Annotated in this window: 98 protein-coding genes and 4 pseudogenes (2 of these 102 cut by a window edge); 32 read left to right on the forward strand and 70 right to left on the reverse strand. The window is 71.8% G+C overall.

Annotation, left to right across the window (positions count from 1 at the left end; translation table 11 throughout):
- Positions 1-7, reverse strand: the beginning of a protein-coding gene (locus tag ACQB60_RS18025) for an SGNH/GDSL hydrolase family protein (protein WP_496926996.1). The gene continues 815 nt to the left of window position 1, outside the view; the window shows 7 of its 822 coding nt (coding positions 1-7); its start codon is at positions 5-7; the stop codon falls past the left edge of the window.
- A 281-nt stretch (positions 8-288) separates the two neighbouring features.
- Here ACQB60_RS18025 and ACQB60_RS18030 point away from each other — a divergent pair, with 281 nt between their 5' ends.
- The 6 genes from ACQB60_RS18030 to ACQB60_RS18055 all read left to right on the forward strand — a co-directional run bounded on the left by ACQB60_RS18030 (position 289) and on the right by ACQB60_RS18055 (position 8,936).
- On the forward strand, positions 289-702 hold the full coding sequence (locus ACQB60_RS18030) for a hypothetical protein (protein ID WP_496926997.1): 414 nt from the start codon (positions 289-291) through the stop codon (positions 700-702).
- 1 nt (position 703) lies between these two features.
- Positions 704-1,804, forward strand: a complete 1,101-nt coding sequence (locus ACQB60_RS18035; protein ID WP_496926998.1) for a GNAT family N-acetyltransferase — start codon at positions 704-706, stop codon at positions 1,802-1,804.
- Between the two features lie 422 nt (positions 1,805-2,226).
- Positions 2,227-3,084, forward strand: a complete 858-nt coding sequence (locus ACQB60_RS18040; protein WP_496926999.1) for a glycosyltransferase family 2 protein — start codon at positions 2,227-2,229, stop codon at positions 3,082-3,084.
- Complete coding sequence (locus tag ACQB60_RS18045) at positions 3,081-4,139, forward strand: glycosyltransferase family 2 protein (RefSeq protein ID WP_496927000.1); 1,059 nt, start codon at positions 3,081-3,083, stop codon at positions 4,137-4,139. The genes ACQB60_RS18040 and ACQB60_RS18045 overlap by 4 nt, the downstream gene beginning before the upstream one ends.
- Positions 4,136-4,933 carry a polysaccharide deacetylase family protein gene (locus ACQB60_RS18050; protein ID WP_496927001.1) on the forward strand — a complete coding sequence of 266 codons (798 nt, stop codon included), beginning with the start codon at positions 4,136-4,138 and terminating at the stop codon, positions 4,931-4,933. Before ACQB60_RS18045 ends, ACQB60_RS18050 begins: the two co-directional genes overlap by 4 nt.
- Complete coding sequence (locus ACQB60_RS18055; RefSeq protein ID WP_496927002.1) at positions 4,926-8,936, forward strand: lipopolysaccharide biosynthesis protein; 4,011 nt, start codon at positions 4,926-4,928, stop codon at positions 8,934-8,936. Before ACQB60_RS18050 ends, ACQB60_RS18055 begins: the two co-directional genes overlap by 8 nt.
- 33 nt (positions 8,937-8,969) lie before the next feature.
- On the opposite strand, the gene ACQB60_RS18060 is transcribed toward ACQB60_RS18055, so the two are convergent.
- Positions 8,970-10,391, reverse strand: a complete 1,422-nt coding sequence (locus tag ACQB60_RS18060) for a xylan 1,4-beta-xylosidase (RefSeq protein WP_496927003.1) — start codon at positions 10,389-10,391, stop codon at positions 8,970-8,972.
- 171 nt (positions 10,392-10,562) lie between these two features.
- Here ACQB60_RS18060 and ACQB60_RS18065 point away from each other — a divergent pair, with 171 nt between their 5' ends.
- Complete coding sequence (locus ACQB60_RS18065) at positions 10,563-11,657, forward strand: DUF5925 domain-containing protein (protein WP_496927004.1); 1,095 nt, start codon at positions 10,563-10,565, stop codon at positions 11,655-11,657.
- Between the two features lie 43 nt (positions 11,658-11,700).
- Here the strand turns inward: ACQB60_RS18065 and ACQB60_RS18070 are convergent, their stop codons facing one another.
- Positions 11,701-12,084, reverse strand: a complete 384-nt coding sequence (locus ACQB60_RS18070) for a GntR family transcriptional regulator (RefSeq protein ID WP_496927005.1) — start codon at positions 12,082-12,084, stop codon at positions 11,701-11,703.
- A gap of 151 nt (positions 12,085-12,235) precedes the next feature.
- Here ACQB60_RS18070 and ACQB60_RS18075 point away from each other — a divergent pair, with 151 nt between their 5' ends.
- Together ACQB60_RS18075 and ACQB60_RS18080 are read left to right on the forward strand one after the other, a co-directional pair.
- On the forward strand, positions 12,236-13,165 hold the full coding sequence (locus ACQB60_RS18075) for a GNAT family N-acetyltransferase (protein WP_496927006.1): 930 nt from the start codon (positions 12,236-12,238) through the stop codon (positions 13,163-13,165).
- Positions 13,146-13,649 carry a ribonuclease FAU-1 family protein gene (locus tag ACQB60_RS18080; protein WP_496927007.1) on the forward strand — a complete coding sequence of 168 codons (504 nt, stop codon included), beginning with the start codon at positions 13,146-13,148 and terminating at the stop codon, positions 13,647-13,649. The genes ACQB60_RS18075 and ACQB60_RS18080 overlap by 20 nt, the downstream gene beginning before the upstream one ends.
- On the opposite strand, the gene ACQB60_RS18085 is transcribed toward ACQB60_RS18080, so the two are convergent.
- Positions 13,635-14,264, reverse strand: a complete 630-nt coding sequence (locus ACQB60_RS18085; protein ID WP_496927008.1) for a class I SAM-dependent methyltransferase — start codon at positions 14,262-14,264, stop codon at positions 13,635-13,637. The two genes, ACQB60_RS18080 and ACQB60_RS18085, sit on opposite strands and share 15 nt — an antisense overlap.
- Before the next feature lie 109 nt (positions 14,265-14,373).
- Here ACQB60_RS18085 and ACQB60_RS18090 point away from each other — a divergent pair, with 109 nt between their 5' ends.
- Positions 14,374-14,526: a hypothetical protein gene (locus ACQB60_RS18090; protein ID WP_496927009.1), complete on the forward strand. Its 153-nt coding sequence runs from the start codon at positions 14,374-14,376 to the stop codon at positions 14,524-14,526.
- Between the two features lie 33 nt (positions 14,527-14,559).
- Here ACQB60_RS18090 and ACQB60_RS18095 read toward each other — a convergent pair whose 3' ends face one another.
- From ACQB60_RS18095 to ACQB60_RS18110, 4 genes are read right to left on the reverse strand one after another with little or no spacing between them, the layout of a single operon-like run.
- Positions 14,560-15,057: a GNAT family N-acetyltransferase gene (locus ACQB60_RS18095; RefSeq protein ID WP_496927010.1), complete on the reverse strand. Its 498-nt coding sequence runs from the start codon at positions 15,055-15,057 to the stop codon at positions 14,560-14,562.
- Positions 15,054-16,562 carry a tripartite tricarboxylate transporter permease gene (locus ACQB60_RS18100; RefSeq protein ID WP_496927011.1) on the reverse strand — a complete coding sequence of 503 codons (1,509 nt, stop codon included), beginning with the start codon at positions 16,560-16,562 and terminating at the stop codon, positions 15,054-15,056. Before ACQB60_RS18100 ends, ACQB60_RS18095 begins: the two co-directional genes overlap by 4 nt.
- Positions 16,563-16,566: 4 nt before the next feature.
- Complete coding sequence (locus tag ACQB60_RS18105) at positions 16,567-17,106, reverse strand: tripartite tricarboxylate transporter TctB family protein (RefSeq protein WP_496927012.1); 540 nt, start codon at positions 17,104-17,106, stop codon at positions 16,567-16,569.
- The gene (locus ACQB60_RS18110; RefSeq protein ID WP_496927013.1) at positions 17,103-18,086 is read right to left on the reverse strand and encodes a Bug family tripartite tricarboxylate transporter substrate binding protein; all 984 of its coding nucleotides are present in this window, start codon (positions 18,084-18,086) and stop codon (positions 17,103-17,105) included. Before ACQB60_RS18110 ends, ACQB60_RS18105 begins: the two co-directional genes overlap by 4 nt.
- Positions 18,087-18,222: 136 nt before the next feature.
- Here ACQB60_RS18110 and ACQB60_RS18115 point away from each other — a divergent pair, with 136 nt between their 5' ends.
- On the forward strand, positions 18,223-18,909 hold the full coding sequence (locus ACQB60_RS18115; protein WP_496927014.1) for a response regulator: 687 nt from the start codon (positions 18,223-18,225) through the stop codon (positions 18,907-18,909).
- A gap of 192 nt (positions 18,910-19,101) precedes the next feature.
- Here the strand turns inward: ACQB60_RS18115 and ACQB60_RS18120 are convergent, their stop codons facing one another.
- The 14 genes from ACQB60_RS18120 to ACQB60_RS18185 all read right to left on the reverse strand — a co-directional run bounded on the left by ACQB60_RS18120 (position 19,102) and on the right by ACQB60_RS18185 (position 31,354).
- Positions 19,102-20,310 carry a site-specific integrase gene (locus ACQB60_RS18120; protein WP_496927015.1) on the reverse strand — a complete coding sequence of 403 codons (1,209 nt, stop codon included), beginning with the start codon at positions 20,308-20,310 and terminating at the stop codon, positions 19,102-19,104.
- Between the two features lie 75 nt (positions 20,311-20,385).
- A complete protein-coding gene (locus tag ACQB60_RS18125) occupies positions 20,386-20,604 on the reverse strand; it encodes a helix-turn-helix domain-containing protein (protein WP_496927016.1) in 219 nt (72 codons plus the stop codon).
- A 172-nt stretch (positions 20,605-20,776) separates the two neighbouring features.
- Positions 20,777-22,042 carry a DUF3631 domain-containing protein gene (locus tag ACQB60_RS18130; RefSeq protein WP_496927017.1) on the reverse strand — a complete coding sequence of 422 codons (1,266 nt, stop codon included), beginning with the start codon at positions 22,040-22,042 and terminating at the stop codon, positions 20,777-20,779.
- A 358-nt stretch (positions 22,043-22,400) separates the two neighbouring features.
- Entirely contained in the window at positions 22,401-23,309 is a 909-nt protein-coding gene (locus tag ACQB60_RS18135; RefSeq protein WP_496927018.1) for a bifunctional DNA primase/polymerase, read from the reverse strand.
- Positions 23,310-23,397: 88 nt separating this feature from the next.
- Entirely contained in the window at positions 23,398-23,841 is a 444-nt protein-coding gene (gene ssb / locus ACQB60_RS18140; protein ID WP_496927019.1) for a single-stranded DNA-binding protein, read from the reverse strand.
- Positions 23,842-24,152: 311 nt separating this feature from the next.
- Positions 24,153-24,461 (reverse strand): hypothetical protein, encoded by a 309-nt coding sequence (locus ACQB60_RS18145; RefSeq protein WP_496927020.1) that lies wholly within the window; start codon positions 24,459-24,461, stop codon positions 24,153-24,155.
- 235 nt (positions 24,462-24,696) lie between these two features.
- Positions 24,697-26,865: a hypothetical protein gene (locus ACQB60_RS18150; protein WP_496927021.1), complete on the reverse strand. Its 2,169-nt coding sequence runs from the start codon at positions 26,863-26,865 to the stop codon at positions 24,697-24,699.
- Positions 26,865-28,547 (reverse strand): hypothetical protein, encoded by a 1,683-nt coding sequence (locus ACQB60_RS18155; protein WP_496927022.1) that lies wholly within the window; start codon positions 28,545-28,547, stop codon positions 26,865-26,867. Before ACQB60_RS18155 ends, ACQB60_RS18150 begins: the two co-directional genes overlap by 1 nt.
- A gap of 85 nt (positions 28,548-28,632) precedes the next feature.
- Positions 28,633-28,866 carry a hypothetical protein gene (locus ACQB60_RS18160; RefSeq protein ID WP_496927023.1) on the reverse strand — a complete coding sequence of 78 codons (234 nt, stop codon included), beginning with the start codon at positions 28,864-28,866 and terminating at the stop codon, positions 28,633-28,635.
- Positions 28,867-28,893: 27 nt separating this feature from the next.
- Positions 28,894-29,208 (reverse strand): hypothetical protein, encoded by a 315-nt coding sequence (locus ACQB60_RS18165; protein WP_496927024.1) that lies wholly within the window; start codon positions 29,206-29,208, stop codon positions 28,894-28,896.
- A gap of 26 nt (positions 29,209-29,234) precedes the next feature.
- Positions 29,235-29,621 (reverse strand): RRQRL motif-containing zinc-binding protein, encoded by a 387-nt coding sequence (locus tag ACQB60_RS18170; protein ID WP_496927025.1) that lies wholly within the window; start codon positions 29,619-29,621, stop codon positions 29,235-29,237.
- A complete protein-coding gene (locus ACQB60_RS18175; RefSeq protein WP_496927108.1) occupies positions 29,621-30,622 on the reverse strand; it encodes a DUF2637 domain-containing protein in 1,002 nt (333 codons plus the stop codon). The genes ACQB60_RS18170 and ACQB60_RS18175 overlap by 1 nt, the downstream gene beginning before the upstream one ends.
- A complete protein-coding gene (locus ACQB60_RS18180) occupies positions 30,615-31,064 on the reverse strand; it encodes a hypothetical protein (protein WP_496927026.1) in 450 nt (149 codons plus the stop codon). Before ACQB60_RS18180 ends, ACQB60_RS18175 begins: the two co-directional genes overlap by 8 nt.
- Positions 31,061-31,354, reverse strand: coding sequence for a hypothetical protein (locus ACQB60_RS18185; protein ID WP_496927027.1), 294 nt, complete (start codon positions 31,352-31,354; stop codon positions 31,061-31,063). Before ACQB60_RS18185 ends, ACQB60_RS18180 begins: the two co-directional genes overlap by 4 nt.
- A gap of 594 nt (positions 31,355-31,948) precedes the next feature.
- Between ACQB60_RS18185 and ACQB60_RS18190 the strand changes: the two genes are divergently transcribed.
- Complete coding sequence (locus tag ACQB60_RS18190) at positions 31,949-33,079, forward strand: helix-turn-helix domain-containing protein (RefSeq protein ID WP_496927028.1); 1,131 nt, start codon at positions 31,949-31,951, stop codon at positions 33,077-33,079.
- Here ACQB60_RS18190 and ACQB60_RS18195 read toward each other — a convergent pair.
- The gene (locus tag ACQB60_RS18195) at positions 33,063-33,851 is read right to left on the reverse strand and encodes an NUDIX domain-containing protein (RefSeq protein ID WP_496927029.1); all 789 of its coding nucleotides are present in this window, start codon (positions 33,849-33,851) and stop codon (positions 33,063-33,065) included. The genes ACQB60_RS18190 and ACQB60_RS18195 overlap by 17 nt on opposite strands.
- A gap of 376 nt (positions 33,852-34,227) precedes the next feature.
- Between ACQB60_RS18195 and ACQB60_RS18200 the strand changes: the two genes are divergently transcribed.
- Positions 34,228-35,244 (forward strand): lytic polysaccharide monooxygenase auxiliary activity family 9 protein, encoded by a 1,017-nt coding sequence (locus tag ACQB60_RS18200; RefSeq protein ID WP_496927030.1) that lies wholly within the window; start codon positions 34,228-34,230, stop codon positions 35,242-35,244.
- 50 nt (positions 35,245-35,294) lie between these two features.
- On the opposite strand, the gene ACQB60_RS18205 is transcribed toward ACQB60_RS18200, so the two are convergent.
- From ACQB60_RS18205 to ACQB60_RS18215, 3 genes are all read right to left on the reverse strand, one after another.
- Positions 35,295-36,158: an esterase/lipase family protein gene (locus ACQB60_RS18205; protein WP_496927031.1), complete on the reverse strand. Its 864-nt coding sequence runs from the start codon at positions 36,156-36,158 to the stop codon at positions 35,295-35,297.
- A gap of 178 nt (positions 36,159-36,336) precedes the next feature.
- A complete protein-coding gene (locus ACQB60_RS18210) occupies positions 36,337-37,311 on the reverse strand; it encodes a DNA polymerase Y family protein (protein ID WP_496927032.1) in 975 nt (324 codons plus the stop codon).
- The gene (locus tag ACQB60_RS18215; RefSeq protein ID WP_496927033.1) at positions 37,308-40,808 is read right to left on the reverse strand and encodes a DNA polymerase III subunit alpha; all 3,501 of its coding nucleotides are present in this window, start codon (positions 40,806-40,808) and stop codon (positions 37,308-37,310) included. The genes ACQB60_RS18210 and ACQB60_RS18215 overlap by 4 nt, the downstream gene beginning before the upstream one ends.
- Before the next feature lie 154 nt (positions 40,809-40,962).
- On the opposite strand from ACQB60_RS18215, the gene ACQB60_RS18220 reads away from it, so the two are divergent.
- Both ACQB60_RS18220 and ACQB60_RS18225 read left to right on the forward strand, forming a co-directional pair.
- Positions 40,963-41,625: an acetate uptake transporter gene (locus ACQB60_RS18220; protein WP_496927034.1), complete on the forward strand. Its 663-nt coding sequence runs from the start codon at positions 40,963-40,965 to the stop codon at positions 41,623-41,625.
- Positions 41,626-41,691: 66 nt separating this feature from the next.
- Complete coding sequence (locus ACQB60_RS18225) at positions 41,692-42,840, forward strand: AAA family ATPase (RefSeq protein WP_496927035.1); 1,149 nt, start codon at positions 41,692-41,694, stop codon at positions 42,838-42,840.
- 61 nt (positions 42,841-42,901) lie between these two features.
- On the opposite strand, the gene adhE is transcribed toward ACQB60_RS18225, so the two are convergent.
- The 12 genes from adhE to ACQB60_RS18285 form a co-directional block, all read right to left on the reverse strand.
- Entirely contained in the window at positions 42,902-45,559 is a 2,658-nt protein-coding gene (gene adhE, locus ACQB60_RS18230; RefSeq protein WP_496927036.1) for a bifunctional acetaldehyde-CoA/alcohol dehydrogenase, read from the reverse strand.
- A gap of 239 nt (positions 45,560-45,798) precedes the next feature.
- Positions 45,799-46,881, reverse strand: coding sequence for a S1 family peptidase (locus tag ACQB60_RS18235; protein ID WP_496927037.1), 1,083 nt, complete (start codon positions 46,879-46,881; stop codon positions 45,799-45,801).
- A gap of 278 nt (positions 46,882-47,159) precedes the next feature.
- Entirely contained in the window at positions 47,160-48,101 is a 942-nt protein-coding gene (locus ACQB60_RS18240) for a slipin family protein (protein ID WP_496927038.1), read from the reverse strand.
- 173 nt (positions 48,102-48,274) lie between these two features.
- On the reverse strand, positions 48,275-49,180 hold the full coding sequence (locus tag ACQB60_RS18245) for a S1 family peptidase (protein WP_496927039.1): 906 nt from the start codon (positions 49,178-49,180) through the stop codon (positions 48,275-48,277).
- Between the two features lie 252 nt (positions 49,181-49,432).
- Complete coding sequence (locus ACQB60_RS18250) at positions 49,433-50,221, reverse strand: DUF1684 domain-containing protein (RefSeq protein WP_496927040.1); 789 nt, start codon at positions 50,219-50,221, stop codon at positions 49,433-49,435.
- Positions 50,218-51,591 carry an NtaA/DmoA family FMN-dependent monooxygenase gene (locus ACQB60_RS18255; protein WP_496927041.1) on the reverse strand — a complete coding sequence of 458 codons (1,374 nt, stop codon included), beginning with the start codon at positions 51,589-51,591 and terminating at the stop codon, positions 50,218-50,220. The genes ACQB60_RS18250 and ACQB60_RS18255 overlap by 4 nt, the downstream gene beginning before the upstream one ends.
- The gene (locus tag ACQB60_RS18260; RefSeq protein ID WP_496927042.1) at positions 51,588-52,667 is read right to left on the reverse strand and encodes an LLM class flavin-dependent oxidoreductase; all 1,080 of its coding nucleotides are present in this window, start codon (positions 52,665-52,667) and stop codon (positions 51,588-51,590) included. The genes ACQB60_RS18255 and ACQB60_RS18260 overlap by 4 nt, the downstream gene beginning before the upstream one ends.
- 37 nt (positions 52,668-52,704) lie before the next feature.
- A complete protein-coding gene (locus ACQB60_RS18265; RefSeq protein WP_496927043.1) occupies positions 52,705-53,676 on the reverse strand; it encodes an ABC transporter substrate-binding protein in 972 nt (323 codons plus the stop codon).
- Between the two features lie 25 nt (positions 53,677-53,701).
- Positions 53,702-54,463 carry an amino acid ABC transporter ATP-binding protein gene (locus ACQB60_RS18270; RefSeq protein ID WP_496927044.1) on the reverse strand — a complete coding sequence of 254 codons (762 nt, stop codon included), beginning with the start codon at positions 54,461-54,463 and terminating at the stop codon, positions 53,702-53,704.
- On the reverse strand, positions 54,460-55,371 hold the full coding sequence (locus ACQB60_RS18275) for an amino acid ABC transporter permease (RefSeq protein ID WP_496927045.1): 912 nt from the start codon (positions 55,369-55,371) through the stop codon (positions 54,460-54,462). Before ACQB60_RS18275 ends, ACQB60_RS18270 begins: the two co-directional genes overlap by 4 nt.
- A gap of 59 nt (positions 55,372-55,430) precedes the next feature.
- Positions 55,431-57,215: an FAD/NAD(P)-binding protein gene (locus ACQB60_RS18280; protein WP_496927046.1), complete on the reverse strand. Its 1,785-nt coding sequence runs from the start codon at positions 57,213-57,215 to the stop codon at positions 55,431-55,433.
- A complete protein-coding gene (locus ACQB60_RS18285) occupies positions 57,212-58,096 on the reverse strand; it encodes an amino acid ABC transporter permease (RefSeq protein ID WP_496927047.1) in 885 nt (294 codons plus the stop codon). The genes ACQB60_RS18280 and ACQB60_RS18285 overlap by 4 nt, the downstream gene beginning before the upstream one ends.
- A gap of 530 nt (positions 58,097-58,626) precedes the next feature.
- Between ACQB60_RS18285 and ACQB60_RS18290 the strand changes: the two genes are divergently transcribed.
- Positions 58,627-59,604 carry an ABC transporter substrate-binding protein gene (locus tag ACQB60_RS18290; RefSeq protein ID WP_496927048.1) on the forward strand — a complete coding sequence of 326 codons (978 nt, stop codon included), beginning with the start codon at positions 58,627-58,629 and terminating at the stop codon, positions 59,602-59,604.
- 32 nt (positions 59,605-59,636) lie between these two features.
- On the opposite strand, the gene ACQB60_RS18295 is transcribed toward ACQB60_RS18290, so the two are convergent.
- Positions 59,637-60,965 carry a DUF5685 family protein gene (locus ACQB60_RS18295; RefSeq protein ID WP_496927049.1) on the reverse strand — a complete coding sequence of 443 codons (1,329 nt, stop codon included), beginning with the start codon at positions 60,963-60,965 and terminating at the stop codon, positions 59,637-59,639.
- Positions 60,966-61,277: 312 nt separating this feature from the next.
- Here ACQB60_RS18295 and ACQB60_RS18300 point away from each other — a divergent pair, with 312 nt between their 5' ends.
- Entirely contained in the window at positions 61,278-61,724 is a 447-nt protein-coding gene (locus tag ACQB60_RS18300; protein WP_496927050.1) for a cell division protein SepF, read from the forward strand.
- A gap of 50 nt (positions 61,725-61,774) precedes the next feature.
- Here ACQB60_RS18300 and ACQB60_RS18305 read toward each other — a convergent pair whose 3' ends face one another.
- On the reverse strand, positions 61,775-63,400 hold the full coding sequence (locus tag ACQB60_RS18305; protein WP_496927051.1) for an MFS transporter: 1,626 nt from the start codon (positions 63,398-63,400) through the stop codon (positions 61,775-61,777).
- A 249-nt stretch (positions 63,401-63,649) separates the two neighbouring features.
- On the opposite strand from ACQB60_RS18305, the gene ACQB60_RS18310 reads away from it, so the two are divergent.
- The gene (locus ACQB60_RS18310) at positions 63,650-64,810 is read left to right on the forward strand and encodes a putative hexosyltransferase (protein ID WP_496927052.1); all 1,161 of its coding nucleotides are present in this window, start codon (positions 63,650-63,652) and stop codon (positions 64,808-64,810) included.
- A gap of 248 nt (positions 64,811-65,058) precedes the next feature.
- Positions 65,059-66,078 carry a phosphatase PAP2 family protein gene (locus tag ACQB60_RS18315; protein WP_384846226.1) on the forward strand — a complete coding sequence of 340 codons (1,020 nt, stop codon included), beginning with the start codon at positions 65,059-65,061 and terminating at the stop codon, positions 66,076-66,078.
- 182 nt (positions 66,079-66,260) lie between these two features.
- On the opposite strand, the gene ACQB60_RS18320 is transcribed toward ACQB60_RS18315, so the two are convergent.
- Entirely contained in the window at positions 66,261-66,476 is a 216-nt protein-coding gene (locus tag ACQB60_RS18320; protein WP_496927053.1) for an I78 family peptidase inhibitor, read from the reverse strand.
- A 442-nt stretch (positions 66,477-66,918) separates the two neighbouring features.
- Between ACQB60_RS18320 and ctaD the strand changes: the two are divergent.
- Positions 66,919-68,490: pseudogene (gene ctaD, locus ACQB60_RS18325) on the forward strand (aa3-type cytochrome oxidase subunit I); the annotation flags it as partial.
- A gap of 1 nt (position 68,491) precedes the next feature.
- On the opposite strand, the gene ACQB60_RS18330 reads toward ctaD, so the two are convergent.
- From ACQB60_RS18330 to ACQB60_RS18355, 6 genes are all read right to left on the reverse strand, one after another.
- The gene (locus tag ACQB60_RS18330; protein ID WP_496927054.1) at positions 68,492-69,544 is read right to left on the reverse strand and encodes a helix-turn-helix transcriptional regulator; all 1,053 of its coding nucleotides are present in this window, start codon (positions 69,542-69,544) and stop codon (positions 68,492-68,494) included.
- 124 nt (positions 69,545-69,668) lie between these two features.
- Positions 69,669-70,574 carry a hypothetical protein gene (locus ACQB60_RS18335; protein ID WP_496927055.1) on the reverse strand — a complete coding sequence of 302 codons (906 nt, stop codon included), beginning with the start codon at positions 70,572-70,574 and terminating at the stop codon, positions 69,669-69,671.
- Positions 70,571-71,836: a glycosyltransferase family 4 protein gene (locus tag ACQB60_RS18340; protein ID WP_496927056.1), complete on the reverse strand. Its 1,266-nt coding sequence runs from the start codon at positions 71,834-71,836 to the stop codon at positions 70,571-70,573. Before ACQB60_RS18340 ends, ACQB60_RS18335 begins: the two co-directional genes overlap by 4 nt.
- 173 nt (positions 71,837-72,009) lie before the next feature.
- The gene (locus ACQB60_RS18345) at positions 72,010-73,323 is read right to left on the reverse strand and encodes an ABC transporter substrate-binding protein (RefSeq protein WP_496927057.1); all 1,314 of its coding nucleotides are present in this window, start codon (positions 73,321-73,323) and stop codon (positions 72,010-72,012) included.
- Positions 73,298-73,876: an MTB12 C-terminal domain-containing protein gene (locus ACQB60_RS18350; RefSeq protein WP_496927058.1), complete on the reverse strand. Its 579-nt coding sequence runs from the start codon at positions 73,874-73,876 to the stop codon at positions 73,298-73,300. Before ACQB60_RS18350 ends, ACQB60_RS18345 begins: the two co-directional genes overlap by 26 nt.
- A 122-nt stretch (positions 73,877-73,998) precedes the next feature.
- On the reverse strand, positions 73,999-74,256 hold the full coding sequence (locus ACQB60_RS18355) for a hypothetical protein (RefSeq protein WP_496927115.1): 258 nt from the start codon (positions 74,254-74,256) through the stop codon (positions 73,999-74,001).
- Positions 74,257-74,334: 78 nt separating this feature from the next.
- Here ACQB60_RS18355 and ACQB60_RS18360 point away from each other — a divergent pair.
- The 3 genes and pseudogenes from ACQB60_RS18360 to ACQB60_RS18370 form a co-directional block, all read left to right on the forward strand.
- Positions 74,335-74,784: pseudogene (locus ACQB60_RS18360) on the forward strand (hypothetical protein); the annotation flags it as partial.
- A 184-nt stretch (positions 74,785-74,968) separates the two neighbouring features.
- Complete coding sequence (locus tag ACQB60_RS18365) at positions 74,969-77,902, forward strand: ABC transporter permease subunit (protein ID WP_496927059.1); 2,934 nt, start codon at positions 74,969-74,971, stop codon at positions 77,900-77,902.
- Positions 77,899-78,552: pseudogene (locus ACQB60_RS18370) on the forward strand (ABC transporter ATP-binding protein); the annotation flags it as partial. The gene ACQB60_RS18365 and the pseudogene ACQB60_RS18370, both read left to right, overlap by 4 nt.
- A 103-nt stretch (positions 78,553-78,655) precedes the next feature.
- Here the strand turns inward: ACQB60_RS18370 and ACQB60_RS18375 are convergent.
- Both ACQB60_RS18375 and ACQB60_RS18380 read right to left on the reverse strand, forming a co-directional pair.
- Positions 78,656-79,294 carry a transglycosylase family protein gene (locus ACQB60_RS18375; protein ID WP_496927060.1) on the reverse strand — a complete coding sequence of 213 codons (639 nt, stop codon included), beginning with the start codon at positions 79,292-79,294 and terminating at the stop codon, positions 78,656-78,658.
- 218 nt (positions 79,295-79,512) lie between these two features.
- The gene (locus ACQB60_RS18380; RefSeq protein ID WP_496927061.1) at positions 79,513-80,151 is read right to left on the reverse strand and encodes a LysM peptidoglycan-binding domain-containing protein; all 639 of its coding nucleotides are present in this window, start codon (positions 80,149-80,151) and stop codon (positions 79,513-79,515) included.
- Between the two features lie 531 nt (positions 80,152-80,682).
- Between ACQB60_RS18380 and ACQB60_RS18385 the strand changes: the two genes are divergently transcribed.
- Both ACQB60_RS18385 and ACQB60_RS18390 read left to right on the forward strand, forming a co-directional pair.
- The gene (locus ACQB60_RS18385; protein WP_496927062.1) at positions 80,683-81,465 is read left to right on the forward strand and encodes a DUF8842 C-terminal domain-containing protein; all 783 of its coding nucleotides are present in this window, start codon (positions 80,683-80,685) and stop codon (positions 81,463-81,465) included.
- Between the two features lie 725 nt (positions 81,466-82,190).
- Positions 82,191-82,559, forward strand: a complete 369-nt coding sequence (locus ACQB60_RS18390; protein WP_496927063.1) for a hypothetical protein — start codon at positions 82,191-82,193, stop codon at positions 82,557-82,559.
- Positions 82,560-82,725: 166 nt separating this feature from the next.
- On the opposite strand, the gene der is transcribed toward ACQB60_RS18390, so the two are convergent.
- The 6 genes from der to ACQB60_RS18420 form a co-directional block, all read right to left on the reverse strand.
- On the reverse strand, positions 82,726-84,231 hold the full coding sequence (gene der, locus ACQB60_RS18395; RefSeq protein ID WP_496927064.1) for a ribosome biogenesis GTPase Der: 1,506 nt from the start codon (positions 84,229-84,231) through the stop codon (positions 82,726-82,728).
- 88 nt (positions 84,232-84,319) lie between these two features.
- Entirely contained in the window at positions 84,320-85,018 is a 699-nt protein-coding gene (locus ACQB60_RS18400) for a lysophospholipid acyltransferase family protein (protein ID WP_496927065.1), read from the reverse strand.
- Positions 84,976-85,671 (reverse strand): (d)CMP kinase, encoded by a 696-nt coding sequence (gene cmk, locus ACQB60_RS18405; RefSeq protein WP_496927066.1) that lies wholly within the window; start codon positions 85,669-85,671, stop codon positions 84,976-84,978. Before cmk ends, ACQB60_RS18400 begins: the two co-directional genes overlap by 43 nt.
- A 258-nt stretch (positions 85,672-85,929) precedes the next feature.
- Positions 85,930-87,018, reverse strand: coding sequence for a prephenate dehydrogenase (locus ACQB60_RS18410; protein WP_496927067.1), 1,089 nt, complete (start codon positions 87,016-87,018; stop codon positions 85,930-85,932).
- Entirely contained in the window at positions 87,015-87,377 is a 363-nt protein-coding gene (aroH, locus tag ACQB60_RS18415; protein ID WP_496927068.1) for a chorismate mutase, read from the reverse strand. Before aroH ends, ACQB60_RS18410 begins: the two co-directional genes overlap by 4 nt.
- Positions 87,378-87,604: 227 nt before the next feature.
- Complete coding sequence (locus ACQB60_RS18420; protein WP_496927069.1) at positions 87,605-88,054, reverse strand: YidB family protein; 450 nt, start codon at positions 88,052-88,054, stop codon at positions 87,605-87,607.
- 246 nt (positions 88,055-88,300) lie between these two features.
- Between ACQB60_RS18420 and ACQB60_RS18425 the strand changes: the two genes are divergently transcribed.
- From ACQB60_RS18425 to ACQB60_RS18440, 4 genes are read left to right on the forward strand one after another with little or no spacing between them, the layout of a single operon-like run.
- Complete coding sequence (locus ACQB60_RS18425) at positions 88,301-88,996, forward strand: hypothetical protein (protein ID WP_496927070.1); 696 nt, start codon at positions 88,301-88,303, stop codon at positions 88,994-88,996.
- 19 nt (positions 88,997-89,015) lie between these two features.
- The gene (locus ACQB60_RS18430) at positions 89,016-89,606 is read left to right on the forward strand and encodes a DUF6529 family protein (RefSeq protein WP_496927071.1); all 591 of its coding nucleotides are present in this window, start codon (positions 89,016-89,018) and stop codon (positions 89,604-89,606) included.
- On the forward strand, positions 89,603-90,061 hold the full coding sequence (locus tag ACQB60_RS18435) for a Rieske (2Fe-2S) protein (protein ID WP_496927072.1): 459 nt from the start codon (positions 89,603-89,605) through the stop codon (positions 90,059-90,061). Before ACQB60_RS18430 ends, ACQB60_RS18435 begins: the two co-directional genes overlap by 4 nt.
- A gap of 22 nt (positions 90,062-90,083) precedes the next feature.
- On the forward strand, positions 90,084-90,797 hold the full coding sequence (locus ACQB60_RS18440) for a nucleotidyltransferase domain-containing protein (protein ID WP_496927073.1): 714 nt from the start codon (positions 90,084-90,086) through the stop codon (positions 90,795-90,797).
- On the opposite strand, the gene ACQB60_RS18445 is transcribed toward ACQB60_RS18440, so the two are convergent.
- From ACQB60_RS18445 to pyrG, 11 genes are all read right to left on the reverse strand, one after another.
- A complete protein-coding gene (locus tag ACQB60_RS18445) occupies positions 90,794-91,816 on the reverse strand; it encodes an ADP-ribosylglycohydrolase family protein (RefSeq protein WP_496927074.1) in 1,023 nt (340 codons plus the stop codon). The genes ACQB60_RS18440 and ACQB60_RS18445 overlap by 4 nt on opposite strands.
- Positions 91,813-92,559 carry an NUDIX hydrolase gene (locus ACQB60_RS18450; protein ID WP_496927109.1) on the reverse strand — a complete coding sequence of 249 codons (747 nt, stop codon included), beginning with the start codon at positions 92,557-92,559 and terminating at the stop codon, positions 91,813-91,815. Before ACQB60_RS18450 ends, ACQB60_RS18445 begins: the two co-directional genes overlap by 4 nt.
- Positions 92,560-92,651: 92 nt before the next feature.
- Positions 92,652-93,800 (reverse strand): pseudouridine synthase, encoded by a 1,149-nt coding sequence (locus tag ACQB60_RS18455; protein ID WP_384846177.1) that lies wholly within the window; start codon positions 93,798-93,800, stop codon positions 92,652-92,654.
- On the reverse strand, positions 93,800-94,480 hold the full coding sequence (scpB, locus tag ACQB60_RS18460) for an SMC-Scp complex subunit ScpB (RefSeq protein WP_496927110.1): 681 nt from the start codon (positions 94,478-94,480) through the stop codon (positions 93,800-93,802). The genes ACQB60_RS18455 and scpB overlap by 1 nt, the downstream gene beginning before the upstream one ends.
- Before the next feature lie 29 nt (positions 94,481-94,509).
- Positions 94,510-95,496 (reverse strand): segregation and condensation protein A, encoded by a 987-nt coding sequence (locus tag ACQB60_RS18465; protein WP_496927075.1) that lies wholly within the window; start codon positions 95,494-95,496, stop codon positions 94,510-94,512.
- A gap of 18 nt (positions 95,497-95,514) precedes the next feature.
- Complete coding sequence (locus ACQB60_RS18470) at positions 95,515-96,093, reverse strand: hypothetical protein (protein WP_496927076.1); 579 nt, start codon at positions 96,091-96,093, stop codon at positions 95,515-95,517.
- On the reverse strand, positions 96,078-97,262 hold the full coding sequence (locus tag ACQB60_RS18475; protein WP_384846171.1) for a ParA family protein: 1,185 nt from the start codon (positions 97,260-97,262) through the stop codon (positions 96,078-96,080). Before ACQB60_RS18475 ends, ACQB60_RS18470 begins: the two co-directional genes overlap by 16 nt.
- Before the next feature lie 346 nt (positions 97,263-97,608).
- Positions 97,609-98,724, reverse strand: a complete 1,116-nt coding sequence (ald, locus tag ACQB60_RS18480) for an alanine dehydrogenase (protein ID WP_496927111.1) — start codon at positions 98,722-98,724, stop codon at positions 97,609-97,611.
- Between the two features lie 141 nt (positions 98,725-98,865).
- Positions 98,866-100,998: a tetratricopeptide repeat protein gene (locus tag ACQB60_RS18485; protein ID WP_496927077.1), complete on the reverse strand. Its 2,133-nt coding sequence runs from the start codon at positions 100,996-100,998 to the stop codon at positions 98,866-98,868.
- 167 nt (positions 100,999-101,165) lie between these two features.
- Positions 101,166-101,792, reverse strand: a complete 627-nt coding sequence (locus ACQB60_RS18490) for an NUDIX domain-containing protein (protein WP_496927078.1) — start codon at positions 101,790-101,792, stop codon at positions 101,166-101,168.
- Between the two features lie 109 nt (positions 101,793-101,901).
- The gene (pyrG, locus tag ACQB60_RS18495; RefSeq protein WP_496927079.1) at positions 101,902-103,563 is read right to left on the reverse strand and encodes a CTP synthase; all 1,662 of its coding nucleotides are present in this window, start codon (positions 103,561-103,563) and stop codon (positions 101,902-101,904) included.
- Positions 103,564-104,078: 515 nt separating this feature from the next.
- Between pyrG and ACQB60_RS18500 the strand changes: the two genes are divergently transcribed.
- Positions 104,079-105,890: a glycoside hydrolase family 15 protein gene (locus tag ACQB60_RS18500; RefSeq protein WP_496927112.1), complete on the forward strand. Its 1,812-nt coding sequence runs from the start codon at positions 104,079-104,081 to the stop codon at positions 105,888-105,890.
- 6 nt (positions 105,891-105,896) lie between these two features.
- Here ACQB60_RS18500 and ACQB60_RS18505 read toward each other — a convergent pair.
- Positions 105,897-107,398: pseudogene (locus ACQB60_RS18505) on the reverse strand (APC family permease).
- A gap of 172 nt (positions 107,399-107,570) precedes the next feature.
- On the opposite strand from ACQB60_RS18505, the gene ACQB60_RS18510 reads away from it, so the two are divergent.
- Positions 107,571-109,223, forward strand: a complete 1,653-nt coding sequence (locus tag ACQB60_RS18510; RefSeq protein ID WP_496927080.1) for a PucR family transcriptional regulator — start codon at positions 107,571-107,573, stop codon at positions 109,221-109,223.
- A 72-nt stretch (positions 109,224-109,295) separates the two neighbouring features.
- Here the strand turns inward: ACQB60_RS18510 and ACQB60_RS18515 are convergent, their stop codons facing one another.
- Both ACQB60_RS18515 and recN read right to left on the reverse strand, forming a co-directional pair.
- Positions 109,296-110,435 (reverse strand): glycosyltransferase family 4 protein, encoded by a 1,140-nt coding sequence (locus tag ACQB60_RS18515; protein ID WP_496927113.1) that lies wholly within the window; start codon positions 110,433-110,435, stop codon positions 109,296-109,298.
- 463 nt (positions 110,436-110,898) lie between these two features.
- Positions 110,899-112,626: a DNA repair protein RecN gene (recN, locus tag ACQB60_RS18520; RefSeq protein WP_496927081.1), complete on the reverse strand. Its 1,728-nt coding sequence runs from the start codon at positions 112,624-112,626 to the stop codon at positions 110,899-110,901.
- Between the two features lie 222 nt (positions 112,627-112,848).
- Between recN and ACQB60_RS18525 the strand changes: the two genes are divergently transcribed.
- Positions 112,849-114,201 carry an ABC transporter permease gene (locus ACQB60_RS18525; RefSeq protein WP_496927082.1) on the forward strand — a complete coding sequence of 451 codons (1,353 nt, stop codon included), beginning with the start codon at positions 112,849-112,851 and terminating at the stop codon, positions 114,199-114,201.
- A 27-nt stretch (positions 114,202-114,228) separates the two neighbouring features.
- Here the strand turns inward: ACQB60_RS18525 and ACQB60_RS18530 are convergent, their stop codons facing one another.
- On the reverse strand, positions 114,229-114,326 hold the end of the coding sequence (locus ACQB60_RS18530) for an NAD kinase (protein WP_384846155.1). Its footprint extends 808 nt past the window's final position; only the last 98 of its 906 coding nucleotides appear in the window; its start codon lies off the right edge, out of view; it ends in the stop codon at positions 114,229-114,231.

Raw genomic sequence — 114,326 nt, forward strand, 5'->3', positions numbered from 1 at the left:
ATCTCATGGAACCTCCCTTAGCAGGATTTCTGCCTCGACTGTGGTAGCACGCCCCTTACGTCGCCGGTAGTGTCCATGCCAACAATTTCGGGTGACAACTGCCGGGCGGCAGCGGCGGGTTGAGGAACGTCCCGTCATAACTCTTCCCCGTCCGAGGCACCTCGGCCGCGGTCGCAGGCGGCCGACTTCCCCGTCTTGACGGGTCCCCGGGGACTGCGCGACATTGAAGCCCGGCATCCGGCGCTTCAGGGGGCAAAGTCGCCAATGCAGACGTTAGGGATCAAGTCGTTGTCATCAGACACCGGGGAGAGCGGCAGACAGGGCCGCGGCCAGGGCCGTCACACAGATGTGCTGCCGCTGCTCGCGGGTGCGGCCGTCGCCGTCGGCGCGGTCGGCGCGATGCTCGCGCTCACGGACATCACCTCGCCCCTGCGCGCCCCCTTCGTGCTCTTCTTCCTGCTCGCCGCTCCCGGTGCCGCGATCGGCGCCTGTCTGGAGGGACTTGACCCCTGGGGCCGTGCCGTGGCCGCCGTGTCCGGCGCCGTCGCGGTCAATCTGCTGACCGCGCAGACACTGCTCGCGCTGCACACGTGGTCGGTGCGCGGCGGCGTCGTCATCGTCGGCCTGCTCTCCGCGCTCATCCACCTGCTGACACTCATGCGGCGGCTGCGTCGCCGTACGGCGAGAAGGCGGACATCCTGACGTGGACATCACCGTGCACCGCCCCGGCGAACTCACCGAAGCCGACCGTCTCTCCTGGACGGCGCTCCAGTCGAAGGCCCATCTGAACGGCCTTCCGGAGCTGGCGAATCCGTTCCTCTCCCCCGAGTTCACGCTCGCGATGGGGCAGGTGCGGCGGGGTGTGCGGATCGCGGTGCTGCGCGAGGACGGTGAGCCCGCGGCGTTCTTCCCGTTCCAGAGATCCACCACCGGCGTCGGCCGGGCCATCGGCCTGGGCGTGTCCGACTGCCAGGGCCTGGTGCACCGGCCCGGCTTCACCTGGGACGCCCGGGAGCTGCTGCGGGCCTGCGGGCTCGCGGTGTGGGAGTTCGACCACCTCACGGAGGGCCAGGCCCCGTTCGCGGCCGGCGCCTCCGGCAGCTATCCGTCCCCCGTCATGGACCTCGACCAGGGGTACGAGGCGTATCTGGCCCAACTGCGCGAGCAGTCACCGAAGTTCACCCGTACGACGCTCGCCAAGCAGCGCAAGCTCGGCCGCGACCACGGCGAGGTGCGCTACGTGCACGACGAGCGGAACCCGGAGCGGCTGCGCACGCTGATGGCGTGGAAGTCCGCGCAGTACCGGCGCACCGGCCGCAGCGACCGCTTCGCGCACGAGTGGATCACCCGCCTCGTGCAGCGGCTCTTCCACACCAGGACCGCCCCGTTCGCGGGCGTCCTCTCCGTCCTCTACGCCGGTGACGTGCCGGTCGCCGCGCACTTCGGACTCCGCTCCGAGCGGATCCTCGCGTGCTGGTTCCCGGCGTACGACCCGGCGTTCTCGAAGTACTCCCCCGGTCTGATCCTGCATCTGCGCATGGCCGAGGCGGCCGCCGCCGACGGCATCGCCTACCTGGACCTCGGCCGGGGCGTGAAGGAATACAAGGACTCCCTCAAGACACGCGAACTCACCGTGTCCGAGGGGTGGGTGGCGCTGCGTCACCCGGTGGCGATCGGGCACAGGGCGCGGCGCGCCCCGGTCCGGGCGCTGCGCAACACCGTGCTGGCGCGGCCGGAATTCTTTGATCCGGCCGACCGGCTGCTCAAACGGCTGGGAAAGATCCGTTCAAGAAACCAGGAATAGCGCGGTCCGTATACAACGGTAAAGAATGGCCAAATCAACAAAAAAGCGGGACCATGTTCCAGGTCTTGCCATACGGGCTCAATCATCAATACCGTCGTACATCCACCCGCATCGGTCCATCGGCAACGGTCTAGGGGGAGGGCTCAAGACCACGAGGGATCCGGGGCGGGGCGCGGTAGGGGGGTGCCGTGCCCGGTGATGCGCCTATGCCGGGTCGCGTGCCGCGGTCGGCGGGGTCCGCTTCCAGGGGCTCACGCCAGCCAAGCCAGCTCAATTGGCCTGCTCGGAACTCCCATTCGGAGATCAATTCCGTCGTGGAGATCAATTTCGTGATGGCTGAGTGAGAACCCCCTCTTTCGAACCGGACAGACATCCGGACCGCCCGGGGGCGGGCGGTCCACCGGACGAGAGGGACAGACTCAATGACTTCTTTCGTGCGCCCGGTCGAGCCGGGGCAGGATTCCTTGATCGAGCCGTCAGCGCTCGAGCCGTCAGCAGGCACCGCGAGCACGAGGAAGTACCGGCCGGTCTCCTCGCACCTCGCGATAGCACCGCCGGTGAGCGTCGTGATTCCGGCCATGAACGAGGCGGAGAACCTTCCGTACGTCTTCAAGACGCTGCCCGAGTGGATCCATGAAGTCGTCCTGGTGGACGGCAATTCGACCGATGACACGGTGGCGGTCGCGCGCGAGCTGTGGCCGGACGTGAAGGTCGTGCGCCAGCTCGGCAAGGGCAAGGGGGACGCCCTGATCACGGGCTTCAACGCCTGCACGGGCGACATCATCGTGATGGTCGACGCGGACGGCTCGGCCGACGGCCACGAGATCGTCAGCTATGTCTCCGCCCTGGTCTCGGGCGCCGACTTCGCCAAGGGCTCCCGCTTCGCCAACGGCGGCGGCACGGACGACATGACGCCGGTCCGCAAGCTCGGCAACTGGGCGCTGTGCACGGTGGTCAACGCCAAGTTCGGCGCCCGCTACACCGACCTGTGCTACGGCTACAACGCCTTCTGGCGGCAGTGCCTCGACAAGATCGACCTGGACTGCACGGGCTTCGAGGTCGAGACGCTGATGAACATCCGCGTCGTCAAGGCCGGGCTGCGGGTCCAGGAGATTCCGAGCCACGAGTACCTGCGCATCCACGGCGTGAGCAATCTGCGGGCCGTGCGCGACGGCATCCGCGTCCTCAGAGTGATCCTCAGCGAGCGCTCGGGCCGTCGCGAGCGGCGCAGGCTCGCCCGTGCCGTGGCGGTGTCCGCGGGCCAGGGAGAGGCGTCTTGACCGGAAGCTGCCGGATCTCGGTGATCATCTGCGTGTACACCGAGGAGCGCTGGGAGGACATCCTCGCGGCGGTCTCCTCGGTGCGCGCCCAGTCCCTCGCGGCCCTGGAGACGCTCCTCGTGGTGGATCACAACGCCTCGCTCCTGGACCGCCTCACCCGGGAGTACAAGGAGACGGACGGGGTGCGGGTGCTCGCCAACGCGGGCCCCCGCGGCCTGTCCTCGGGCCGCAACACCGGCATCACGGCCGCCGCGGGCGAGATCCTCGCGTTCCTCGACGACGACGCCGTCGCCGAGCGGGACTGGCTGCGCCACTTCGCCGCCGGGTACGCCGACCCCCGGGTCATGGCGGTCGGCGGGCGCACCATGCCGGTGTGGGAGTCGCGGCGCCGCCCTGACTGGTTCCCGGAGGAGTTCGACTGGGTGGTGGGCTGCACGTACAAGGGCCTGCCCGAGGGCAGGGTGCGGGTCCGCAACGTCCTGGGCGGCAACGCCTCGTTCCGCCGCACCGCCTTCGACGCGGCGGGCGGCTTCGCCACGGGCATCGGGCGCGACGGCGACAAGCGCCCGCTCGGCTGCGAGGAGACCGAGCTGTGCATCCGCCTCACCCGCGCCAGACCGGACGCGATCCTGCTCATCGACGACAGCGCCGTGATCCACCACCGGGTCCCGGCCGCCCGCGAGCGCTTCCGCTACTTCCGCACCCGGGCCTACGCGGAGGGCCTCTCCAAGGCACTGGTGGCCCGAAGTGTCGGCACCGACAAGGGACTTGAGTCGGAGCGCCGGTACGCCACGCGCGTGCTGCCCGCCGGGGTGGCGCGCGGACTGCGGGACGCGCTGCTCGGCCGCAGGGGCGGCGCGGGGCGCGCGGGCGCGATCGTGACGGGAGTGGTGACGGCGGCCGGGGGGTACGTAGTCGGGAGCGTCCGCGCGCGCGGGTCCGGAGCCGCCTTCCGGATACCGCCGAGCGTGGAGGCGGGCAGGGCCGCGGGCTCGGCGGAGCAGGCGGGGCCCACGCCCGGGACGACGGCTCTGGGGGGAGGCGAGGCGGCATGAGCGGGCCCGTGCCCATCCTCATGTACCACTCGGTGTCCCGGCGCCCGACGCCGTCGACGGAGACCCTCTCGGTGTCCCCGGAGGCGTTCACCGAGCAGATGGAGACGCTGTGCGAGCGCGGTTTCACGCCGCTGTCCACCGCCCGGCTGGGCGCCGCCTGGCGCTCGGGCGGGCCGCTGCCGGTCCGGCCCGTCCTGATCACCTTCGACGACGGCTACGAGGGAGTGCACCGGCACGCCCTGCCGGTGCTCGCCAAGTACGGCTTCACGGCGACCCTGTTCGTCTCCACGGGCTGGCTGCGCGGCGCGTACGACACCGGCGGCGGCCTCGATCTGATGCTGGACTGGGACCAGGTGCGCGAACTGGCCGCGCAGGGCGTGGAGATCGGCGGCCACAGCCACACCCACCCCGAGCTCGACCAGCTGCCGCGGGACGACCTCTGGTTCGAGCTGCTGCGCTGCCGGGAGATCGTCGCCGCCGAACTCGGCACCGCGCCACGGTCGTTCGCCTACCCCTACGGCTACTCCAGCCGCCGGGTGCGCGACGCCGTGCGGGCGGCGGGCTTCGCGCAGTCGCTCGCCGTCGGCAACGACCTGGCGCGGCGCGACCAGGGCCCGTACGCGCTGCGCCGGGTGACGGTCCGCCGCACCACCGGGGCCGCGGAGTTCGCGCACCTGATCGAGGGGCACGCGATCGCCCGCACCTTCGCCAGGGACCGTGCCCTCACCAAGGGGTACGCCGTGGTCCGCAGAGCCCGACAGCTCCGCCGAAAGGCCGACAGCTCCCGTGTCTGACACGACCACCGCCCAGGAGTCCGCGACCACCGCGACCGGGCCCGCGACCCCGGCCGGCCGCAGGCTGCGGCTGCCCGGCCTCGGGCGCGGGCCGCGGGGCGGCAGGAACAGCAAGGACGGCAAGAAGCGCATGAGTCCGGGCGGCGCCGACGGCGGCAACCAGCTCTTCCGCAACGCCTACGCGCTCATGCTCAACACCGGCATCTCCGGTGTGCTCGGCGTCGGCTTCTGGCTGGCCGCCGCCCGCTACTACTCGGACTCGGCGGTCGGCCAGGGCTCGGCGGCGATCGCGGCGATGAAGTTCCTCGCGGGACTCACCGCCGTGACCCTGACGGGCGCCCTGGCCCGCTTCATCCCGGTCGCCGGACGGTACACGGGTCGGCTCATCTTCCGTACGTACGCGGGGAGTTCGGCCGCCGTCGCGTTCGCCGCGCTCGTCTTCCTGCTCACGCTCGACTGGTGGGGGCCCTCGTACCGCTTCCTGCACGGGCCGGTGCACGGGATCGGCTTCATCGCGGCCGTCGTCGCCTGGTCGCTGCTGACCCTCCAGGACGGCGTCCTGACGGGGCTGCGCAGCGCGCTGTGGGTGCCGGTCGGCAACACGGTGTTCTCCACGGTGAAGCTGGGGCTCCTGATCGCGATCGCGGCGGCGATCCCGACGGCCGGGGTCTTCGTGTCGTGGGTGGCCGCGATCGCGGTGTCCGTGGTGCCGCTCGGCTGGCTGGTGTTCCGGCGTCTGGTGCCCCGGCACGTCCGGCTCACGGACGGCAGGGCACAGCCGCCGTCGCTGCGCGAGATGGGCCGCTTCCTCGCGGGCGACTACACCGGCTCGCTGTTCTCGCTGGCCGTCGTCTACCTCGTCCCGGTGATCATCGCCTCGCAGGTCAGCTCGCAGGACAACGCGTACTTCTACGTCACCACCACCATCGGCGGCACCGTCAACCTGCTCGCCATCAACATGGGCGCCTCGCTGACCGTCGAGGGCTCCCACGACCCGGCGACGCTCGCCGCCAACACCCGGGCGGCGCTCGGCCGGATGGCGCGGATCATGCTGCCGGTGTGCGGCCTGCTCTTCCTCGGGGCGCCGTACGTCCTGCGCGTCTTCGGCGAGGCGTACGCGGACGCGGCGACGCCGCTGCTGCGCTGGTTCGCGGTGGGAGCGCTCCTGAGAGTCGTCATGGAGACGTACTTCGCGGTCCTGCGCGCACAGAGCCGTACCTCCGGACTCGCCTGGCTGCAGGGCCTGTTGTGTGTCCTGGTCCTCTCCCTCACCCTGGCCCTGCTGCCCTCGATGGGGCTCACCGGCGCCGGGGTCGCGGAGATCTCCAGCCTCACGGTGATCGTCGCGATCGCCGCCCCGAAGCTGCTGCGTGTCCTGCGCACGGCCGCACCCGCCGAGCCGGTGCCCGCGGGCACGGCCCCGGACGGCGACCTCGCCGACCTGGGCACGCCGGACGTCCCGGCGCCGGAGGTACGGGCGAAGGCACCCGGGCAGGGCCCCGCACCGAGCACGGACACGACGAATACCGCGAAGGCCGCGAAGACGGCGAAGGGCGAGCGCCACGGCCCCGCGTGGGCGCTGCGCGAGACCCTGGACTCCGACACCCTGCACCTCGCCGTGCAGCTCGACGTCGACCACCAGGAGCGCCGCCCGGACGTACGCCCCTGGCCCGGGACGCCGAGCGGCGGCACGCGCGTCGGGAACCTCGGCGAGCAGGACCACCACCACGACCACCGGCCGACGTGGGCCCTGCGGACACCGTTCACCCCGTCCAGGGGCACACCGACCACGCCGGCCACGCCGGCCACAGAGTCGCCACCGACCCCTCGTACGTATACGGACGCAAGCCCGCGTACGACGGCCAGCACGGCCTCAAGTCCCGCCTCGGGCACGGCGTCCGTGGCCGTACCACCGCAGGCACCCGAGCGGCCGGAGCCCCCCGCGGACGCCTTCGGCCCCCTGGACCTCGGCCCCGAGGACGCCGGGAGGCGCGGGCACCACCGCCTCCTCGCCCTCGGCCTGCTCCTCGTCGCGGCGCTGGCCCTCTACTGGCTGCCCGCGCTCGGCATCGGGGAGTCGGGGCTCGACGACATGGGCGGGCTCGGCCTGATCTCCGTCCTGCCGAAGGCCACGCTGCTCGGGGCCGCGCTGCTCGTCGTGGTGTTCGGGGCGCTGCTGTGGGCGGAGCAGCAGCACAAGAAGCTGCTCCTGGTGACACTGCTGGCCACGGTGGTGTCGCTGCACGCGCTGCCCGCCGTCCTGGAGGCCGAGCCCCGGTTCGCGACGGCGTACCAGCACCTCGGCTTCCTGGAGTACATCGACAGGACCGGTTCCGCGGTGCCGGACCTGGACGCGCGCTGGAGCTGGCCCGGGTTCTTCGCGGCGGCCGCGTTCGTCGCGAAGGCATGCGGCGTCGGCGACTTGACGGAGGTCATCCGCTGGTGGCCCCTGACCATGCAACTCCTCTACCTGGCGCCGATGTTCCTGCTCCTGCGCTCACTGCGGGCGAGCTGGCGCGCCAAGTGGACCGGGCTGTGGATCTTCGTCCTGAGCGGCTGGGTGGGCCAGGACTACTTCTCGCCGCAGGGCTTCACCTACCTCCTCTACCTGAGCTTCGTGGCGGTGCTGCTCGTCTGGTTCCGGGCCCCGCGCATGCTCTGGGGCCGGCGCCGGCCCGGCGAGGCGGAGGTCGAGCCGACGGACCGCCGCCAGCGCGCGGTGCTGCTCCTCGTCCTGGTCGCCCTGTTCGCGGCGACGGTCCCGGCCCACCAGCTGACCCCGTTCGTGATGCTGGGCGTCCTGGCCGTCCTCGTCATCGTGGGCCGCTGCGAACTGCGCGGCCTGCCCATGCTGTTCGCGGTCCTCGTCGCCGTCTGGGTGGGCTTCTTCGCGGAGCCGTACTGGTCCGGGCACTTCGACGAGCTGTTCGGCGGGGTGGGCGGCGTCGGCGGCAACGTCTCGTCCTCCGTCTCCGGCCGCATGGAGGGCGGCAGTTCGAGCCACAAGCTGGTGCTGTACGTGCGCGTGCTGCTGGCGGGCGGGGTGATGGCGTTCGCCTGCTGGGGGTGGTGGCGCAGGCGCGACCACAAGTACAGCGAACGCTCGCTGCTCGTCCTCGCGTTCATCCCGTTCCTGGGCTTCGGCATGCAGTCGTACGGCGGCGAAATGGCCCTGCGCGTCTTCATGTTCGCGCTCCCGGGCGCGGCGCTGCTCGCCGGTCTGGCCCTCTTCCCGCGCACGGGCATCACCCCCGAGGAGCGGGACAAGGACCGCGTGAGCCTCGCACCGCTGGCCGCGCTCATGGCGGGCCTGCTCCTGATGGGCGGCTTCCTGGTGGCGCGCTGGGGCAACGAGCCCTTCGAGCGCGTCAGACCGGGCGAAGTGGCCGCGATGAACTACATCTACGACCACGACTCCCCGACGGTACGGCTGCTCTGGATGACCAACGACACGATCAACGACGTGACACCGGCGATGCCGTGGGGCACCCGCGACATGGAGAAGGTCCAGTACGTCCCGACGCTGGCCCCCGCCGACCCGGTCCTCGTCTCCAGCCTGGTCAAGGCCCTCAAGGACGCGGGCCCGCAGTCGTACCTGATGGTCAACCGCAGCCAGTCGGTCTACCTCCAGCTGGACGTGGGCTATTCACGGTCGTGGGAGTCCCGGCTGCTGAGCAACCTCGACCACCGGGCGGAGCTGAAGAAGGTCTTCTCCCACAAGGACGCGAGCATCTACGCGCTGCGGAACCAGCCGGACGGCAAGGTCCAGAAGGCGGATCCGGGCCCGATCGGCCCGCAGGTGACGTGGACGCCGTGGTCGGTGGTGGGGGCGCTGGCGGCGATCGCGCTGGTGCTGTTGCTGACGGCGCGGGAGGTGGTTCGGGTCGCGGCGGCGCCGAGCGTGCGCAAGGTCCGCTGGCTCCAGAGCAGCTTCTGGTTCTCGCTGCCTCTGCTGTCGGTGCTGTTCGCTTCGCTGATCCAACGGTTCCTGACGATGAAGTAGCTGATGAAGCAGCTGTGGAGGCCGGGCGGCGCCCTACCTCCGCAGCCACTTCACCTCATACCCCGCCATGTCGAACCGCTTCCCGTCCACCTTCGCGCTGATGGTCCGATCAAGCGTGTTCACCACCAGAAGATCCTCCGCGTCAGCGAGGACCTTCACATTGGGCCGGTCATCCGCCGCGACAGCCACCCGCTGAAACTTCGTCCCGGGCGGAAACGCGTCCCCGAACCGCTCCACAAGACCGAGCATGGGCAACTCCCGCCCTCCGTCACCCAGTTGCGTGGAGCTCCACAGACACCCCGCACACGCCCGCCCCCTGTTCTGCGGATTCCAGTAGAACCCGCTGCTCACCCCGCCCTTGGCCATCGCGATCATCCCCGACGCCTGCACGGCGACCCGGTGCCGCTCGGCCCACCCGTCCCGGTCGTCGTTGCTGTCACCGGGCTCCACGTAGTACTCGGCCCACCACAACGGCAGCCCGCCCGTCTGCTTCCGCACCCACCGGCTCACGGCCGTGAACTTGTCCGTGGCCCCGAACTCGTCCGGGATCATGTCGTCGTCACGGGTGTAGCTGGAGCCGTCCACGACCACGAAGTCGGCGCCCGCCTTGTTCTTGTTCCAGTAGTCGAAGGCGTCGATGATCCGCTGGTCGACGCGTCCCCAGGGGCCCTTGAGGGTGTCCGAGGACTCCTCGGTGTCGCGCGGGTCGACGCTGTCCATCACCAGGTAGGGCCCGCCCACCATGATGTCCTTGTCGACCTTCTTGAGCTCCTTGTAGACGAGGTTGTAGAGCTCCGTGTACCCCTCGTAGTCCCAGCGCCCCTTCTCGTTGCTCCAGAAGCCCTTGAACTCGTTCCACACGATGAAGTGCTTGACGTCCGGGTAGCGTCGCGCGATCGTCCCGGCGAGCCGGGCGAAGTCCTTGTAGTGCTCGGGTTCGGGGGCCGTCTCCAGGGCGGGCTGACTCCAGTCCGTGTTGTCGGCGCCGGGCTTGCCGCCCTTCATCCAGTCCGGAGAGCAGCACAGGGTGATGACGGGCGTGCCGTCGGTCCTGCGGATGAAGTCGATGCGGCTGTCCAGCTCGGAGAAGTCGTAACGCCCCTTCACCGGCTCGGGGTTGCCCGCACCCCAGCCCATGATGTGCTGGTTCTGCGGGAGGGGCCGCTTCTTGTCGGAGAGCAGCGACTCGACCTTCTTGGTGGCGCCGTCCTCGCCCTGGTCGGCGCTGTACCGGGTGTGCGTGAAGCCCCAGCCCACGTCGGGGCCGGTCTTTCCGGGGACCTCGGGGGTGCCGTGCACCTTGTCGCCGTCACGCGTGGTTCCGGTGGTGTCCCCCTTGCCCTCGGGCAGTGTGGTGATGACGGTGAGGATCAGGGCCAGTGCGGCCACACCAACGCCGAGCAGAGCGGTGAGGCGCCACCGACCCGCTCCCGATTTCCACCCATGACGTCCCATCAGGGGCAAGCGTATCGGCGCGAGTTGGCGGTAGCACAGGTTCCGCGCGACAGCTCGGTAACGACGCACGGACCCAGCGTGAGGTGCCCCCAAGCCGGGGCAGATCCCACGATCCGGGACGCACTGCAGAATGTGGATGCACGAGACGCATGGGTGCCGGATCATGGCGGCATGTCTGCGAACCCTCAGGACGCCCTGCCGATCCGGCTCAACGTCGACGACAGCGACTCGCCCTCGGACGTCGTGGACGCGCTGTTCCTCGGCCGCTTCGCCTCCGGGGAGCAGCCGTTCTCGCACAGCGTCAACATCGACCGGGTCAAGTCCGGCTCCACCCTGCTCCCCAAGAACGCGCGGGTGCTGCGCGCCGCCCGCGACGACGACCGCAGCGCCACGCTCGCCGAGGGCGACGGCTGGACGCTGCTCGTCTCCCGCTGGAACAGGGGCGCGGACGTGACGGCCACGGCGACCACGGCGGAGCTCGCCGAGTCGGTCGTCGCGCAGGCGACGGACGGCGCGCAGGACGAGCCCGAACCCCAGCCGGAGAACGTGACGATGGGGTTCTGGTACGTGTCGCCGCGCCGCGGCCCGCACCGCACCACCCGGCAGATCTCGGCGGGCACGTGGGAGGAGGTGCGGGAGAACTACACGGCGCCGGTGGCCGACGCGATGGACAAGCTGATGAAGACGGCGCCCGAGGACATCTCGGGCCGCCTGCTCCTCCTGCACGGCCCGCCCGGCACGGGCAAGACGTCGGCGCTGCGCACGCTCGCCCGCTCCTGGCGCGACTGGTGCCAGGTCGACTGCGTCCTGGACCCGGAGCGCCTCTTCTCGGACGTCGGCTATCTGATGGACATCGCGATCGGCGAGGACGACGGCTCGGCGAAGGGCCGCTGGCGGCTGCTGCTCCTGGAGGACTGCGACGAGCTGATCCGCGGCGAGGCCAAGCACACGGCGGGCCAGGCCCTCTCCCGCCTCCTCAACCTGACGGACGGGCTGCTCGGCCAGGGCCGCAACGTCCTGGTCGGGGTCACGACGAACGAGGACCTGGAGCGCCTCCACCCCGCCGTGGTCCGCCCCGGCCGCTGCCTGGCCCGCATCGAGGTGGGCCCGCTCACGCGCACGGAGTCGGTGAACTGGCTGGGCCGCGAGGAGGGCGTGGGCCGCGAGGGCTCCACCCTGGCGGAGCTGTTCGCGCTGCGCAGGGGCTCGGGCCCGACGTCGGTCCCGGACCCGCGGGAGGGCGCGGACGCGGGGCTGTACCTGTAGGCGGCCCCGCCGGGGGCTGTACCTGTAGGCAGCCCCGCCGCGTTCAGCCGGAGTCCCCGTAGGCGGCACGCAGCGCGTCCCGTACGGCGGCCAGGGCGTCCTCCTCGGACAGCCCGAGCCGCCGGACCCGCTCGGCATACGCCTGCGCCTCGTCGGCCGCGCCCTTCGCCGCCGCGTCCCCCGCGGCGGCGACGAAGGTCCCGTTGCGCCCGCGCGTCTCGATCACGCCGTCCGCCTCCAGGGCCCGGTACGCCTTGGCCACGGTGTTCGCGGCAAGCCCCAGCGACTCGGCGAAGCCGCGCACGGTGGGCAGCTTGTACCCGACGGGCAGCACGCCGGAGCGGGCCTGCTCGGCGATCTGGGCCCGGATCTGCTCATAGGGCGCGGCGCCCCCGCCCCGGCCATCAATATCGATCTTCAAGGTCACGGGCAGAGTCTCCCACCTGAAGCCACCGGCCGACCCCCCTTCCCCCAGCCCGTCCGGGGCCTTTCAGCTCATGGATGCAGCCGGGAAGGGGCGGGATCGGGGAAGAAAAACAAGAGGCGCCCACCCCCACGCCCCCGTACCGTGCCACCACATGACAGTGATCGTCCGCGACCTGGACCCCGAGAACCAGGTGGACGCCGAGGCATTCGCCCACGTCCGCCGAGCCGCCGTCCCCGCGATGCTCTCGACCGCCGCCTCCGTGGCGTTCGACGCGGCCCACGCGCACCCCGACGCCCGCTACCGCCTCCTGGTGGCCGAGCACGAGGGCCGGGTCATCGGCACGGCCCAGGTGGGCCTCGCCCACGACAGCCCCGAGCCGGGCCTCGGCTTCGCCAATGTCTACGTCCACCCGGACCACCGCGGCCTGGGCGCGGGCTCGCTGACCCTCCGTACGGCGGAGGAGCACTTGGCGCGAGAGGGCGCGACGTCCGTCTACTCCTGGGTCCTGGAGACCCCGCAGAACCTGGCCTTCGCCGCGGCCCGCGGCTACGAGGCCCGCCGCCCCGCCCACTTCCTCCGCCTCGACCTGGCTACGGGCACGCTCCCTCCCCTGGCCCCGCCGCCCCCCGGAGTGGAACTGCGCACGGCGGCGGACTACGCGGACGACCCGCGCCCCCTGTTCGACCTGGACGCGGAGGCCGTCGAGGACGAACCCGGCGACATCCCCACGGAGTTCACGGACTACGAGCAGTGGCTGGCCGAGACCTGGCACCACCCGCTCCAGAACCACGAACTCACCACGGTGGCCGTGGCGGACGGCCGCCCCGTCGCGTTCAGCGCGGCCCGCACGGACGACGGCACGCGCTACTCGACGGGCATGACGGCCACCGCCCGCGCCTACCGGGGCCGCGGCCTGGCGAAGCTCGCCAAGAACGACTCGCTGCACCGCGCCCGCGCGGCCGGCTGCACGGAGGCGTTCACGGGCAACGACGCGGGCAACGAGCCGATGCTGGCGATCAACAACTGGTTCGGCTACGAGATCTGCGCGACGGAGGTACGCCATGTCCACCAGCTCCCTTGAGGCGACGGCCATGACGACGATCCAGGTCACCCTCCTCAAGTCGGGCCGCAAGAAGGTGAGTTACCCGGCGAGCCTCCTCCAGGACGACGGCACCCGCATCACGGTCCGGGCGCCATGGGCGTACGAGGACAAGGTCCGCGACTTCGGCTTCGTACGCTTCGAGCCGGGCGACGTCTTCACCGAGCACTACTGGCGCGACCGCTGGTACTCGGTGAAGGAGGTCCACGCGGCCGACGGCACCCTGAAGGGCTGGTACTGCGACATCACCCGCCCCGCGACCCTGCACGGCACCCACCTCTCGGTGGAAGACCTGGACCTGGACCTGTGGTGCTCGGCGGACCGCACCGAGGTGATCCGTCTGGACGAGGACGAGTTCGAGGAAAGCGCCCTGCGCACGACGGACCCCGCGGCGGCGACAGCGGCCCTCCAGGCCCTGGACACCCTGGAACACCTGGCCAGGACGACGGGCCTACCCGTCCGTTGACGCCCGCACCCCGAGCACCGCGTACCGCTCGTCCTCGACCTCTCTCCCCCACAGCGCCGGGTCGTCCGAGAGGCGCTCGACCCTGAGCTCCGCGGTCAGCGGTGCCAGGGCCGCCGTCACGCGGCGGGCCTCGATGCCCGCCGGGCTCAGCGTGCCCCAGACGCCCTCGATGAGGATCAGGCGACCGCCGGGGCGGAGCAGGGTGGACCAGTGGCGGATCGTCGCCTCCGGGTCAGGGAGCATCCACAGGACGTGACGGGCGAGGACGACGTCGAAGGTGCGGTCCGCCACGGGAGGCAGGGCCGCGTCGCCCACCAGGAGCTCCGCCTCCTGGCCCGCCGCCGCGAACTTCTCGCGGGCCCGGGCCACCATCTTGGGCGCCAGGTCGACCGCCGTGACGCGGTGGCCGCGCTCGGCGGCGAGGAGCGCGAGGCTGCCCGTGCCGCACCCCAGGTCCAGGAGCGTGGAGGGGGCGGGCGGGAGCCAGCTCGTGAGGCGGGCGGCCCAGGCCGCGCGGATGTCCGGGGCGCGCAGGCCGTGGTCCGGCTCGTCGTCGAAGGTTTCGGCCTCGTCGTCCCAGTTCACCGCGGTGATCGCGGTCATATCGATTGCCATGCCCCGATGGTGACACCCGCCACTGACAACGGGCCTGCGATGAGAAAGCATCCCCGCACAGGTCTACAGCCTTGCCACCAGGGAAACCCGTAGGTACAAGGAGGCAGCCATGCGCCGTGTGACCATGCAGAAGCCGGTGGTGAAGTCCGAGACCCGCAGCCGCCGGGTGCGGGACGAGCGGGAGCGGGACACCGAGGAGCGGGCCAGACCGCGCCCGGAAGTGCGCCGCGACGTCCAGCGGACCTGGTGGCCCGACGGGTGAGACGGCCTCGCGGGAGCTCCGGACGGGGAACCCTCAGAAACCTCGACTGAGCGGTCCTGGCAGCCTCTTGCGGTAGTGCAGGCGGTCGTAGGGTCCTGTCACCCTGCGCTCCACCAGCTCGTAGCCGTACCGGGGATAGATCTTCTGGTTCTCCCACATCAGCGCGTTGGTGAGCAGCCGCACCTCCGGCAGGCCGAGCCCGCGCGCGTGGCGGTCGACGAAGTGCAGCAGCGCGCGGCCCACCCCGCGCCCGTGGGCGTCGGGGTGGACCGCGATGGTGTCCAGGTAGAGGTGGTCCTCGTGCGGGAGCAGGACCAGGACGCCGATGACCGGGTCGCCGGTCACGTACACCCGGCCCGCCGCCACGTCCGCCGCGTGGTCCCGCTCCATCGGGGCGGGGACGAGCCCGATGCGGGCGATGTAGGGGCGGAACGCGGCGTCGATCAGGGCCGACACCGCGGGCACGTCGGCCGGGGTCGCGGGGCGGACGGCCGCGGGCGCGGTCACGCTCTGGGGGTTCTCGCCAGTCATGCCTCTACGTCTACGTCACGCCGCCTCCTGCGCACCACCAGCTTTCGCACCAGCGGCCACGCCACGATGAGCGCGATCACCGCGTAGACCGTCACGGAGAACGGGGTGTCCACGAGTCCGCTGACGCTGCCGTCGCTGATCTGCAGGGCGCGGCGCAGCTGCTGTTCCGCGCCCGGGCCGAGGATCACGCCGATCACGGCGGGCAGCACCGGGAGTCCGTAGCGCCGCATGCCGAAGCCGATCAGGCCGATGATCAGGAGGATCACCAGGTCCAGGGCCTCGCCGCCCACCGCGTAGGCGCCGACCGCCGCGAAGAAGAGGATGCCCGCGTAGAGGTAGGGCCTGGGGATGCGCAGGAGCTTCGCCCAGACCGGGGCCAGGGGGAGGTTCAGGGCCAGGAGCAGGATCATGCCGACGAAGAGGGACGCGATCAGGCCCCAGACCAGGTCGGGTTCGCGCTCGAACAGGAGCGGGCCCGGCTGGATGCCGTACTGCTGGAAGGCGGCCAGCATCACGGCCGCCACGGCGGTGGTCGGAAGGCCGAGTGTCAGCATCGACACGAGAGTTCCGGCCGCGGACGCCGAGGACGCCGACTCCGGTCCCGCCACGCCCTCGATCGCGCCCTTGCCCCACTCCTCCTTGTGCTTCGAGAGCCGCTTCTCGGTGACGTACGACAAGAAGGTGGGGATCTCCGCGCCGCCCGCCGGGATCGCCCCGAACGGGAAGCCGATCAGCGGGCCGCGCAGCCAGGACTTCCAGGTGCGCCTCACGTCCTGCTTGCCGAGCCAGGGGCGGCCCACGGGAATGGCCTCGCCGCCGGTGCGCCGCAGGTGTGCGGCGACCCACAGGGCCTCGCCGATCGCGAAGAGCCCGACCGCGACGATGACGACGTCGATGCCGTCGGCGAGCTGCAACGAGCCGAAGGTGAGCCGCTGTTGGCCGGTCATCTGGTCGAGGCCCACCAGGCCGATGGTCAGCCCGATCAGGAGCGACGCGAGGCCCCGTATGCGGGACGAACCGAGCACCGACGTCACCGCGATGAACGCGAGCACCATGATGGCGAAGTAGTCCGGCGCCCCGATGTCGACGGCGAGCGAGGCGACCTTGGGCGCGAGTGCCACCAGGAGCACCGTGCCGATCATGCCGCCCGCGAAGTGGCCGATGGCGGCGGCCGCCAACGCCTGTGCGCCGCGGCCCGACTTGGCCATCGGGTTGCCCTCCATGGCGGCGACCACGGCGGCGGACTCGCCCGGGGTGTTGAGCAGGATGGAGGTCGTGGAGCCGCCGAACATCGCCCCGTAGTAGATGCCCGCGAACATGATGAACGCGCCGGTGGGTTCGAGCCCGTAGGTCACCGGCAGGAGCAGCGCGACGGCCATGGCGGGGCCGATGCCGGGCAGCACGCCGATGGCGGTGCCGAGGAGCACACCGATCGCGGCCCACAGCAGATTGACGGGCGTGAGGGCCGTACCGAAGCCGTCCATCAGGGAGTTGAAGGAGTTCATGGCGTCACAGCACTCCCATCAGGGGCCCGCCCGGCAGCGGCACCCCGAGCAGGTTGTCGAAGACGAAGAAGGTGACCACGGAGAGCCCGGCCGCGATCAGCGGGTCCCGGTCGAGGTGCCGGCTGCCGAGGGCGTAGGCGGCGCCCCAGAAGAGCAGCGCGCCCGCGACGGGGAAGCCGAGCGGCTCGATGAGGACTGCGGTGGCGAGGAACACCCCGGCGAGCAGCAGCACGGTGCGCCAGTCGGTGGGCTCGGACAGGTCGATGTCCTCGCCTCCTTCGGCCTCTCCGTGCCCTCCTCTGAGCACATCGACGGCAAGGAGGACCGCGACGACAAGGAGACCGATGCCGACGACCACGGGCACGGTCTTCGGCCCGACGGGCCCGCGCTGGGTGATCTCGACGTCCATGGTGAGGGCGTCGGTGAGGACGAGGGCGCCGAGCGCCGACAGCAGCACGCAGACGCCGAGTTCGGAGTGCTCGCGCAGCCAGTGGCGCCGCCCCCGCCGTTCCTCCTCGGCAGAGGTTTCCGTGGTCGCGCTCACAGGCCCAGCTCCTTCAGTACGGACACCACGCGCCGGTCCTGGGCGTCGAGGAAGTCGCCGAACTCCGCGCCGCTCAGGTACGCGTCCTGCCAGCCGTTCTTCTTCAGGGAGGCGCGCCACTCCTTGGAGGCGTGCAGCTTCCTGACGAGCCCGGCGAGCTTGGTGCGCTGGGTGTCGGAGAGGCCGGGCGGGGCGACGATGCCGCGCCAGTTGGTGAAGTCCACGTCGTAGCCGGACTCCTTGAGGGTCGGCCCGTCGAGCCCCTTGACCCGCTTCGGCCCGGTGACGGCGAGCAGCCGCAGCTCACCCGCCTTGATCTGATCGAGGTACTCGCCGACTCCCGACACCCCGAAGGCGACCTTGTTCCCGAGGATGGAGGCGAGCAGCTCCCCGCCCCCGTCGAAGGGCACGTAGTTGACCTTCTTCGGCTCGATCCCGGCGGCGCGCGCCATCAGCATGGGCGCGAGGTGGTCGGGCCCGCCCGGCGAGGAGCCGCCGCCCACCGGCAGCTTCCCTGGCCGCTCCTTCCAGGCGTCGACGAGCTGCCGGATGTTCTTGTACGGGGAGTCCTTGGCGACCACGACGACGTCCGGCTCCTCGGTGAGCCGGGCGATGGGCGTGGTGTCGGCGAGGGTCTTGGGCGCGTGGTTGGAGCGCGCGGCGCCCACCACTCCAAGGCCCATGGACATGGCGAGCTTGCCGTTGCCGTGCTCGCCGACGAGCCGGGTGAGGCCGACGGTGCCGCCGGCGCCGGGGAGGTTGAACACCTCGATGTTGTGGGTGAGTCCGGCGTCCTCGGCGTTCTTGGCCGCGGTGCGGGCGGTGATGTCGTAACCGCCGCCGGGGGTGTTGGGGACCATGAGGCGCAGGCCCGGGATCTGGGTGCCGGTGTCGGCGCCGCTGCCCGTGGTGAGCAGCGGCGGCGCCACGAGCACGAGGAGCGCGGCCCCGAGCAGGGCGAGGAGGGTGCGCGGTCGCACGTGTGCCACCACCTGTTTCTCGGCTTCTGTGAGGTGGCCCACATGTTGCCCACGCGTTAACGGGCTGTCTCCCTTCCGCGCTTAAGGAACGTTGTGGCCGTTGTGGTCACGGGGACCGCGCACCTACGCTGCGCCCGTGACGAAGGTGCTGGTCGTGGACGACGACTTCATGGTCGCCAAGCTGCACAGCCGGTACGTGTCCGCGATGGACGGATTCGTGGTGGCGGGCGTGGCGCACAGCGGCGCCCAGGCCCTGCGTGCGGCGGAGGCGGTACGCCCCGACCTGGTGCTGCTCGACGTGTATCTGCCCGACATGGACGGCATCGGCGTCCTGCGGGAACTGCGCGCCGCGGAGGAGCGCGATCCGTCCCGTACGCGGGTGGACGCGTTGTTCATCACGGCGGCCCGGGACGCGGAGATCATCCGCGCGGCGCTGCGGGCGGGCGCCCTGCACTACCTCATGAAGCCCTTCAACCAGGCGTCCCTACAGGGGCAGTTGAGACATGTGGCGACCCTGCGCGCCCGCCTCGACAACCTCGACGAGGCCCGCCAGGAGGACGTCGACCAGATCTTCGGCGCCCGCCCACCGGGTTCGCGGGAGCTCCCCAAGGGCCTCGCTCCCCCCACGGCGGACCTGGTGGAACGCACCCTGCGCGCCCACCCCGACGGCCTCTCCGCCACGGAGTGCGCCTCGGCGGGCACCCTCTCCCGCGTCAGCGCCCGCCGCTATCTGGAGTTCTTCGCGGACACGGGCCGGGCGGAGGTCACGCTCCGGTACGGGGGCACGGGGCGCCCGGAGCGCCGCTACCGCTGGGTGGGCTGACCCCCTGGGCCGGCTCCGGAATCGGGCATCCCGCGGGCTTCGGAATCGGGCATCCCGGACGCGACCTGAGCGCAGTCTGAGGGCTCCCTTAAACGGACCGTAGAAATCAGATTTGGCTCCCTCGCTGGTCAGGGCACGAATGAACGGCCGCATTCGGAGCGAGGGAGCCAAACAGGGAGCCAAAGCCGGAAGTTACGTCGGTTCGGACCCCGACTCAGCCGGACTTGTCCCGCCCCTGCGGAAGATCTCGTCCATGGCTTCTGCGCCCTCCGTGATCACGGGGCGGAGCTGCTTCCGGTACACCCGCTCAGTGGTACCGCTGCCACTGTGTCCGACCAGTCGCGCGATGGACTCAATGGGCATGCCGTGGTCAGAGAGCAATGATACGAAGGTGGTTCGCAGTTCTCGCGAGGTCCACTCGTACGGCTTCTTGAACCCCGCCTCCGTGAGCAGAAGCCGGAGGTTCCGCCGGACATCAAGCGCGGTTCGCAGCGTTCCCGAAGCTGTCGGAAACACCAGTCCGTCCGGGTCCCACTCCGCTCCGGCAGCCTTGCAGTCGAGCTTCTGCCTGGCCCGGTGCGCTTCGAGTACCGCCGCAGCCTGTCGCGGCATGGCCAGTGAGCGACGACTCTTGCGCGTCTTGGTCTCCCCTCCTCGACGCACCGACCTCCACACGTCCACGTAAGGCTTCTGGTCGCCCGCAGACTCGATGTGCACGTGCGTCCAGCGAAGGGGACGGGCTTCCTCGGTACGAACGCCGACCAAGAGCGACAAGACCACGTAGACGTGAATCCAGGTGCCCTGCATGGCGTTGAGCACGGCTTCGCCCTGCTCCAGGCTCAGCGACTTGCTCGGGCGCCCCGGCTGACCGTCGGGAACATCCACCCACTCCGCCACGTTGCGGACCGCCTTACCTCTGCGCTGTGCGTGGCTGATCGAGCGACGGAGGACTGAATGCAGCATCCTGAGAGACTGCGTGGCCAGTTCGTCCGCCTTCACCTCAAGCCATTCGTCCAGGTCATCCGCCTCAAGCTCTCGCAACTTGGCGTGCCCGAGGTCTGGTTCAATGTGCGTTTTCGCGAGGCTCCGATAGGTGTCGATGCTGGTGTTCTCACGCCCCTTGAGCCCCTGGCTCAGCCAGTCGTTTACCGCCTGGGTCACGGTGTACTTGGCCAGGGTCTTGCGCCCGTCCGCAGCCGCAAGCTCCTTCTTGAGCTCCCGCAGCTTGCGGCGCACTTCGGTCTTGGTCTTGCCGGACACCTTTGGGCGATTGCGCTTGCCTGCCGGGGTGTACCCAAGGGAGATCGCCCCGATGTAGCGCCCCTTGGACTTGTCCCAGTAGATCGAGTCCTCCCCATGGCCAGCTCGGCGAGGGCCTTGGGGCTCTTCGACGTCGGTCATGTTCCGTCTTCACCTCTCAGCATGAAGGCCGCCCCACCAGGGGCGGCCTTCGATGAACTTGATGACTCAGACTCGCTAGGCGGCCGACTCGGCTTCTCGCTTGAGCAGCTCGACGTACTCGTCGATGTACTCGGTCGGGATCAGCCGACGACGCCCCTCCTGCACGGAGCGGAGGCGTCCAAGTCGCACCAGTTCCCACGCTGTTGAGCGCTTCAGGCTGAGGATTTCGGCAGCAGCCTCCACACGGTGGAGACGCTGCGCTGTTGCGCCCGTGCCCGCGACGGCGTCACTCACGAACCGTTCCTCCTCTGTTCTGTTGTGTTCGCGTCTTGGCCCTGGGGAATCCGCAACATCCGCCACGCCGCAACATTGCTGGTCAGCGGGCCTAAATCTGTGGCGGATGTGTTGCTGTTGCGGATAGGCGCCGCCTGGCGTGGGCCTGGCGGCATCTGTGGCATGGGCGGTTTCAGCCGACGCTGCGGAGGGTGCGTGTGTCGGTTTCCGCGGACATGTGGCGGCTCTCGGAAGGGGTATCCGCCACAGATTCACCCTCGTTGACCTGCGATGTTGCGGATGTTTCGGCTGTTGCGGACTTTCCAGGGAGAGGGGGGCAGTAGCGGGCCCACGCGTCCCTGAGGTCATCCGCGTAGTAGCCCTTGGGGGTCGTGCTGCCGACCCGGATCCCCTTGGGCTTGATCGGGGTGTCGTCGGGGCGCACGTACTGGCTCAGGAGCTTGGACAGCCGTCGGGCGGTGAGCGGTTTGATGGCCTGTCCGTCCTCGCTCATGTCGGCCCAGGGGGAGTCATCCAGGGAGAGGAGGACTTCGAGGATGGCTGCGGTCGGCATCCGGTCGACGCCGCAGAACACGCGGTCGCGCAGATCGGTCAACAGCCGTACCCCGAGGGAGGCTTCGTCGCCCGCGCTGGCGGCCTTGATGAGCGCGAGGCATGCAGCACGTCCCCGCTCCGGCCACTGGCCGCCGGCCGCATCCGCGACCGCGAGCAGTGGCTCCCAGACGTCGGCGGGCCGGTCGACGACGCCCTCGGGCATCTCCGGCCACGCCTCGGCGACTTGGTCGTGCAGGGTGGCTGTCCATTCCGCGAGCCTGTCTCGCAGGACGTTGCCCTGCCTCTCGTGGACGCGGCGCCGGTAGGGCTCGCACGTCTCGTTGGGGGCCTTCTTGCGCATCCGGATGATGACGGAGCGGGTCAGGATCGTGTCCGGCAGAGAGCCGAGTCCGGCCATGGCGACGGCGCAGAACGAGGGCAGGAACGCTGCCTTCTGGTCGGATCCGTCCCCGATGCAGCGCAGGGACTTGGCGCCGCGCCGGTAGCCGGAGTTGAGGAACCCGCGGACCTCTTCGTTCCCGCCCGCTTTGGGGCCGAAGACGGTGTCGATCTCGTCGAAGAGGAGGGTGGGGGTGCCTTCGTCGGCGGAGACGAGTCGGAACAGGGCGTTGGCGGAGGCGTTGACGGTGGTCGCCGCGCGCGGGGTGAGTGTTTCGATGATCTCCAGGGCGCGGGACTTGCCCGAGCCCGGTTCGGGGCTGAGGAAGGCGATGCGGGCGGTGCCGTCGAGCGCGTCCATGAGGTGGGCGTGCGCGTCCCACAACGTGACGGCGACGTAGGCGTGTTCGGTGGGGAAGACGTTGAAGCGGCGGTGGAACGCTTCGACCTCGTCGAGCAGCGCAGCGCCGTCGATGGGCGTCGTGGTCTCGGGGGTGCTGGTCATGCGGCGTTCCTCCCTTCTGGTGCGGTGGTGCGGAGCGGGCACAGGACGCGGTGGGCTTCGTGGTCGTCGATGAGAGCGAGGACCTTGCGCTGTCCCACGGCGCTGCGGTCGCGTCCGCACAGACAGGTGGAAGTGGCGGTCGGGGTGGCGCCTCGGGGCGCGGTAATGCGCAGCCAGGCCACCGGGAAGCGCCCATCACCCGCAGCCGGGGAGGCGGGCTGAGATCGGGCGGGAAGGACTGAAAGGACGCCTTCGGCGTCGTCCTTCGGCCGCACAGTGGACGTCGTGCCTTGCGGCCAGGGGGCGCAGTGAGCTCCGGGCGGGGTGGGCTGGGGGCTCTTAGGAGGAGGCAGGCTGGTCATGAGGCCGTCCGGTGCTGCGGGTTGTGGGCAATCGACCAGTCCAGCCCCCGGGCGATGACGTCGTCGTAGTAGCGCTGCGGCTGTGTGGCGTTGCCCGCCACCGCCCTACTAAGAGCCTCCTCAACCTCGGTGCGGGTGAGGTCGCCGGATGCCACCAGTCGCCCCAGGGCTCGCGCGGCCCGCAGCAGGACGGCGTTGCGCCGCCCGTCCGGCGCGGTGGCCACGTTGTGCACCTCGCCGCGCAGCGCGGCGGCGGCGTACCCATCACGCACTCCACGGAGTGGAGGAAGAGCATGCGGCTGGGGCTTTGGCTTGGCGGTGAGCGCGTCGCACAGCCACTGCGGAAGTGCGACAGGGGGCCGGTCGTCGGTGACGGTGTAGGCGCCCTGCGCGGTGGTGCTGCCGGGGGCGACGACATAGCCACCCCAACCGCGGGTGTCGATGCGGTGGCCCAAACGGCCGGCACTGGAGTGCAGCCGCACCCCCTCGGGCTGCGTGAAGTACAGGTGCTGGCCACCGCTGGGGGTCCGCACCTGGTAGGTAGCCGGAAGGGGCTCTCCGGCGCGCTCGCAGAGCGCCTGCAACGAAGTGGCGCCGTCAGGCGCTCCTTCCTGCTCTTCGCCCTTGAGTACGTCCAAGTCGACGACCAGGAGTCCGGAAGGGCCGGTCGCGATGCCGATGTTGTAGGGCCACGTCGACCACGCCGCGGTGACCAAGTCCGGGTTGGTGGTAGCGCGTTGCTCGGGCTTGCGGTGCCCGGCCGCGCACCGGCCGGTGCCGTAGCAGAACCGCTCGGCGTGCCCGGCGGGCCGCTTGTCATCAGGCCGGAGCGGGAACACATGCCAGCCGCGGGCTGCCGTATCCAGGGCTGCGCGCAGCAGCGCGGGCAGGGGGGTTTGGGGCATGCTGGTAGTTCTCCTGTTCTGTCGCAAGGGCAGGGAGGACCGGGGCGGCCGCGATTCTTTGGCGAGAGGGCGGCCGCCCCGGGCGTATCTAGAACGGGACTTCAGAGCCGGAGTCCGCGGCCGCCGCGTCGGTGTTCCACGGGTTGTCGGACGCGGCGGGGGCGGGGTGCTTGGCGTTGATGGTGGCGGTGGTGAAGCGCAGGCTGGCGCCGATGTCGTCGATCTCCACGGCGAGCAGGGAGCGGTTGTCGCCCTCGGGGGTCTGCCAGTTGTGCTGGCGGATCCGGCCGAAGGCCACCACGCGCGAGCCCCGGGTGAGGGATTCGGCGACGTGCTCGGCGAGTTGGCGCCATGCGGTGCAGCGGAAGAACGTCGCGGTGCCGTCCTGCCACTGGTTGGTGGTCTTGTCGTAGGTGCGCGGGGTGCAGGCGACGGTGAACGTCGCCCGCGCCGCACCGGAGGCGGTGAACTTCACCTCGGGGTCGGCGGTGAGGTTGCCAATGACGGTAAGCGGGGTCTCTCCGAAGGACACAGGGATCTCCTAGCCAAGTGATGGGGTGGGAAGGTGCGGCATGTGCGGCACGATCTGTTGCGCCTAGCTGTTGCACCCACGTGTTGCACGACCTGTTGCACGTCGCGTTTCGGCCGGGCGGAGTTGGTGCAGGTCACCACGCCCATGAAGGTGTGGTCGGGGCTCCGACAACCCCTCTGCAGCCGCTCTCCCCCACCAGGCCCAGGAAAAAGATGGAAGGGGCCGGGTGTGGTCGGCGCGGCCGCCTCGGGGATTTGGGCGGTATGCGGTGGTTGCGCGCCGGGCAGGGGCCCGCGCGCCGCGGCTCGCGCTCAGCGCTTGGAGCCGAAGAGCTTCAGCGAGATGCCGCCGACGCTGATGGGTCCGGCGGCGCCGCTGATGGCGACGGCGGTGTGCACGGCGAAGTCGAGCAGGGACAGCAGCGCGGCGACGGTCGCGAAGATGCCGAGGGCTCCGGCCGTGCCGATGGCGATGGGGAAGAGGTAGGCGGACAGGGGGCGCCCTTCGTGGTCGTTGCTCTGGACGACGATGACGACGGGCTGCCCGCTGGCCTCGGCACGGCGGTAGGCGTCGGCGGGGATGTGCGGGGCGATGATTCCGGGCGGTGCGCGGTGGGGCATGTGGTGCTCCCTTCCGGCAGTCCAAGGACACCGCCAGGCGCCCGCACGAAGGAGTCGTGCGGGCGCCTGGCGGTGACGGTGTGTGGTTGTAGTGGGGTGTGGCTACTGGGTAGTGGGTAGTGGGGTCCCCAGTAGAAAGGGCCCTGTTGGAATGCTGTGGGCCGCTACTGGGGTGTTCTAGTGGGTAGTGGGGTGTCCCCCACTACCCACTAACCAGTAGCTGTGTGTGATGAGTTCAGGTGTGGTCGGGGTGGACGTAGACGGAGTGCGGGCCGTTGTCGCGGTAGACCAGCTGCCCTCGCTCCACTGCTGCCTTGAGGGCGTCGCGGACGGTCTTGCGGTCCTTGCCGACCAGGTCCGCGACGGCGGAGGGCTTCATGCCCGTAGAGCCCGCGGACTTGATCGCGTCGATCGCTTCGATCAGCCACTCCGGGCCCTGCTCTTGCGGCTCGCGTGCCGGGGGCGCGGTGTTGTCCTTGCGGAAGGCGGACAGGTTCAGCCCCGGCCGCTCCGGCCGCTCGGGGTGGTCCTCGCGCGGCTGGCGGGTGGGGCGGGGTTCCTCGGTGGTGCCGAACTGCTCGTCGATCTGTTCCAGGAACCGCGCGGCGAGTTCGTCCTCCGCGCTCCGTCCGCCCTCGTCGGGCTCAGGGTCGCGCAGGGCGGTCAGGTTCAGCCCGCGCCGCGCCTCCTGCTCGCCGTCTGCCGTACTGACCGGTCCGAGAGCGGCGGGGGCGGCGCCGTCGCGCATCCACGCGATGCGGTCCGCGTCCCAGCGCTGTGCGTATGCCTCCCCGGCCGCCTTGGCGGAGACGGCATCCAGGCGGGGATGCCGCTCGCTGGTGGCGGCGACGATCTCGCGGATCTGGTGGGGCAGGATCCGCCACGCCTTGAACAGACCGACCGCCGACTCCGGGGTGCCCATGAACCCCGCCCCCTTGTACGGGGCCTGCTCCGGGCGCAGCCCCCGCGAGCCGGGGAACATCTTGGACAGGTCCATGCCCTCGGTCTCGCCGCCGGTCAGGGCGACGCGGACCTTGGCCTCACGCCGGATCATCAGGTTCCCGAGCACGGACCCGGTGGCGCCGAGGGCGGTGAGGACGGTGCGCACCCCCATTGCGCGGGCGATCCGGATGACTTCGAGGATCTTCTCTCCGAGCTTGCGCACAGCCCGGTCGTTGCTGGTGAGGATCTCCGCGCCCTCGTCGATGACCAGCTCGATCTGCGGAATGGACGGGCTGATGGGGAGCAGGTCGGTGTTCTCGCGGGCGAGGAGGTCTTGGTAGGCGACCTTGCGGTAGCGGGCCACCGCGAGCGCGGTATCCAGCATGAGGAGGGCCTCCTCGTGGGTGGAGGCGAGCCAGTCGATGCCCGGCCGCATCGGCCTCCCCGCGCCGGTGGAGTCGAGCGCGGGCAGCACCCAGGGCAGGCCCGCACTACCGGCGTTGAGGTCGATGACCCAGGTGAGCACGTCGGTGGCGCGGGCGAACCCGGCCAGGATGACGTGCACCATGTTCGTCTTCCCCGACCCGGTCGGCCCGACCACCAGGGCGCACTGTTCGCGCAGGTAGGTCAGGATCTCGTCGGCGTTGGACCGGTAGCCCCAGGGGATACCGGTCAGCACCGAGAGCGGCCCGTAGCCGGTGGGGTAGGCCGTCGCCGTCTCCAGCACATTGGCGGTGCCCACGTCGATGATGCAGCGGCCCTGGTGCACGCCGGGCCCGGCGGTGACGGTGCAGCCGTGCGGCAGCCGGGCATCGGCCGACAGCGCCGCCGACTTCTTGGCGATGGCGTCGTAGATGGCACCGCCGGGCAGCTCGGCATCGAGGCTGAACCCGGTCCCGGCCGCCCACTTCTCGACAGCCAGGACGCGTACCCGGATGCCACAGATCCGCTCGATGCGCTCCGCCCACTCCTCGGCGACCGCCCGCCGCTCGGCGGACAACTCGGCTGTGACCTGCCGCTGTTCGGCCGCGATGGCCTCCTCCTCACGAGCCTCCTCATACAGGTTCGTGGAGCGGGTGACGGTGCCCATGCCCACCCCGATGGCGGCCAGCGAGCCGAGGGCCTGCCAGGTGAGCGGGCCGTGGGTCATGGCCCAGGTGGTCCAGCCGCCCCCGACGAGCCAGGAGGCGGCGCGGGCGGCAATGGTGCGCCCGGCGTTACGCAGCCGCAGTCCGGCCGCCGCGTGGCCGAGGGCTCCGGCGCCTCCCACCGCGAGTGCCCAGCCGGGCGGCATGCCGGTAGCGGCGCCGCAGGTGGCCACGGCGAAGGCGCCGGTGGTGGCGGACAGGGCGCCGGTCACGGGTCCGTGACCGGCCGCCCAGTCCCACACCGGGCCCGTGCCGAGCTCCACCGCGGAAGGCTCCTGTTTGCTGGTCTTCTTGGCCTCGGTGTGTGTCGACATCAGGTGACGTTCCAGCCCTTCTCGGCCTCGGTGCCGTTGCGGGGGTCTTCGTGGCGGGCGATGTCGTGCTCGTGGATCTCACGGAAGCGCGGGCCGAGATCCACGGCGGCGTCCACGGCGTTCAGGAGGGTCTTGTAGATGTCGTCGAAGCCGTCGGCCACCTCCTTCTCGAAGGCGAACTCCTGGTCCGAGCGCTCGGCCAGGATCAGGAAGGTCTTGGCGACGCACTCCAGCGCGGCGGGAAGGTTGTCGATCATGTCGACGACCTCCATGTTTCCGTCCGGGCTATAGCTGGCCGCGGCGTTCTGCATCTCGGATGCGGCCTCTTCGAACTTGAAACCAGACACGTTCACGACCTCCGAAACAGTCGGGTAGCTGTGCGGAACCAGATGGGCGGGACGCTCAACGCGGTCCCCGATCTCGCTCTGACCGGCGGCGTCCGCATCGGCCTGCGCCTCCTCGGCGGCGCGGGTGGCGCGGATCTGCCAGTCCCGCTCAGCCCGCTTGGCGTGGGCCTTGGCCATCAACCGCCGATACAAGCGACGGCCAGGGTGGATGAGCCATGGGATGTTGAGCTTGCGGCCGAGGGGGCTGGTCAGGCAGCCCACCAGCCCCAACGCACCCGCGAGGGCCCCGGCGAGCAGCCGCTTGCCGAACAAGCGGACTGCCGACCACCGCAGCGCCCACCGGGCCTTCCGGCGGGCCGGGGCCTTGCGCACCGCATCCCGCTTGGCGGCCAGTGCGGCGTCGGTCTTGCGGTCCTGGCGGGCGCGGGCCTTGTCCAGCAGCGCACGGGCCCCCGAGGCGGCCTTGCGCCCACCCCACGCCGCGGCCCGCTGCAGCGGGCCGCGGCCGCCGTGGGCGTCGCGTTTGGCCTGCTTGGCAGCGGCCTTCGCGTCCCGCCGGGCATCGGCGACCGCGCGGCGGTCGTCCTTGGCCTGCTGGCGGGCGGCCGAACGGGTCGGCGTCTGCTGCTTGTTAGCCGCCCGCAGCGCGCGGGCCTGCGCCAGCTTCCCCGCCCCCGCACGACCAGCACCAGAACGCCCCCCGGCCTTGTGAGCGCCGCCCGGACCGGAACGCCCGCCCAGCGACTTGGGGGAGCCGCCCCGGCCGGACGGGCCCCTGTGCTGACCGGTACCGCGGCCGCCACCCGACGTGCGGGAGGTGGCGCCTCGGCCCGGAGCCGTGGGCCGTGTACGGGGGCTGGTCGTGCGGCTTGCCCCGGCCGTGTTCCTGCCGGCGGTTGTGCCCGTGGCTGCTCGCGTGCCGCGTCCTTGGTTCGGCAGGGTGCGGCCGGTCTGTCGGGTGTCGGGGCGGGTGGGCTTCCTGGCGTCGGGTTTGGTGGTGTCGCGGCCGGTGGTGGTGCGCGGGTCGGCTTCACGGTTCTCGGCGGCCAGGCGGCGGGCGCGGACCACGGCGGCGACCGTACCGAACACCGCCAGGCCCCCGGCAGCAGCGGCGGCGCCCAGTGGACCGCCGACCAGACCGCCCGCCCCCACCAGTCCGGCGGTCGTGTTCGCGCCGGACAGGGCCAGCGGCATCACCGGGTAGCCACCCGGCGCATGCGCCAACTCCCCACTCGGCTCGGGCTCGGGGGCGGAACTGCTGGTGGGCGGTGGGTCGGGGGGCGGGTCCGGTGTGGCCGTGGGGGCCACTACCGGTTCGGTGCTGAGGTCGGTCATGCTGAGCACACTCCTTTGGGAGAAAAGGGCCCGGCCGGATCTGTGGAGGAGAGGGCCGGGCCCGACTTGTGCCGAACAGGGCAGGTCACAGCTGCTGACGTTCGAGGGCGAAGAACACGACGGTGAACCCGCCGTAGCCGAACTCGCGGGCCGCGTACGCCCGGATCTCGTTGTAGAGCCGGGAGCGGGTCGTCCGGCTGGGGTCCACGTGGACGACGTCGGAGATCGTTGCCTGGCCCGCATCGCCCAGTTGGGCGGTGAGGATGTAGTGGAAGCTGACCAGCTCAGAGGCCGTATCAGCTTCGGAGGCAGTGGTCACTGCGTGCTCCTTGCGGAGGTCGTCTGGTCAGACGGTGGGGTGGTTGGGGTGCGCGGCGGCGATCTCCTGCCAGCGGCGGCTCTCTGCGGCGTCCGCGTTCTGCACGCGGACCTCGAAGGTGCAGCCCTTGACCGTGCAGCGGTGCACGGTGCTGGCCAGCGCCTTGCTCACGTCCATCAGGAGCCACAGGGCGGAGGAGAGGACCGCGAGGACGCACGGGGTGATCAGGCCGATCGGCACGCCGTAGGAGCGGAGGCGCATGCCGATGGAGACGGCCACCGCACCCGCAGTGGCGATGATGAGCAGTCCGGCGACACGGCGCCGGATCGGATTCTGTGCCATGGAACACTCCAGGTCAGAAGGGGAGTTCAGGCAGCGCGCTGTTCCTCGGCGTGGGCGCACAGCACGCACATGCCGAGCGAGGTCGGCAGGCAGTAGCTGTAGGTGAGACCGCAGACGTGGCAGGTGCGGCGGGCGAGCATCGCCAGCGCGAGCGCACCCCACTTGCGCGACGTCATCGGCCGCACCGGCAGCGCACGGTCGACGCGGTAGAGGAAGGCCACGGCCGCACCGGACTTACGGCGCCGCGTACGGCGCATGAGCTGCGCCGCTATCGGCTGACCACCCGGCCGCAGCCCCCGCTCACGCAGCTGGCGGCGGGTACACAGCCCCTCCGGGGCGAACCGCCACGGGTAGGTGGGGAGGCCGTAGCGGGCCCCGGTGGGGTCGAAGCACTCGGCGTACGCGGTGAGCATCAGCCCTCACCGCCCACCGCCGTGAGCTGGGGCTGGGGGCGCAGTTCGTGGTAGCGGGCGGTGACCCAGCCCACCGACCAGCCGCACAGCTCGGCCGCCGCGCGCACCGTCAGATCCGCCTCGAAGGCGGCCCGTACGGTCTCGCGCGCCACCTCCTCCGGCTGCCGTTCCAGCGCAGGCCCGGCCTGTAGCAGTTGGGCACGGCGCTGTTCGGCCTCCTCCCGGCGACGCCGCTCGGCCGCCTCCTGCCGAGCCCGCCGTTCGGCCGCCTCACGCCGCTGGCGCTGCTCGGCCTCGGCCCGCTCCCGCTCGGCCTGTTCACGGGCCAGGCGCTCACGTTCACGCTCCCGCTCGGCCTGTTCACGCTCACGCTGCTGATGTTCACGCTCGCGCTCGGCTTGTTCACGGGCGAGTTGGGCGATGTGCTCGCGCTCCTCGCGGGCCATCTGCGCCTCGTGCTCGCGCTGCTCGCGCAGCCGCTGCTGCTCGGCCTCGCGGATGGCCTCCCGCTCCTGCCGCTCGGCCTGCTCACGCTCCCTCACGGCCCGTTCACGGGCTTCCTGACGGGCCGCAGCGTCGGTCTCCTGGCGGGCCAGTGCAGTCGAGAGGGCGCGGCGGTAGGCGAGTCCGGCCTCAGCCGTGACGATCAACAGCAGCGGCGCGACGCAGTGGATAGCCACGCCGGTGCCATCGCCCTTGAGGGCGGAGTCAGCGATGTTGAGGCTGAGGGTCATTAGACCGGTCATCCACCGCAACACCACAGGCCAGCGGCCCCCATGGGCTTCCAGACGGGCCAACACGGAGTCGAGACGCACCACGATGACCACCGCGGTGTCCACCACCAGCGGCAGCAGAGGAGCCGTCCAGCGCCACCGTTCCGGGGTGTGCGCGGCGACCAGCGGCGTGACCGTGAGCACGGAGTAGACCACCGCCCCGCACACGATCATCCACGTGCCCGCGCTCAGGGTGCGCTCGATCGACTTCAGGGTGCGGCTATCCATCCGCGCCACCGCCCGCACGTCCCGTGCCGTGAACGCCATGAACACGGCGAGGGCGGTCGTGAACATCGGCAGTGCCGTCGTGAACATCCGGCTGCGGCGCCTCGTCGCCCCCGCTCTGTTCGCTGCGGTGGGGGTAGGTGTGCAGGGCCGCGCCGATGGCCACCAACTCCACTTCGGCGCCCGCGAAGTCGCCGTGCCCTTCCAGCGTCCACAGCTCTCCGTCGCGCAACTCGGTGAAGTCGACGTCTTCGGGGTCGATGCCCAGCGCGGCGCGCCATGGCTCGAAGGCGCCCAAGTCGTTGTGGAGGAAGAGCCGTACGCGCTTGGGCCGCAGCGCTGAGACCTGTACGTCGGGGGCGGGCAGCCCGGGGAACTCCGGAGCCAGCCACCGCGCGGCCCGCAGGGCCGTGGTCAGGTCATCGATCATCAGATTCGTACTCATGCCGCGACCCCCGCCCGCAGGCTGCGGCGCTGCGGCAGGCCCGGAAGGGGCTGCGGCACCAGCCGCAGCAGGCCCGCCTCATTCAGCGCCCGCGCGGCCACCTGCACCGCACGATCCGGCAGGTCCGGGTAGTCGGCGAGGATGTCGCGCGCCGCATCCAGCCGCGCCGCCCGCTCCTGCGCCGACTCCCCCTCCACCGGGCCAAGCCAGAGCTCTAACGGTGTGCCCAGGGCGAGTTCCACGAAGTCCTCGGCGCTCTCGGCACGATGGCCGTTCACATAGGCATGCATGTCTGCTCCTGAAATCGAAGGAAGAGAGGGAGGACCGGGGCGACCGCGATCCTTTGGCGAGAGGGCGGCCAGGCCCCGGGCGCGACCACGCCGCGAAGCGGCGGGCCACAGCGCCCCGGCCAGGAGTCGAACCCGGCCTACGACCATCAGGGCTGTGGTGTTGGGACGGGCAGCTTGCGTTGTGAGGGCTGCCCCTTGAGCTGATCAAGGTCGTGCGTAGGTCTCCTTCCGAGAGCGCGCTCTCGGTTGCAGGCATATGGAGACGTGGCCTTTCGGCCTTCAAGCCATCCGGTTGACCAGGGATCCGGTTCCCTCAGCCCGCTCTGTCCCGGGCTCCTTTGCGCACCGTGAATCGGAGGCGACCTCCATATCTGGTGCGCACCAGTAGAGTGCAACTGGTGCGCACCAGAGTCAAGAGGCTTCGCCGATTCGAGCGGAAGTTGCCGCCCTGGTGCATCTCTAGAAGACCCGTCCGAGCCGGGGCACCGGTAGCCAACAGGACTTAACTTCCGTCCTGTTAACCCCTGTTGACCTGCGGCGACGTAGTGCATGCTGAGGAGGTCAGCGAGTGGACCGATCACCAGGCGGTGGCCTGTGAGCACAGGACTTCGAAGCGCGCGAACCTCGCGAGGCTGGTCTCAGGAGCGGCTGATTCGCGAGATTGAGCAGTACGCCCGACAGCACGTCACCGACGTGGCCTCAACGGCGAGTTTGCGGGTGTACGTGTCCGAGTGGGAGAACGGGAAGCGCACCATCTCCGACCGGTACGCGGTGATCCTTCGACAGCTTCTGGGAGTCACAGACACGGAGTTGCGGGACTCCACGCCCACAGTTTCGGCGCCAACAGCAGACGGATACGACGACCTGCTGAACCGAATCGATTCGGCGAGCAGCGTCAGTCTGGACATGGTGAAAGCCTTCAATGACCAGACAGAGTTGCTTCGAACCATGGACCGGCAGATGGGGGCAGCCCGGCTCGTGGATCAGATGACCGGCCACCTCACCGCCCTGGAAGACGCACTGAACTTCGCGGTCCTGCCGGGCACGCGCAAGCCCGTCGCGCTGGCACTCGCAGGAGCGTCCACCCTCGCCGCATGGCAGGCAATCGACTCAGGAGCGGTGGAACGAGCCTGGCGACACTACGAATTGGCGAAGCGGGCTGCACACGACGCCGAAGCACCGATGTACCTCGCCCACGCGATGGCAGAGCAGGCGTACGTACTTTGTGAGGCTGGCCGACCGGCTCTCGGCCTCGACCTAGTCCGCAACGCGCAACGCACGCTTGGGCAGGCTGGATCGCCGCGCCTTCAGGCTTGGCTGCACTCCGCAGAAGCGGAGTTGTGCGCCCACGTCGGCCTGCCGGACGACTGCCGGCGCGCTCTGGATGCAGCCCAGTCGAGCATCCCGCCGGGGCCGGAGGATCGTGACCCAGACATGCTGAGCATCTTCCTCAACGACGCCCATCTTGGCAGGTGGCGCGGCAACGTCCTCGCGCTACTCGGCGACGATGACGCGGTGACGAGTCTGTACGGTGCCCTGAAGGTGGCGGACCCGTCCTTTGTCCGGGCGCAGGCTGGACTCCATGCCGACCTCGTACAGGCCCACCTCGCACGAGCCGAGTATGACGACGCGAACACCCACCTGAGGCAGGCGCGGCTGTTGGCGAGCCGCACCGGATCGGTGCGGCAACGGCGGCGGGTCGACCTGCTCAGTGCGCGGCTGTGAGCCCCTGCCTGCCACGGTTCGCCAAGATGTGAAGCAGGGCCACGAGAGTGCCGGAGCCCATCAGCTCCCCGCGTGCCATCAGGCCGGGGATGTCCGCTAGAGGCACCCACTCAATGTGCCCTGCCTCTTCCAAGTCTGTTGGTGAACCGACCTGTTCAGCCCCGTGCCCCACGAAGATCTCGTGCGGCGAGTCGACCATACCGACCATGGGCTGATACGTAACGACGTGCTCCACCGACTTCGGTCGCCAACCGGTCTCTTCCACGACTTCGCGCAGGGCTGTGTCCGCGGGCTCCTCCTCTTCGTCCACGATGCCGCCCGGGAGCTCCCAACCCCACTGCTGCGGCACGAAGCGGTAGCGCCACATCATCAGTACGCGGTCCTGATCATCCAGAACCGCGGTGACGGCGACGTGGTGGAGCTTCACTACGTGATGTTCGAAGCGCTCCACCCCAGGCGGTTCCACGTCCCAGAGCTGAAGCTTGACCCAAGGGCTGTCATAGAGATCCCGCTCTCCGTGGATGCGCCACGGCTCCACCCCCTCAGGCGTCCCGACACTCACCCCGCCAGGCACCCGGTAGGAGCTCCGACCGTGGACCTCCAAGGCTCCCTCACTCACGAGCCGGGCAAGCACCTGACGCAGAGCTGTCCGGCCGATGTCGAGTTCCTTGATGAGCGTGCGCTCTGAAGGGAACTTGGCGCCTGGACGGTACTTTCCTGATGCGAGCCAAACTCGAATCGTGTCGTAGGCCCTGGTCGTCTTGGGTCCCATCCGCGGCGCACTCTCCGTTCTTAGGTGGTGCGTACCAGCGTAGCGGGCAATGGTCACACTGCCTCCGGCCATATCTCGGGCAAAACGGAGAGCCCCATCTGTACTTTCGGTCATCGCGCGCTCACCTCTCGGGAGCCAAACCGGGAGCCAAAGCCAGCAACATCACTTGGACTCACTTGGACGACCGTGGACGGTCCGCCCCTTTCCCGGAGCTCAAAACGGACGCCGGGGAGCCCGTTCCTGAGCCCCCGATTAGCCCTCCCTTAAACGGACCATAAGGATCTCCATCACGGGCTCCCAGCAGGCGATTTCGCGTTTTCGAGGGGCTAGCTTTCTCGTCGCCCCCAACGTTGAACCGCTGATCGGAGAACCACCCATGGCCTCTCGCCGCAAGGTCGCCGCGATCGCCGCCACCGGCATCGCCCCGCTCGCCCTCACCGCCCTGGCCGCCTCCCCGGCCGCCGCGCACGGTTCGATGACGGACCCGGTGAGCCGCGTCTCCGCCTGCTACGCGGAGGGCCCTGACTCCCCGAAGTCGGCCGCCTGCAAGGCGGCCGTCGCGGCCAGCGGTGCCCAGGCGTTCTACGACTGGAACGCGGTGAACATCGCCAACGCCGCGGGCAAGTCGAAGGAGATCATCCCCGACGGCAAGCTGTGCAGCGCGGGCAACGACAAGTACAAGGGCCTTGACCTGCCGCGCGCCGACTGGCCGTCCACCGCGCTGAAGTCGGGCAACCACACCTTCCGCTACAAGGGCACCGCCCCGCACAAGGGCTCCTTCGAGCTGTTCATCACGAAGGACGGCTACGACCCGTCGAAGCCGCTGAAGTGGTCGGACCTGGAGTCGAAGCCGTTCGTCAAGGTCAACGACCCGAAGATGGAGAACGGCGACTACGTCTTCGACGGCAAGATCCCCTCGCGCTCCGGCCGCCACCTGATCTACTCGATCTGGCAGCGCTCGGACTCCCCCGAGGCGTTCTACACCTGCTCCGACGTGACGTTCGGCAAGGACAGCGGCGGCTCGGCGGGCGCCCCGGCCCCGGCCGCCTCCGCCCCCTCCGAGAAGGAGATCGCGGACGGCGCCGACAAGTCCACCGTCGAGCACCACGGCCACGGCGACGCCAACGCCCACACGGGCTCCGAGGCCACCGAGGCCGCCCCGGCCCCCGCCGGTGACGACGCCGCCTCGGGCGACAACCAGCCGGAGGTCAACGGCGGCGCCGACAAGCCCGTCAAGGCCGCGGGCGAGGGCGCGAACGAGAACCTCGCGGAGACCGGCGGCGACAGCAACACCCCGTACATCGCGATCGGCGGTGCCGCCGCTCTCGCGCTCGGCGCCGCGGCGATGTTCGGCTCGGTCCGCCGCCGCGCGGCCGGCCGTCACGGCCGCTGAGTCCGGGCCGCCGGGCCCGCTCAGGCACTGACGCCCACGACGCCCACCACCTACGACGCGCAGGTGGTGGGCGTCGCGTGCGCGGGATCAAGTGCGTTGGCCACCTCGTGGTACGCGACCCGGTCCCCGAGCCCGATGGCCACGTGCTCGGAGAGGTCGGCCGGGCACAGGTCCTGCACCAGCACGTTCCGCACGTCGGGCCCGTCCAGGAACTGGCTCCGGTACGGGGTGACGACCTCGTCGTACTTCGTGGCGATGACCGTGTACCGCACCCCGGGCACGGTGTCCCCGCCGGCGTTGAGCTTCGTCAGGAACGCGGACCCGGCGACCTGGTCGGCGAGTCCCGGGGTGGCGAGCGTCAACAGGTCCTCGGCGCCCGGGAAGTAGGGCAGCAGGTTGGCGAGCCCGTTGAGCGTCGTCCCGTGGTTGTCGGGCGCGATCCCGACGAGGGCGTTCACCTTCGCGGCGCCCCCGAGGAACTTCAGGTAGTACCGGGGCATCATGCCGCCCTGCGAGTGCCCGACGAGGTCGGCCTCCGCGGCGCCGGTCGCACCGAGCACCTTGTCGACGAAGGCGTCGAGCTGTCCGGCCGACTTGTCGATGGGGCCGAGCCCGTTGAAGAGCGGGACGCCGGGCAGCTGCCCGTAGTCGAGGGAGAAGACGCAGTACCCGCGCTTCACCAGATAGGGCGCGAGGGCGAGCCAGTTGTCGACGGAGTTCCCGAAGGTCCCGTGCACCAGGACGACGGGCCGGGGGTGTGCGGCGGACGGCTTGCAGCGGTAGTCGTTCCACCCGCTCGACGAGGCGGCCGCGTTCGCACTGTCGGCGTGCGCGGCGGCCGGGGCGAGGGTGGCGGCGCCGGTGACGAGGAGGGCGGCAGCGAGCGCACGGAGCGCGCGTCTCCAGGGCAGCATCGTGATCTCCTTGCGGCTCAAGGGAGTTGAGCTGGGCCCGCCCTGTGTACGCGCGAGTAGTAGAGAAGTGAAGAGAAGCTTCAAAGCCCGTCCGGCGTGTGAGGACGAGGCCGTTCAGGCCGATACGGGGGTCCCGGGGCAGCGCCCCCGGGAGGGCGCCCCACCCGCCACGGTGGGCCTAGGCCGCAAGGGTGCCCCGGACAACCGCCCCCGCCCCGAACCGCTCCCGCGCCCGATCGGCCACCGCCTCAAGCGCCCGGGCCCGCTCGTCCACGGGGTCCAACGAGAGCTGCCGGGCGGCACGTTCGACAGGAAGGAGCCCCTCCGCCCGGAGGGCAAGAGCCCGTACCCGCGCCCGCTGCAGCCCCAGCCCCTCATACATCCGGTACGCCGCCTCCACCAGCGCCACCGACGCCCCGCTCGGCTCGGCGAGCACCCGCGTCCGCGTGGTGGTGGACCGGTCCGCGTACCGCACCGTCAGGGTCAGCGAGCGGCACGCCTGCCCCCCGCCCCGCAGCCGGATGCCCAGCTCCTCCGCGCCGGAGAGCAGCGCGCGACGGTGCCGGAAGGGGTCCAACTCGTCGCGCGGGAAGGGCCGTTCGACGGCGAGGGAGCGTGCGGCGGCGTTCGGCACCACCCGCCCCCGGTCGACCCCGCGCGCCCGCTCGTGCAGCTCGCGCCCGAGCTTCGCGGTGGTGAGCCGCTGCAGCGTGGACAGCGGGGCGGCGGCCACCTTGCCGAGGGAGTCGAGCCCGTACGCGCACAGCGTGCGGGCGGTCGCCCGGCCCACCCCGGGCAGCTCGGCGACCGGCACCCGGTCGAGGAACTCCCGTACGGCGTCCGGCTCTTCGCCCACCACCCGGGTCACGCCGGGCACGGCGCCCCGTGCCGCCATCCGCGCCAGCATCGGCCCAGGACCGCACCCGATCGCGCACTCCACCCCGTACAGGGCGAGCGCCCGCACCCGGACCAGCGCGGCGAGCTGCACGGCGTCCCGGCCGAAGTACCGTGCGGCCCCGCCCAGGTCCGCGAGGGCCGCATCGGGCGGCAGGGCCTCCACGACGGGCGTGAACTCACCGAGCAGACCGAGGAGTTGGGGGAACGCGTCCGCCCCGTCCGGCAGCCCCGAGAACCGCACACACAGCACACTCATCCCGCGCTCCCCGGACTCTGATGCCACAACTTCCGTCCCCCTGGGGCCCCGTCACCGGCCGGCCGCAGATCCGCCCACGGGTGCATCTCGTACCCCGTCCCCATCCGAATGCGCCGCCCCTCCCCCACGGAGGCACCTTCCCCCTCGGCAGCGCCTTCCCCCTCGGAGGCACTCTTCTCCTTCCCCCGCCCGGGCTCGGGCTCGGGCTCCGCCAGCCGCCCCGCGACCGCGTCGAGCCCGCCCTGCGCCCGCAGCTCCACCAGTTCCGCCAGGTTCCACGCCGCCGCGCCCACCACGCTGAGGCTGCGCGGGCCGCGGCGCTGCACCACCCCGCGGACGAGCAGCAGCCAGGAGTGGAAGACGGTGTGCGCGCAGCGTTCGTGCGCGTCGTCGAAGAAGGCCAGGTCGACCAGCCCGGTGCCGTCGTCGAGGGTCGTGAAGATGACCCGCTTCCCGGAGCGGATGGGCGGCGTCTGCGTGGCCGCCTTGGCGCCCGCGACCAGGACGGTCGCCCCGTGTTCGGCCTCCCGCAGGCGCCGCGCCGTCAGCACGCCCAACTCCTGCAGGAACTCCCGGTGGTCGTCCATCAGGTTGCGGGAGGCGTCCATGGACAGGACGCCCAGCTCGGCGCTGAGCCGTTCCGCGTCGTCGAGGTCGGGCAGCCCGGCGGAGGCGGTCCGCCGCCCGCCGGACAGCGGCAGCTGCGCACCGTGCGCGGCCCGGGAGCCGCGCTGCAGCTCCGTCAAGTGCAGTTGCAGATCACGGCGGTTGGCGCCGAACGCGTCGAGCGCGCCGACCTGGGCGAGCCGCTGCGCGAGCGGCCTCCCGGGCCGCGCCCGCTCCCAGAAGTCGAGCAGCGAGGAGTACGGCCGCCCGGCCGCGATCCGCGCCGCCTCGGCCGCGCTGATGCCGTGCACGTCACTGAGCGCGAGCCGTACGCCCCATATGCCCCGACCCTCTTGCCCTCTATCAGACACCAGTTCGATCTGATGAGCGACCGCGGACCGGTTCACGTCCAGCGGCAGCACCGGCACCCCCCGGCGCCGCGCGTCCGCGAGCAGCAGCCGCTTCGGGTACATCCCGGGGTCGTGGGTGAGCAGCCCCGCGTAGAAGGCCGCCGGGTGGTGCGCCTTCAGCCAGGCCGACTGGTACGTCGGCACGGCGAAGGCCACGGCGTGCGCCTTGCAGAAGCCGTACGAGCCGAAGGCTTCGATGATCTCCCACGTCCGCCGGATCGTCTCGGAGTCGTAGCCGCGCGCGGCCGCGTGCTGCGCGAACCAGAAGCGGATCCGCCCCTGGGACTCGGGGTCAGACAGGCCCCTGCGCACCCGGTCCGCCTCGCCGCGCCCGCAGCCGGTCATGATGTCCACCATCTCGATGATCTGCTCGTGGAAGACCACGACCCCGTAGGTCTCCGCCAGCGGGCCCGCCAGGTCCGGGTGCGGATGACGCACCGGCGCACGCCCGTGCCGCGCCTCGATGAACGGCCGCACCATGTCGGCCGCGACCGGGCCGGGCCGGAACAGGGAGATGTCCACCACCAGGTCGCCGAAGGTCTCCGGCTGGAGCCGTCCGACCAGGTCCCGCTGGCCCGGCGACTCGATCTGGAAGCAGCCCAGCGTCTCGGTGGACCTGATGAGCCGGTACGTCGCCGGGTCGCCCTCGGGCACGGCGTCCAGGTCGATCCGCTCCCCCGTGGCCCGCTCGGTCTCCGCCACCGCGTGCGCCATCGCCGACTGCATCCGCACCCCGAGGACGTCGAGCTTGAGCAGGCCGAGGTCCTCCACGTCCTCCTTGTCGAACTGGGACATGGGCAAGCCCTCTCCGCTGGTCGGCACGACCGGCGTACGGGCGAGGAGCGAGGCGTCCGAGAGCAGCACCCCGCACGGGTGCATGGCGACCCCGCGCGGCAGCGCGTCCAGCGCCTCGACGAGCTCCCACAGCTTCCCGTACCGGTCCATCTCCCCTGCCAGGGACCGGAGTTCGGGCAGCTCCGCCAGCGCCGCGCGGGCGTCGCAGGCCCGGATGTGCGGGAAGGACTTGGCGATCCGGTCGATGTCGGCCGGGTCCATGGAGAGGGCCGCGCCCACGTCCCGTACCGCATGGCGGACCCGGTAGGTCTCGGGCATCGCGACCGTGGCCACCCGCTGGGTGCCGAACCGGCGGATGATCGCGCGGTAGACCTCCAGGCGGCGGGCCGACTCCACGTCGATGTCGATGTCCGGCAGGACCAGGCGGCGGGTGGACAGGAAGCGCTCCATCAGCAGCCCGTGCGCGACGGGGTCGGCGTGCGCGATGCCGATGAGGTGGTTGACGAGGGAGCCCGCGCCCGAGCCGCGCGCGGCGACCCGGATGCCCAGCTCCCGTACGTCGTCGACGACTTGGGACACGGTCAGGAAGTAGGAGGCGAAGCCGTGGTGGTCGATGACGGCCAGCTCGTCGTGCATCCGCTCCCAGTAGGCGCGGGCGTCGGTGCGCCGGTCGTAGCCGCGCAGCACCATGCCCGCCGCGGCCCGCGAGGCGAGGACGCGCTGCGCGGTGCGGCGCCCGGCGCCGACGAGGTGCGGCTCGGGGAAGCGCACCGAGCCGATGCCGAGGTCGTCCTCGGGGTCGACCAGGCACTCGGCGGCGGCCGCCTGGGTCTGCTCGACGAGGCGGTACGCGGTGTCACGCCGGTAGCCCGCGGCCTCCACGATCCGCTCGGCGTCCCGCAGCATGGCACCGGGGTCCTTCAACCACCGCTCCCCGCTGTCGAGTTGGCCGGACGGGTCGATGGGAACCAGGCGGCGCGCGGCGTCCAGGACGTCGGCGACGGGGCCCTGGCCCCGGTCGGCGTAGCGGACGGCGTTGCTCAGGACGGGCCGTACGCCCTGTTCGGCGGCGAAGCCGACGGTGCGCGCGGCGAGCCGGAGCGAGCCGGGCCCGGTGCCGCCCCGGCCGTGGTGCACGGCCTCCAGGCGCAGCGCGTCGCCGTAGCTCTCGCGCCAGGGGCGCAGCAGGCGGGCGGCCTTGTCGGGGCGGCCCGCGGCCAGGGCGCGGCCCACGTCGGAGTCGGGGCCGAGCAGCACGGTCAGACCGTCCCCGTAGTGGTCGGACCAGGACAGCCGGGGCCGGTCCTCGCCGCTCTCGTGGGCGGTGCTGACCAGGCGGCACAGGGAGGCCCAGCCGCGGGCGCCGTCGCGGGCGAGGAAGGTGGCGCGCGGGGTCGACTCGTCGATGAAGGCGCCGCCGCGCACGGGGGCCCGCCGCCGCCCGGTCCCGGGGTCCTTCTCCGGGACCGGCTCCGTCACCGCGAGCTCCACCCCGAACAGCGGCCGCACCCCGGCCTTCGCGCAGGCTTTGGCGAACCGGACCGCTCCGGCGAGGGTGTCCCGGTCGGTGAGGGCGAGGGCGTCCATGCCGCGCTCCCCGGCGCGCTCGGCGAGCCGCTCGGGGTGGGAGGCGCCGTACCGCAGGGAGTAGCCGGACGCCGTGTGCAGATGCGTGAACCCGGGCACACGCACCTCCTGAAACCTGTCCTTTTTCCTGCTCCCCTCTCCACCATAGACCAACTTTCGAACATGCGTACGATCCGTGCGAACGGCCACTCGTTCGGCCCTCACCGCGCTCCCCCCGACTGCGTTCCGGGGCCCGGGACCGGAGCGTGGGGGCATGAACCTCCTCCACCGCACCGGGCCCGCGGCACAGGCCGTCTCCGTGAAGCGCATGGAGCCCACCGCCCAGGCCCAGCTGGGCCCGCTCGGGCTCACCGGCTTCATCGTCGTCACGATGATCGCCACCGGCATCGACGCCGGGGTCTTCCCCGAGAAGCTGCTCGACTCGGTGGTGCCGATGGTCGGCTTCTTCATCGGCGGCCTGGCCCAGCTGCTCGCCGGGCTCTTCCAGGCACAGCGCGGTGACACCTGGCACGCCACGGTCTTCGGCGGCTTCGGGCTCTTCTGGATGGCGAAGGCGCTGATGCTCCAGTGGGTCCTGCCGGGCCTCGACCCCGCGCTGCGCGGCGACACGATGGCCCTGTTCACGCTGCCCTGGGTCTTCGTGGTCTTCGTCCTGTGGCTGGCGAGCTTCCGCATCCACCTGGCCCTGCTGCTCACCTTCACCTGCGTCCTGGTGGTCTTCGTGGCGATGACCTGCAACGGCTTCACCGGGGCCGTGGGCTGGAACCGGATCGCGGGCTGGTTCGGGCTCGGCGCGACGGCCGGGGCGCTGTATCTGCTCGCGGGCCAGGTGATGGCGAGCACCTGGGGCCGCCCGGTGCTGCCGATGGGCCGCTTCCTGGCGCCGGACACGCCGGACGTCAAGCCGGAGGACTGACCGGGGCCCGCCCCGGCCGACGGCACTCCGGGGCCGTTGTCAGACCCGGATGTGAGGCTTGACCGCATGATCCGCACACTTGCCGTCGAGAACTACCGCTCCCTGCGCAAACTGACCGTCCCCCTGGACCGGCTGAACGTGGTCACGGGGGCGAACGGGACGGGGAAGTCCAGTCTGTACCGCTCACTGCGGCTGCTCGCGGACTCCGCGGGGGGCGGCGCGGTCGCCGCACTCGCGCGGGAGGGCGGCCTGCCGTCCGCGCTGTGGGCGGGCGAGAGGAAGGCGGAACCGGCGAGCCTGCGCCTGGGCTTCGCGGGCGACGAGTTCGGGTACGCGGTCGACTTCGGCATCCCCCAGTCCAGCGGCTCCCAGCCGGGCGGCGCCCCCTCCATGTTCCAGCTCGACCCGGAGATCAAGCGGGAGTCGACGTGGGCGGGCCCGGTGCTGCGGCCCGCCGCGCTGCTCTGCGACCGCGCGGGCCCCGCCGTGCGCACCCGGACGGCCGACGGCGGCTGGCACCGCACCCAGGGCATCCGGCCGTACGACAGCATGCTCAGCGAGTTCGCCGACCCGCAGCTAGCCCCCGACCTGCTCCGGCTGCGCGAGCTGATCCGCTCCTGGCGGTTCTACGACCACGTGCGCACCGACGCCGGCGCCCCCGCGCGCGCCGCCCGCATCGGCACCCGCACCCCGGTCCTCGGCCACGACGGCGCCGACCTGGCCGCGGCCCTCCAGACGATCCGCGAGACCGGCGACGACGAGGCGCTGGACGCGGCCGTCGACGACGCCTTCCCGGGCAGCCAGGTGCGGATCGCGGACAACGGCGGGCGGTTCGAGGTCCAGCTCCGCCAGCGCGGCCTGCTGCGCCCGCTCGGACCGGCCGAGCTGTCCGACGGGACGCTGCGCTACCTCCTGTGGACCGCCGCGCTGCTCACGCCCCGGCCCCCTTCGCTCCTCGTCCTGAACGAGCCGGAGACCAGCCTGCACCCCGACCTCCTGCGCCCCCTCGCCGACCTGATCCTCACCGCGACGAAGGACACCCAGGTCGTCCTGGTGACGCACGCCCAGGAGCTGGCGGACGCGGTCGCGAAGGGAGCGGCCCGCCACCGCGTCGACGTCAACTCCATAGAGCTGGTCAAGGAGTCGGGCCGGACGGAGGTGGCGGGCCGGGAGAGCATGCTGGACGAACCCCTCTGGTACTGGCCCAAGCGGTAGGACCGACGCCGAGTGGCCGCCCCGTCGTGCGACGGGGCGGCCACTCACGGGGCTGTCGGGGTCACGCGGCGGGCGTGCCCTCCTGGTTCCCGTAGTACGCCTGCTTCATCAGCTGCTTCATGTCGTCGATCATCGGCATCCGCGGGTTGGCGGGCGCGCACTGGTCGGCGTAGGCGTTCATGGCCTGCTGCGGCAGGGCCTCCATGAAGGCGGCCTCGTCGACGCCCTCGGCCTGGAAGGAGGCCGGGATGCCGCAGCGGTCGCGCAGCTCCTCGACGGCGCGGGCGTAGGACTCGACGGCCTGCTCGGGGGTCTCGGCGTTCAGGCCCAGCATGCGGGCGATCTCCTGGAAGCGCTCCGGGGCCCGGTAGACCTCGGCCTTCGGCCACGGGGTGGCCTTGTGCGAGACGGTGCCGTTGTGCCGGATCACGTGCGGCAGGAGCAGCGCGTTGGTGCGGCCGTGGGCGACGTGGAAGGTGTTGCCCAGGGTGTGCGCCATGGCGTGCACCAGGCCGAGGAAGGCGTTGGCGAAGGCCATGCCCGCGATGGTCGAGGCGTTGTGCATCTTCTCGCGGGCCTCGGGCGCCTTGCCGCCCTGCGTCACGCAGGTCTCCAGGTTCTCGAAGATCAGCTTGATGGCCTGGAGGCACTGGCCGTCGGTGAAGTCGTTCGAGTAGGCCGAGACGTACGCCTCCGTGGCGTGGGTCAGGGCGTCGAAGCCGGAGTCGGCGGTGACGGTGGCCGGGAGGTTGAGCGGCAGCACCGGGTCGACGATGGCGACGGACGGGGTCAGCGCGTAGTCGGCGAGGGGGTACTTCTGGGCGGCGGCCGGGTCGGAGATGACCGCGAACGGGGTGACCTCGGAGCCGGTGCCCGACGTGGTCGGGATGGCGACCAGCTTGGCCTTCTCGCCGAGCGAGGGGAACTTGTAGGCGCGCTTGCGGATGTCGAAGAACTTCTCCTTCGTGTCCCCGAACGCGATCTCCGGGTGCTCGTACATCAGCCACATGATCTTGGCCGCGTCCATCGGGGAGCCGCCGCCGAGGGCGACGATGGTGTCGGGCTCGAAGTCCCGCATCCGGGCGGCGCCCTCCTCGACGGTGGCGAGCTCCGGGTTGGGCTCGACGGTGTCGATGACCTGAATGGTGACCGGCTCCTGGCGGGAGTTGAGGATGTCGGTGACCTTCTGCACGAAGCCGATCTGGCCCATGGTCTTGTCGGTGACGACCGTGACGCGGTGCACGTCGGCCATCTCACCGAGGTAGCGGATGGAGTTCTTCTCGAAGTAGATCTTCGACGGAACCTTGTACCACTGCATGTTGTTGTTGCGCCGCCCGATTCGCTTGACGTTGATGAGGTTGACCGCGGAGACGTTGTTCGAGACGGAGTTGTGGCCGTAGGAGCCGCAGCCCAGGGTCAGGGAGGGCAGGAAGGCGTTGTAGACGTCGCCGATGCCGCCGAAGGTGGAGGGCGAGTTGACAATGACGCGGATCGCCTTGACGCGCTTGCCGAACCGCTCGGCGAGCTCCTCGTCCTCGGTGTGGATGGCGGCGGAGTGGCCGAGGCCGTGGAACTCCACCATCTGCGCGGCCAGTTCGATGCCGCCCTCGGTCGTCTCGGCCTTCAGGGCGGCCAGGATCGGGGAGAGCTTCTCGCGGGTGAGCGGCTCGCCCTCGCCGACCTCGGCGCACTCGGCGAGCAGGATCGAGGTGCCCTCGGGGACCTCGAAGCCGGCCTGCTCGGCGATCCACTGCGGGGACTTGCCGACGACGGAGGCGTTCAGCTTGGCGCCGGAGCAGTTGTTGGCGAACGCGGTGGTGCCGAAGACGAACTCCTCCAGCTTGGTCTTCTCGGCCGCGCTGAGCACGTGGGCGCCGAGCCGCTGGAACTCGGCGAGCCCCTCCTCGTACACCTCCTGGTCGAGGATGACGGCCTGCTCGGAGGCGCAGATCATGCCGTTGTCGAACGCCTTGGAGAGCACGATGTCGTGGATGGCGCGCTGCAGCTTGGCGTCCTTCGCGACGTAGGCGGGGACGTTGCCCGCGCCGACGCCGAGGGCCGGCTTGCCGCAGGAGTAGGCGGCCCTGACCATCGCGTTGCCGCCGGTCGCGAGGATCGTGGAGACGCCCTCGTGGTTCATGAGCAGCCCGGTCGCCTCCATCGAGGGCTCCTCGACCCACTGCACGCAGTTCGCGGGGGCACCGGCCGCGACGGCCGCGTCCCGCACGATGCGGGCGGCCTGCGCCGAGCACTTCTGGGCGCTCGGGTGGAAGGCGAAGATGATGGGGTTGCGGGTCTTCAGGGCGATGAGCGCCTTGAAGATGGTGGTCGAGGTCGGATTGGTGACCGGGGTCATCGCGCAGACGACGCCCACCGGTTCCGCAATCTCGGTGATGCCGTTGAGTTCGTCGCGGGCGATGACGCCGGCCGTCTTCAGGCCGCGCATCGAGTTGACGACGTGCTCACAGGCGAAGAGGTTCTTGACGGCCTTGTCCTCGAAGAGGCCGCGGCCGGTCTCCTCGACCGCCTGCTGCGCCAGCTCGCCGTGCTGGCTCAGGGCCGCGAGGGAAGCCTTCTTGACGATGTGGTCGACCTGCTCCTGGTCGTACGACTCGAACTGCCCGAGCGCGGTCAGCGCCCCCTCGACGAGCCCGTCCACCATCTCGTTGGCCTGCATGGCAGGAACTCCTTCATTGAGACCTTTTCTCCGATGTCTCAATTCGACACCTAATCGCTGCGACGAAGGCGCCGAAAAGGGCCTCACCCTGGGGGCAATAGGTCCCTTCAAGATCAAGAATGCCCTCAATGAACCCACTCTGACCTGCACTGACTCACAAGGCCCAAAGTCCCTTGCGAGCTTGTGAAAACTTTCACAAGAATTTCGAAAAAGCCCCGCCCCTGCACGCGCAGGGGCGGGGAATAAAGCAGCCGAAGCCTTCCGGCTCCGTTTCGTCCGGGTCAGCCGATCTCGGCTCCGTACGCGCTCAGCGCCTCCGGCACCGGCTGGAAGAAGGTCTCCCCGCCGCCGGAGCAGTCACCGCTGCCGCCCGAGGTCAGGCCGAGCGCCTTCTCGCCGTCGAAGAGGGCGCCGCCGCTGTCGCCGGGCTCGGCGCAGACGTCGGTCTGGATCAGGCCGTCGACCTGGCCCTCCTGGTAGTTCACGGTGGCGTTCAGCGCCTTGACCGTGCCGTCGTGGACCTGCGTGGTGGAGCCGCTGCGCTGCACCTTCTCGCCCACCGTGGCCTCCGCGGCCCCGGTGATCTTCTGGTTGCCGCCGCCGTAGAGGTTGACCTCGCTCGGGTGCGCCGTGTCGCCCGTGTACTTCACGAGGGCGTAGTCGTCACCCGGGAACTTGGAGTCCTCCGTGGTCGCGATCTCCGAGCCGCCCTGCGAGTCCGACCAGCTCTTCACCGCGTTGCCGCAGTGGCCCGCCGTCAGGAAGTAGGGCTGGCCGTCCTTGACGACGTTGAAGCCGAGCGAGCAGCGCGAGCCGCTCCCCCAGATCGCGTCGCCGCCCGCGATGAAGGGTTTGAACTCGCCCTTGCTGCGCTTCAGTTCGACCTTGCCGCCCAGGGTCTTCATGACCGTGTTCAGCTTGTCGAGCCCGGCGCCCTTGACAGTGCGGTCGGCCGTGACGACCACCTTGTTGGTCGCCGGGTCCATCGCCCACATCGTGCCGGGCACGGCCGCCTTCCGGTCGAGGGTGGAGCGCGCGCTCTTCAGCTCGGCCAGCGAGTTCTGGACGAGTCTCGCCTTGGCGCCCGCCCCCTCGACGGTCTTCGCCGCGTCCTTGCTGAGCACGTTCACGACGAGGTGCTTGGCCTGGGCGTCGTAGTACGTTCCCGCGGCGTCCGCGCCGAGGTCCTTGCCCAGGGTCGAGGCGAGGTTTCCGGCCTTGGCCGCCGAGAGGATGTCGGGGGTGGGGGTGGGGGCGTCCTCGCTCGCGTTCGCAGTCTGGAAGGTGATTCCCGCGGCGACCAGCGCGGCGATGCCCGCGCCTGCCACGGCGGCACGCCGCTTGGGTATGCGTCGGTGCTTCAACTCACGTCCTCCTGTGGGGGGATTCAGACCCTTCGGCGTGGGGGCCTCGGGGCCTGAAGGCGTACGGGCACGGAGTCGGCGCGCGGTAAGTAACCGCGTCCATGCCAAAAGGGCGCGGCCCACTATTCCGAGGCCCTCCGGTAGCACACAAGGTCTACTTCAGGACGCGCACACGACAACGCGCGTGCGCCCCCGGCGCGTTGCCGCACCCGGGTCGCACCACGTCGGTTCCCGCTGCAAACACCGCGAGCGAGGGGGTGGTCAGCAACGGGTGAGGACTAGTCCTGTCCGGTTCTCGACGCTCTCCGGCCCTCCGCGCCACCCGGATCCGAATCATTCATTCCGGATTCCAGCCGTGCGGTGGGGTCGGTGAGCTCCTCGGGGTCCCTCTGCGCGACGTCCCTCTGCGCGACGTCCCTCTTCGCGACCGCGGGAGGCGGCTCCGGGTCCGGCGCCGTCCCGCCCTGCGCCCGCTCCAGGAACCGCAGGAGCTCCACCGGGAAGGGCAGCACCAGCGTCGAGTTCTTCTCGGCGGCGACCGCCACCACGGTCTGCAGCAGCCGGAGTTGGAGCGCGGACGGCGTCTCCGCCATCTGCTGGGCCGCCTCGGAGAGCTTCTTGGACGCCTGCAGTTCGGCGTCCGCGTTGATGACCCGGGCCCGGCGCTCCCGGTCCGCCTCGGCCTGCCGCGCCATGGACCGCTTCATGGTCTCCGGCAGCGACACGTCCTTGATCTCGACCCGGTCGATCTGCACGCCCCAGCCGATGGCCGGGCTGTCGATCATCAACTCCAGGCCCTGGTTGAGCTTTTCGCGGTTGGAGAGCAGATCGTCGAGGTCGCTCTTGCCGATGATGGACCGCAGCGAGGTCTGCGCCATCTGCGAGACCGCGAAGCGGTAGTCCTCGACCTGCACGACGGCCTCGGCGGCGTCCACCACCTTGAAGTAGATGACGGCGTCCACCCGCACCGTCACGTTGTCGCGCGTGATGCCGTCCTGCGCGGGCACGGGCATCGTCACGATCTGCATGTTGACCTTACGGAGCCGGTCGACGAAGGGCACGATCATGGTGAACCCGGGCCCGCGCACATGCTTCTGGAGCCTGCCGAGGCGGAGCACCACACCCCGTTCGTACTGTTTGACGACGCGTGCCGCCGCGAGTCCGTAGACCGCCGCGACCGACCCGGCGGCCACCGCCACCGTCACCAACTCCTCGACCATGCCGGCCCCCAGGGTCCGAATTGGGCGTGTTGGGTGTGTCCTTCGAAGGTAACTCCGCGACGGGAGCCGTCAAAGGGGGCGTGGGGCCGCCGTCCGCACGGCAAGAGCCCCCGCCCGGCGTCCGGACGGGGGCTCCTCTGCTGCTGGCTGCGGTCAGGCGGGTCGTACGGGGGTCAGTAGACGCTCACGCCGTACGCGTTGAGCGCCTCCACGACCGGCTGGAAGAACGTCGTGCCGCCCGACGTGCAGTCGCCGCTGCCGCCGGAGGTGAGGCCGATGGCCTTGGTGCCGGAGTACAACGGGCCGCCGCTGTCGCCCGGTTCGGCGCAGACGGTGGTCCTGATCAGGCCGGAGACGATGTCGCCGCCGCCGTAGTTGACCGTCTGGTTGAGCGCGGTCACCTTGCCGCTGTGCGTGCCGGTGGTGGAACCGCGCCGGGTGACCGACTGGTTCACGGTCGGGTTGCCCGCGCTGGTGATGTCCTGGTTGCCGACGGTGCCCGGGTGGCTCACCGAGCCGGAGTACTTCACCAGGCCGTAGTCGTTGCCCGGGAAGCTGGAGCCCGCGGTGGAGCCGATGGTGCTGGAGTGCGCGGAGTTGGACCACCAGGTGCCCGCACCGTCGGTGCAGTGCCCGGCGGTGACGAAGTAGTAGGTGTTCCCCTTGCGCACGTTGAAGCCCAGCGAGCAGCGCCAGCTGGAGGCGTAGATGGCGTCGCCGCCGGAGATCAGCTTCTTGAAGGTGCCCGGGGTGCGCTCGATCTTGAGGGCGTCCGCGTTGGCGCCCGCGGCGCTCTTCAGCTTGGCGATCTCGGCCTGGGAGACCGTGCTGTCGACGGTGACGACGAGCTTCTTGGTCTTCGCGTCGACACCCCAGGCGGTGCCCGCGACGTCGGCGCCGCGGACGGCGTCGCTCGCCGTGCTCAGCTGGGCGGTGCTGAAGGTCCGGGCGCTGTCGTCGGCCGCGCTGGTGGCGGCGGGAACGACGACGGCGGCGGTGGCGACGAGTCCGGTGGCGGTGGCGAGGAGTCGGGTACGTCTCGCTATGCCGCTGCGGGGGGTGGTGCGCTTGATCCTCACTGTCGTTCCTCCCGAGGGGAAGTCAGGGGGCCCGCGTTGGCCACAGGCCCGTGAGGCGCAGCCGAAGAGCAGGCCCGGATTCCGGACGCGTTGTGCTCCTGACAAGCGCTTCTCGGGAGTATTCGGGGAGCGGAGGGGCCGCACAAGGACAGCTTTCGGCCAACTGTCAAAAACACGACGACCTGCCCCGGCAGGTCTCGTACCGTCCGTACGCCTGCCGGGGCTTGGGTCATCGGCTGTGCCTGTGACGTGTCAGCGGCGGATCAGGTTCCGCTCTCCCGCGGCGATCTCGGCGTCCAGCGTGTTGCCGGGCGGCGGGAACGGGCACAGGAAGTGGTCGGCGAAGGCGCACGGGGGCAGCAGCGACCGGTTGAAGTCGACCGTCGTACGGCCGTCGGCGTCGGGCGCCGCCGGGCGCAGGAAGCGGAAGCGGTGGCTGGAGGTCCCGCTCGTGGCGTCGGCGAAGACGGCCCAGAGGGATCCGTCGCCCTCCACGGTCACCTGGAGCGTGTGCGCAACTCCCTCGATCTCAAAGGCCAGTTCACCGTCCAGGCCGAGGCCGCGCTCCGCCCCGTCCGCGTTGCCCACCCGGACGGTGCGGCTCTCCCCGTACGGGGTGAAGCGGCCCGGCACGGACCAGCGGGCGTCGTACGCGGTGGCGTCGATGCCCCGGAAGGCGGCGCGCGCGGCGGAGCCGGGGTCGAAGTCCCTTACCGCCCACAGCCCTTCGCGCACCAGGACCACCAGGCGCCGCTCCCCCAGCGCGAGCCGCGAGGCCGCGACCGCACCGGTGTCCGCGCCGAGCCGGGCCTCGCCGTCGAGCGGCTTCCCGTCGAGGGCGAGCCCGTCGGCGGCGCTCGCGGTCAGGACGATGCCCGTGCCGTCGGCGGACTCCCTCCACTGTCCGGGCAGGTTCGGCAGGTGCCCGTCGGCGTGGTCGGAGAGCCAGTGTGTGCCGGTGAGGGCGAGCGGCCCGTAGGGCGCGGCGGCCGTCTCGGTGCGCTGCTCGTGCCAGTGCTTCCACAGGTCGGCGTCGGTCATGCCGTGCGGGTCCTTTCGTGGTGCGGTGCCGCGGGTGTGCGCAGCCCCAGGTGAGAGCGCAGGGTGCGGCCCTCGTATTCCGTGCGGAAGACGCCTCGCTCCTGGAGCAGCGGCACGACGCGGTCCACGAACGCGTCGAGGCCGCCGGGCGTCAGGTGCGGGACGAGGACGAACCCGTCGGCGGCCTCGCCCTGCACGAAGGCGTCCAGCTCGGCGGCGACCGACTCGGGGGTTCCGATGAACGACTGCCGGCCGGTCGTCTCGATCACGACCTGCCGGATGGACAGGTCCTTGGCCTCGGCCAGGGCGCGCCACTTCTCGGCGACGTCGAGCCGGTCGGCGATCCGCATCCGGCCCTGCGCGAGCGTCGATGCGGGGTCGGGGTCGATGGCGGGCAGCGGCCCGTCGGGGTCGTACGCGGACAGGTCGACGCCCCACACCTGCTCCAGGGCGAGGAGGGCGTGCTGCGGGGAGACCTGCCGGCGCCGGATCTCCGCGGCCTGCTCCTGCGCCTCGGCGGCGGTGTCCCCGAGGACGAAGGTCACGACCGGCATGATCGTGAGGTCGTCGGGCTCCCTCCCGTACCGCGCGAGCCGCGCCTTCACATCGGCGTAGCGGGCACGCCCGGCCTCCAGGGTGCCGTGCCGCGTGAAGACCACGTCGGCGGCGGACGCGGCGAACTCCCGCCCCTCGTCCGAGTCCCCGGCCTGGATCACGACGGGGTGGCCCTGCGGCGGCCGCGGCACGGTCACCTCGCCCTCGATGTCGAAGTGCCGCCCGCGGTGCGCGAAGGGCTCGGGGCCCGGGGCGTCCGGGTCCGCCCAGGAGTCCCACAGCTCCCGGGCGGTGGCGACGGACTCGGCGGCGCGCGTGTAGGGGGTCCCCCCTGTTCGAGCGGAGTCGAGAACTTGGGGGACGTCGGCCCGGTCGAGGTGGCCGCCGCGCCGGAAGTTCTCGCCGGTGAAGGCGTCCGCGGAGGTGCCCACGTGCCAGGCCGCCCGGCCGTCGCTGAGGTGGTCCAACGTGGCGAGCCTGCGGGCGAGTTCATAGGGCTCGTTGAAGGTCGCGTTGACGGTGGCGGCGAGCCCGAGCCGCTCGGTGACGGCCGCGAGCGCGTTCAGGACGGTGAGCGACTCGGGCCGCCCCACCACGTCCAGGTCGTGGATGCGCCCGTTGTGCTCGCGCAGCCGCAGCCCCTCGGCGAGGAAGAAGAAGTCGAAGAGGCCGCGCTCGGCGGTGCGGGCGAGGTGCTCGAAGGAGGCGAAGTCGATCTGCGGCTTCGAGCGGGGGTCGGCCCGGACGGTGGTGTTGCTGACGCCGGGGAAGTGGGCGGCGAGGTGGAGCTGCTTCCTGGCGGCAGACGCACTCATGAGGCGGCTCCCGCCCGTGCGTACCGGTTGGCGGGCCGCGCGAGCCCCAGGTGCTCCCTGAGGGTGCTGCCCGGGTAGAAGGTGCGGAACAGGCCGCGGTGCTGGAGCAGCGCCACCGTGCCGTTGACCAGGCGTTCCAGGTCCCGGACCGGCCGGGCGGGGGTGAGGTGGAAGCCATCGACGGCGCCCGTGGCGTGCCAGCCGGCGATGAGGTCGGCGAGGTCGACGGGGCCGCCGCGGTAGAGCGGCCCGTCGGCGGTGGGCAGCGGGCCGCCGCCGTGCCCGGGTTCGGCGGCGTGCTCCCCGCCGCCGAGGTCGACGACGAGGGCGGCGAGCACCCGAAGGCCGTCCGGGTCGCGCCCGGACTCGGCGGCGAGGGAGCGCAGTTCGGCCCGTGCGGCGCCCGCCGTCGCGGGGCTCGCGGCGCGCACGAGGGCGACGTCCGCGTACCGGGCGGCGGTCTCCAGGGCGCCGGGCGCGGTGGCGTCGACGACGGTCACCGGGTGGCCCTGCGGCGGCCGCGGCACGGCCGAGGGGCCCTTCACGGAGAAGGTCCCGCCCTCGAAGTCGACGTGGTGCAGCTTGTCCCGGTCGATGAAGCGGCCGGTCTCGACGTCCCGTATCTCCGCGTCGTCCTCCCAGCTGTCCCACAACTTGCCCGCCACGTCGGCGACTTCACCGGCCTCCCGCCAGAGCGCGGCCCGCGGCGCGGCGGGCCTGCGCCCGAAGAGCCGGGCCTCGGCCCCGGTCGTCGACACGTCGACCTGCCAGCCCGCACGGCCGTGGCTGACCCAGTCCAGGGTGGCCACGGCCGCCTGGACGTGGAACGGCCCGGTGTGCGTGGTCGTGACGGTCGGCACGAGCCCGATCCGCCCGGTGACGGGGGCGAGCCGGGAAAGGACGGCGAGCGCTTCGGGCCCCGGCCGCGCGAAGGAGTCGCCGAGCGTCACGAAGTCGAGGCCCCCCTCCTCGGCGAGCAGCGCCAGCTCGGCGTAGGGGCCCGCCTCGTACGCCCCGGTCCGGTCGATGGCGGCGGCGAGGTGCAGGGGGCCGCGGCCCGTGGGGGGTGCGGTCATCGGTGGTCCTTTCTGTGGTGTGCGGTGGGTGGGGCCGCTACGGCCTGGGCAGCCCGGGCGGGTTGATCTCCGACTTCTGCACGGCTTCGCTCGACAGCCCCCAGCGCTTGAGGACCCGGGCGTAACTGCCGTCCTTGATCACGTGGTTGAGGGCCGCGGCATACGCGTCGACGAGCCCGCTGCCCTTCTTCGTGGTGGCCGCGATCTCGCCCTGGACGGCCGGGCCGCCCCCGGAGAGGGTGCCGACGATCTTCGTCCGGCCCGCGGCCGCCACGTGGTAGGAGGCGGCGGGGCTGGGGCCGAGGTAGGCGTCGATGCGGCCGGACTGGAGGGCCAGGTAGTAGTCGGAGTCCTTCTGGAAGTACTTGATGCGGACGGGCTCGCGTCCGGCCTTCTCGTTGCGCCTGCTCCAGTCGACGAGGATCTTCTCCTGGTTGGTGCCGGAGGAGACGGCGACGGCCTTGCCCGCGACGTCCTTCGGCCCCCGCACCTTCCAGTCGGCGTCCTTGCGCGCCTCGAAGGCGATGTTGTCGAGCCGGTAGGTCGCGAAGTCGTACTTCTCCTTGCGCTCCTCGGTGACCGTGACGTTGGCGAGGACCCCGTCGAACTTGCCGCTGTCCAGGCCGACGAAGAGGTTCTCCCAGGAGACCTGCTGGAAGGCGGGCTTCAGGCCGAGGGTGTCCGCGAGCAGGATCGCCAGGTCCACCTCGGAGCCGATGCGGGTCTTGTCGTCGGTGGCGTAGAAGCCGAGGGGCGCCGTGGAGTCGGCGCCGCCGCCGAGCCGCAGCGTGCCGCGCTCACGGACCTCCTTCGGCAGCAGCGCGGCGATCTCGGGGACCTTCTTGCCGCGTACGCGGTGCTGGTCGGGCCCGATGTTGATCGAGCCGACCTTCTTGGTGCCGGCCGCGCCCGCACCGGTCGCGGCGTCGCTGTCGCCGCCGCAGGCGCTGAGCAGGGGCGCGGCGGCGAGGGCGGCGGCAAGGGTGAGGGTGGTGCGTCGGGACAGCATGGAGAGCTCCTGAACGACGTACGGGCTAAAGGACTTTGGAGAGGAAGGCGCGGGTGCGCTCGTGCTGCGGCCGGTCGAGCACGTCGGCGGGGGCGCCCTGCTCGACGATGCGGCCCTCGTCCATGAAGACCACGGTGTCGGCGACCTCGCGCGCGAAGCCGATCTCGTGGGTGACGACGATCATGGTGGTGCCCTGGCGCGCCAAGTCCTTGATGACGTCGAGGACTTCGCCGACCAGCTCCGGGTCGAGCGCGGAGGTCGGCTCGTCGAAGAGCAGCAGCTTCGGTTCGAGGGCGAGCGCGCGGGCGATGGCGACGCGCTGCTGCTGACCGCCGGAGAGCTGCTTGGGGTAGGCGGCCGCCTTGTCGGCGAGCCCGACCCGCGCCAGGAGCTCCCGCGCGGCCTGCTCGGCCTCGGCGCGCGGCCGCTTCAGGGCGGAGACGGGGGCCTCGACGACGTTCTCCAGGACCGTCAGGTGCGGGAACAGGTTGAAGTTCTGGAAGACGAAGCCGATGTGGGTGCGCTGGCTCAGCACCTCGCGCTCGCGCAGCTCGTACAGCCTGTCGCCGGAACGCCGGTAGCCGACCAGGGACCCGTCGACGCTGATCCAGCCGCTGTCCACCTTCTCCAGGTGGTTGATCGTGCGCAGCAGCGTCGACTTCCCGGAGCCGGAGGGCCCGAGGACGACGGTGACCTCGCCCGCGCCGACCTCCAGGTCGACGCCCCGCAGCACCTCCAGGGTGCCGAACGACTTGTGGACGGAGCGGAGTTCGACCATGGCGCTCATCGCGTGGCCCCCTTGGAGAAGTGACGTTCGACGTAGTGCTGGAGGACGGAGAGGGCCGTGGTCAGGAGGATGTACCAGGCGGTGGCGACCATGAGCAGCGGCACCACCCGGCCGTTGCGGCCGTAGACCACCTGGACCTGGTAGAAGAGCTCGCCGATCGCCACCACGGAGACGATGGAGGTGCCCTTGAAGAGGGAGATCACCTCGTTGGCGGCGTTGGGCAGGATCGAGCGCATCGCCTGCGGCAGGACGATCCGGCGGATCTGCCGCAGCCTGGGGATGCCGAGCGCGGCCGCGGCCTCCAACTGGCCGCCGTCCACGGCGAGTACGCCCGCGCGGACGATCTCCGCGGCGTACGCCGCCTGGTGCAGCGCGAGCCCGAGGACCGCCGCGCTCATCGCGCCGACGAGCCCCATCGTGTCGAAGGAGAAGAACCCGGGCCCGAAGGGGATCCCGAACTGCAGCTCCTTGTACAGATACGCCAGGTTGAACCAGAACAGCAGCTGCACGATGAGCGGGATCGAGCGGAACGCCCAGATGTAGGCGAAGGCCACGGACTTCAGGAACGGGCTCGCCGACAGCCGCATGAAGGCGAGCACGACACCGAGCCCGAAGCCGAGCGCCGTCCCGTAGAAGGTGAGCTGGAGGGTGACCCAGACGGCCTTCAGGATCACGTCGGCGGTGAAGAACTCCGCGAACACCTCCCACTCCCAGCCGGGGTTGGTGGCGAGCCCGTGCGCGAACTGGACGAGCAGCACGGCCGTCACGGCGACGGCGACCCAGCGCCAGGGGTGGCGCACGGGCACCACTTCGAGGGAGCCGTAGTCGACGTCCGCGGCGGTGGCGGACGGCGGCGATGTCTCTTTGTCGACGGGTGGACCGATGGGTGGATCACTGGTCAAGGACATGGGGATTCCCGGGAGTTCGGACGAGCGGGGAAGGGAGGGAAGGAGGGAAGGAGGAACCCTCAGGCGGCGTCGCGACAGGAGAGGTCGCGCAGGAAGGCGAGGGCGGCCCGCGCGGTCGCGTCGTTCTGCCGGAAGGACGGGCTGTTCGTACGGGGCCGGGTGAAGGCCCCGGCGCCGCGCGCGTTGGTGTGCGGGCCGAGCGCGAAGCGGCGGGGGTGCGGCGCGCCCGCCCGGTCCAGGACCCGCCCGTCCGCCGGGTCGACGGCCAGGAGCCCGGCGGGAGTCGTCTGTGCCCCCTCCGCGTACAGCTCGCGCAGCAGCGGGTCGCGGGTGCGCTCCAGCGTGGGCTGGGGCAGCCGCGCCTCGACGAGGGCGCGGGCCTCGGTGACGCGCCCGGGGAGCGTGGGACTCTCGGCGCGGAACACCCCGTCCTCGGCGCGCACGCTCACATCGGCGCCGAGGAAGCGCACGACGCCCGCGCGCGACAGGGCGAGCAGCTGCCGCAGGCGCGGCCCCGGCGGCCCCGACGCGAGGTAGCTGAAGAATCCGTGCCACCAGCCGCCGACGTCGCCGAGGCGCACCAACTGCCCGTACACGGACAGGAGTCCGAGGAAGACGGCGAGGTCGGGGCTGTGCTCCGGGTCGTGGCGGCGGTCGAGGTCGGCGGTGACGTAGCGGCGCAGTCCGTCCTGGAGCGCTTCGTACGAGGTGTGGCGCACGCCGTCCAGGGGGCGGTCGAGCGCGGTGAGGTCGAGGCGGTCGGCGGGGTCGGGGACGGCGGCGGAGACGAGGGCGTGCAGCTCGGGGCTGCCGGGCGGGCAGGCCGCGTACTTCTCGTCGAAGTCCGTCCAGTCCATGGCCGTGCGCCCGGGGTGGGCGGTGAACAGGCGGTGGTAGTGGGCGAAGCCCAGCTCCTTCTCGACGAGCGGCCACACGTCGCGCCGGAAGTCGTATCCGTCCGGGCGCGCGAGCAGCTCGTCGATCTCGGCGGGCCCCAAGTAGCGGGGCAGCTGCGGCCGTTCGCCCGTCCAGTCGTAGCCGATCTTCGAGTGGTAGGGGACGCCGCGCCGGGAGCCCACGTACAGGACGGGCTCGCGCCCCGAGGGGATGTACGCGTCCCCTTCGTAGCGGCCGCCGCGCCCCTCGGTGAGCAGCACCATCAGGTCGACGAAGGCGAGCCCGAAGCCGCGCACGATGACGCTCTCGCCGGGCGCGAGCGGCGACAGGTCGCTGTCGGCGGTGAAGTCGGGCGGCAGGTGCACGAGCCCGTGCCGCTCGGCGTACGCGGCCAACTCGGCCTGTTCCGGGTCCAGTTCGGCATCCAGATGCCCTTGCGCGAGGATGACGAGGTCGGTGACGAGCGGCTCGGCGCGCCCTTCGAGCCACACGCGCTGGCGACCCTCGCGGGGCCCGCTGACCCGCAGGGCGCGGCGGCGGTGTTCGTGGACGGTGACGCCCGCCGGCAGCGCGGTCAGCGCCCGCTCGTACACCCAGCGCAGATAGCCGCTCTGGGTGCGGCGGCTCACGAAGGTCCGCCCGTCGAGCCGCCCCCACTCGTGCAGGGCGGGCCCTTCCTTGACGGGACCGGCGAGCTCCACCGTGTCGTCGGTGAACAGGGTGACGTCCTGGGCCTGGGAGTTCATCCACAACAGCGGCGACTGGTCCCGCCGCCAGATCCGCCCGCCGCCGGGCGGATACGGGTCGACGAGGTGGATGTCGACCTCGGCGCCGGACGCATCCCCGCACGACGAATCCCCGTACAGGGACGGCATGTTGGCGGCGATGCGCTCCAGCAGCCCCGTGCCGCGCGGCCCCGCGCCGACAATGACGAGGGAGTGTCTCATCGCGACCGCTCCGACCCGCGGGCGTAGTGCCGCTCCACGTAGTACTGGCCGACGCTGAGCACCGAGGTGACGACGACGTACCAGATGGTGGCGACCAGGAGCAGCGGGATCACCTGGTAGGTGCGGTGGTAGACCAACTGCACGGAGTAGAGCAGGTCCTGGACCGCGATGACGCTGACGATGGAGGTGCCCTTGAGGGTGCCGATCAGCATGTTCCCGGCGGGCGGCACGATGGCGCGCATGGCCTGCGGCAGCACGACCCGCCGCCAGCGCCGCCAGGTGCCGAGCCCGAGCGCCTGGGCCGCCTCGATCTGGCCGCGCTCCACGGAGAGGATGCCGCCGCGCACGACCTCGGCGGCGTAGGCGGCCTCGTGCAGGGTGAGCCCGACGATGGCGATGGTGACGGGCCCGAGCAGGTCGACCGTCTTGATGCCGAAGAGCGTCGGGTAGAGCGCCCCGATGTTGAACCAGAACAGCAGCTGCACCAGGATCGGCGCCGACCGGAACAGCCAGACGTAGCCCCAACTGACGCTTCGCAGCACCGGGTTGGCGGAGAGCCGTCCGATCGCGAGCAGGGTGCCGAGCGCGAACCCGGCGGCCATGACGACGGCGGTCAGCCAGAGCGTGAGCCAGAGCCCGCGCAGCACGGCCGCCGTGGTGAAGTACTCCCCGACGACGTCCCACTGGAACTTGTCGTTGCGCACGACGGACTGGGCGACGAGCGCGAGCAGGACCAGGACGAGGACGGCGGCCGCCCACTGACCGGGGCGGCGGCGGGGCACGATGCGCGGGACGCCGGGAAGCGCGGCGAGCGCGTCGAGGTCGGCGGGATCTTCGGGAGGGGTGGTCCCGGACTTGACGAGGGTGTCGGACGACGACATGCGAAGGCTCCGTGGATACGGGAGGTCGAACACGGGTGGTGCCTTCACACGGCCGGACCGAGCCCCTCAGCACGCTCCGGCGTTCAAGGGTCCGAGAGTACGGGGGCAATTCCCGTCACTGTCAAGGCTGTCCAGGATGTGGGCATTACGTCTCAGGGCAGTTGACGCGGAACCGGATGCCTGTTCCACTTGGCCCATGCATCCACAGCAGTGGCTGGTCACGCGCTCCCACATCGACTTCGGTCGCGTGTGGTCGTCTTCTTGTTGAAGTCTCCGTTGACGCACCCGGTGCGCTCTTCCTGAGCCGACCCCGCTGCGCGCCCCCGCACGCCGACATCTCCCGTGCGCCGGCGCCGAGTTGCCCTCGCCTTCACACGCGTACGCCGTGACCCCGCCGTTTCCGGTCTGCGGCGCCCCTCCCCTCGTACCACCGCACGCACCTGCCCACTTCTCCCTGCCTGCTTTCTCCCTGCCTGCCTCCTCCTTGCCTACTTTCCGTGCGTCCGCCCGGAGTTGGAGTACGTCACCCCATGAGCACGCCCCTGCGCACTCGGCTGCGCACCCGCCTGCATGCCCAGCGCATCCCCGCCGCCTTCGCCCTGATCACCGCCGCCACGCTCACGCTCACCGCCTGCGGCGGGGGTGACGGCGGGGCGGGCAGCGCGGCGCCCGCGGGCAGGAGCGCGAAGATCCCCACGACGGACGTGGTGTCGGCGGTCAAGAAGGACGAGGCCGCGGCGAAGCTGCTCCCCGCCGACGTCCGCGCGAAGGGCTCGCTCCGCCTCGCGTCCTCCGTCGGCGGCACCCCGCCGGGCACCACCTACCTGGAGGACGGCAAGACGCTCGTCGGCCAGGACGTCGACTTCGCCGAGGCCGTCGCCAAGGTGCTCGGCATCGAGCTCGACCGGGAGGAGGCGAGCTTCGAGGCGATCCTGCCCGCCCTCGACAGCGGCAAGTACGACCTCGGCACCGGCAACTTCGGCGTGACGGACGAGCGCCGCAAGACCCTCGACTTCGTCACCTACATCAACGACGGCCAGGGCTTCGCCGCCCGCAAGGACAGCGAGCTCACCAAGGTCACCGACTTCACGCAGCTGTGCGGCCTGAACGTGGCGACCGGCGCGGGCACCACCTTCGAGGCCACCCTGGAGGACAACAAACACCTCTGCTCCAAGGCGGGCAAGAAGCCGTACTCGGTGAAGACGTACGCCGACTCGAGCGCGATCTGGTCCTCGCTCCAGCAGGGCCGCACGGACGTGGTGATGTCCACCATCAACGGCCTGCGCTACGCGGTGAAGCAGCAGGAGGGCGTGAAGTTCCTCAACGAGTTCCACCGGCTCGACGTCGGCTTCGCCTTCAAGAAGGGCACGAAGCTGGCCCCCGCGTTCCAGGCCGCGGTCAACCAGCTCATCGAGGACGGCACGTACGACCGCATCCTGAAGAAGTGGGGCACACAGCCGTCCGCGATCAAGAAGTCGCGGATCTCCCCGCCGGAGATCAAGGACTGACCGGCAGACGGCTCCCGGAGCCTGAGGAGCCGTCAGAGTCCGCAGTCACAGCAGGAGCAGCACTCACAGATCCCGCAGCAGCCGCCGTCGCAGCCGCCGCAGTCACAGCTGTGGCAGCACCCCTCGCGCTTCTTCCGGGACCACGGCCCCTCGAAGTGCTCGGCACAGCACACCTTGCAGGTGCAGCAGAGGCCGATCGCGACGGCGCACCCCGCCCAGAAGCCGCGCTTGCCGGGCTTCGGCGGGGGCGGCGGCCCGAACGCCCCGGGGTCGCCGGGCCCACCGGCCCCACCACCCCCGAAGGGATTGCCGCCACCACCGCCGTACGGATTGCCGCCGCCCCCGTACGGATTCTGCGGGTCGTACGGACCCCCGCCACCGGACCCGTACGGCCCGCCCTGCTGCGGCGGCACCCCATAGGGGCCGCCGCCGTACCCGCCCCCGTACCCCCCGCCGCCCTGATGGGCCGTCACCTCATGGGCGGGGCCGTGGCCGTGGCCGCACGACTCGGTGCCGAAGGCCCGGTCCACCGAGCGCTTCAGCTCGTGCGCGAGCAGCAGGTGCGCCAGCTTGCCGTCCGTGAACTCGGCGTCACGCAGCGCGAGCCGTATCCCGTGCACCGCGTCGTCGGCGAGCCGCCTCGCCTCGGCCAGGGACGTCCCGGTCGCGGCGAGCGGGTTCCAGGCACCCGACGCGGCGTCAGCTTCCTTGTCCTCCACGGCGTCCAGCAGGTGCGCGAGCCGCCCGAAGAGCCGCCCCGCCTCGGCGAGCGGCGCCGCGTTGCCCGGCCGCCCGGCGAGGACGGCGGTGTGCGCGAAGGCCGCGGCGGTCGCCGTCTCGGTGGGTTCGGTGACGGTGAGCAGCGAGGTGCCCGGGCCCGCCAAGGTCTCGATCCCGGCCTGCCGTTCGACGGCGTCGACCAGCACGGCCGTGTCGAAGCCCACATCCGCGCCGGTCCTCGCCCCGGCCCGGTCCCAGCTCCGCGCGACCCTGCGGGCGGCCGCGGCCACCGGCTTGCGCGCCAGGATCCCGTCCCCGTCGACGACATGGTCACGGACCTTCGCCGAGGCGAGCACCAGGGAGACCGCCGCGGCGAGCCGCGCACCCTCGCCCTGCGCGACCGACGCGGTGCGCATGCCGCGCAGCGGACAGGGCCCCGCGGTGCGCCGCCAGCCGGTGCTGCGCTCGGCCTGAGCCTCCGTCAGAACCGAGATGATGAGCCCGTCGTAGTTGGTCACGACCCGGGCGAACTGCCCGTGGTCACCGCGCAGCGCGAGGCAGAGCCCGCACAGATGCGCCATCCACTGGGTCTTCAGACCTTCGCCGAGACGATGGCTGCAGGGCCTGACGATTCCGAACAAGACGACTCCCCCGTGAAGTCCGATGCCGGCCGCTGAGGGCCGTTGTGGATCAACTGCGGCATCGTAACCGGGGTTCCGTTCACCCGGACGCACCGCCCGTCACCCATACGGCACGAAGAATCATATTTCACTCACTGTCAGCAGCCGTACACGGCAAGACCCTTGAGGATCCCCGTGTGTCAAGGCGTTGACTGTGCACCAGTACCGTCACGAAAACCCCGCGCGGCGACTATCCACTTGGCGCACCATCCGCATCATGGACGACGATAGGGAATGCGGAACGGAAAGAGACCGCTGCGAGAGGAGGCGTCCATGGGATCGGTGCGCAAGGCGAGTGCCTGGCTTGGCCTCGTCGACGACAACAATGACGAGCGCTACTACGACGGTTACGAAGACGACGGAGCCGAGGGACCCGAGTCCGCCGACGCCTGGGTCACCGACCCGCGGGTGCGGGTGGCGGCCGAGGCCGCCGAGGAGCAGGGCCGCCGGATCGGCACGGTCACCCCGGACAGCTTCCGGGACGCACGCGGCATCGGCGAGCTCTTCCGGGAGGGCGTCCCGGTCATCATGAACCTCACGGCCATGGAGCCCTCCGACGCCAAGCGCGTGGTGGACTTCGCGGCCGGGCTCACCTTCGGGCTGCGGGGTTCCATCGAGCGCGTGGCGACGCGGGTCTTCCTGCTCACCCCGGCCGACACCCAGATCGTCAACGGCGAGGCCGCGAGCCGTCCCTCGGACGGCTTCTTCAACCAGAGCTGAGGGCAGGGCCGCTCACCGCGGTCGCGGTGAGCGCCTTGTCCCCCAGCGCCTCAGCGGACCGACTCGGTGCCGACTCCGGCCGGGTCGCGGGGGGCCGGTATCCCCGGCTCGCCCTGCGCCGCGGAGGCGGCGCACTCCGCGGACCGCGGCAGCTTCAGCGCGGCGAGCGCGCCGAGCAGCAGCAGCCCCGCGCTGACCAGCAGCGTGACGTGCAGCCCGTGCACGAAGGAGTCCCGCGCCGAGACCCGCAGGCTCTCCCCCGCGCTGCCGCCGAGCCGGTCGGCGACCTGATACGCCTCGCCCAGCGAGTGACTCGCGGCCGCGCTCGACTGGGCCGATACGCCCGGCACCGAGGAGAGGCCGGGCGCGTAGGCCGCGTTCATGACGCTGCCGAGGAGCGCGATGCCGGTGCCCGCGCCCAGTTGATAGCTGGTCTCGCCGATCGCGGCGGCGCCGCCCGCCTGGGACTGCGGCGCCTCGCTGAGCATCGACTCGTACGAGCCGAACAGCGTGGTCTCCAGACCGAAGCCGAGCAGGACGAAGCCGCAGAGCAGCAGGGGCGTGTTGTCGCCGTCACCCATGCCGGTGAGCAGGACCACGGCGGCCGCGGTCACACAGAAGCCGAAGGCGACCATGGTGCGCGGCCCGAAGCGGTGCAGCATCCGCGAGCCCGCCAGGCCCGCGGCCATCGCGGCGAGCGTCAGCGGCAGCAGCCGGAGCCCGGTCTCCAGCGGCGAGAGGCCGAGGACGAGCTGGAGGTACTGCGCGGCGATCAGTTCGAGGCCCACCAGGGCGAGCATCGCGAGCACGATGCAGCCGACCGACGTGCTGAACGCGGGCCGCGCGAACATCGCCAGGTCCACCAGCGGATGCGTGCGGCGGCGCTGGCGGCGCACGAAGGCGGCGAGCAGCGCCCCGCCGACGGCGAGGGAGACCAGCGTCGTCATGCCGAACGGCGACTCCCCGCTGCCGAGCCGCTTCACGCCGAGCACGACGCCGAAGAGCCCGGCAGCCGCCATCAGCGCGCCGATCACGTCCCACGGGCCGTCGCGGTCGCCGGTCGACTCGGGCAGCAGCATGCGGCCGACGGGCAGGCTCACCAGCATCAGCGGGATGTTGATGAGGAAGACCGAACCCCACCAGAAGTGTTCGAGGAGGAAGCCGCCGAGCAGCGGTCCGACGGCGGCGCCGACCGCGGCGACGGCGCTCCAGATGCCTATCGCGAGCGCCCGCTCGCGCCGGTCGGGGAAGACCTGACGGAGGATCGAGAGGGTCGCGGGCATGATCATCGCGCCGCCGACGCCGAGCAGCGCGCGGGCCGCGATCAGGACGTGCGGGGTGTCGGCGAGCGCCGCCACCGCGGAGGCCACGCCGAAGAGCCCGTATCCGAGGAGCAGGACGCGTCTGCGGCCCACGCGGTCGCCGAGCGTGCCGAAGAGGATGAGGAGCGAGGCGCAGACCAGCGGATAGATGTCCACGATCCACAGCAGCTCGATCGCGCCGGGCCTGAGGTCCTCGGTGACGGCGGGCACCGCCACGTGCAGAACCGTCGCGTCCACGGCGACGAGCAGCAGGCTGACGCAGAGGACGAGGAGGACGAGCCAGCGGTTGGCACAAGGACCGGCGCCGGAGAGACGACGGCCGGTCGGTGCGGCGGCCGTGGTCGTCCCGGACATGTGCGTACCTCCAAGTGATCCCTCGCGCATCGGCCACGTGGGGACGGAGGGGTGGGGACTCCCAGCTCCGGCGGCGCGAAGGGCGAGTGAGCCGTCAGACTACGCGAGTTCACCGCAGGGGCGCGTGGCGGACCTCTCATGGTTGCACGGTGGTGATGTGGCGTGTGCCACCCGCCGAGGCGGTGACCGGCGTCCGGACCGGTGCCCCGAGGGGGCATCGGGCCGGGTGCTGCGCCGATAATCGAGCCCGTGACCGATCTTGATCAACGCCCTTCGTCCGCCGCCGGAGCCGGCGCGGCCGCCCCGCTGCTGCGCCGGGCGGCGCCCGCGCTGCTCGTGTACGCCGGGGTGCGCGCGCTCGGGCTCGCGGTGCTCGCGGCGTGGTGCGCGGCGACGGGCAAGAGCCCGCACACACTGCTGACCGCCCGCTGGGACTCGCTCTGGTACACCCGTGTCGCCGACCACGGCTACGGCTGGCAGGTGCGGCTGCCGAACGGCGACGTCCACTCGAACCTCGCGTTCTTTCCGCTGCTGCCGTGGCTGGAGCGCCTGGTGTCGGCGGTGAGCCCGCTGTCGTACGCGGACGCGGGCCTGATGGTGAGCTGGGTCGCCTCGCTGGCCGCGGCGTGGGGGATCTTCGCGGTCGCCGCCCATGTGTACGGGCGCAGGGCCGGGGTCTGCGCCGTCGCGCTGTGGGCGGTGCTGCCCGTCGGGATCGTGCAGTCGATGGCGTACAGCGAGTCGCTGTTCACGGCGCTCGCGGCCTGGTCGCTCTACGCGGTCGTGACCCGGCGCTGGGTGACGGCGGGGCTGCTCGCCTCCTTCGCCGGGCTGACCCGGCCGGTCGGCGCGGCGGTGGTGGCCGCGGTGTGGGTGGCGGCGGCCGCCCAGGTGCGGCGGGAGCGGCGGGCGGACTGGCGCCTGGTGCTCGGCGTCGTGCTCGCCCCGCTCGGCGCGGCCGGCTACGTGCTGTGGGTGGGGCACCGCACGGGCGGTGGTCTCCTCGGCTACCTCGACGTACAGAAGGGGTGGGGCAACGGCTTCGACGGGGGTCTGGCCTTCGCCCGCTTCATCGGCGACAAGTTCACCTCGTTCCCCTCGGCCCTCGCCGGGATCGGTCTGATCGTCGGGGTCGCCCTGGTCGTCTGGCTGTATGTGCTGTGCGTGCGCCGGGGGCAGCCGCTGCCGCTGCTCGTCTACTGCGGGATCGTGGTGGCGCTGGCCCTGTGCGCGCAGGGCTACTTCGGCTCGAAACCGCGGCTCCTGCTGCCCGCCTTCCCGCTGCTCCTGCCCCTCGCGGTGGCCCTGGCGCGGCTGCGTACGTCCAGGTCGGCGGCGGTGCTCGGGGCGGTGGCGGCGGCGAGCGCGGTCTACGGGGCGTTCTGGTTGAACGGCTCGGGTCCGCCATGATCGTTTTTCCGGTGCCGGGCGGCCCGCCCGGTGAGCCCCCGGGAAATTGAGGACCAGCACCCGGTGAACACATTTATAAGGGCGATATAACGCCCCCGGTAAATGATCTATGAATTCGTCCGGCCCCATCGGAAATTGCTGAAACCTCGGGAATAAACTTCGTCCTGAGATCAATCCCACATCACATCGTCATCACAAAGCCACTGATTCGCCCTAGTGCCGCACTCACTCGCTGTAACGTCGATTGGGTGCGTACCGAACGAAACCTCACCCGTCTCGACCGGGTCTTCGCCCGGCTAGACCGTGAGCCGGAACGACCGGTCGGCCTCGATGAACCGAGGATGAGCCGGCACAGGGTCGTGCTCTTCAGCGCGACCCTCGCCTTCTATCTGGCCATCGTCGTCGCCGTCGTGACCACCTCGTGGCTCGTCCGCTTCGACTGGCAGGTCATGTTCTTCCGGCCCTACCAGCAGTGGCCCGAGATCCACGCCTTCCTCGACTACTGGGTCGTCCTCGGCCAGCGCGGCCCGACCGCCGTCATGGTCGCGGCCTGGCTCGGCTGGCGCTCCTGGCGTCAGCACACGCTGCGCCCGCTGCTGATGTTCGGTGCCGCCCTGCTGCTGCTCAACGCCACGGTGGGCGCCGCCAAGATCGGCATGGGCCGCCTCGGCCCCCACTACGCCACGGTCATCGGGTCGAACGAGATGTGGCAGGGCGGCGATATATTTCCCTCCGGCCACACCGCCAACGCCGTGGTGACCTGGGGAATCCTGGCCTATCTGGCCTCCACCCCGGTGACCCGCCGCTACCTGTCCGCGCTCTCCGCCGTGGTCTCCCTCAGCGTCGGCCTGACCACCGTCTACCTGGGCACGCACTGGCTGAGCGATGTGTTCCTCGGCTGGGCCGCGGGCCTGCTCGTCCTGCTCGCGCTGCCGTGGGTGGAGCCGCTCATCGCCCGGGTCGAGGGCTGGATCTTCGGCGTCCGCGAGACCTGGCGCAACCGCCGGGCCGGCGCCGGCGTTCCCGTTCCGGCCCCCGCCGGAGCCTCCGCGCTCTTCCCGCCGCGCAGCCCCACGGAGGGCGTCGGCCCCGCCCGCGAGCCGATCGGCGCCGTCCGCAGCGCCCGCTCCCCCGCCTACCTCGCCCCGGGGCCGCACACGACGCGCTCCGAGCGGACCCCGGTCACGCCCGTCGGCAGCCGCCGCCCGCAGCACCCGGAGCGCGTGGCCCGAGGCACCACGTCGGCCCGCCCGGTGGCGGGCGGCTGACCCGAGGACAGCGGGGAGACCGGTACGCACAACCCCTCCCCGCACGGCGAAGGCCCCGGTTCCGACGAGGAACCGGGGCCTTTTGCCTGCCGTCTTGAGGTGGCCGGAGACGGCCGGAGGTGGCCGGAGGTGGCCGGAAACGTCCGGAGGCGTCCGTCAGAGGGGTCCGCCAGAGGGGTTCGTCAGCCCTTCCAGCAGCGCCTCACCGTGCCGCCGTCGACCTCGAAGTTGAGCCGCCCGGCCAGGTACTCCATGGTGATGACGGTGCCCGGAGCCAGCGATCTGACGGTGGACCAGCCGCGCTCACGGGCCCGCAGCTCGGCCTGCTCGGCGGCGAGGCCGACGTAGGAGTCCGGGGCGTCGTCGGGTTCCACGGGCGGTGTGGGGATAGGTGCCATGGGCGCCAGGCTAACCGTGCACCATGTGTGACGAGTGCCTCTCTGGTCACGCTTATGTCACAGGGCCTCCACCTGCGTTTCGCTCCAACTCCGTCACACGTACGGGCGGTTCCGTACGTGTCCCGACGTAATTCAGGAGCGACTCGGAGCCCTTCGAAAGCTCCCCCGCACATCCCCCCTGCGAGTTCTCACCGGGCGCCCTCCGCGAGGTAAAGCAGCACCCAATGGAAAGTCTGGCGGCGCCTTTACAGCACCTCCCCATTTTGCTATTCCGGGGCGCACGTGGGGATGTGACGGCGCATAGGAATTCATGGTTCCCCCACAGTCCACGGCGTACGCCCCCTGTCGGAGCCGGGTGGGACGCGAGCATCATGGCGGGGGCTCGTGGGCGGGACGGCATGGGCTTCAGCAAGCCCGGGTGCCGACGGCGAAGGGGCAGGCGATGGGGACGCAGACGGTGGCGGCGGACACGCGCGAGGTCCGGGAGCGACGGCCGGGCCGGATCATCGTGGACTGGCTGACCACCACCGATCACAAGAAGATCGGGCACCTGTATCTGATCACGTCGTTCGTGTTCTTCCTCATCGCGGGGCTCATGGCCCTGATGATGCGGGCCGAACTCGCCCGCCCCGGGCTGCAGCTGATGAACAACAACGAGTTCAACCAGCTCTTCACCATGCACGGCACGATCATGCTGCTGCTCTTCGCGACGCCGACGTTCGCGGGCTTCGCCAACGAGATCATGCCGCTGCAGATCGGCTCCCCCGACGTCGCCTTCCCGCGGCTCAACATGCTCTCGTACTGGTTCTTCCTCTTCGGCGGCCTGATCGTGCTCGGCTCGGTCCTGGTGCCGAGCGGGCCCGCCAACTTCGGCTGGTTCGCGTACGCCCCGCTCAACAGCCTGGAGCGGTCGCCCGGGGTCGGCGCCGACATGTGGATCATGGGGCTCGCACTCTCCGGCTTCGGCACGATCCTCGGCGCGGTGAACTTCCTGACCACCATCATCGGGATGCGGGCGCCGGGGATGACGATGTTCCGGATGCCGGTGTTCACCTGGAACGTGCTGTTCACGTCGATCCTGGTGCTGATGGCGTTCCCCGTGCTCGCGGCCGCGCTGCTCGTCCTGGAGGCGGACCGGCGCTTCCACTCCGTCGTGTTCGACGCCCAGTTCGGGGGTGCGCTGCTGTGGCAGCACCTCTTCTGGTTCTTCGGGCATCCGGAGGTCTACATCATCGCGCTGCCGTTCTTCGGCATCATCACGGAGATCATCCCGGTCTTCAGCAGGAAGCCGATCTTCGGCTACATCCCGCTGATCGGCGCGACGATGGCCATCACCGGCCTGTCCGTGGTGGTGTGGGCGCACCACATGTTCGCGACGGGAGCGGTGCTGCTGCCGTTCTTCTCCTTCATGTCGTTCCTGATCGCGATCCCGACGGGTGTGAAGTTCTTCAACTGGACCGGCACCATGCTCAAGGGCTCGCTGTCCTTCGAGACACCGATGCTGTGGGCGATCGGCTTCCTGGTGTCGTTCCTGTTCGGCGGGCTCACCGGCGTCATCCTCGCCTCGCCGCCGCTGGACTTCCACGTCACCGACACGTACTTCGTGGTCGCGCACTTCCACTACGTCGTCTTCGGCACCGTCGTCTTCGCGACCTTCGGCGGCTTCTACTTCTGGTGGCCGAAGCTGACCGGCAAGATGCTCGACGAGCGGCTCGGCAAGATCCACTTCTGGACGCTCTTCGTCGGCTTCCACACCACGTTCCTCGTCCAGCACTGGCTGGGCGCGGAGGGCATGCCGCGCCGGTACGCCGACTATCTGGCCACCGACGGGTTCACGGTGCTCAACTCCATCTCCTCCATCGGCTCGTTCCTGCTCGGGATGTCCACGCTGCCGTTCCTCTACAACGTCTGGAAGACGTGGAAGTACGGCGAGAAGGTCGACGTCGACGACCCCTGGGGCTTCGGCCGCTCCCTGGAGTGGGCCACCTCCTGCCCGCCGCCCCGGCACAACTTCGTCACGCTGCCCCGGATCCGCTCCGAGTCCCCCGCGTTCGATCTGCACCATCCCGAGTACGCGGCGTTCCGGGAGGCGGTGCCGCCCGCTCCGTCCGCTCCAGAGCCCGGCTCAGCAGGTCCCGGGCCGACCTGACCCGGTCGGTGAGCTCGGCGGGCTCCACGATCTCGAACTCGAAGCCCATGAACATCACATGGAAGACCATGACGTCGAGGCTGGCCGCGCCCGTGCGCAGCAGACAGGTCTCCTCGGTCTCGGGCTCCAGGGTGCCGCCCGACGGGGAGATGCGCCGGGCCGCCTCCGCGAGCGGCACATGGAGGCGGACCACGGCCTGGGTGGCGTACGCGTGCGTGGAGACGCCCCGGGAGACATAGGCGGCGAGGTCCTCGGCGGGCGGGGTGCGCGGGGCGACGCGCGGGCCGTGCGGCGGCTTCGGCGTGATGCGGTCGGCACGGAACGTACGCCAGTCGGCACGGTCCACGTCCCAGGCGACCAGGTACCAGCGGTACTCGGTGCAGACGAGGCGGTGCGGTTCGACGAGGCGGCGGCTCGAACTGCCGTTGTGGTCGCGGTAGTCGAAGCGCAGCCGCTCCGAGTCCCGGCAGACGGCGGCCAGTTCGGTCAGGACGCCGGGGTCGACGGCGGCGGGTCCCGGCGTGCGGAACATGGGCACCGTAAAGGCGTTGAGGGCGCCGACGCGGCGGCGCAGCCTGCTCGGCAGGACCTGCTCCAGCTTGGCGAGGGCGCGCACGGAGGTCTCGCCGATGCCCTCGACGCCCTGCCCCGCGGCGGCCCGCAGGCCCACCGCGACGGCCACCGCCTCCTCGTCGTCGAGCAGCAGCGGCGGCAGCTCGGCCCCGGCGCCGAGCTGATAGCCCCCGCCCGTGCCGGGGCTCGCGTTCACGGGATAGCCGAGCTCCCGCAGCCGGTCCACGTCGCGGCGGACGGTGCGCGGGGTGACGCCGAGCCGGTCGGCGAGATCTGCCCCGGACCACTCGCGGTGGGCCTGGAGCAACGAGAGCAGACGCAGCAGCCGTGCGGAGGTCTCCAACATGGGGCCGATTCTGCCGGGTGTCGCGGACACCTACGGTCCGCGACGGTGTGCCGCCCCGGTCCGCGGGCAGTCGCCCCACGGACCGGTGACGGCACGTTTCTGCACCAGCCGTCGAAGAGGCGGCTCAGTTCGATGCCTTCTGGGCCTCCGTCACGCGGATCGACAGGTCGTTGTCCGTCGTGTAGTACGGGCCCGCCTGGAGAACGCCCTGGGGGACCACGACGCGGGTCGTGGGGTACAGGAAGATCGCCTTCTTGTCGGCCACGTCGTCCAGGATGCGGGCGAGCCGGACCCGGGGGCCGCTCTCACCGGCCGGGTGCAGCCACAGGTCCCAGACGCCCGCGCCGCTGTCGGCGAGCTCTCCGAAGTCGACGGTGGCGGTGAACTCCGGCCCGTGCGCGGTGACTTCGGCCCGGTGGGTGCGGTGCGGCTCGCTGCGGCGGCGCGCCTCCACGTACGCCTTCTCGGTCAGGCCGGTGCCGTACACCCGCCCGGTGAGGGCCGCCCCGGCCTGGTCGAGGCCGATCTCGCCGACCTCCGCGTGCGGGGCGCGGTGCCAGCTGCGGACCGTGAGGTTGCCGTGCTTCGTCGGGTACGGGATGCGGACGGCGACGTGGCCGCGGGCACCGCTGGGGGCCCGGTCGACGAGGGAGCGCAGGTCGTTCACGCCCGGCACCAGGCGGCGCGGGGCGGGGGTGCCGGGCACCTCCACGTACGCGTCCCAGCGGCCCTCGGCCAGTTCCATGCTGCTGGGCAGCGCGGCGCGCAGGCGGCCGTCGGCGGACGGAGTGAGCGGCAGGCGCACCTCGTGCTCCGCCGGGTCCGCCCCGCCCGTCGGGGCGCCCGCGTCACGCAGGCGCAGCAGCAGATGGGCCGTGCCCGGCTCGCCGGGGTCGGTGATGTCGAAGGTGAGTCCGCCCGCCGAGTCCGCGATGCAGTCGGCGCTCGGTGCGAGCGCGGAGTCGGCGGTGGTGGTGGTCTCGGTGCTCGCCACGTCGCTCCCGGTCTGCGGTGCGGCCACGGACGTCATGCCGTCTGCCCCTTCGTCGGTGCCGTACGGGCGAGGTCCCGCACGGCGTAGGCGCCACCGAGGAGTGCGCCACGGGCGCGGTGCAGGGAGCCGCGGAGCCGGCCGCCCATGGAACCGCCGCGGCCGATCCTCTCGGTGAACATCGTTTCGTAGCGCTCGGCGATCCGCGCGGGGTCGAAGCGCTCGGAGTCGGCGAGCGCGGCCCCGGCCATCCGGTGGCGCAGCGCGTCGTCGTTGATCAGCTCCAGCAGGCCGCCCGCGATCGCGTCCACGTTGCCGCTCTCGACGAGGCGGCCGTCCACGCCGTTGTCGATGATCTCGCCGGGGCCGTGCGGGCAGTCGGTGGCGACGACCGGGAGGCCGCAGCGCATCGCCTCGACGATCGTCATGCCGAAGGACTCCAGGCTGGAGCTGACGGCGGCGATGGAGCCCTTGGCCCATTCGGGCTCGATGGGGTGGGCGGGGCCCATCAGGAAGACGTGGTTGTAGAGCCCGAGCTCGTCGATGAGCTTGCGCAGCTTGTCCTTCTGCTTGCCGCCGCCGTAGATCCGCAGCCGCCAGTCGGGGCGCTCCGCGCGGACCCGGTCGAAGGCCCTGATCAGCAGGTCGTACCTCTTCACCGGCGCGAGGCGGCCCGCCGCGACGACCCACTTGTGGGAGCCGTCGGCGGGGGCGATGCCGGGTGCGGGCACCGGGTTGGGCACCGCCTGGACGTGCACGCCGGGCAGCCGCATCGTCGTGCGGTAGGCGTGCGCGTCGGCCTCGGTCGTCGTGGTCAGGACGTCGAGGCGCGGGTACACGCTGCGCAGCTGGCGGCGGAGCTGCTTGGAGTGGCTGTCGAGGGTGAGGTGCTCCTGCCCGACGCGCAGCGGGCCGCGCCTGGTCTGGCGGGCGAGGTGCACGTTGAGCCCCGGGCGGGTGCCGATCACCACGTCGGAGTCGACCGAGACGAGGTGCTCCGCGATGCGGCGGTCGGTGAGGGCGTTGTACTGGGCGTAGCGGCCCTCGGCGGAGGGAAACACCCTGGCCGGGGTGCGGTACTCCGGATCGTCCCCCTCGTAGCCCGCGGTCCCCTTGCGGATGTCCACGAGGTGGCGCAGCCGCACGCGCGGGTCGACGGCGAACACCGGCTCCTCGCGGTGGCGCAGCACCGACACGACTTCCACGTCGTGCTGCTCCGCCAGCGTGTTCGCCAGGTTGTACGTCGTCCGGATCGTCCCTCCGATTCCGTACGCGTTATGAATCAGGAAAGAGATGTGCATGCGTCCCCGTATCCCATATTTTCCTTTGGTTCCCCGCAGACCATCCTTCTCGTCCGCCTACCGCAGGGTTAGACAGGGATTCCGGTTCCCGGGTTGGTCGTCATCATCATCTTGTTCTGGAACTGATGCCGCACAGAGACCCGGAATCGGGAACTCCTGTGCTCCGACCTGCATCAGGGCTGGTAACCGAGCTGCGGCACATCGAAACAGTTGTGACGCATGTCACCCGCCTGTGTGACCCAACCTCGGCCGTCTTTCCAGCGGGCGACCGAGACACATGTGCGACGCGTCTTCGGCGGCTCGGCCAGTCGCTCGTACGTCACCGGGAGCAGCAGACCGCGCGCGGTGTAGGGCTTGCCCCGGTCCATGAAGCGGTCGACGCACGCGCGCGTGATGTCGCCGTCGCGCCCGCACGCCCGTGCGGCGTCCGTGAACCACATGGCCGCGGCCCACCCCTCCACCTGCCACTGGGAGTGCGTCTTCAGCCCCTTCGTGGCGGCACGGAACTCGCGCAGGGCCGGCTGCCCGGTGCCGGTGGCACCCTCGTCGTCGTAGTTGAGGCTCGAACCCGTGGCCCACAGGGCGTTGCGGCAGCGCGGGGCGTCCTTGTAGTCCTCGGCCACCGTCGACGCCCAGTTCTGCACGTTGGTGACCTTCGCGGTGACCTTCGCGCCGACGGCGTCCATCGCCTCGCACAGCTGCGCGTTGCCGTGCGTGTCCATCGCGTCGAAGACGAGGTCGGCGCCCTGCTCCTTCAGGTCGGCCGCCGCCGCCCGGAAGTTGGGCAGCGCGAAGTCGACCTGCTCGGTGACGACCTTGTAGCCCTCGGCCTTCAGGCCCCGGGTGACCAGGCGGGCGTACGCGGCGGAGGCGGACTGGTTGTAGGAGACGACGGCGGCGGTGCGCGCGCCCTGCTCGCGCTTGAAGTAGCGGTAGACCTCCGTGCCGCCGTACAGCGTCCCGTCCCAGCCGGGCTCGCCCTCGCGCGGAGCGAGGCTGCCGTAGATCCCGTACAGGTGCGGATACGTGTCGTACGCGGACCCGATGGGCTGGCCCCCGATGTCGGGCACGCCCGCCGCCGAGACCCGGGAGGCCCCCGCGTAGTCCAGGGACGTGGTGGCGACGAGGGCGACGACCCGCTGCTCGTCGACGAGCTTGTGCACGCAGTCGTTGTTGCCGACGCCGCTGCCGCCGTCGTCGCAGGTGTGCACCTCGACGCGGCGGCCGTCGATGCCGCCGCGCGCGTTGAGGCGCTCGAAGTACGCCTTGGCGCCGTCGCGCGGGCCGGTGAAGGCGGCGCCGCCCACCGGGCTGGTCTCGCTGGTGACGATGCCGACGCGGACCGGCGCCCCGCCCGCCGTGGCCCGCCCGGTGGCCCGGTGCTCGAAGTCGCTCTCGGGCAGGCGGCTGCCGCAGCCCGCGACGGTCAGGGTCAGCAGCAGGGCTGCCGCGAGCGCGGCCCTAGCAGCCGGGCCCGGGGGACGCATTGCCGCTCATCTTCACCAGGGCACACAGGGTGTTCACCGACACCTTCCACGTCCCGCCCTGACTGACGGCCGTCCCTTCGGCGTTGGGCAGCGCGGTGGCGCCCTTGAGGGTCAGCACATAGGTGACCTTGGCAGCTTCGCCGGAGGTGAACTCGACCTTGCTGACCTTCGTCTGGACCTGCCGACCGCGTTTGTCACCGCTGAAGCTCTTGAGGACGCCGCGCATCTTCTCGCCGTTCTCCAGGTACGACTCCTTCTCCTTGAGCGGGACGGCCGGGTCGAAGAACTTCTCCCAGTTCGTGCTCACTTGCTTCTTGGCGGCCGCGGGATCGGCCGGGGCCGTCGCGCTCTTGGAGGGGGCCGGCGGTGAACTGGTCTTGTCCACCGGGGGTTTGGGGGGACTCTTCTCGCTGCCGTCGCCGCTGTCGTCCCCGCAGGCCGTGGCGGCCGACGCGAGCAGCAGGACCGTCGCGGCCGTCCACGCCGCGCCGCGCACCCGGCGCCGTCCCCGCCCCCGGCCCAACTCCCTTGTGAAGCCTGCCCCGCGCACCATCCGCTCACCACCGGGTCTCGGTCCGGGCTCAACTCGGCCCGAAGGTTTCAGCGTCAGCTTCCAGAAGGCATAGTGCAAGCGATCGGCTGACATGAACAGACCCGGCAGAGCTACGACGCGCGTCACGACGCGTGTCCGAGGGGGCCTGGATGCGGGAGGAACAGGCGGTTCAGGCGGATCAGACGGATCAGGCGGCGCAGGGCGATCAAGAGAAACGGCCGGATCGGACGGGTCGAGCGCGTCGGGCGGGTCGAGCGCGTCGGGCGGATCAGGCGGGTCAGACGGATCGGGTGGCTCACATGGACCAGACGGATCACACGGGTCAGGCGGATCAGGCAGATCAGGCGGATCAGGCAGATCAGGCAGATCAGCGAGGTCAAGCGGATCAGGCCGCTCGTACGACGCGCTCGGCCCGCTCCGCCCAGACGGCCCGCGCGGCCCGGGAGCGCGCGGCCCGGCTGCGCTCCGTCCACCCCGTGCTCTGGGCGGCCTTCGGGGCGCTCGCCACCGGGGCCGTGCTGTGCGTCGTCGGCTGGTACGGGATCTCCGGAGAGCGGTTCGCCGAGCGGCAGTTGCCCTATCTCGCCTCGTGCACGGTGCCCGGCGCCGCGCTGATCGTCGCGGGCGCGGTCCTGCTCGGCCACGGCAGGAGCGGCCTCGCGGCGGCGCGCGTCGAGGAGTTGTACGGGCTGCTCGTGACCGCCGGGACCGCGGAGGAGCCCGCGCCCACCGGGCAGAGCGCCTCCGTCGCGGTCAGCGGAGAGCTCCTCATGGTCCCCGGCGGCACCCTCCGCCACCGCGCCGACTGCCCCCTCGTCGCGGGCAAGCCCGAGGCGGTGCCGGTCGACGCGCGGGTGCTGGAGAGCGGCGAGCTGGAGCCGTGCCCGATCTGCGAGCCGTCGGGGGCGGTGGGTGCCGGGGCGCCGGAGGCGACCGAGGCCACCGAGGTAACCGGGGCGACCGAGGTGACCGAGGCGACCGAGGCGACCGAGGTGACCAAGACTCCCGAGGTGACCGAGGCTCCTGAGACCCGCGCCGCCCCAGATCCCCCCGAGCGCCCCACGCCCCCGCCCGCCCCGGAGCACTGACCCCGTGGCCTCCCTGAGCTACGACCTCACGCTGGCCGGGCTCTCGGTCGGCAGCGCCGCGGCCCTCACCGGGATCGGCCTGATCGTCACGCACCGGGCGACCGGCGTGCTCAACTTCGCGCACGGCGCCATCGCGATGATCTGCGCGTACCTGGTACGGCAGTTCGCCGTCGACTGGGACTGGCCGCTCTGGCTCGCCGCCTCGGTCACCCTGCTCGTCGTCGCCCCCGCGATCGGGCTGCTCCTCGAACGCGCCGTGTTCCGCCCGCTCGCCGTGCTGGGCGGCGACCCGGCGCAGACGCTCGTCGCCTCGATCGGCCTGTTCGTGCTCCTCGTGGGCGGGGCCGCGCTGGTGTGGGGCGGCGGGGCGCGGGCCGACGCCCCGGTCCTCGTGTCGGCCGACCCCTGGGGGCAGTTGGCGGTCACCCTCGCGCTGGCGCTCGCCGTGTGGGCCGTGACGCGCCGGACGCGCTTCGGCGGCGAGCTGCGCGCCGTGGTCGACGACCGCTCGCTCGCCGTGCTCGGCGGGATCGACGCGGACCGGGTGGCCGCGGCGGGCTGGGCGTTCGGGGCGTTCACGGCGGGCCTGACGGGCGTGCTCCTGGCCCCCTTCGTCCGCCTGGACCCGTACGGACTGCCCCTCCTGGTCATGGAGGTGATGGCGGTGGCGGTGGCGGCGGGCATGCGGAGCCTGCCGGTGGCGGTGGCCGTGGCGCTCGGACTCGGCGTCGCCCAGAGCCAGTTGACGCGGCTGCACCCCACGGGGTGGGCGCAGCCGCTGCTCCAGGCGGTGGGCGCGAACCTCTTCGTCGTGGCGCTGCTGATCGCCGCGCTCGTCCTGCCGGGCATCGGCGGCAGGACCGGAACCGGCGGCCGGGGAGCGGGGGGCTCAGGAGGCTCGGGGGACGCGCTGCCGCGCACGGCGACGGCCCGGGTCCCGACGCCGCCCGGCGCGTGGATCGTCGCGGTCGTGCTCTTCCTCATCCCCCTGGGCTTCGCGGGCTCGGACCTCACGACGTCCGTCCAGGTCCCGGCGCTGGCCGTGGTCCTGCTCTCCCTGGTGGTGGTCACGGGCCGCGGCGGCCAGATCTCCCTGGGGCAGGCGGCATACGCGGGTCTGGGCGCCCTGTTCACGGCACTCCTGGCGACGGGCCGCTTCCCCGGGCTGCCCGAACTCCCCTACATCCCGGCCCTCTTGGCGGCCGTACTCCTGGTGGCCCCCCTCGGGCTGCTCACCGGCTGGCCCGCGATCAGCCGCCACGGCCTCGCACTGGCACTCGCGACCTTCGCGGTCGGCGTCGGGGTGAGCCGCTTCGTCTTCGCGCAGCCGTACGCGACGTCGGGCCTGACGTTCGGCCGCCCGACGGGCTTCGGCGGCGACCGCGCGTACTACCTCCTCGAACTCGCCCTCCTGGGCGGGGCGTTGCTCTCGGTCGCCGCACTGCGCAGGGGCCGTGCGGGGCGCGCGCTCGCGGCGATGCGGGACCACGAGGCGGGGGCGGAGGCGGCCGGGGTGCCGGTGCGCACACTGAAGCTCGCGGCGTTCGTGACAGGTGCGGCGCTCGCCGCGCTCGGCGGCGGGATGCTCGCCATGGGGGTGCGGGCCTTCGACCCCGCCGCGTTCGACCCGGTGCGCGGGCTCCTCTGGTTCGCGGCGATCGTGGTCCTGGGCGCGGACAGCCTCCTCGGCGCACTGGTCGCGGCGGCCCTCCTGGTGGGCCTGGACGCGGGCACCCGCGGCGGCGTCGCGGCGGCGGTGGTCGGCGTCCTCGCGGTCCTCGTCGGCCGCTTCCCCGGCGGCCCGTACGAGGCGCTGCGCGCGACGACGGCACGCCTGCGACGACGGCCGCGACTGACGCCGACGGGCGAGGCGGTGCGGGCGCGCCTCGGGCTCCGCCCCCGGACGCGACCAGCCGGCCCCCCGGCCCTCCCCCCTGCCCCCCATGCACCCATGAACGCCCCGCAGCCGCGCTACGGACCCAGGGGCGGGGACGCGGCGGTATGTCCGCCCGCAGTACAGCAACCGGACGCGACGGTACGTACGTACTCACAGGGCGCCCCCGGCTTTTCGAGGACGGACATACCGCCGCGTCCCCGCCCCGCCCCCAGCACGCGGCAGGCGCAGGCGCAAGCACAGGCACAGGCACAGGCACAGCCGCAGACGCAGCCGAAGCCTCAGCCGCAGCCGAAGCCGCAGAGAAGGAGAACCACCAAACCACCCCCCACGCTCTCCGCCCACCACCTCACCCTCACCTACGACGGATTCACCGCGCTCCGCGACGTCTCCCTCACCCTTCCCCCCGGCCACGTCACCGCCGTCGTGGGACCCAACGGCGCGGGGAAGAGCACCCTCTTCCACTGTCTGGCCGGGACGTTGCGGCCCGACGCGGGGCGGGTGACGTTCGGGGGGCGGGGCATCACGCGGCTGCCCGCGCACGCCCGCACCCGGCTCGGGGTCGCCCGCACCTTTCAACAGCTGGCCGTCTTCCCGACGTTGACCGTCGCCGAGAACGTCCGCGTCGGGGCCGAGCAGGGACGCGTACGGGATCCCGGCGCCGCCGAACGGGCCCTGCGGCTGCTCGGGCTCGACGGCGACGTGCGCGCCGCACCCGCCGCCGGGCTGCCCACCGGGACCCTGCGCCGCGTCGAGCTGGCCCGCGCCCTCGCCGGGCAGCCGCACGCCCTGCTGCTCGACGAGCCCGCCGCGGGCCTCGATGCCGCCGAAGTCACCTCGCTGGTCAGGGTGTTGGGCGCCCTCGCCGCCGACGGCATGGCCCTGCTCGTCGTCGAGCACGACCTCGACCTGGTCGCCGGACTCGCCGACACCGTGCACGTCCTGACGGCGGGCCGCATCGTCGCGTCCGGCCCCGCCGACGAGGTTCTGCACACCCTCGACTCCGAGCGGGGGACCCGTACAGGAAAGGCGCCGCACCCATGAAAGGCATCGAACTGCGTCAAGTCCGCGTCCACTACGGCCCGCTGGAAGCACTGCACGGGGTGACCCTGGCCGCCCCCTCCCCCGCTGTCACCGTCCTGCTCGGCCGCAACGGATCCGGCCGCACCACCGCGCTGCGCGCCCTCGCCGGGACCGTCCCCCTGTCCGGCGGCGGGATCCGGTGGGACGGGGCCGACGTCACCCGGCTCGCCGCGTACGAACGGGCCCGCCGCGGGCTGTGCCTCGTACCGGACCGGCAGGCCGTCTTCGGCTCCCTCAGCGTCGCCGACAACCTCCGACTGGCCGCCAGAGGACAGGACTTCGAGACGGCCCTCGACGCCTACCCCGAACTGCGCCCCCTCCTGCCCCGCCGCGCGGGCACCCTGTCCGGCGGCGAGCAGCGCATGCTCGCCCTCTCCCGCGCCCTGCTCGGCCGCCCCCGCGTGGTCCTGGTCGACGAGCCCGCCCAGGGCATGTCGCCCACGGTGGCCGCCCGCACGTACGGGCTGCTCAGCAGCCTCGACGCCTGCGTCGTGGTGGCCGAGCAACGACTGCCGCCCGGCCTGCGCGAGGGCGCGGGCCCGGCGGTGGTGGTGCACGAACTGCGCCGGGGTGCGGTCGAGTTCAGCGGTGAGGCGGCGGAGTGGCGGCGGCGCGGGACTCCCCCTGCGGAGGTCAGGTACGGAACTCCCCCTGCGGAGGTCAGGTACGGAACTCCCCCTGCGGGGGTCAGGTACGGGCCTGACCCGGCGGGGGTCAGGTACGGGCCTGGCCCGCGCCCTTCGGGATGAGCAGCATCGTGCCGACGTTCAGCCGGTCCGGGTGCGGCCCGATCATGTCCTTGTTGGCCTTGTACAGCGCCTGCCAGCCGCCCTTGATCCCATAGCGCTTCGCGATCGAGCTGAGCGTGTCGCCGGGACGGACGACGTGGATGCGGCCATTGAGCTTGAGCCCCTTGGAACAGACCGGCCATGCCTCCCAGCCCTGCGTGCGCAGCACCTCCTCGGCGACCTTGATCTGCTCGTCACGGGTGGCGAGGTCGGCGCGCGGCGCGTACTTGAGGCCGCCGTGCTCCTCCCAGGTGGGCTGCCAGAACTGCAGCCCGCCGTAGTAGTCGTTGCCGGTGTTGGTGTCCCAGCGCCCGCTGCTCTCGCACTCGGCGAGACAGCTCCACGGCCACGCGGTGCGGGCGCAGTCGTACGTGCCGGGGGCGAGGGCGCCCGGCCCCGGCAGCGGCGGGGGCGGCGTCGCGTGCGCGGGGGCGGGGAGCGCCAGGAGGGCGAGGACGGCGGCGCACAGGGCCGCGAGGAACGGGACGAGGACGGCCGCCGGCCGAGTGGCGGGCCGAGACGCGGCCCCGGCCCGCTCCGTCGGGTTGTGCAAGATCGGATACATCGGGTCACGCTAAGCAGCCGTGCCACGGCCGTCCGGGGTGCCGCGCCGCCCCGGACACGGCCCCACCCGGTCGGACGACGAGGTCCGGGAGCGGGGCGGGGCCGTGCCGGGCGCACGAAACGGGCACGAGTCCTGACTCGGGAATGAACTCAGGAGCAAGCGCGGGAACGCGCGCAGGTGCGGACTCGGGAACAGACGTGGAACGAACGGACGTGGGCTCAGACGGCGAGCCGCTGCCCCGGCAGGATCATGTTCGGATTCCCGCCGATGACCGCCCTGTTGACGGCGTAGAGCTGCCGCCAGCTCGTGCGGTGCGCCGCCGCGATGCGGCTGAGGGTGTCGCCCCGCTTCACCGTGTAGCCGCTGCCCTTCTGCGCGCCGCGCAGGGCGTGGCGGGGCGTGCCGCGGTCGGTGTGCCGGGGCGCGACGCTCCGCTGCTTGGCGGGGCGCTGCTTGACTGACTTGGGCGCCGCCTGCTGCTGTGCGCCCGCCGCGGGCGCGGAGCCATACGCTCCCGCGCGGGCCGAACAGGTCGGCCAGGCGCCCCACCCCTGGGAGCGCTGGACCTTGGTGGCGACAGCGATCTGCTGCGCCCTGGACGCCTGAGCGGCGGTCGGCGCGTAGGCGGTGCCGCCGTACGCGCGCCAGGTGCCGGCGGAGAACTGCAGCCCGCCGTAGTAGCCGTTGCCCGTGTTGATGTGCCAGTTTCCGCCGCTCTCACACCGTGCGATGCGGTCCCACACTCCGTTGTCCGCCGCGCCGGCGTGGCCGGGCGCGACGAGCAGGGCCAGCGGGGCGAGAAGTGCCGCGCCGCCGATCACTGCCGTCTCACGAATGCGCTGGGGACGTGCGGACATGAATATCCCTCTCGAAGGACCCGGGCTCTCCCCGGCCGTCGGGTCCCGCGCGCGTCCGGCGCCGGGGTCCCGTCCGGCCCCGTCCGCCAGGGATCGTGCTGTGGTGCGTGATCGCGTGGTGCTTGAGCTGGCTGGTGCGACCGGCGGACGTACCCGAGCGGTGCTCGCTGCACACGGCGGTGGAATCTAGAGCCCCGCTCGCCCCGCTATCAATCAATTCCTTGTCATTCCAGGCCAGTTGAGCGTTACCCCGGGTATCGGCGAGTTTCGGCCACCCACTTCATTCCGTGATTTCCCCATTTATCAACCCTTCACCGCGTCGATCTGTGACTCAGCTCACCGCCGTAACTTCCTTGCAGGCAGCAGGTGTTGGCGCGGAGTGACACATTCCGCCCCACAACTCACCCTCCGCTGCGGATGGTTCGATTCCGTTCGCCTCCGCGCGTGACTTGCGCCACTGATCGCCCGTTGTTCCCTTTACCAGCCGGGCGCCGTCCGGACCCCCACACATCAAGTTCCGAGGAGCCAACCGTGCCGCGCATGCTCGACGTCAGCGACGACGTTCGCGCCGAGATCGGCGACGAAGAAGCCGACCGCCTGGTCGCCGGGGAGAACGCCCCGGGCAGCTACGACTGCACCTCCTGCCGCACCCCGGGCGACTCCGAGCAGGAACGCACCAGCACGGTCCTGTTCGTCGGCGAGGAGACCGCCGTACTCGCCTTCGCCCACGCCACCTGCCTGCCCTCGCAGATCGTCCCGGTCTCCGAGGAGCAGCTGCAGGGCGCCGTCCGCTCCATCACCGGCGAGGACGGCCCCGAGCCCGCCGAGATCACCCCCTCCCAGGCCGTGCTCGGCGTGACCAGCGGCCTCGTCCTGATCGAGGGCGAGCTGCGCCCCGCTCTCGTCGTCGAGCCCACCGGCCCCATCGCCCGGCCCGGCGCCGAGCCGGGAGGCGGCGACGACTTCCTCCCGCTCCTCATCGAACAGGGCTTCATGCCGGTCACCTCGCTCGACTCCGTGCCCCCTGCGCTGCAGGGCTGGTCGGTACTGCTCGCCATGGGCCAGCTGCACGCGGTGCTCCAGCCCGGCACCGGCGGCGGCTCCCCCGTCGCGTGGTGGCAGGCGCACCAGCCGCTCCAGGTCACCGAGGGCTGGCGGGCCGCCGCCAACAAGCTCCAGACGGTCCTGGTGTTCGCCGCCCCGGTCGGCTCCATCGGCCGCCAGCCCCGCGAGGACGTCCTGCGCACGGCCCTCGACCAGGCGGCGGCACACGGCCGCCTGGTCGCGTGCGCGATGCCACTCGCGGGAACGTGAGGGACTCCCCCACAAGGAACACGACGAGCCGACGGGGCACCCGCCGGACGACGGGCCCACATCGCGCACCGCAGAGCGCACGCACCTCAGAGCGCACGCACAGCAGACACACCAGCACAGGCGTTCGCGAAGCACCCCGCACCCATGCCGCGGAGCACCCCGCACCGACGTCGCGAAGTACGCCACACCGGCGTCGCGGAGCACCCCACACCCACGCCGCGAAGTACCCCGCACAGGCGTTCACGGAGCACCCCACACCCACGCCGCGGAGCGCGCCCCACACAGGCATTCACGGAACGCACCACACCCACCCGCAGCCGCACCGCCGTCGCAGAGCACCCGGCTCTCGGCCCCGCGTCGCAGAGCACGCCCTTCCCGCACCCGCGTCGCGGAGTTACGGGTGGGCGGGTGGGAAGACGCCGCGGAGCGGCGGAGCAGTCGCGTCGCGGAGCGACGAAGTCCCGGCCGCGGAGCGGCAAAAGGCTTCCGGTGCGGAGCTCCGGGAAAAGCCCGACGCGGAGCGGCGGAGAAGAACAAGCCCCCCTCCCTCCCCCCCCCCCGGCGCGGAGCGGCGGGAAAGAGCCAGCCGAACGCGCCGGTTCACACACCCCCGTACCAGCAAAAGCGGCGCAGCCCCCGCATCCGTCGGCCCCCCTTTTCGTTGGCAGGTCGTGCACCCATACGACCCCTCACGCCACCGCCCGTACCAGACCCCCATCCCCTCCATGCGCGCCGCGCAGGAGACAGCGGGGGACCACTCGACGACCCCGATCTACGACGCGCTCTACGCGGAGTACCTGAGGTCGTTCCGGGCCCTGCCGGGCGACCGGACGGGCGAGGAGGAGCTGGGGTTCACGGCCTTCGGCACCGGCCCCCTCGGCACCGGGGGCTACGGCGCGCAGCAGTCCCACTCCCTGCTCTACATGCAGGACCCGCGCCACCTCGGCCAGCACAACCAGCACGGCACGCACAGCCAACACGGCCAGCACCACCACAGCACCCCCGCCCCCGGCACCTGGCGCCCCCCGGCCCGCCAGCACGCCACCGGCCACTTCCCGGCCGCCCTGCCCCCCGGCCCGCGCAGGGAGCACTGACACACGCACCCCACGCACCACACGCCAACGGCTCTCTCCCGTCGAACCAACTCGTCGACGGAAGAGAGCCGTTGGCGCAAGTAAGCCCGGCTACTTGCCAGCTGCTGACTACTTGCCAGCTGCTGACTACTTGCCGGCTACTGGCTGCTTGCCGGCTACGCGAGCCCTACTTCTTCCGCCCCCGCTTCTCCCGCACCCGCACCGAAATGTGGATCGGCGTCCCCTCGAACCCGAACTCCTCCCGCAGCCTGCGCTCCACGAAGCGCCGGTAGCCCGCCTCGATGAAGCCGGAGGCGAAGAAGACGAAGCGCGGGGGCTTCGTGCCCGCCTGCGTGCCGAAGAGGATGCGGGGCTGCTTGCCGCCGCGCACCGGGTGCGGATGAGAGGCGACGAGCTCGCCGAGGAAGGCGTTCAGACGCCCCGTCGGCACCCGCGTCTCCCAGCCGTCCAGGGCCGTCTCGATCGCCGGGACGAGCTTCTCCATGTGCCGCCCGGTGCGCGCCGAGACGTTCACCCGCGGCGCCCACGCGATCTGGCCGAGCTCGGTCTCGATCTCCCGCTCCAGGTAGTAGCGGCGCTCCTCGTCGAGGGTGTCCCACTTGTTGAACGCGACGACGATCGCGCGGCCCGCCTCGACGGCCATCGTGACGATCCGCTGGTCCTGGATGCTGATGGACTCGCTGGCGTCGATGAGGATGACCGCGACCTCCGCCTTCTCGACGGCGGCGGCGGTGCGCAGGGACGCGTAGTAGTCGGCGCCCTGCTGCAGGTGGACGCGCTTGCGGATGCCCGCCGTGTCCACGAACTTCCAGGTGACACCGCCGAGTTCGATGAGCTCGTCGACCGGGTCGCGGGTCGTGCCCGCCAGTTCGTTGACGACCACGCGCTCCTCGTTCGCGACCTTGTTGAGGAGCGAGGACTTGCCGACGTTCGGGCGGCCGATGAGCGCGATGCGGCGCGGGCCGCCGATGCCGGCGCCGCCGAAGGTCTGCGCGGGCGCCTCGGGCAGCGCCTCCAGGACGGCGTCGAGCATGTCGCCGGTGCCACGGCCGTGCAGCGAGGAGACCGGGTGCGGCTCACCGATGCCGAGGGACCACAGGGCGGTGGCGTCGGCCTCGCCGCTCGGGCCGTCGACCTTGTTGGCGCAGAGCACCACGGGCTTCTTGGCCTTGCGGAGCAGCCTGACGACGGCCTCGTCGGTGTCGGTCACGCCGACCGTGGAGTCCACCACGAAGACCACGGCGTCGGCGGTCTCGATCGCGTACTCGGCCTGGGCGGCCACGGACGCGTCGATGCCGAGCACGTCCTGCTCCCAGCCGCCGGTGTCGACGACCTTGAAGCGGCGCCCGGACCACTCGGCCTCGTACGTGACGCGGTCACGGGTGACGCCCGGCTTGTCCTCGACGACGGCCTCGCGGCGCCCGATGATGCGGTTCACCAGGGTCGACTTGCCGACATTGGGGCGGCCCACGACGGCGAGCACGGGCAGCGGGCCGTGGCCCGCCTCCTCGATGGCGCCCTCGACGTCCTCGAGGTCGAAGCCCTCCTCGGCGGCGAGCTCCATGAACTGCGCGTACTCGGCGTCGCCGAGCGCCCCGTGGTCGTGCCCGGCGAAACCGTCCGCAGAGCCTTCTGCGGAGCCGTCGCCCTCGGGCTGGATCTGGTCGTTCATGAAGTCCGTACCTCGTCGTTCATCGTGGTGATCGGTGCACCGGCCCTCTTCTGTCCGTCACGGGCCGGTGCACTACTGAAAGTCTCGCTCAGCGCCCGGTCAGGCGCCTGGCATCGTCCAGGTGGGCGGTGAGCCGCTCCTGGATGCGCACGGTCGCCTCGTCCAGCGCCTTGCGCGTGCGCCGCCCCGACCCGTCTCCCGCCTCGAAGGGGTCTCCGAAGACCACGTCGACGCGGCTGCGCAGTGGGGGCAGCTGCTTTATCAACCGTCCGCGCCGCTCGGTGCTTCCCAGCACCGCTACCGGCACGATCGGGGCGTCGGAGCGCACCGCGAAGTACGCGAGCCCGGCGCGCAGCGAGGCGAAGTCGCCCTCGCCCCGGGTGCCCTCGGGGAAGATCCCGAGGACGCCGCCCTGCGCCAGGACGCCGAGCGCGCCGGTGATGGCCGTGCGGTCGGCGGTCGAGCGGTCCACCTTGACCTGGCCGATGCCCTGGAGGAACGGCCCGAGCGGCCCGATGAACGCTTCCTTCTTGATCAGGAAGTGGGTGGGCCGGGGGGCCACGCCCATCACCATCGGGCCGTCGACGTTGTGCGAGTGGTTCACGGCCAGGATCACCGGGCCGCTCGCGGGAACCCGCCAGGCGCCCAGGACGCGCGGCTTCCACAGGCCGTACATCAGGCCGACGCCGATGCGCCGCCCGACCTCGGCACCCCGCTCCGAAGGCACCGCCGAAGGCGCGTCCGTCACTTCCCTGCCCGCTTCTCCTCGACGAGGGTGACGACGCACTCGATGACCTGCTGGAGCGTGAGGTCGCTGGTGTCGACCTCGACCGCGTCGTCCGCCTTGGCGAGCGGGGACGTCTTGCGGCTGGAGTCGGCCGCGTCCCGCTTGATCAGGGCTTCCTTCGTGGCGGCCACGTCGGCGCCCTTGATCTCACCGCTGCGGCGGGCCGCGCGGGCCTCCGGCGACGCGGTGAGGAAGATCTTCAGGTCGGCGTCGGGCAGCACCGTCGTGCCGATGTCGCGGCCCTCGACCACGATGCCCTTCTCGGCGGCCGCGGCGATGGAGCGCTGCAGCTCGGTGATGCGGGTGCGCACCTCGGGGACGGCGCTGACGGCGCTGACCTTGGAGGTGACCTCGGTGGTGCGGATGGGGCCCGCGACGTCCGTGCCGTCGACCGTGATGGCGGGCGCGGTCGGGTCGGTGCCGGAGACGATCTCGGGCTTGTCCGCCGCGGCCGCAATGGCCTGCGGGTCGGTCAGGTCGATGCCGTTGCTCACCATCCACCAGGTGATGGCCCGGTACTGGGCGCCGGTGTCCAGGTAGCTGAGCCCGAGCTGGTCGGCGACGGCCTTCGAGGTGCTCGACTTACCCGTGCCGGAGGGTCCGTCGATGGCGACGATCACGGCTGCCGGAGCGGCGGTTGCGGCGGTATCCACGGGCTGCGGGCACCTTTCTGTGTACGCGGGGCAGGAGTGCGGAGCGCAATCACGCCCCGCACAAGGTTACTGGCTCCCACGACCGCGTTTTACGGCCGGTACGGGGCGTACACCCCGTCCCCTTCGCCACGCAGCGTCGCCCCCCCCTCGCCGCGAAGCGCCGTCGCCCTCGCCGCGCAGCGTCGTCCCCCCTCGCCACGGCGTCCAGCTGCCGCCGCCCCTACTGCTGCCCCTATCTGCTGCCCCTATCTGCTGCCCCTACTGCTGCCGCAGCGCCCAGCCCCGCTCCCGCAGCGCCGCCGCCAGCTTCGGCGCCGCCGCCGGCTGCACCATGAGCTGCACGAAACCGGCCTGCTGGCCCGTCGCGTGCTCGATGCGCACGTCCTCGACGTTGACGCCCGCCGCGCCCGCGTCCGCGAAGATCCGGGCCAGCTCGCCGGGCTGGTCGGAGATGAGGACGGCCACGACCTCGTACGCGGTCGGCGCGGTGCCGTGCTTGCCGGGCACCCGGACCTGGCCCGCGTTGCCCCGGCGCAGCACGTCCGCGACGCCCGCGGCGCCCTCGCGGCGCTTGTCCTCGTCGGCCGACTGGAGCCCGCGCAGCGCCCGTACCGTCTCGTCCAGGTCCCCGGCGACGGCGGCCAGCAGGTCGGCGACCGGGCCCGGGTTGGCGGAGAGGATGTCGATCCACATCCGGGGGTCGGAGGCCGCGATCCGGGTCACGTCGCGGATGCCCTGGCCGCACAGCCGTACAGCCGTCTCCTCCGCGTGCTCCAGGCGCGCTGCGACCATGCTGGAGACCAGGTGCGGCATGTGCGAGACGAGGGCGACGGCCCGGTCGTGGGCGTCGGCGTCCATGACGACCGGCACCGCACGGCAGAGCGCGACCAGCTCGAGGGCCAGGTTCAGGACCTCGGTCTCGGTGTCGCGGGTGGGCGTGAGCACCCACGGGCGCCCCTCGAAGAGGTCGCCGGTCGCGGCCAGCGGACCGCTGCGCTCCCGGCCCGACATGGGGTGGCTGCCCAGGTACGCGGTCAGGTCGAGGCCGAGCTCCTCCAGCTCGCGCCGGGGCCCGCCCTTGACGCTCGCCACGTCGAGGTAGGCGCGGGCGACGTCCTTGCGCAGGGCGTCGGCCAGGGTGGGGGCGACGTGCGCGGGCGGCACGGCGACGATGCACAGGTCGACGCGGGCCTCGGGCGCCGCGTCGGTGCCCGCGCCGAGGGCGGCCGCGGTGCGGGCCTGCTCCGGGTCGTGGTCGGCGAGGTGCACGGTGACGCCGCGTGCGGTGAGCGCGAGCGCGGCGGAGGTGCCGATCAGGCCGGTGCCGATGACGAGGGCGCTTCTCACTGGGCGATGTCCTTGCGGAGTTCCGCCGCGGCGCCGAGGTAGACGTGGTTGATCGCGGCGCGCGGCTTGTCGGACTCGATGTGCGCGAGGACGCGGACGACGCGCGGCATGGCCCCGGCGATGTCCAGCTCCTGCGCGCAGATCAGCGGCACGTCGACGATGCCGAGCTTCCGGGCGGCGGCCGCCGGGAAGTCGCAGTGCAGGTCGGGCGTGGCCGTGAACCAGATGCTGATGAGGTCGTCGGTGTCGATCTCGTTCCGCTCGAGGAGGGCGGTGAGCAGCTCGCTGACCTGCTCGTGCATGTGCCCGGACTCATCCCGCTCCAGTTGGACGGCGCCCCGGACCGCTCGTACCGCCACAGTGCTGCTCCTCGCTCGCGTACCGACGTCTGTGCTGCCCTTCCAGGGTAGTCAGCGCCCGGTGGACGAACGCGCGGCGCCCGCCTGGCGAGACGGGCGCCGCTTCCTGCACGTCGTGGGTGGGCCGTGGGCCGAAGCCGCCGCTCCTTTCAGAGCTGCTGCTCCTTGACGATGCTCAGAGCCGCTGCTCCTTGACGATGCTCAGAGCCGCTGCTCCTTGACGATGCTCAGAGCCGCTGCTCCTTGATGATGTCCTCCAGGGACCCCGAGGGGACCTGGCCCTGCGGCGTCAGCTTGTCGACCACCTGCGGCAGCTCCTGCGCGACCTGGTCCGCGACCTGGTCGCGGCTGACGCCCGCCTGCTCGGCGACCTTGTCCAGGGTCTCGTCGGGCACGGCCTCCTTGACCTGCTCCGGGGTCAGCGGCTGGTTGTCGCCCTTGCCGACCCACGAGTCCAGCTGGTCCTGGCTGACCAGGCCCGACTTCGTGATCATGTCGAGGAGGCCGCCCATCGGATTGCCGCCGCCCCCGGCCGCCGCGCCGCCCTGACCGCCCTGGCCACCGAGGAGCCCGCCGAGCAGCGAGCCCAGGATGTTGCCGCCGCCCCCGGCCGCCGAACCGCCCTGACCGCCGCCGAGGAGTCCGCCGAGAAGGCTGCCCAGATCGTTACCCGCCATGGTCGTGCCTTTCGAGAGAGTGGGCCGGTTCCGCCACCGCGGACCCCAGACCTCAGACCCTGCCAATGTGACCCAAACCACCCCTGTCCGCCACTTGGCCCCCTGCCGTCCCGCGCCCCTCGGATCCGGCCGTGACCCGCCCGGAGACGCCCCCGTACGCCCCTGGACTCCGGGGTGCGGGTCCGCTTGCATGGAGGGGCATCAAGGAGGAAGTCCCGCCGCGCCCGCGCTTCGGGGGAGGCTCACATGACGCGCTCCGGACCCCTGTACACCCTGCTGGCGGGAGCGCTGCTCGCCCTGTTCATGCTGTCGCTCAACGCGACGACGGGGACACGGAGTTCGTCGTACGGCGGTGCGGCACCGCCCAGCGCCCCGCCCTCCCCCTCGCAGTCCGCACCGGGCCCCGGTGCCACGAAGAGCCCGGCCCCGACCAAGAAACCGCCCCCGGCCCGGAAGCCGCCTCCGTCGAACGCCGAGTACGCGGGCCGCACCGACGACCGCAGCGCCTCCGTCGCCATCACCCTCCGCGACGGCAAGGCGATCGCGTACTTCTGCGACGGGCGCACCAAGGAGTCCTGGCTGAAGGGCGACGTAGCGGACGACGGCTCGATGCACCTCACCGGAAAGCGCGGGGCGCGCCTCGACGGCCGGCTCGACGGCACGCGGAACACGGAGATCCGCGGCACCGTCGACCCCGGCCCCGCGACACCGAAGGCCCTGCCCTTCTCCGCCGACAAGGCGGACAAGCCGGCCCTGTACCGCGCGAGCGCCCCGGTGCGCGGCGCCCGTCTGGAGGGCGGCTGGATCGTCCTGCCCGGCGGCCGCCAGGTCGGCATCCTCAAGCGCGACGGCAAGCCCGCCCGGGCTCCGCGCCTCGACCCCGCCACGGGAGAGGTCAGGACCGACGGCGGCGTCCTCACCGCGAAACCGGTCACTCCGTGATCCGGCCAAGGGAGCCCGCATGAGCGTCGATCCGAACGCCGCGACCCAGGACTTCCCCACCCCCCGCGAGCCCGCGGGCCACGGCCGCCCCTCGGCCGCGCGCTTCCTCGTCCCGGCCCTGGTCGCGGCGGCGGTCGCGGTGGGGCTCGGCGCGTACGGGCGGGTCCACGACCCGGAGGGCACCGCGTTCAACCTCGCGGGCTTCAGCAGCACCAGCGCCGTGAAGTCCTGGCTCGCCACGGCGGCCTTCGCCTTCGCGCTGCTCCAGCCCGTCTCCGCGCTCATGCTGTACGGGCGGCTGCCGGGCCCTTCCTGGGCGGGGGCGCTGCACCGCTGGTCGGGCCGCGTCGCGTTCCTGCTCGCGGTCCCGGTCGCCGTCCACTGCCTCTATGCGCTCGGCTACCAGACGTACTCGACGCGCGTCCTGTGGCACTCGCTGCTCGGCTGCTTCTTCTTCGGGGCGTTCAGCGCGAAGATGCTGCTCCTGCGCGCGCGGCAGCTGCCCGGCTGGCTGCTGCCGCTGGTCGGCGGCCTGGTCTTCGCGGCGCTCACGCTGATCTGGCTGACGTCGGCGCTCTGGTTCTTCCGCACGGTCGGGGTGACGACATGAGCGCCGGGCGCCCCTCGCGGCGGGCCGTGCTCGGCGCCGCGGCGGTGGCCCTGGCGGCGACGGGCTGCGAGAAGTACGGGGACGAGAACGGCGCGGACCAGCAGGAGCCGACACCCGCCACACCCTCGCCCACTACCCCCTCCTCCGGCACCCAACAGCCGCCCTCCCCCGAGGAGTTGGCGAAGACCAGCGACATCCCGGTCGGCGGCGGCAAGGTCTTCAAGCCCGAGAAGGTCGTGGTGACCCAGCCGAAGGCGGGCGAGTTCAAGGCGTTCTCGGCGGTCTGCACCCACAACGGCTGCACGGTCCGCGACGTGTCGGACGGCACGATCAACTGCCCCTGCCACGGCAGCAGGTACCGCGTCGCCGACGCCTCGGTGGCGGACGGACCTGCCCCGCGCCCCCTGCCGCCCCGCGCCCTGAAGGTCACCGGAAAATCGATCAGCCTGGCCTGACCGGAGCCCGTACGCTCCCCGCATGCACTCCGAGGACTCCACGGACCCCCAGGGCGAGGACCTGGTCCGCGACCACACCGTCTACGCCTGCGTGATGGGCTCGCGCGCCTTCGGCCTGGCCACCGACGCCAGCGACACCGACCGCCGCGGCGTCTTCGTCGCGCCCACGCCCCTGTTCTGGCGCTTCGAGAAGCCCCCGGCCCACCTGGACGGGCCCGCCGACGAGCAGTTCAGCTGGGAGCTGGAGCGCTTCTGCGAGCTCGCCCTGCGCGCCAACCCGAACATCCTGGAGTGCCTGCACTCGCCGCTGGTGGAGCAGATCACGGACACCGGCCGCGAACTCCTCTCCCTGCGCGCCGCGTTCCTCTCCCGCCACGTCCACGCCAGCTTCAGCGGCTACGCGCTCGGCCAGCGCAAGAAGCTGGACCAGGACCTGCGCACCCACGGCGCGCCCCGCTGGAAGCACGCGATGCACCTGCTCCGCCTCCTGCTCTCCTGCCGCGACCTGCTGCGCACCGGCGAGCTGACCGTCGACGTCGGCGACCGGCGCGAGCAGCTCCTCGCGGTGAAGCGCGGCGAGGTCCCGTGGCCGCAGGTCGATTCCTGGATGAACCGGCTCGCGGCCGAGGCGGACGAGGCGGCCGCCCACAGCCCGCTCCCGGCCGAGCCGGACCAGAGGCGGGTCGAGGACTTCCTCTACCGCACCCGCAAGGCGTCGGCGGCCGCCGCGGCCTAGGCGGTGGCGTCCCAGAGCGCCCCGAACGCGAGCAGCTCGTCCCGGTGCTCGATCCGCCCGGTCCACTCGGCGGGCCAGGCGTCCGCCCCGTGGTGGGCCCCCGCGAACGCCCCGGCCAGGCAGGCGATGGAGTCGGAGTCCCCGGAGGTGCAGGCGGCCCGGCGCAGCGCGGTGACGGGCTCGTCGACGAACTGCAGGAAGCACAGCAGGCCGGTGGCGAGCGCCTCTTCGGCGATCCAGCCCTCGCCGGTGGCGAGGCAGGGGTCGACCTCCGGATTGGCCTCCCGCAGCGCGCCGTCGAGCCGCTCCAGGACGGCCAGGCACTCGTCCCAGCCGCGCGCGATGAACTCTTCGGGCGAGGCGGCCGGGAACCGCGTCCACAGATCACCGAGCCAGGGCTCCCGGTAGCGGGTGCGGTTCTCCAGGGCGTACGAGCGCAGCAGCCCGACCAGTCCGGTCGGCTCGGCCCCCTGCGCCAGCAGCCATACGGCGTGCGCGGTGAGGTCGGACGCGGCGAGCGCGGTGGGGTGCCCGTGCGTGAGCGCGGACTGCAACTGGGCGGCGCCCGCCCGCACTTCGTCGTCCATCCGCGGCATCAGGCCGAGCGGGGCGACGCGCATATTGGCGCCGCAGCCCTTGGAGTGCAGCTGGCTGGCCTGCCGCCAGGGCCGCTCCTCGTCGGCGAGGAGGTTGCACGCGGTGATGCACGTATTGCCGGGGGCGCGGTTGTTGTCGGGCGACTGGTTCCAGGCGACGAACTCCCGCCGGGCCAGGTGCGCGAACCGCTCGGGGCCGCAGAGCCCGCGCGCCGCCGCGGCCTTGAGGGCGCGGCTGAGCGCCAGCGTCATCTGCGTGTCATCGGTGATGTACGCGACGGGCCCGGGCAGCTCCATCTCCCGCCAGGGCCCGCACTTGGCGAGGATCGACGGGACGTCGTTGAACTCCGTCGGGAAACCGAGTGCGTCCCCGAGCGCGAGCCCGAGCAGCGATCCGGTGGCGGCGGTCTTCGTCATCGTCATCGGTGGTTTCCTTCGGTGGGTTCGGGCGCGGGCCTGAGCAGCGGCGGGTGCAGGGCGGAGGCGTCCCCGGCCCGGTACAGCGCCGCGGGCTTGCCGCGCCCGCCGGTCAGCCGGGACGCGCCGGGGATCGGCTCGACGAAGCCGGGGGTGGCGAGGACCTTGCGGCGGAAGTTGGCCGGGTCGAGCTCGGCGCCCCACACCACCTCGTAGACCCCCCGCAGCTCCCCCAGGGTGAACTCGGACGGGCAGAACGCGGTGGCCAGACAGGTGTACTCCAGCTTGGCGCCCACCCGCTCATGGGCGTCGGCCAGGATCCGGTCGTGGTCGAAGGCGAGCGGCCCGTACGAGCCGTACGGCAGCCACTCCGCGCGCGCCGCGTCACTGCCGCCGCGCACCTCGGGAGGATCGGGCAGCAGCGCCGCGAAGGCGACGGACACGACCCGCATACGGGGGTCACGGTCCGGCTCGCTGTACGTCCGCACCTGCTCCAGGTGCAGCCCGGCGACGTTCAACAGGCCGGTCTCCTCGGCGAGTTCGCGCCGCGCCGCCGTCTCGGCCGACTCGTCCGGCTGCACGAAGCCGCCGGGCAGCGCCCACCGCCCCGCGTACGGCTCCTGCCCCCGCTCCACGAGGAGCACCCGCAGCACGCCCTCGCGCACCGTGAAGACGGCGAGGTCGACGGTGACGGCGAACGGCTCGTAGGCGTGCTTGTCGTACCCCTGCATGCCCTGCGCGCCTTGCATGCCCTGCACGCACGACCACCCCCTTCTCTTATTGGTCTCCTAGACCATAAAGAGAAGGGGGTGGCGAACACAACCCCGAGAGGGAAGCCGACCTACAGGTCGACCTCCTTCATCAGCATCCCGACCTCCGTGTTGGACAGCCGCCGCAGCCAGCCCGACTTCTGGTCGCCGAGCGTGATCGGCCCGAAGGCGACCCGCACCAGCTTGTCGACCGGGAACCCGGCCTCGGCGAGCATGCGCCGCACGATGTGCTTGCGGCCCTCGTGCAGGGTGACCTCGACCAGGTAGTTCTTGCCGGTCTGCTCGACGACGCGGAAGTGGTCCGCGCGCGCGTAGCCGTCCTCCAGCTGGATGCCGTCCTTGAGCTGCTTGCCCAGGTCGCGCGGGATCGGGCCCACGATGTGCGCGAGGTAGGTCTTCTTCACGCCGTACTTGGGGTGGGTGAGGCGGTGGGACAGCTCGCCGTGGTTGGTGAGCAGGATGACGCCCTCGGTCTCGGTGTCGAGCCGCCCCACGTGGAACAGCCGCGTCTCACGGTTGTTCGTGTAGTCCCCGAGGCACTGGCGCCCGTCCGGGTCCTCCATGGTCGCCACGACACCGGCGGGCTTGTTGAGGGCGAAGAACTGGTACGACTGCGTGGCCACCGTCAGGCCGTCGACCTTGATCTCGTCCTTCTCCGGGTCGACCCGGAGGCCCTGCTCCAGGACGATCTCGCCGTTGACCTCGACGCGGGCCTCGTCGACCAGCTCCTCACAGGCACGGCGCGAGCCGTAGCCCGCGCGCGCGAGCACCTTCTGCAGGCGCTCGCCCTCCTGCTCGGCACCGGGGAAGGTCTTGGGGAGCCTGACCTCCTTCTTGCCCGCGTACCGCTCGCGGTTGCGCTCCTCCTGCCGCGCGTCGAACTCGCGCGAGGTCGCCGGGGCGCCGCGCCGGCTGCCGCGGGCACCGCTCCCCTGCGAGGTGCGGGGGCCGCCCTTGGCCCCGCCGCGCGCCGCCGCGCCACGGCCCTTCTTGGGGGCGCCGCCGCCGTCGGCGGGGCTCACGTCGTAGCGCCGCTCCTCGGGACGCGGCTTGCTCGGCCTGCCGCCGCCCTGCTTGTCGTCGCGGCCGTTGCCGGCGCCCCGGTAGTTGCCGCGGCCGCCGGTGCCTCCCCGGCCGCCGCTGTTGCCGCGGCCGCCGCTGTTGCCACCACGGCTCCCGCCGTTGTTTCCGCTGCTGTTCCTGCCGCTGCTGCTTCGCATCAAAGTTCCGTCTGGTCGTCTGCGTCCTCGAAACCCGGCGCATCGGGTGCGTCCGGATCGAACGACGGCACGCCCTCCTGGGTCTCACCCTCGATCGCGTCCGCCTCTGGCAGGAAGGGCGCGAGCTCCGGGAGCTCGTCCAGGCCGCGCAGGCCCATCCGCTCCAGGAAGTAGTTCGTCGTCCTGTACAGGATCGCACCTGTTTCGGGTTCCGCGCCCGCCTCCTCCACCAGACCGCGCTGGAGCAGGGTGCGCATCACGCCGTCACAGTTCACGCCGCGCACGGCGGAGACCCGGGACCGGCTGACCGGCTGCCGGTACGCGACCACCGCCAGGGTCTCCAGGGCCGCCTGAGTGAGCCGCGCCTGCTGGCCGTCGAGCACGAAGCCCTCCACGGCGGCCGCGTACTCGGGCCGGGTGTAGAACCGCCACCCGCCGGCCACGAGCCGCAGCTCGAAGCCCCGCCCCTGCACGGTGTACTCGTCGGCGAGCTCCCGCAGCGCGTCGGCGACCTGCCGCACGGGCCGCTGCAGGATCTTGGCGAGGTGCTCCTCGGTGGCGGGCTCGTCGACGACCATCAGAACGGCCTCCAGAGCGGGCTTGAGCGCCAGCTCCGCGACCCCGGACGCCCCGGCACCCCCGCCGCCGCTCTCCTTCTCCCCCGCCCGAACCGCGCTCACGTTCGCCTGCTCCTGCTCCTGCACTGCGCTCACGCCTTCGCCTCCTCGTCCTTGTGCGGCTGCTCCGGCGGCCGGTCGAACTCATCGGTCACGGTCGGCTGCTCGTCCCCGTCCCCGCCCGTCCAGCGCACCGTCAGCTCCCCCAGCGCGTCCTCCTGCTCCAGCCCCACGGCCTTCTCCCGGTACAGCTCCAGCAGCGCGAGGAACCGGGCGACGACGGTCAGGGTGTCCCCCGCGTCCTCGATCAGCAGCCGGAAGCTGGCCTCTCCGTGCTCGCGCAGCCGCGCCACCACGACGGCGGCCTGCTCCTGCACGGAGACGAGCGGCGCGTGGATGTGATCGACGTACACCTGCGGCTTGGCCTTGGGCTGCATCGCCTTCACGGCGAGCCTGGCGAATCCTTCCGCCCCTATGCTGATGACGACTTCCGGCAGCAGCTCGGCATGATGGGCTTCCAGCCCCACGGTCCGCGGATACCGCCGCGCCTCCTCCTCCAGCCGCCCGCTGAAGATGTCGGCGATCTGCTTGTACGCGCGATACTGCAGCAGCCGCGCGAACAGCAGGTCCCGGGCTTCGAGCAGCGCGAGATCGGCCTCGTCCTCCACCTCGGCGGCGGGCAGCAGCCGCGCCGCCTTCAGATCCAGCAGGGTGGCGGCGACCACGAGGAACTCGGTGGTCTGATCAAGGTCCCAGTCCGGCCCCATGGCCCGGATGTGCGCCATGAACTCATCGGTGACCTTCGACAGCGCGACCTCGGTGACGTCCAGCTTGTGCTTGGAGATCAGCTGAAGCAGCAGATCGAAGGGGCCCTCGAAGTTCGCAAGCCGAACCTTGAACCGCCCGTCGTCGGGCTCGGCGACGGGCTCACCCACCGGCGCCGGCTCCGCTTCCGCCTCCGACGGGGCTTCCTCGGCAACGGCCGCGGGCAAGGGCTCCGGCTCCGCAGGAGCCGCCCCGGGCCCGCGCCCCAGGGCGCGGCGAACGGGCGGCGGTGCGGAGTCGTCAGTGGTCGGCATCAGGCCGGAAGGCTACCGCTACCTGCCTCGAAGCCGTCGTACGAGAATGCTCGCGTCCCCTCGCGACTCGAGATCCGCGAGCACGACGGCGACGGCCTCCCGCACGATCCGCCCCCGGTCGACGGCGAGCCCGTGCTCACCGCGCAGCACGAGCCGCGCGTGCTCGAGGTCCATGAGCTCCTCGGCGGAGACGTACACGGTGATCTTCTCGTCGTGGCGCTCGCGCCCGCTGGGCCGCCGGTTGGCCGCCCGCGCCCGCCGCCGCGCCTGCGCGGTGGAGGAACCCGCGGACTTGCCCTTGCCGGCGGCGGCGGAGCCCCCGTTCCCCGCGCCCGAACCTTCCTGCGCGGCCCGGCTCCGGGACCCGGTCCCGGACTCCGCGTCCGCCGCCGCGTGTTCGGCGGAATCGGCGGGTTCGGCGGAGTCACTGCCCTCGCCCTGCGGCTCCCCGGCGGCCGCCTCGTCGCTCTCGCCCGCCGGTGCGGGCACCCGCGCCTCGCCGTTGGCCTGGCGCCGCGGCGACGACGCCTGCAGCGCCATCCCCCCGGTCGTACGGAACAGTTCGTCGGCCCCCGGCAGACTCACTCGGCGTGACACCGGGCGAGCACCTCCCTGGCGAGCTGACGATAGGCGGCCGCGCCGACCGAGTTGGAGGCGTACGTGGTGATGGGCTCACCGGCGACCGTGGTCTCCGGGAAGCGCACGGTCCGCCCGATCACCGTGTGGTAGACGTGATCGTCGAAGGCTTCCACCACGCGTGCGAGCACCTCACGGCTGTGCACCGTGCGGGAGTCGTACATCGTGGCGAGGATGCCGTCGAGTTCGAGGTCCGGGTTGAGACGTTCCTGCACCTTCTCGATCGTCTCGGTGAGCAGCGCGACACCGCGCAGCGCGAAGAACTCGCACTCCAGCGGGACGATCACCTTGTGAGCCGCCGTCAGGGCGTTCACCGTCAGCAGGCCGAGCGAGGGCTGACAGTCGATCACGATGTAGTCGTAGTCCTGCATCAGCGGCTTCAACGCCCGCTGCAGCGTGGACTCCCGGGCCACCTCGCTGACCAACTGCACTTCCGCGGCCGACAAGTCGATGTTGCTGGGCAGCAGGTCCATGTTCGGGACCGCCGTCTTCAGGAGCACCTCGTCCGCCGACATGCCCCGCTCCATGAGCAGGTTGTAGACGGTGAGGTCGAGCTCCATCGGGTTGACCCCGAGGCCCACGGAGAGGGCGCCCTGCGGGTCGAAGTCGACGAGCAGGACCCGGCGGCCGTACTCGGCGAGCGCGGCCCCCAGGTTGATGGTCGACGTGGTCTTGCCGACGCCGCCCTTCTGGTTGCACATCGCGATGATCTTCGCGGGACCGTGGTCGGTCAGCGGCCCGGGGATCGGGAAGTACGGCAGCGGGCGTCCGGTCGGGCCGATGCGCTCGCGGCGCTGGCGCGCGGCGTCCGGGGCGAGCGTGGCCGCGTACTCCGGGTCGGGCTCGTACTCCGCGTCGGGGTCGTAGAAATGACCCTGGGGCAGCTCTTCGTAGTCGGCGAGGTGGGTGTGGGTGGTGTTGTCGCCACTCCGGTCGCCGGCCATGGCGTTCACGTGATGGCCATCCATGCTCTGGGGTACTGACTGAGTCGGCTGAGTCAGTTGCGGACTCTGACGGGCTTCGAAGGTGCGGACCGCGACGGAGCCGACAGCCTCTAGCCCCACGGGCCCCTGGCCCCGCTCAGGCGTTCCTGGCTGACCACCCCCGGGAGCAAATGTCGACTCATTCACAAGTCGTCTTACCTCCTTGGTGACCAGGAAATTTCTAGATAGGTCAGCGTGGCACCATGCCGACGGTTGGCGACTCTATGGCGTGTCACCGGTCGACAGCAACACAATCCGCCGGACCCGGCCCGATGTGTCGGCATCCGAACACCCCTGTGTCAAGGGCGCGCGGCATGCTGTCGACACGTTTCAGGGGTGGGCGAAACGGTTAAAGGGTTACGTTCACGGCGAGTTGAGCCACTCGGCGCGGATACGCACACGGCCGGACCCCTCGCAAGGTCCGGCCGTGGGCGTGAGATTGACGACTTTCGTTGACGAAAGTGTCGACAGTTGACGGGAGTCGGCTGACGGGTCAGCCGAGCAGCGCCTCCAGCTCGACGTGGTCGAGGCCGTGGGCCTCGGCGACCTCCTTGTAAACCACCTTGCCGTCATGGGTGTTGAGGCCCAGGGCGAGCGCGGGGTCACGGCGCAGGGCCTCGACCCAGCCGCGGTTGGCGAGTTCGACGATGTACGGGAGCGTCGCGTTGGTCAGCGCGTACGTCGAGGTGTTGGGCACCGCGCCGGGCATGTTGGCGACGCAGTAGAAGACCGACTCGTGGACCTTGAAGGTCGGCTCGGCGTGGGTGGTGGGGTGCGAGTCCTCGAAGCAGCCACCCTGGTCGATCGCGATGTCGACAAGGACACTTCCCGGCTTCATCCGCGAGACGAGCTCGTTGGTGACGAGCTTCGGCGCCTTGGCGCCCGGGATGAGGACGGCGCCGATGACGAGGTCGGCGTCGAGGACGGCCTTCTCCAGCTCGAAGGCGTTGGACATGACGGCGCGGACCTTGGTGCCGAAGACCTTGTCGGCCTCGCGCAGCTTGTTGATGTCCCGGTCGAGCAGGGTCACGTGGAAGCCCATGCCGACGGCGATCTGCGTCGCGTTCCAGCCGGAGACGCCGCCGCCGATGACCACGGCCTTGCCCGGGTGGGTGCCGGGGACGCCGCCGGGCAGCACGCCGCGGCCGCCGTTGAAGCGCATCAGGTGGTAGGCGCCGACCTGCGGGGCCAGGCGGCCCGCGACCTCGGACATCGGGGCGAGCAGCGGCAGCTGGCGGCCCGCGGTCTCGACCGTCTCGTACGCGATCGCCGTGGTGCCCGACTCCAGGAGCGCGTCCGTGCACTCCTTGGAGGCGGCCAGGTGCAGGTAGGTGAAGAGGGTCTGGTCCTTGCGGAGGCGGTGGTACTCCTCCGCGATGGGCTCCTTGACCTTCAGCAGGAGGTCGGCGGTGGCCCAGACCTCGTCCGCGGTCTCCAGGATCTTGGCTCCGGCGGAGATGAACTCCTCGTCCGTGATCGAGGAGCCGGCACCGGCGTTGCGCTCGATGACGACCTGGTGGCCGTGGCGCACGAGCTCGTGCACACCGGCGGGGGTGATGGCCACCCGGAACTCGTTGTTCTTGACCTCGCGGGGGATGCCGACCTTCACGTCGATCACGGTCCTTGGCTCAGGGATTTTACGGTCACTGCACTACAAAACGATGCGCAGAGCGCACATCGGAGACACCACGGAAGTACGCGGCGGAGCCAGTCTAATGAAGGATTTCTGACTGTCTAGCCTTCCAAAGCATCAATCTTTTTCGACTGCACTACGGATTTCGTAGGTCGAGGACTGCGCTCGATCGTCGGAACCAAGCCCCGTGACCTCCTGGAACTCCGTTCCCAGCATGCGCTCGGCGGCGCCCCTGTGCAGCCGGGCGGCCGCCGGGTCCCCCAGCCGCTCCAGGGTGTCCGCGAGCCGCAGCTGCAGGGCGGCCTGGAGGCGTACGTCCTTCGCCTGCCGCGCCCACTCGACCGCCTCCTGGCAGGTGCGCAGGGACTCCTCGGGGCGGCCCGCGTACTCCTGCACCCGCGCCATCTCGCTCAGCGCCCGCGCCTGGCTCGCCACATCACCGGCCTTGCGGTGCCCGGCGACCGCCGAGCTCCAGTTGCGCAGCGCCTCCCCGTAGCGGCCCGCGTAGGTGTTGGCGGTGCCGATGCGGCCGTGCAGCCGGGCGGCGTCGACGCGCTCCCCGCGGGTGAGGCGCTGCGCCAGGGCCCGGCCGAACCAGTCGGCGGCCCGCTGCCAGTCCCCCAGCTCCTGGTAGGCGCCGCCTACGGATTCCATCGCCCGGGCCGTCGCGTACGGGTCGTTGGCCGCCCGTCCGGCGTCAAGGGCCGCCCGGTAGCGGGCCAGGGCCTCGTGCGTACGCCCGGTCTGCGCGTCCAGGTCCGCGAGGTTGAGCAGCGCCGCCGCCTGCTCGCGGGGCAGCTCGCGGCGCTCGGCGACGTCCAGGACCAGCCGGTGGATCCCGTAGAGGACGGGGGCGGCGGCCTCGGTGCCGCGGTGGGCGACCAAGGCCCGGGTCAGCGCGGCCATCAGGCGCCGGGCCAGGGTGTCGAGCTCCCCGTCGGCGACCGCGAGGCGGGCGGCGGCGAGCAGGGCGGGCTCCCGGATCCAGAGCCAGTCCGCGGCGGCGCGGGGAGTCGGGAAGCGCAGCGCGCGCGGCAGCCCGGCGAGCTTCTTGCGGGCCGCTGAGCCCTCGGGCTCGGTGACGGCGCGGCAGGACTGCAGCAGCCGCACGGTCCGCTCCAGCATCCGGGCCCGCGCCAGCTGGACCTCGCCGGGCCGGTCGTGGGTCTCGGTGAGACCGCGCAGCAGCGGCACCAGGCAGCCCGGGACCTCGTACTGCGGCAGCGGCGAGTCCACCGCGCGCACCAGGCCGAGCGCGACGAAGTCGTCCAGGGTGGTGCGGGCCGCGGAGACCGAGCAGCCGGCGAGCGCGGACGCGGTGTGCGGGTCGACGTGGCCCGCGGGCGCGAGGGAGAGGAATCGCAGTATCCGCGCGGCGGGCGCGGGCAGCGAGTCGTACGAGAGCCGGAACACCTTGCCGAGACCGGCGAGTCCCCCGGACAGGGTGGCGGCGGACGCGCCCTCCTCCGCCGGCAGGTCGTGGATCTGCTTGGCGAGGTCGGCGACGGCGGCCTTGGGCCGCACCGAGAGCCAGCCGCCCGCGAGGACGAGGGCCATCGGGTGCGCCCCGCACGCCTCCACCAGGCTCTCGGCGGAGCGCGGGTCGACGGTGATGCGCACCGGCCCGGAGGCGCGGGCGAGCAGGCCCACCGCGGCCTCGGTGTCCAGGCCGCCGAGGGTGCACGGCCGGACGTCGGGGATCCCGGTGAGCGGGCCCTGCGAGACGGCCACGACCAGGCAGTCCGGGGCGTCCGGGAGCAGCGGGTCGACCTGCTCGGCGTCGGCCGCGTCGTCCAGGACGAGCAGCGCGCGCCGGGTGGCGAGGGCCCCGCGCAGGCGTTCGGTCAGATCGTCCTCGGCGGCGCCGGGCGGGGCGGCGTCGTCGAGGGCCTCGAGGAGCTCGCGGGCGGTGCGCTCGGTGGGGACGCGGGTGCCGTCGGGGTCGGTGAGCCGGGCGCGCAGGATGCCGTCGGGGTAGTCGGCGGCGACCCTGCGGGCGAGCTCGTCGGCGAGGGCGGTGCGGCCGGAGCCGGGGCGGCCCGCGATGAGCAGGACCCGGGCGCGGGGGGCCTTGCGCCCGGAGAGGGTGTCGAGTCCGGCCCGGTCGATGTCGGCGCGCAGCTCCTTCAACTCCCGGCTTCTGCCGAGGAATTGACTGCTCCCGGAGGTTCCTGCGGCGGCCGCCGCCGTGGGCGCCGGTGTCGCGGCACCCGCCGCCGAACCGTCCGTGTCGACTGCCTGATCCGTCACGGGCCATGCTCCCGTCCGCGTGCGCACGAACCCGCCGGGACTCCGGTCGGGACGCTTCCAGAGCCTAGTTCAGGCGCTGTCGCCTACCCGGCGGAGCGGCGCGCGCAAGTCGCCCGATCGGATCAGGAGATGGTCAGACCGCGGCGGTGCGGCCACCGCGGCCCGGATCAGACCTCGAAGGGCCGGGCGGGCCAGGGAGCTTCGGCCGGGCGCAGCGCCTCCAGGCCGTCGCCCGCGAGGGCCGCGGCGAGCGAAAGGGCGCCCACCACAAGGCAGTTGTTGTGCAGCTCGCCGGCGAGGACACCCCGTACGAGATCGGCGAGCGGCACCCGGGCCAGCTCCATGTCGATCTCCTCGTCCTCGACGGCGAAGCGCTCGCCCTCGGCCTCGGAGAGGTTGCGCGCGAGGAAGATCCGCACGGCCTCGTCGCAGCCGCCGGGGGTGGTGTAGACGTCGGTGAGGACCCGCCAGTCCTCGGCCTTCACGTGCGCCTCTTCGTAGAGCTCGCGCTGGGCGGCGTGCAGCGGGTTCTCGCCGGGGATGTCGAGCAGGCCCGCGGGGATCTCCCAGAGCTTCTGGCGCACGGGGTGGCGGTACTGGCTCAGGACCAGGACGCGGCCCTCGTCGTCGAGGGCGAGGACGGCGACGGAGCCGGGGTGGACCTGGTAGTCGCGGCGGACCACGCTGCCGTCGGGCATGACCACGTCGTCGGTGCGGACGGAGGTCTTGTTGCCGACGAACGGCGTCTCGCTCCCCCGGATCTCCCACTCCTGGGCGCTGTCCTTGATCGTCATGAAGCCCTGTCCTCTCTCCGCGCGGCACCACGCGCCACCGCGCACACACCAAAGAAACCGGGGCACGCGCCACGAAAGGCACGCACCCCGGCAACCGTACAACCTGCTGTTACTTGGCCTTCTTCGCCGTCTTCTGGCGCTCGACGGCCGCCTTCACCAGGCCCGCGAAGAGCGGGTGCGGGCGGGTCGGGCGCGAGCGGAGCTCCGGGTGCGCCTGGGTGGCGACCAGGTAGGGGTGGACCTCGCGCGGGTACTCGACGTACTCGACGAGCTTGCCGTCCGGGGAGGTGCCGGAGAACTGCAGGCCGGCCTTCTTCTCCAGCTCGGCGCGGTAGGCGTTGTTCACCTCGTAGCGGTGCCGGTGGCGCTCCTCCACGTACTCCTTGCCGTCGTACACCTCGCGGGCGATGGAGCCCTCGGCGAGCTTGGCCGGGTACATGCCCAGGCGCATCGTGCCGCCCATGTCGCCCTCGCCCGCGACGATGTCGAGCTGCTCGGCCATGGTGGAGATGACGGGGTGGGCGGTGGCGGCGTCGAACTCGGTGGAGTTGGCGTCCGGGATGTCCGCGAGGTTGCGGGCGGCCTCGATGACGATGCACTGCAGGCCGAGGCAGATGCCGAGCAGCGGCACCTTGTTCTCGCGGGCGTACTGGATCGCGCCGACCTTGCCGGCCACGCCGCGGTCGCCGAAGCCGCCGGGGATCAGGATCGCGTCGCAGTCACCGAGCTGCTTCTTGGCGCCCGCCGGGGTCTTGCAGTCGTCCGAGGTGACCCACTTGACCTTGACGCGGGCCTTGTTGGCGAAGCCGCCCGCGCGCATCGCCTCGGTGATGGAGAGGTAGGCGTCGGGCAGGTCGATGTACTTGCCGACGAGCGCGACGGTGACCTCGTGGTCGGGGTTGTGGACGCGGTCGAGCAGGTCGTCCCAGGTCGTCCAGTCCACGTCGCGGAAGGGCAGGTCCAGCTTGCGCACCACGTAGGCGTCCAGGCCCTCGGTGTGCAGGACCTTCGGGATGTCGTAGATCGACTTGGCGTCGATGGCGGCGACCACGGCGGCCTCGTCGACGTCGCACATCAGCGAGATCTTGCGCTTGATCGCGGTCGGCACCTCGCGGTCGGCGCGCAGCACGATCGCGTCGGGCTGGATGCCGATGTTGCGCAGCGCGGCCACCGAGTGCTGGGTCGGCTTGGTCTTGAGCTCGCCGGACGGGCCGATGTAGGGCAGCAGCGAGATGTGCACGACGAAGACGTTGTCGCGGCCGACCTCGTGGCGGACCTGGCGGACGGTCTCCAGGAACGGAAGGGACTCGATGTCGCCGACCGTGCCGCCGACCTCGGTGATCACGACGTCGACGTCGTCCGTGGCCATGCGGCGGATGCGGTGCTTGATCTCGTTCGTGATGTGCGGGATGACCTGGACGGTGTCGCCCAGGTACTCTCCGCGCCGCTCCTTGGCGATCACCTGCGAGTAGACCTGGCCGGTGGTGACGTTGGCGGAGCCGTCGAGGTCGACGTCGAGGAAGCGCTCGTAGTGGCCGATGTCCAGGTCGGTCTCGGCGCCGTCGTTGGTGACGAACACCTCGCCGTGCTGGAAGGGGTTCATCGTGCCGGGGTCGACGTTCAGGTACGGGTCGAGCTTCTGCATCGTGACCCGCAGGCCCCGCGCCTTGAGGAGCGCACCCAGGCTGGAGGCGGTCAGACCCTTGCCGAGCGAGGAGGCGACACCCCCAGTGACGAAGATGTGCTTGGTCGTCGAAGATTTGGGCGGCATGGCCAAGAGGGGGCTCCCGTGGTCGCGGTCTGGAGGTGCGTTCCGGCCGCCGGTCCGGAGATTTCCGGGGGTGCCGTCGCTGCGGTTCGGGGGTTCTGAGACCACCGGTCCACGGGCTACCAGGGTAACAGCGACCGAAGGAGGCTGCTTCCGGCCACGCTCGGCAGTCATGCGCTCACGCGTCCCGTCCACCGCCCACCCGTTCGGCGTATATCCATTGCCCCGACCGGCACGCAGATCACTGGGGTGCGTCGTATCCTGCTCGGACGCTCGCTGCCGAGTCGGCGACAAGGGAGAGTTTCGGTCTTCCTTGGAGGGGGTCGTGCGCGGGCGGACGGGTGGGACGGCAGTACGGCACAACCCGACCGTTTCTCCCGGAGCAAGAGGCTTGTCGGGGTCCGTCTGGTTCGTCGCACAGCGAACCCTCGACACCGCAGGAGCCGAGTTCGCTTCACCGCGAACCCTTGACCGCACAGCGAGCGCCCCCTGAGGGCGACGTGTCCGTTGGACTGGAGATGCACGTGGCCGGGCGCATCGAGGACTACGCACTCATTGGAGACATGCAGACCGCGGCGCTGGTCTGCCGGGACGGCACAGTCGACTGGCTGTGTCTGCCCCGCTTCGACTCTCACGCCGTCTTCGCGGCACTGCTCGGCACAGAGGAGCACGGCTTCTGGCGGCTCGGGCCCGCCCATGTGCCGGACGCCGCGCCACAGCCGGCCAGCCGCCGCACCTACCGCGGCGACTCACTGATCCTGGAGTCCGAGTGGGACACCCCGCGCGGCACGGTCCGGGTGACCGATTTCATGCCCCCGCGCGACACCGACAACCCGCAGCTGGTGCGGATCGTCGAGGGCGTCAGCGGCCGGGTGCCGATGCGCTCGGCGCTGCGCATGCGGTTCTCGTACGGGCGGATCACTCCTTGGGTGCACAAGGTCGACGGGCGCACCGTCGCCGTCGCGGGCCCCGACTCGGTGTGGCTGGACACCCCCGCCGAGACCTTCGGCAAGGACCTGACGACGTACTCGGACTTCACGGTGGCGCCGGGCGACCGGATCGCCTTCACCATTTCGTGGCAGCCCTCGCACAAGGAGCCGCCGCCGCTGCCGGAGCCCGAGCACGCGCTCGCGGCGACGGAGGACTTCTGGCGCGAGTGGGTCGAGCAGTGCACGTACCACGGCCCGTACCGCGAGGCCGTGGTCCGCTCGCTGATCACGCTGAAGGCCCTGACGTACGGGCCCACGGGCGGCATCGTCGCGGCGCCGACGACCTCCCTGCCCGAGGACATCGGCGGCAGCCGCAACTGGGACTACCGCTTCACGTGGCTGCGCGACGCCGCGATCACCCTGTCCTCGCTGCTGCGCACCGGCTACCGCGAGGAGGCCCGCGCCTGGCGTGAGTGGCTGCTGCGCGCGGTGGCGGGCGACCCCGAGAACCTGCAGATCATGTACGGGATCGCGGGCGAGCGGGAGTTGGGCGAGACCGAGCTCGACTGGCTTCCGGGGTACGAGAATTCACAGCCCGTACGCGCCGGGAACGGCGCCGCGCACCAGCTGCAGCTCGACGTGTACGGCGAGGTCACCGAGGCCCTGCACCTGGCGCACATGACGGGCCTGGCACGCAGCGACTACGCCTCCCTGCTCCAGCTCAAGCTGATCCGCTACCTGGAGTCGCACTGGGACGAGCCGGACGAGGGCATCTGGGAGGTGCGCGGCCCGCGCCGGCACTTCGTGCACTCGAAGGTGATGGTCTGGGTCGCGGTGGACCGCACGATCAAGCTCATCGAGTCCGGTGACGCGGACGGCCCGCTGGAGAAGTGGCGCGAGCTGCGCGACGACATCCACCGGGACGTGTGCGAGAAGGGCTACGACAAGGAGCGGAACACCTTCACGCAGTCGTACGGCAGCAAGGAGCTGGACGCCTCGCTGCTGCTCATCCCGCAGATGGGCTTCCTGCCGCCCGACGACAAGCGCGTCATCGGCACGATCGAGGCCATCCAGCGCGAACTGTCCACCCCGGACGGGTTCATCCTGCGCTATCCGACGTCCGGTGACGACGCGGGCGTGGACGGGCTCGAAGGGGATGAAGGGGCCTTCCTGGCCTGCTCGTTCTGGATGGCCGACGACCTGGCGATGATCGGCCGCGTGGACGAGGCCCGCAAGCTCTTCGAGAAGCTGCTCGCGCTCCGCAACGACCTGGGGCTGCTCGCCGAGGAGTGGGACCCCCGGCTGCAGCGCCAGGTCGGCAACTTCCCGCAGGCGTTCAGTCACGTGCCGCTGATCGACACGGCGCTGCGGCTGACGGCGAGCGGGGCGTACGGAGGCTAGGGCCACTTACGGAGCAGTGGGGACGGCGGCGGGTTTCCCGTCGCCGTCCGTGCGTTCGGCCGCGTCCTCCAGGACGATGCGGCCGATGATCTCGTAGCGGTGCGGCTGCCGGGCCCGCAGATACAGGCCGAGGCCGAGGCCGCCGAAGAAGACGAGGCCGACGATCCACGGGATGGCCGTGAAGAAGAGCGAGTCCGCGGCCGTGCCCGCCGCGGTGTCCATGTTGATCACCAGCAGGACGACGACCGCGATCATGCCGATGCCGCCGAGCAGCGGCGCCACGAGGGTCCTGAACCAGTGGCGGTCCTCCGGGTGGTTGCGCCGGAAGTAGCCGATGACGGCGAACGAGCAGAGCGTCTGCACGAGGAGGATCGCCATCGTGCCGAGGATCGCGAGCAGCGTGTAGAGGTCGGCGTACGGGTCCTGGCCGGTGAGCCAGAAGGCGGCCACCAGGGCCACGGCGATCGCCGACTGCACGTACGAGGCGAGGTACGGGGAGCCGTGCGCGGGGTGCGTGCGGCCGAGGGCGGGGTGCAGGAAGCCCTCGCGGCCGATCGCGTAGAGGTAGCGGGCCGCGCACTGGTGGAAGGCCATGCCGCAGGCGAACGAGCCGGTGATGAGCAGCCATTGGAAGGCGTCCACCGCCCAGGCCCCGATGAAGGAGTGTGCCGGGTCGAAGAACAGGTCGAGCGGGCTGGTGGACTGCGAGACCTTCACCGAACCCGTCAGCCCGTTGCCCGCGATCGTCATCCAGGAGACGTAGATGTAGAAGAGCCCGACACCCACCACGGAGATGAGCGTCGCGCGCGGGATGACGCGCTTGGGGTCGCGGGACTCCTCCCCGTACATGGCGGTCGACTCGAAGCCGACCCAGGACCAGAAGGCGAAGAAGAGGCCGAGTCCGGCGGAGGTGCCGGTGAAGGCGTTCTTCGGGTTGACCGGCTCGACCGGGATGCCGTCCGGGCCGCCGCCGTGGAGGAGCACCGCCGTCGCCACGGCGAAGAGCACCGCGATCTCGGCGACCAGTTGATGTCGAAGTGGGCGAGGACCGCGGTGACGGCGAGCATCGCGGCCGCGTACACGATCCACGGGACGTCCACGCCGAGTTGGTCGTGGACCGTGGTCCTCGCGAAGTACGAGAAGACGCCGACGATCGACGCCTCGAAGACGATGTACGCAAGCACGGCGAGCATCCCCGACGCCATGCCCGCGATGCGCCCGAGGCCGTGCGAGATGTAGCCGTAGAAGGCGCCCGCCGCCGTGATCCGCTTGGCCATCGCGACATAGCCGACGGAGAAGACGGTCAGGACGGCGGTCGCGAAGAGATAGCCGGCGGGGGCGCCGGTGCCGTTGCCCGCGCCGACCGCGATGGGGAGGTTGCCGGTCATCGCGGTGATGGGCGCGGCGGTGGCGACGGCCATGAAGACGACGCCGACCAGGCCGACGGAGTTCGCCTTGAGCCGCTGCACGGAGGGGGTGGTTGGTCGCTCTGCCATCTGCTCTGCCATGTGCTCTGCCATGGCGGGACACCCTGCCGTTGAGTGACGTACGCCACAAGCGACAGGAGGTCGCGCAATTCGCTTGAAGGAGCGACGAGTTGTCGGGCCGCGGGGCCCTTTGATCACTCCCGTAACGCCCGGGTGATGTTCCGGGAACGTGCGCCCAGGTAGCGTCCGCCATATGGACGGTCAGGGCACACAGGGTGGAATCACCGTGCAGCGGGCGCTGGAGCTGCCGGGTCTGCGCGGTGGGCTTCCGGAGGTCGTCGCGGGCGCCGAACGGCTGCAGCGGACGGTGCGGTGGGTGCACGCGGGCGAAGTGCCGAACATCGCCTCGCTGCTCAAGGGCGGCGAGCTGCTCCTGACCACGGGCCTCGGCCTCGGCACCCGCCCCGCCGAGCAGCGCGCCTTCGTCCGCAAGCTCGCCGAGCGCGGCATCGCGGCCCTCGTCGTCGAGCTCGGCCCGCGCTTCAGCCGGCTGCCCGCCGCCCTCGTGGACACGGCGCGCGCGGCCGGACTCCCGCTGGTGCAGCTGCACCGCGAGGTGCCGTTCGTGACGGTCACCGAAGAGGTCCACACCGAGATCGTCAACGGCCACTACGCGCTGCTCCAGCGGGCCGAGGAGGTCCACCGGCGGTGCACGGGGGCGCTGCTCGACGGGGGCGGCGTCCCCCAAGTCCTGGGCATCCTCGCGGAGTTCAGCGGCAACCCGGTCTTCCTGGAGACGCCGGACGGACAGCTCCTGTACGCGGCCGGGGCCCGGGCCACCGGTGCCGAGTGCGCCGACCCGCTCCAGGTGTGGGAGGGGCTGCGCGGCCGCGGCGTGGACCGGGACGGGCCGCCCACGGGCGCGGTGCTCGTCGATGTCCCGGGCGGCGGGCCCGGCTCCGGATCCGTACGGGCGCGCCTGGTGATGCTGGCGGTGGCGACGCCGCTGCTCCCGGTGCACCGGATGGCGGCGGAGCGGGCCGCGGGCTCCCTCGCCGTCGTACTGATGCAGGCCCGCCAGGAGGAGGAGTTGGCCGCGCGCGGCCGCGGCGACTTCCTCACCGACCTCGCGGAGGGCCGCATCACCGCGGAGGACGCCCCCGCGCAGGCCCGGGTGCTCGGCTTCAAGCCGGGCCCCGCGGGCAGCCCGCTCCTGCCGGTCGTGATGCGCCTCGCGGACGGCCTCTCCCCCGGCGGCGGCTGGGCGGTGCTCGCACGGGCGGTCTCGGAGGAGCTGGCGTCGGTGGGCGTGCCCGCGCTGCTCGGCGTGCGGCCGGTCGAGGGGCGGGTGCCGCTGCTGCTCGGCCTTCGCTCGGAGTCGGAGCGGGACGCGGTCGCCGACCGGGTCGCGGCGGCGCTGCGGGCCGGGGTCGAACGGGCCGGGATGCAGCGCGCCGGGGCGCAGCCACCCGTCGTGGTGGTCGGGGTCGCGGGCGGCTGGGCGGCGGCGTCGGCGGGTCTGCGGCACGCGGCGGAGACGGCCACGGCGGCGCAGGGACTCACCGACCGGCCCTGGTACGACGCGCGCCGCCTCGACATCGACCTCCTCCTCTGGCGCCTGCACAACCACGACAACGCGGCCCTCGCGGCCTTCGTGGAGCGCGCGATCGGCCCGCTCCAGGACCACGACCGGCGCTCCCGCCCGCCGCTGCTGCCCACGCTCCAGACGTACTTGGCGCATGCGGGCCGCAAGGCGGAGACCGCCCGGGAGCTGCACCTGAACCGGCAGACCCTCTACAACCGCCTCGCCCGGATAGGCGAGTTGCTGGGCACCGACCTCGACGACCCGCAGACGGTCCTCGCGCTGAGCCTGGCGCTGCGGGCGAGGCGGCACGTACCCCAGTGACCCCGGTGACCCCGGTGACCCCAGTGACCCCGGCGAGTCAGTGACCCCGGCGAGTCGGTGCGTGACCAAGGGTCAGTATGTGACCAGGGGTTGCGTCAACTCGTCGTAGACGCTCAGGACTTGCGTCACCGTCTCGTCCTCGGTCGGCCAGGACGCCGCCTGCGCCTGTCCCTTGATCCGCAGGCGCTCCCGGCGCTCGGGGTCCGCGAGCAGCCGTACGACGGCTTCGGCGAGGGCCTGCGCGTCTCCGTAGGGGACGAGTTCGGCGGCGTCGCCGACCAGTTCGGGGATGCCGCCGACGGCGGTCGCGACGAGCGGCACGCGCGCGTGGAGCGCTTCCTGCGCGAGGACGGAGCGCGACTCCCACCGGCTGGGCAGCAGCGCCAGGTCCGCGGCGGCCAGCAGCTCCGGCACGTCGTCCCGGCGCCCGACGAGGCGGGCGGGCAGGCCCTCGCTCTCGATCCGGTGCTGCAGCGCGGCCCGCTCGGGCCCCTCGCCCGCGATGACGACGAGCGGCACCGGGTCGAGGTCCTGCCACGCGCGCGTGGCGTCGAGCACCGTGTCGTAGCCCCGGTGGGGTTCGAGCGCGCCCACGGCCAGGAGCAACGGCCGGTCCACGGCACCGAGTTCGGCGCGGGCCTTGTGGCAGTGGCGCTCCGGCTCCGCGCCGGAAGGGGGCGGCGGCGTCCGCAGCGGGAGCGCGAGCGGGGCGAGCCGGGCATCTCGCGCGCCCCTGCCGCGCGCCCGGTCGACGAGGTCGGAGGAGGTGCCGAGAACCACGGACGCGGCCCGGGCCACCCGGCGCTCCAGGAGGCGCAGCACGCGGGCACGCGCCCCCTCGGCATGGGCGCGGGTGTGCCAGGTGACGACGAGCGGGGTCGACTTGCCGGTGAGGGCGACGGCGGCGCGGAGCGCGGCGTGCAGCCCGTGCGCGTGCACCAGGTCGGCATCGGCGCAGGCCGCGCGCAGTGCGGCGAGCGAGGCGGGGTCGGCGCTGCGGGCCACGGGGACGTGCCGGGCACCGCTGCCCGCGAGGTCGTAGGCGCGGCCGACCTCGGCGGGGGCGCAGACGGTGACGCGCACGCCCCGCGCGGCGAGCCCCGCCGCCAGCGACCGGACGTGCGCGCTGCTGCCCGCGCTGCCACCGCCCAGGACCTGCACGGTGTGCAGCGGCGTCTGACCGTGCGGTGAGTGGCTGCTCTGGCTGCTCACGTGACTCACGTGGCCGGGGCTCCTGGGTCGGCGTCGGTCGGGTCGGGCTGGGCCGTCTGGTCGGGCTGCGCCGTCGGATCGGGCTGCGCCAAGGATGCCAGTCCGTACGGACGTTCCGGCACCGCCGAAAGGTCAGTTCCGCGAGGGACCGGGCAACGTGTCGCGGTGGATCACCCACACGGGTGAGCCGAGGGGGCGCGGGACAGCGGGTGCGCCCCAGCTGGGGGCGGGCTTCAACTCCGGCCGGGCCCAAGCACTTTCGCATCAAAGCCGCCCGCACGGGACGGTTTCCGGTCGGCTACCGCGGGTTACTTCACGATTTCTTCCGTACGGGGAGCCTGAGCCGTACCGGAATCGAGGGCGCAGCCCTCTGACGGGGCCGGACCGGAACCGGGGCCGCCACCCCCTGGCGGGGCCCTACCGAAATCAGGGGCGCCACCCCATGGCCGCGCCCCGAGGGAAGCTAGCGGTCCACCTTCGCCGCGGCCAGCAGCTCCTCCGCATGCGCCCGCGCGGTCTCCGAGTCCTCCTGGCCCGCCAGCATCCGCGACAGCTCCCGGATCCGGTCCTCCCCCTCGAGCACCTGCACCCCGGACCGCGTCACCGACCCGTCGTTGGTCTTCTCCACCAGCAACTGCCGGTCGGCGAACGCCGCCACCTGCGGAAGGTGCGTGACGACCACCACCTGCGCCGACTTCGCCAGCTTCGCGAGCCGCCGCCCGATCTCGACCGCCGCCTTGCCGCCCACGCCCGCGTCCACCTCGTCGAAGAGGTACGTCGGCACCGGGTCCGTGCCCGCGAAGACGACCTCCACCGCGAGCATCACACGCGAGAGCTCACCGCCGGACGCGCCCTTGGCGATGGGGCGCGGGGGCGCACCGGGGTGCGGGGCGAGCAGCAGCTCGACCTCGTCCACGCCCGCGGGCCCGTACGCGACGAAGCGCCCGTCGACCTCCACGCCGTCGGTGTCCTCGGCCACCTCCGTGCTGCGCACGTCGAAGGACACGCGCGCGTGGGGCATCGCGAGCGACGACAGCTCCTCGGTCACGGCGTCCGCGAACCGCGATGCCGCCTCCTGCCGGGCCTGCGTCAACTCCTGGGCGAGACCGGAGAGTTCGCCCCGCAGGGCGTCCCGCTCGGCGGTCAGCTCGGTCAACCGGTCGTCGTCGCCCTCCAGCTCGGTGAGCCGCGCGGCGCCCTCCTCGGCCCACGCGAGCACCGCGTTGATGTCCTCGCCGTACTTCCGGGTCAGCTGGGTCAGCGCCGCCCGCCGCTCCTCCACGGCCGCGAGCCGCAGCGGGTCGGCGTCCAGGTCGTCGGCGTACCCGGCGAGCTCCCCCGCGACGTCGCCGAGCAGGATGCCGATCTCGCCGATCCGGTCGGCGAGGGCCGAGAGGGCCGGGTCGTGGGACCGTACGGCCTCAAGTGCCCGGTGCGCGCCCGCGACCAGCGTCGAGGCGTCGACGCCCTCGGGGTCCTCGGGGTTGCCCGCGAGCGCGGCGTGCGCGGCCGTCGCGGCGGAGGCGAGGGCCTCCGCATGGCCGAGGCGCTCGGCCTCGGCGGCGAGTTCGACGTCCTCGCCCGCGCGCGGCTCGACGGCCGCGACCTCGTCGAGGCCGAAGCGCAGCAGGTCCGCTTCCTGGGCGCGCTCACGCGCGCGCGTGGTGATCTCCTCGACCTCGCCGGCGACGGCCCGCAGCCTGCGGTAGGCGGCCGTGTACTTGGCGAGCGGCACGGCGACCGTGTCGCCCGCGTACCGGTCGAGGGCGCCGCGCTGCCGGGCCGGTTTGAGCAGGCCCTGCTGATCGGTCTGACCGTGCACGGCGACGAGGTCGTCGGCGAGCTCGGACAGCAGACCCACCGGCACGGAGCGCCCGCCGAGGTGCGCCCGCGAGCGGCCCTCGGCCGAGACGGTCCGGCTGATCAGCAGCGCCCCGTCGTCGAGTTCGGCCCCCGCCTCCTCGGCGCGCACGACCGCGGCGGCGCCCTGGGGGACGGCGATCCGCCCCTCCACGACCGCCGACTTCGCGCCGATCCGCACCAGGGCCGGGTCCGCGCGCCCGCCGAGCAGCAGGCCGAGGCTGGTGACCACCATCGTCTTGCCCGCGCCGGTCTCACCGGTCACGGCGGTGAAGCCGGGTGACAGCTCGACCACCGCGTCGTCGATGACTCCGAGCGACCGTATCCGCATCTCCTCCAACACGGAACAAGACCTTACGAGGTCATGGGGCTCCCGTGCGACGGCCCCCGGCAGCCGTCCGCGAAGGCGCAGGTCGCAAAGGGCCCCAGAACCGGCCTTGTCACTCGCGGGAGTGGGGTCGGCGGCGCCCGGACCGTGGTGGGGATATCCCCCCGATGATCTTGGTGCCCGCCCCATCGCGCCCACGGCCCCCGCCCCACCACCCTGGTGGACATGAGTACAGGACTGGCCCGGGCCGCACTGCGCGCCCACCGCCCGGCGTTCGTGGGCACCGCCGTCGCCGCGCTGTTCGCGGCGACCGTGGTGAGCGCCTCGATGATGATGCTCCTCGTCACGAGCGGCGACGGGCTCTCCGCGCACGCGCGCAAGGTGATGACGGCCAACGACGTGGGCGACATGGCGGTCGTGCTCCTGATGAGCTCGATCTACTTGTCGATTTTCGTGATCGCCTCGACGATGGGCACGGCCGTCGCCCAGCAGCACCGCGAGCTCGCCCTGGTCCGCACGATCGGCGCCCGCCCCCGCCAGGTCCGCCGGGCCGTCGCCGTGCAGGCGCTCATGGCCTCCGTGCCCGCCGCGTTCGCGGGCTTCCTCCTGGGCGGTGTGGTGGCGCGCTGGTGGGCCGCCGGCATGGTCGCGCACGGCCTGTTCCCGGCCGAGGTGAGCTTCCGCTTCAGCTGGCTCGCGCTGCCCGTCTGCCTCGGTGTCGCCGTGGTGACGTCGGTGCTCGGCGGCCTGCTCTCCGCACTCCGCTTCTCCCTCCTCAAGCCCGCCCGCGCCCTGGCCGAGGCCGCCGCGGGACGGCGCCGCCTCGGCGTGGTGCGGGCGCCGCTCGGCGTGCTCGCGGTGCTCGGCGCCTGTGCGCTCTCGGTCCTGCTCACCCGGCAGTCCGCCGAGGACGCGGGCCAGGCCGCGTTCTTCGTCCTGCTGCTCTTCTGCCTCGGCGTGGGTCTGCTCGGGCCGCGCATCATCGGGCCCGCGGCCCGCCTGGTCTCGGCCCTCGTCGGCCGCTTCGGCGGCACCAGCGCGCGCCTCGCGACCCTCAACGTCCGCTCCCAGCCCCGCCGTTTCGCGGCCGCCGTGGTGCCGCTCGTGCTGGTCGTCGGCTTCGGCCTGATCAAGATCGCCACGCATACGACGGCCGCGCACCACACCGGCTCCGGCGGCAGCAAGGGCGAGATCTGGCTCGACTACGTGGGCACGTCCCTGTACGCGGGCTTCGCCGCGATCGCCGCCGCCAACACCCTCGCCATGATCTCCCTCGAACGCCGCCGCGACCTCGCCCTGCTCCGCGTGGTCGGCGCCCAGCGCGAGCAGGTGCGGGCCATGGCGGTCTGGGAGTCGGTGGTCGTCGCGGGCACGGCCCTGCTCCTCGGCGCCGCCGTCGCCTTCGTGACGCTGGCCCCGATGCTCAGCACGCTGTACGGCTCGCCGGTGCCGTACGTGCCGCTGCCGGTGCTCGCCGGGATCGGCGGGGGCGTCCTGCTGCTGACCTCGCTGGCGACGGGGCTGCCGGTGCGCGCCGCCCTGCGGGGGCGCGCCATCGCCTCGGCGCAGCAGTCATAGCCGTACGACGACCAGGAGCCGCACGACTCAGTGCGGTGCCCCCCGCCACCCGGCCACGGGCAGCGCGAACTTCGCCACCAGGCGGTCCGCGAACAGGGCGTGGTGGAGCCGGGCCAGGCGCACCG

The organism is Streptomyces odontotermitis, assembly GCF_050510915.1.
Taxonomy (GTDB): domain Bacteria; phylum Actinomycetota; class Actinomycetes; order Streptomycetales; family Streptomycetaceae; genus Streptomyces.

Bases quoted from the DNA above. Each gene is read 5' to 3' on its own strand.
- ACQB60_RS18320 (WP_496927053.1), bottom strand. From the start codon at position 66,476: ATGGCACCTATCCCCACACCGCCCGTGGAACCCGACGACGCCCCGGAC.
- ACQB60_RS18350 (WP_496927058.1), bottom strand. From the start codon at position 73,876: ATGGTGCGCGGGGCAGGCTTCACAAGGGAGTTGGGCCGGGGGCGGGGA.
- ACQB60_RS18250 (WP_496927040.1), bottom strand. From the start codon at position 50,221: ATGACCGACGCCGACCTGTGGAAGCACTGGCACGAGCAGCGCACCGAG.
- ACQB60_RS18090 (WP_496927009.1), top strand. From the start codon at position 14,374: ATGCGCCGTGTGACCATGCAGAAGCCGGTGGTGAAGTCCGAGACCCGC.
- ACQB60_RS18165 (WP_496927024.1), bottom strand. From the start codon at position 29,208: ATGGCACAGAATCCGATCCGGCGCCGTGTCGCCGGACTGCTCATCATC.
- ACQB60_RS18065 (WP_496927004.1), top strand. From the start codon at position 10,563: ATGTCTGCGAACCCTCAGGACGCCCTGCCGATCCGGCTCAACGTCGAC.
- ACQB60_RS18150 (WP_496927021.1), bottom strand. From the start codon at position 26,865: ATGTCGACACACACCGAGGCCAAGAAGACCAGCAAACAGGAGCCTTCC.
- ACQB60_RS18335 (WP_496927055.1), bottom strand. From the start codon at position 70,574: ATGACGTCCGTGGCCGCACCGCAGACCGGGAGCGACGTGGCGAGCACC.
- ACQB60_RS18500 (WP_496927112.1), top strand. From the start codon at position 104,079: ATGCACGTGGCCGGGCGCATCGAGGACTACGCACTCATTGGAGACATG.
- ACQB60_RS18445 (WP_496927074.1), bottom strand. From the start codon at position 91,816: ATGACGATGACGAAGACCGCCGCCACCGGATCGCTGCTCGGGCTCGCG.
- ACQB60_RS18145 (WP_496927020.1), bottom strand. From the start codon at position 24,461: ATGCCCCACCGCGCACCGCCCGGAATCATCGCCCCGCACATCCCCGCC.
- ACQB60_RS18180 (WP_496927026.1), bottom strand. From the start codon at position 31,064: ATGAGTACGAATCTGATGATCGATGACCTGACCACGGCCCTGCGGGCC.
- ACQB60_RS18435 (WP_496927072.1), top strand. From the start codon at position 89,603: ATGAGCGCCGGGCGCCCCTCGCGGCGGGCCGTGCTCGGCGCCGCGGCG.
- ACQB60_RS18255 (WP_496927041.1), bottom strand. From the start codon at position 51,591: ATGAGTGCGTCTGCCGCCAGGAAGCAGCTCCACCTCGCCGCCCACTTC.
- ACQB60_RS18345 (WP_496927057.1), bottom strand. From the start codon at position 73,323: ATGCGTCCCCCGGGCCCGGCTGCTAGGGCCGCGCTCGCGGCAGCCCTG.
- recN (WP_496927081.1), bottom strand. From the start codon at position 112,626: ATGCGGATACGGTCGCTCGGAGTCATCGACGACGCGGTGGTCGAGCTG.
- ACQB60_RS18285 (WP_496927047.1), bottom strand. From the start codon at position 58,096: ATGTCGTCGTCCGACACCCTCGTCAAGTCCGGGACCACCCCTCCCGAA.
- ACQB60_RS18420 (WP_496927069.1), bottom strand. From the start codon at position 88,054: ATGGCGGGTAACGATCTGGGCAGCCTTCTCGGCGGACTCCTCGGCGGC.
- ACQB60_RS18390 (WP_496927063.1), top strand. From the start codon at position 82,191: ATGCGCGCCGCGCAGGAGACAGCGGGGGACCACTCGACGACCCCGATC.
- ACQB60_RS18240 (WP_496927038.1), bottom strand. From the start codon at position 48,101: ATGGTCGAGGAGTTGGTGACGGTGGCGGTGGCCGCCGGGTCGGTCGCG.
- ACQB60_RS18195 (WP_496927029.1), bottom strand. From the start codon at position 33,851: ATGGGACCCAAGACGACCAGGGCCTACGACACGATTCGAGTTTGGCTC.
- ACQB60_RS18455 (WP_384846177.1), bottom strand. From the start codon at position 93,800: ATGCGAAGCAGCAGCGGCAGGAACAGCAGCGGAAACAACGGCGGGAGC.
- ACQB60_RS18260 (WP_496927042.1), bottom strand. From the start codon at position 52,667: ATGACCGCACCCCCCACGGGCCGCGGCCCCCTGCACCTCGCCGCCGCC.
- ACQB60_RS18060 (WP_496927003.1), bottom strand. From the start codon at position 10,391: ATGGGACGTCATGGGTGGAAATCGGGAGCGGGTCGGTGGCGCCTCACC.
- ACQB60_RS18490 (WP_496927078.1), bottom strand. From the start codon at position 101,792: ATGACGATCAAGGACAGCGCCCAGGAGTGGGAGATCCGGGGGAGCGAG.
- der (WP_496927064.1), bottom strand. From the start codon at position 84,231: ATGAACGACCAGATCCAGCCCGAGGGCGACGGCTCCGCAGAAGGCTCT.
- ACQB60_RS18175 (WP_496927108.1), bottom strand. From the start codon at position 30,622: ATGGATAGCCGCACCCTGAAGTCGATCGAGCGCACCCTGAGCGCGGGC.
- ACQB60_RS18430 (WP_496927071.1), top strand. From the start codon at position 89,016: ATGAGCGTCGATCCGAACGCCGCGACCCAGGACTTCCCCACCCCCCGC.
- ACQB60_RS18340 (WP_496927056.1), bottom strand. From the start codon at position 71,836: ATGCACATCTCTTTCCTGATTCATAACGCGTACGGAATCGGAGGGACG.
- ACQB60_RS18210 (WP_496927032.1), bottom strand. From the start codon at position 37,311: ATGAGTGTGCTGTGTGTGCGGTTCTCGGGGCTGCCGGACGGGGCGGAC.
- ACQB60_RS18380 (WP_496927061.1), bottom strand. From the start codon at position 80,151: ATGTCCGCACGTCCCCAGCGCATTCGTGAGACGGCAGTGATCGGCGGC.
- ACQB60_RS18200 (WP_496927030.1), top strand. From the start codon at position 34,228: ATGGCCTCTCGCCGCAAGGTCGCCGCGATCGCCGCCACCGGCATCGCC.
- ACQB60_RS18440 (WP_496927073.1), top strand. From the start codon at position 90,084: ATGCACTCCGAGGACTCCACGGACCCCCAGGGCGAGGACCTGGTCCGC.
- ACQB60_RS18510 (WP_496927080.1), top strand. From the start codon at position 107,571: ATGGACGGTCAGGGCACACAGGGTGGAATCACCGTGCAGCGGGCGCTG.
- ACQB60_RS18265 (WP_496927043.1), bottom strand. From the start codon at position 53,676: ATGCTGTCCCGACGCACCACCCTCACCCTTGCCGCCGCCCTCGCCGCC.
- ACQB60_RS18275 (WP_496927045.1), bottom strand. From the start codon at position 55,371: ATGTCCTTGACCAGTGATCCACCCATCGGTCCACCCGTCGACAAAGAG.
- ACQB60_RS18525 (WP_496927082.1), top strand. From the start codon at position 112,849: ATGAGTACAGGACTGGCCCGGGCCGCACTGCGCGCCCACCGCCCGGCG.
- ACQB60_RS18305 (WP_496927051.1), bottom strand. From the start codon at position 63,400: ATGTCCGGGACGACCACGGCCGCCGCACCGACCGGCCGTCGTCTCTCC.
- ACQB60_RS18375 (WP_496927060.1), bottom strand. From the start codon at position 79,294: ATGTATCCGATCTTGCACAACCCGACGGAGCGGGCCGGGGCCGCGTCT.
- ACQB60_RS18075 (WP_496927006.1), top strand. From the start codon at position 12,236: ATGACAGTGATCGTCCGCGACCTGGACCCCGAGAACCAGGTGGACGCC.
- ACQB60_RS18450 (WP_496927109.1), bottom strand. From the start codon at position 92,559: ATGCAAGGCGCGCAGGGCATGCAGGGGTACGACAAGCACGCCTACGAG.
- ACQB60_RS18205 (WP_496927031.1), bottom strand. From the start codon at position 36,158: ATGCTGCCCTGGAGACGCGCGCTCCGTGCGCTCGCTGCCGCCCTCCTC.
- ACQB60_RS18155 (WP_496927022.1), bottom strand. From the start codon at position 28,547: ATGACCGACCTCAGCACCGAACCGGTAGTGGCCCCCACGGCCACACCG.
- ACQB60_RS18050 (WP_496927001.1), top strand. From the start codon at position 4,136: ATGAGCGGGCCCGTGCCCATCCTCATGTACCACTCGGTGTCCCGGCGC.
- ACQB60_RS18135 (WP_496927018.1), bottom strand. From the start codon at position 23,309: ATGCCCCAAACCCCCCTGCCCGCGCTGCTGCGCGCAGCCCTGGATACG.
- ACQB60_RS18270 (WP_496927044.1), bottom strand. From the start codon at position 54,463: ATGAGCGCCATGGTCGAACTCCGCTCCGTCCACAAGTCGTTCGGCACC.
- ACQB60_RS18100 (WP_496927011.1), bottom strand. From the start codon at position 16,562: ATGAACTCCTTCAACTCCCTGATGGACGGCTTCGGTACGGCCCTCACG.
- ACQB60_RS18425 (WP_496927070.1), top strand. From the start codon at position 88,301: ATGACGCGCTCCGGACCCCTGTACACCCTGCTGGCGGGAGCGCTGCTC.
- ACQB60_RS18290 (WP_496927048.1), top strand. From the start codon at position 58,627: ATGAGCACGCCCCTGCGCACTCGGCTGCGCACCCGCCTGCATGCCCAG.
- ACQB60_RS18040 (WP_496926999.1), top strand. From the start codon at position 2,227: ATGACTTCTTTCGTGCGCCCGGTCGAGCCGGGGCAGGATTCCTTGATC.
- ACQB60_RS18225 (WP_496927035.1), top strand. From the start codon at position 41,692: ATGATCCGCACACTTGCCGTCGAGAACTACCGCTCCCTGCGCAAACTG.
- ACQB60_RS18300 (WP_496927050.1), top strand. From the start codon at position 61,278: ATGGGATCGGTGCGCAAGGCGAGTGCCTGGCTTGGCCTCGTCGACGAC.
- ACQB60_RS18085 (WP_496927008.1), bottom strand. From the start codon at position 14,264: ATGGCAATCGATATGACCGCGATCACCGCGGTGAACTGGGACGACGAG.
- ACQB60_RS18170 (WP_496927025.1), bottom strand. From the start codon at position 29,621: ATGCTCACCGCGTACGCCGAGTGCTTCGACCCCACCGGGGCCCGCTAC.
- ACQB60_RS18130 (WP_496927017.1), bottom strand. From the start codon at position 22,042: ATGACCAGCACCCCCGAGACCACGACGCCCATCGACGGCGCTGCGCTG.
- ACQB60_RS18330 (WP_496927054.1), bottom strand. From the start codon at position 69,544: ATGTTGGAGACCTCCGCACGGCTGCTGCGTCTGCTCTCGTTGCTCCAG.
- pyrG (WP_496927079.1), bottom strand. From the start codon at position 103,563: ATGCCGCCCAAATCTTCGACGACCAAGCACATCTTCGTCACTGGGGGT.
- ACQB60_RS18080 (WP_496927007.1), top strand. From the start codon at position 13,146: ATGTCCACCAGCTCCCTTGAGGCGACGGCCATGACGACGATCCAGGTC.
- ACQB60_RS18280 (WP_496927046.1), bottom strand. From the start codon at position 57,215: ATGAGACACTCCCTCGTCATTGTCGGCGCGGGGCCGCGCGGCACGGGG.
- ACQB60_RS18220 (WP_496927034.1), top strand. From the start codon at position 40,963: ATGAACCTCCTCCACCGCACCGGGCCCGCGGCACAGGCCGTCTCCGTG.
- ACQB60_RS18120 (WP_496927015.1), bottom strand. From the start codon at position 20,310: ATGACCGACGTCGAAGAGCCCCAAGGCCCTCGCCGAGCTGGCCATGGG.
- ACQB60_RS18465 (WP_496927075.1), bottom strand. From the start codon at position 95,496: ATGCCGACCACTGACGACTCCGCACCGCCGCCCGTTCGCCGCGCCCTG.
- ACQB60_RS18185 (WP_496927027.1), bottom strand. From the start codon at position 31,354: ATGCATGCCTATGTGAACGGCCATCGTGCCGAGAGCGCCGAGGACTTC.
- ACQB60_RS18095 (WP_496927010.1), bottom strand. From the start codon at position 15,057: ATGACTGGCGAGAACCCCCAGAGCGTGACCGCGCCCGCGGCCGTCCGC.